Raw genomic sequence first — 115,343 nt, 5'->3', positions numbered from 1 at the left:
TCAAGCTTTTGAAGAAGTCATGGCCAATCCTCAGGATTATGGCTTTACCAATATAACCGGTACTTGTGTTAATTCTGTAGTTGAAGATATTACCAAAACCTCGGTTTTAAAAATGGTATCAGCAGTTAAACCCAGATTAACCCAAAGCGCATGTACAGGTTATCTGTTTTTTGATCTGGTACATCCGACTGCCTTGGCCCATCAAATTCTTGGTGAAAAAGCAAGAGAAATGCTCGATCAGGCAGGGATAGAACTGGCTGATTGAAAAAGTTTTGTTATTTCCCGGTCAGCATAGCATAACTTAGGGGAGGGCACTCATTTCTGGATCCTGCCCCGTGCACGCTGGGGATGCACCATTCAAAGGAATCAGTGAATTAGGATAATATGAAATATATTACACGGACAGTTCTGATATTTTTTTTGTTGTTTTCCACCGTTTTTGCAGACCAGCTGGAAATAAAGGTCGATGGTAAAAGCATTAATTTACCGTACTGGCCTACAAAGGAAAAAAAATATGGCGCGGTATTGCTGGTCAATGGAGGGGCACAAGCCCAATCTACTTCCTTGTTGGATAATTTGGCAACTCAATTAGCTCAAAATGGGTGGCAAGTTGTATTACTCAATAATGACAGCCGGGTGAACACTCCATGGATTAAACAATTTCCTGAGGTGATTGCCACTTTACGAAAACAAAAAAACACCCGTATTGTGCTTTTGCATTATGGAGAGCAACTAAAACAAACATTTGATTACCTGGGGAAGTCTCCTGTACCTGACATCGAAGGCCTGGTCCTGTTGTCCGCTTATGATATCCCTCCCTCGACAGATAAAAAACCCGAATTAAAAATGCCCATTTTTGATATTGTTGGCCAGTTTGATTTTGACATGACGAAACAGGATATGGCGGAAAGAAAAAAAGAGTTTGCCTTAAAAAAGAAAAATTATCTAGCTTTGGAGATACCGGGTGCATACCATGATTATGAGTACTCAAGACAGTTACTTTTTTCCTTTATTCATGGATGGATGGTAAAGCTTCCTGAATTTCAACCAAAATCTCCCCCGGTGATGTATTCTTACCTGGTTCCCATTGCATCATTTTTTCAACATCAGATGGCCCAAAATAAAGCATCCAATTGGAGTGGTCATTTCGAGCAACCCCTTGAAATTGATTAAATGAGTTCCAGAGAAAGAATTAAAAAATGATGAATGACAGTACTTGCACCCTATTGATACCCGCATGCTTGAGTAGATACGAAGCAGGGTGAGAAGGAGGGATGCCTATAACCGCTGATAATTCAAGGAGAAAGAGTCAGAGTTACCATCCTTTACTTTCGCAAATCAGTTCATAAGCTTTTACGATTTTCTGGGTTTTTTCATTTGCCATTTTAATCATTTCTTGAGGTAGGCCTTGGGCAATTAATTTATCTGGATGATTGCGGCTTAATAAACGGCGGTATGCTTTTTTTACCTCTTGTTTACTTGCCTTTGGTGACACCTCCAAAAGTGCAAAAGCGTAATCCATGTTGTTTTTCGTAGGTTGATAATTATATCTGCTGTAGGATGAATACGAATGAGAGGATGAATCGGACTGTTGTGACTGCCTGGACTGTTGTGGCTGTTCTTGGGTATTATATTGAGGCTCGGAATAGCTCCTGCCAAAATCTTCATAAAAGCGATATTGATTATGAAGAGGGGCAAACCCCAGTCTGGAAAAAATTTTATCCAGGAGCAGGATCTTTTTGCTATCCAGCCCATCAGCCTGGGCTGCACGATATTGAATATCAATAAAAAGACGTAACAGATCCCGATTATCTTTACAGGTTTTTTTTAGATTTTCCAGCAGGGAATCCAGATTAAACCGGGATTGTTTTCCTTCATTAAATAAATGTTTGGCCAGAGTTTTTTGTTCGCCATTCAAACGCATCTCATCCATAAATAAACGTGCCATGTCCAGTTCCTGTTCTGAAACCCGGCCATCTGCCTTGGCTAAATGTCCCATAACTAAAAAGGTAGCTTCGAAAAAAATTTTTTGAATCGCTCTGCGTTTCTCGGTGTAGTACAGCCAATGAGGATTGGAAAAATAATTATATAAGCCCCGATCAAAGAAATTACCTACCAAGAGGCCAAAAATTGCCCCTGTGGGCCCCGCGATTAAGTAGCCAAAAAATGCTCCAATAATCTTTCCCCACCAGGTTGTTATGATAAAGAAGTCTCGTAGAGACATTAAGATTCCTTATGTTAGTTCGTTCATCTGATTTTATCGCTTTATACCACATTTTAAGTATATACTGTCGCCTTTTGGGTTTGGTTTTATATGCGATTTCTTTACTCTTTTTTAATGTATTTGCTTACTCCTTTTATTGTAGTCCGTTTATGGTGGAAAGGAAGAAGCTTGCCCGCTTACAGAGAGCGTATCGCAGAGCGTTTTTTTCTTGGTAAACAAAAGCATAAACCCGTTGATGTTTGGGTGCACGCAGTATCTTTGGGAGAAGTTATTGCGGCCATTCCTTTGATTGATGCCATGTTGGAAAAAAATTGGACCTTACTTGTGACTACTATGACCCCAACGGGTTCGGAACGCGTACAAGCACGTTTTGGCAATAAAGTAACCCATCAATACTTGCCCTATGATCTTCCGGGAATCCTTAAGCGTTTTTTTAAACAAATTCAGCCTCGGGTTGGCGTGATTATGGAGACTGAATTATGGCCAAATTTAATTTATCAGGCCCGTGCTGCCCACGTTCCTTTACTATTAGCCAATGCACGAATTTCCGATGATTCATTAAATGGGTATAAAAAGATTAAGTTTTTAATTAAACCCATTCTGAATCAATTCTCTGCAATTTTGGCCCAGGGAGAAGAGGATGCCCAACGTTATATCACTCTTGGAGCCCAAAAGGAGAAGGTACATGTTTTGGGGAATATGAAGTTTGATTTGCAAACCGATACCATAGACACCAAACGCTTTAGTGATTTAAAAAATCACTGGGGGCCAGAAAGAATAGTCGTGATTGCAGCAAGCACCCACGAAAATGAAGAGGCGCAGATTTTATCCCATTTAAAACGGCTGCAACAGGCAATTCCCCGGATAATTTTATTAATAGCCCCACGCCATCCGGAACGTTTTCAAACGGTGTATCAATTATGTCGGCAAGCAGGTTTTAAGACTGGCCTACGCTCTGATTTAAACACCTTGAGTCCTGAAAACGAAATTGTGGTGCTTGACAGTTTGGGAGAACTTTTAGGTTTCTATCAAATCAGTGATTATGCTTTTGTGGGAGGCAGTCTAGTCCCTGTGGGAGGGCACAATGTACTGGAACCCATTGCCATGAACGTACCCGTGTTGAGCGGCAACCAGGTCCATAACTTTAAAGCCATTTGCAATGCACTTAAAGAAGCCCATGGGATCTTGTTAGTGCAACAGGCCAATGAAGTCATTGATGGAATCATTCAATTGCATACTGATCCAACATTTCGTCAACAGATGATTAAGAATGCCGCGGCAGTTTTTGAAAAAAACAAGGGCGCAGTGATACGGCATTTACAGCAAATTGAAGCGGCAATTTAACAGGCTGGGCATTTTTTTATCAGGGAGTAAGTCGCTTGTTACGGTTGCTGAAAATAATATCGCGGAAAGCAAACGTGATGTGACAGCCCCATTTTAAAATAACCAACTGTCTAATCCCGTTTGCAGAGTGCTAAGATAATGACTTGTTCCAGTTCGACTGTAAGTCTTCTTTTATTTCATCTAGGGCAAGAGAGAATTGTTTTCTATTGCCAAAAAAACCTTTTTTGGCGGCAATATCCCCAAGGCTATATCCAGAGCCGGACAATGATAAAAAATGGGTTTGATTCATATTCAGCACACTTAGGCCAGCTCCCAAGGTAGCCCCTCCTAATAAGCCAATAATTTTTAGCCCCCAATATAGAATAGCGATAATTTGAGATGGTTGGCTTGCTTGCTGGGCAAGGTTTAAATCCGAATTGAATTGCACCAGACTTTCTTTGCTTTCAGGTTTTTTCAGTAAATCAAAATAGCTTTTTAACAGTCTGCCAATAGCAACTACCTCATTTCTATTGCCGAGATTATCTTCCAGCTGCACAAGCCGTAGTACGCAAGCTGTCAGGAAGTTTTTATTAAAGATCCTAAGTTCCTTGTTCTCCATAGCATCACCTGTCGCTGATCCTGTTTCGTTGGTTGGCTCTTCAGCCAATATTCCCTCATCGCGTAAGATGTGTATTATTCTTTTCAGGCTGCTGTGGTTCATTGCAGCGGATTCTGTTGTATCAGTTTGATGTGTAGAGTGGGCAGATGAATTGCCATGTTCCATTTGCATCGGGGCAGTGCGACTGCATGCAACATAATGATTTAAAGCATTAAATAATCGGATGCAAGGAGCAGTATTGTCCGGATCTGGATTGGTGGAGGTTTTGCCTTCAGCCCGAATATAAAATACATCCTGAACTGAAATTTCCTCACCGCTTATTTCATCAAAATGCAATTCATAATTTATGACTTCGAAAACAAGCTCAATACCCAGATTTTCTTTGAAATATCTGGCAAGAATCACTCCTTCACAATCCTGATTTCCCCATAAAGGCGGATCATCACTTTTAATTTTTCTGACATAGTCCTTAATATTTTTAAAATCTTTAAAATCCTCTCTTTTTTTTAAAAGAGCAAACAGTTCACTTTCTGCATGACTTTCAGCGTAGTTTGAGCAAATATCCCTTAGATCCTCGATGGAGTAAGAGATTAATCCAGGCATCTGGCCAAGCTGTTGCGACACTGCATCAAAGAAGCAATCCCCATTATCTATCGAGTCATGCACAACCAGTCCATTTTTGTCCAGATAAGCATTAATTGCCTCAACTTGACGTTTTCGACGTTTGTATTTTCCGTTGTACGAATCAACAAATTTACCATTTTTAACTTTCATGACATCTCCTATAGCTTTAATTAATAAGTTACAGGAGGCTCATTAAGATAAGATGAACAATTGAAATAGGTCATACCGTATAAATACAGTATTCTTTTGAGAATTCATCAAATGATGGTCTCATATCGTCCATTACTCCAACGCTCTTAGGAAATTGAGGTGAATTCATCGGGAAAGAATTGAAGCAACTTTGTAATCAGAAATCCCTTATTATGGGCATTTAATTTTCTTTTTAAAATATTAATATAATGCTCAATAGTACGTTTTGATAAACCAAGAATAATTGCTATTTCCTCGGCTGTTTTACCGATAATTAATAAGCGGGCACATTCAATTTGCCGCTGGGATAAACTAATTGATTTGATTCCTGAACGCTCAAGAGAGTAGTCTTTGAAAAACTCATCCAAAGTACCTGCATAAGATTTTATTGGGAAGGGTTCTATGGCGGTATTAGGTAAAATGAATTTATTTTGTTTTTCACTGTAAGTTAATATTTTTGCTGCTCGTTCGATGAAGTAATCACAAAATTTATTTAGTGAAGCCTTGTTATGTACATAATAATTATTCATATCAATTTGATATTTGTCCCCGATAAAATGAAAGTAATCACTGTAATTCTCATGCTTTCTGACAATAGTAAAACTATACCCATATCCAAATTTTTGCGCAGTAGTTTCATAAAAAGCAGAGGATTTTCCATCAAGGGCGGGGGAGTTTAGAAAATAGCCCTCCAGGGTATGCATTGGCGTACGAAGCATTTCAAGCTTGGAAATTCTTTTTTCATGTTGAATGCATTCCAGGTTAAACTGATATTCGGTAGTTAGGAGAAATGCAGTTTTATCCTCATAAGTACGGCAAAAAGTAAAGCCTTTGACAGGAGTTAAATTAAATAGCGGCAAACAGTATTCTTTAATCAAATTACTGTAAATAAAATACGGTGAATCATTGAGTTCATACATACTTTAAAACCAATATTTTCTTATTTTTATGCTAGTATAAATAATTCCTGCTTTCCACTCAGATACCAATTATCTTCAGTCGATATTAGGCCTTCCCTGGCCCATTCCTTTTAACCAAGTCTTGGAGGAGCCCCTTTTACTGCATTGCTGTCTGGGGAGCAATGATAGACAGTATTTGTTGTTTCTACTTCAGAACTTATTTCCCACTTCATTTCATCTCCCCATGGTGAGCGGTATCTAACTGCTTTTTGTACCGAGTAGCGGTCATCATATTGCTCTACATACCGACTTACATTCGCATGGAGATACAGTAATAGCCCCTGGGAAACGATCAGTTGAATGGCTCCACCTTTTCCATGTTCGCTATTGGAAGAGGTGCTGGCGGCAACAACGGGGACATCCAGCATCCAATCAAGGACAGTAAATATTCCTAGTGACTGTCTTAATGGCAGTAGCGTTTTTTTAGTCTCCGGACATTTGGGTTCACCAACCTGAACTTTCTGATGATAATGCTCATCTTTTTTGCAATGATACCCATGGATTCTTCCTGATCCAAATGCATCAGGCAGCGCAAAGTATCTGCTGGTTCCTTTGGGAACCGGTTGTTCCAACCAGTGCAGAAAATCGTTAAACTCCATTGTATTGCAATTAGCAGGTGCTTCGATAATGCTCTTTTTGCCAATAAGGGATTGAATGAGAGAGTTTGTGGCAACTTCTCCTAAGCGAAGTTGTTGCCAATCATCTGCTTTATAGCCTCCTCCAGTCTGCATCGATATCGCCTGTTCGACAGTTACATTTTTTTGACTGTCTTTGATAATATGTTCTCGTATTTCTTTTATTGGGCAAGAGTTGCGCGGATTTACTCTCCGTCTAGGGTTTTCGTGGGGTTGAAAAAATTTCATCATTTTGCTCCAGTTCATGTTGCTTCCAAGGCAACAACTTCTTCATTCCTACACATAGAATAAAAAATAAATATGAAACCAGAATTAAAACTAGAGATGTTTACTACCGTATTTCTACGGTATTTCGTTAAATATGTTTTCAGTAATAATGATAAGGAATACTAAATAGGAGCAAAAAATATGCACTCATTTTTCTTAAAAAAAAATACAACCAAACCTGTGGAGGCAGTATTAAAAAAGGAAATCAAAAAAATTTTAAATAGTCGGCTCGGGTTTATGTTTCTTGAAAAAGGAGATAAAGTAATGAGTTACACCAAACATCCTTATCATGATACCCTGGTTTCAGCGTACACCCCTAATATCATTTACTCTAATGAACGAATGAATCAGGTTCGAGAGGTGATGCGTAAAAGACGGTGTGGGTTTGCGCTGTTTCGAGTTAAAGAAGATACAATTTGCCAGTCCAAGCGTCTAACGAATTATGCGGAAGACATCGAGGGAAAAGATTCATCGAAATTTATTATTGCTCCTGAACTTTTGGAACCCGTAAAAATGCTCCAACATGCTCCGCCTTTTTGAGCATTTTGCATTAAAAATTTAATGAATAGGGTTTTAACAGGTCCGGTACTTTACCTGAACGGGAGATTGTCTCAGGAGGTCCCAATGGGCTTTGATATATCCTTCGGGTTTGAGTTTCTAAGTTCAGCAGCGTTTTCATAGACAATAAGCTAAACGATTTTGGAGATAGAAACTTTTTTTATAGGGGTTCAGCATTTCATTCGCAGAAAATATTCCCGCCTTCGCGGGAATGGCATAAATGTTTAATTTAAATGCAGTGGGTTGCTGATTTTCCGGTTTGCTTGACCTTGCTCTTTAACAAAAGACGGTACTTTGAATCAGTGCCGGGTTTTGGGAAGAGCTCGATTGAGTTAGGCACCCTGGTTTTGTTTTTCTTTGATTTCGGACAAAGTTTTACAATCAATACACAAGGTCGCAGTAGGTCTTGCTTCTAAGCGTTTGAGGCCGATTTCGATACCGCAAGCTTCGCAATAACCAAAGTCTTCATTTCTCAAGCGTTCTAAAGCATCCTCAATTTTCTTAATCAGTTTGCGCTCGCGATCACGAGTACGTAATTCAATACTGAACTCTTCCTCTTGACTCGCTCTGTCGGAAGGATCAGGAAAATTAGCCGCTTCATCTTTCATGTGTGTAACGGTTCGGTCAACTTCTTCCATCAATGATTGACGCCAAGCCAGCAATATTTTTTCAATATGTGCCAACTGTTTTTCATTCATATATTCTTCACCTGGAGTTTCCTTGTAGGGGGTGATTCCCATACTACCTATTGCGTCGTTTTTCACGTTGTGTCGTCTCTCATTGGTTTTATCAATTAATTGTTCAGTCATTTTAGCCTCCGTACCCATTGCGTACAACCTGTGTGCACAGAAAGCGGTAAGGTATATCAAAAAACTATTGTATCATCAATAAAATTATCGCCAACCCCCACTTACTCTGTCATTACCCTGAATGTCTTGCCAACAGGTGACGTTTTTATACTGTAATTCATTGAGTATAGTCTGCACTTGTAATTTTTGATCGTACCCATGTTCTAATAAAATCAAACCACCCGGCAGAAGATACTCATAACCTTGCTTAATTATACATTGTAGATCACCTAAGCCGTCTTGACTACTCACCAAAGCATTCCTTGGTTCAAAACGCAGGTCTCCCTGGTATAAATGCGGGTCGTGTTCGGAAATGTATGGAGGATTGGCAACCAGAGCGTGATAGGGATGTTGCGGGATATTATCAAACCAATTGGACAGGTAAAAACTTACGTTTTGGATCTTATGGTTTTGCGCATTTAATTTTGCAATGCTCAAGGCCTCCTGGATGATGTCTGCAGCGACAATATTCCAATGGGGCCTTTCCTTGGCAAGAGCCAGAGCAATGGCACCGCTTCCTGTGCCTAATTCGAGGACATGGATGTCGGGTTGATTGGGAATCAGCTCCAGTGCCAGTTCTACCAGGCGTTCCGTTTCATGCCGGGGAATTAAAGTATGCTGATTGACCTTTAAATTAAGCGACCAGAATTCCCGCTCACCTATGAGATAGGCAACCGGGATGCCTTGTGCTCTCTGCGCCAGTAAATTCTGGAACATCTCCCATTGGGATTGGCTTAATAACTGTTCAGGATGGGCAAACAAATAGACTCTTGTTTTGTTTAAGACGTGACAAAGTAAAATTTCTGTTTCCAAATCCGGGGATTTTCCCAGAGCCGTGCGAATATTAATCATTTCGTCCCAGTTCTGCGAGCAATTCTGCATGATACTCACGTTTCAAGGGTTCAATAACCAAGCCTAAATTGCCTTCCATTACATCATTAAGTTGATAAATGGTTAAATTAATCCGGTGATCCGTCAATCGACCTTGAGGATAGTTATAAGTACGAATGCGTTCGGAGCGATCTCCACTACCCACTAATGATTTGCGTGTTTGTGCCTGTTCTTTCTTTTGTTTGCTTTGTTCTGCATCCAGCAAGCGGGTTTTAAGTAATGACATCGCCTTGGCACGGTTTTTATGCTGTGAGCGCTCATCCTGGCATTCTACTACCACACCAGTGGGAATATGAGTGATACGTATCGCCGAATCGGTTTTATTGACGTGCTGGCCTCCCGCACCTGAGGAGCGGTAGGTATCAATTCGTAAATCATCCGGATTAATTTGGATGTCATCGATTTCATCCACTTCAGGCATAATCGCAACAGTACAGGCTGAAGTATGGACACGGCCTTGAGATTCAGTTTCGGGTACGCGCTGAACCCGATGCGCACCAGACTCAAATTTCAGTTGCGAATAAACTGCCTGACCACTAATGCGTACTATTATTTCTTTATATCCGCCATGCTCTCCATGACTGGCACTGATTAACTCTTGTTGCCAACCCTGATCTTCCACATATCGGCTGTACATACGATAAAGATCTCCGGAAAAAATTGCGGCTTCATCACCACCGGTTCCGGCTCTGATTTCAAGATAAACGTTACGCTCATCATCAGGATCTTTAGGGATCAAATGCCATTGTAACTGTTCATCAAGTTCGTCTAACTGTTTTTGCGCCCCTTCCAGTTCTTCTGCTGCCATTGAGGCCAATTCTTTATCATCACCTTCGAGTAATTCCTGCAGCGAAGATAAATTATTTTTTGCCTCAATATAGGTTTCATAACATTGGGCAACTGGTTCTAATTGCGCGTATTCTTTTGAAAGCGTTTTAAATTGGTTCTGATCTGCAATTACGGATGCTTCTGATAAAAGGCGACCCACTTCCTGATATCGCTCCAGCATTTGCTGCAGTTTGAGTTCAAGAGATTTCTTCATAGGATGATTGATGTGTTGTTGTATTAAAAAGATATTGAGCTAAAGTAAATAACTCCTCTCGGCCATCTTTGGCTATTTGCCGTAAACCCGCTGTAGGATTATGGGTGAGCTTATTAACCAGACGCTCACTAAACTCGTTTAAAACAACTTGCTGGCATTGGCCGGCGGATAGTTTTTTTAAAGCGCGCTGCAGCTCCTTTTGAGCCAAATCTTGCATTTGACTGCGGTAATCACAAATTACTTGTTTTGCTTTAAGCGAACGGTGTTTGCGGATGAATTTATTTAATTCTGTTTCGACTAATTGCTCTGCATGTAAGGCGGCGTGACGCCGCTCTTCCATTCCTTTATCAATCATGGATTGCAAATCATCAATATTATAAAGTTGGACTTGCTCGAGTTCCTTAATATGTTCTTCCACATCGCGGGGAACTGATAAATCCAAGAAGAACATTGGTGTATGGTTTCTTTGCTTTAATGCTTGCTCAACCAAATCTTTATTAATGAAATGGATGGGACAATTCGTTGCAGAAACAATAACGTCTGCTTTAGGCAAATATTCTGCAATATTGGTAATAGGCACCGTTTGCCCATTAAAGGTGTTTGCAAGCTTCTCTGCATTTTCCAGCGTTCTGCTCGCGACCATAAAATGTTCAACACCTTGTTGACGTAAATATTTGGCTACCAGGGAAGCGGTTTCACCTGAACCAATTAAAAAAACTTTGAGCGATTTATAATCTGTAAAAAATTGACCTATGGAGTGGGCTGCTGCATAGGCAATTGAAACCGGATTAGTTCCAATACCGCTTTGAGTGCGTATCCGTTTTGAGGCACTAAACACATATTCAAAAATAGGGCGTAATTCTGTTTTGATGGCCCCAAGGCTGCATGCATGCTGGTATGCTTGTTTCATTTGCCCAAGAATTTGGGGTTCGCCAATCATCATGGAATCCAGACCACTGGCAACCCGTAACAGGTGTTTAATTCCCTGATGATCCTCATGTATGTAAATATAAGGTGATAATGCGTCCCGAGATAACTGGTATTCTTTTGCAAGCCACTGCAAAATGACTTGTGGATCTTGAATGTCACAATAAATTTCAGTGCGGTTACAGGTAGATAAAATAGCGGCTTCACTCACTTCAGGAAGATTTAAGAAACTCTCAAGGACGAAATCCTGGGTAGCCGGAGATAATGCGACTTTTTCACGCACGTTTATTGGAGCAGTTTTATGATTTAATCCGCAAGCAACAAACACCATAGAATATAAAATACTTGAATATGAATTTTAGAGCTAATCGTGGAATTGTAAACGATTAGCCATTAAATTTGTAGTAGAAGGGCTTTATTTCTTATTCTTATTTCCATAGTGAACTTCCTGCAATCTCGATACAGGGAGCAAAATTCGGGCGTGGATTTCTTCAATAACGCTGCCTTTACCCCTAGGCCGAGCCAGGAATGACAAAAAACACTTGTAAAATTAAAGTACATGTTTTTTCGGTCGCTAACAAGAGTAGAGGGTTTTATAAGAAAATCCCAATTTATGGGGAGACGATTATGGATATTATCCTTCAAGGCGAGCATAGTGGCGAAGAAGCAGCAAAAAGTTTGGCACGAGTATTGGAATTATTTAAAGAACGATATCACATTGCCGCATTTCGTGAGATTCATTTAACCGTTACATTAATGGATGAGCAAGGTGATGATGTTGAATTGGTAGATAGTGAATCCAATCAGGCGTACCGAATTTTTGAGGTATATCGTAAAGGTTATGAATTAAATGGTAGAAAAGGAACACCAGTATTACAATTGATAGTAGATAATACTCGCCCCCGGTGAAGGAGTAATTTATGTTTTTGGCAATTATCGCCATCATCTTGACCTTAATTTTGGTAGTTGGCATTCATGAGGGCGGACATGCACTGGCAGGGCGGATTTTTGCAGTAAAAATTAAAAAAATATCTATAGGATTTGGCAAACCCTTATTGACCTGGCAAAGCCGCAGTGGTTGCGAGTGGGTGTGGGCTTTTTTTCCCCTGGGTGGATATGTCCAGTTTGAGAATACCCGAATTACTCCTGTGGAACCTTCACAATATCCTGAATGTTTCGATAAAAAACCTGTTTGGCAGCGAATCCTGATTTTACTGGCTGGGGCGGCTGCCAATCTGATTGTTGCCTGGTTTACATTTGTTTTGGTCTACAGTATAGGCCTTAGTTATACTTCACCAGAAATCAAGGAAGTCTCACCCAATAGTACTGCGGCGCGCGCAGGAATGTTGCCGGGGGATAAATTGATAGCGATAGGTGGTGAGCCCTCTCCCACCTGGAACGATGTAGGGATGCAGTTAGTAATCCTTTGGGGAAAAAAAGACATCCCAGTGACCCTGTTGCATGCGGATGGCAGACAATCAGCAGTAACGCTTGATTTAAGTCATGAACACTTCCGTGGAGTAAAAACATCTTTATTGAGCCAGCTCGGCATTAAACCCAATTTGTCTGCACCCAAAAATAAACTCCAGGCTCCCACCCTCGTGGATGCAATGCACGAGGCTAATAGTTTTATGGTTAAAATGGTTTATTTTTTTATGATGATCCTGAAACAATTATTCACCGGGGCGATTCCTTTTTCAGTCTTGCTAGGTCCCATTGGAATTTTTGCGGCTTCTGTAGCATCGCTTATGCAAGGAATTGCAGTTTTTCTGTTTTTTATCGCCACCTTAAGCCTTGCAGTTGCCGTGATTAACCTGTTACCCATTCCTGGACTGGATGGTGGGTCGATTGTCTATGCAATTGTAGAAAAAATTCGCGGCAAGCCTGTTTCTGTGCCTATGGAGCTGTTATTGCATCGATTGGTGTTTATTATTTTTTGTGTGCTCCTCGTCCATTTACTAATGAATGATTTGCAGCGGCTCTGAAACGCTTTAAGGGGCATTTTATGAAATTGCTTATCCTATAAAAGGCAAATATAATCGCGCAGTTTTGTTAGAAAGGGGCAAAAAATGTATCGACCATCACAGCAAATTGAAGGAAGGATAGCAAGGAAAGAATATAATCCGAGCTTTTTTTCAGAAGAGAAAAATAAGCAGAATTCCGTTGCAATTCATATTAAAAATAAGAAGTTAAATATTCAACAAGGAACATTTGATGGGGATTTAGAGCTCGCCCGTGAAGCAATTCAATCTTTTGCAGATACTAATGAGCTTACCTATCAATCTTTTGGACATGGTTACGGTTGTTTAACTGTCAATGGGGCACAACACAATACCAATCCTTATGGAATTGATATGCTCATGATGTTGGAGTTTTGCGGTATCGACAAGTCATCACTAATCCCGCAAATTGAATTAAAATAACGCTCATTTATTTTTCATTCGGAGCCTGGTTATTTCGTAATCAGGCTTTTTCGTTTTATCGGCAAGCCGGCTGTGCTTACAATTTTACCACCGTTCGTGCACAACACCAGACGTCCACCCGTTTTACCCCGGCCTTTTTTAAAGTGAATGCCAGTTCATTTGCTGTGCTCCCTGTAGTTAAAAGGTCATCAATAAGGGCTACATGCTGCCAAGGGAGTTGTTTGGTTGTAAAGGCGTGGTGTAAATTTTTTTGTCTTTGTTCCCCATCAAGACTTGCCTGCGGCAAGGTGTTACGAATTTTTTTGCAGCGGGTCAAATCATAGGGTAACTGCAATTTTTTGGCCAAAATGCGAGCTAAAACTGCCGCTTGATTGAAGCCGCGAGATTTAATTCGTTGCGGGTGCATGGGCACTGGAATGAAACATTGCGGCAAATCTTCAGGATGTGGCAGAGCATTCATCATTAAGTGACTTAAAAATGAACCGAGATAGAGTCCATTGTGGTATTTAAATTGATGCAAAAGGCCACGTAATGGCTCTTCAAAAGTATAATTAATGAGTGCACGATCAAAGAATGGTTTGTTCTTAATACAACGGCCGCAAATCAATGGATGGGCATCGGGCAAAGGATACGCGCAGTATTGGCATGCATAACCTAATCGAGGCATCAATTGAATACAACAAGAGCAAATTGCCATTCCTGAGTTATGAAATTGATTACATAAAATACAAAGTGAGTGCAAACGCAAACTTTGTGTTAAACTCCCTATTTTCCGGCGCACGAGTGTTGGATTCCATTAATTTTTCCTGGTTTTATCATGGCTGTTATCTATGAAATTAGCAAGGCTTTTAATCAGCATGCTTCTGAATACGAACATGCTGCCAAAGTACAACAAGAAATTGGGGTACGGTTATTAGGACGTTTGCAATATTTAAATATCAAGCCTCAACGTATCCTGGATGTGGGTTGCGGGCCAGGTTATTTTTCTAATGAATTGACCCGTATTTATCCGAAAGCACAAGTTATAGGTTTGGATTTGGCGAAATTTATGCTCATTCAGGCCCAAAAAAAACAAAGCTGGCGTCGGAAATGGCCATTAGTAGCTGCAGATATGCGAAGTATGCCCTTTGCTACCGGCACCTTTGATCTGGTTTTTGCCAATCAAGTGATTCACTGGGGCGGTAGTTTAAACCTCATTTTTCGGGAATTAAACCGGATCATGAAACCACATGGTTGTTTGATGTTTACTACATTGGGCCCGGATACATTTAAAGAGTTAAAGCAGGCATGGTCTGGAGTCAATCCTTATGCACATGTTAATGAATTTGCTGACATGCATGACGTAGGGGATAGCCTGGTTTCAGAGCATTTTCTCGATCCGGTAATGGATATGGAGGTACTGGAAGTGCATTATGGATCGCTGTCAAAATTATTACACTCTCTGAAAGCTCAGGGAGTAAAAAATATCAATCCCCAAAGAAACCAGGGGTTGACAGGTAAAACTGCCTGGCGCCACTTTGAACAAAATTACGCTGCTCTGCGAACAGAGCAAGGAAAATATCCATTGAGTTATGAAGTGGTCTATGGGCATGCCTGGAAAGGCGAACAAAGAAAAACAGAACTTGGGATAGAAACTGTAATCCCTATTTCCCAAATCGTGCGCCCAAAGGGTTAATCTCGTTGCTTGACGCTTGGTGTCGCACTTCTTTATCGTTTCATGGCCGGTACTCATCCTAAGCTCTTTTTCTTGTTCCGGATTACTTATCCAGCTTGCTCCGCTTCTGTAATTGTTGGGTTAACTCAACCAAGGGACGCGCTTTTTCCCCAAACAGGTTTAATGCCTCAAGGGCCATGTGAAAATGCTCATTGATTTCCTCTTCCAGTTTATGTTTGGAATATAAGGTAGCAAAGGTGGTTTTTTGATTGGCCAAATCAGAGGAACGTCCCTTGCCCAATATCTCGGCGGGGGCGTAATGATCCAGATAATCGTCTTGCATTTGGAAGACTATACCCAGATGGGTGGCATAAGTCCGTAAAGCGGTTTTCTCGCTTTCCGTCACTGATGAATGGGCATTGAGAACCATTTCAACACACGCGAGAATGAGCCGTCCCGTCTTAAGATAGTGAATTTCCCTCAACTGCTCTTCGCCAGTAGATGATTTGGCTAATTCAGATAAATCCAGGCTTTGGCCGCTTACCATTCCACTGATACCGCTGGCTTTAACAAGTTCGAGTGTGCTTGCGATCACTTGCCGGGGTTGGAGCAGAGGCGATAGATGGGTTAACAGTACTTCTATGGCCAGGGCTTGCATGCCATCGCCAACCAAAATCGCAGTTGCCTCATCAAAGGCTTTATGACAACTCGGTTTTCCCCGACGGAAATCATCATTGTCCATAGCGGGAAGATCATCATGGATTAAAGAATAGCAATGGGTTAATTCGATTGCTGCGGCAATCACATCAAGAACTCTTAAATCCAGCTCAATTAAACTTCCTGTTAAATAGACCAGAATGGGGCGAATTCTTTTCCCGCCGGGAAACAGGGAATAATTGATAGCAGTACGTATGGATGTTGCAGGGACGGAAGATTCGTTGATGATTTTGCCAAGGAACTCTTCATGCCGTTGTATGTAGTCACTTATCACTTAATTGTTCATCCGAGCTGTATTCAGCAGAAGTTAATGTTTCTATTTTTTGCTCGGCCTTGTGTAACACATTTTGACATCGTCTGGCCAGGCTTATCCCCTTTTCGAATTGCTTGAGGGAGTCTTCCAAAGAAAGCTCTCCTTTTTCGAGCTGTCTGACAATTTCTTCGAGTTCGGTAATCGATTGTTCAAAATGCAAATCCTGGCTCATAGATTTTGTCCTGTTTGTTCAAAATGTACTGATTATACTAAGTTGTTCCCAGGATTCAATCTATGTCAATTAATTTTCATGAATTTGGTGAAGCCTTTGTTGAAAGGTAAAGCTTCAGTTGAATAAATGGAGAAATTAGCCACAGACCGTTGGTACTCTAGCATGCTTCGTATTATAAAGCTTCGATAGAATAAATCGTGTATATTGATTTCGTTTCAATTTTTGGAATAAGCATGAAAACAAAAACTCAATTTGTTTGCAGTCAGTGTGGCGCAGTTTTTAAACAATGGGCAGGACAATGCACCCATTGTAGCGCGTGGAATTCAATTGCAGAAGAAGGTTTGCCGGTGAATCGAAATGCGCGAAGCGCATCCTGGGTAAATCAACGTTCTGTAATTACCGCTGTAGAAGATGTAGTCATGAATAATGAAGTACGGATGGATTGCGGTTTGTCTGAACTGAACAGAGTCCTTGGCGGGGGATTGGTTTATGGTTCTGTGGTCCTCATTGGAGGAGACCCAGGCATCGGCAAATCTACTTTGTTATTGCAAACCTTGGCAAATCTTTCCATGCAGGAAGCGGTTTTGTACGTTACCGGCGAAGAATCCTTGCAGCAGGTCGCCATGAGAGCGAAACGACTGGGGTTGCCTTTGGCAGGATTAAGGTTATTAGCCGAGACTCAGGTTGAATCCATTATTGCGCAAGCACAAAAGGAGAATCCCAAGGTAATTGTTATTGATTCCATCCAAACAATTTTTACCGAGAACATCAGTTCTGCTCCAGGCGGGGTAAGCCAGGTTCGGGAATCCGCCGCTCAATTGGTTCGGTTTGCCAAATTGACCCAAACGGCAGTATTTTTGGTGGGGCATGTCACCAAAGAGGGAGCGTTGGCAGGACCCCGGGTTTTAGAACATATGGTGGATAGTGTTTTATATTTTGAAGGACAAAGCGATAGCCGTTTCAGAGTAATTCGTGCCATTAAGAACCGTTTTGGTGCCGTTAATGAGTTAGGTGTATTTGCAATGACTGACAAAGGGCTGAAAGAAGTAGCAAATCCCTCTGCAATTTTCTTATCGCGTCAACCAGAACCTACTTCCGGGAGCGCAGTCATGGTGACCTGGGAAGGATCGCGCCCTATGCTGGTTGAAGTACAAGCTTTGGTTGATGAAGCCCATGGACAACAATCAAAACGCGTCACTGTGGGGCTTGAATCCAATCGTTTGGCAATTTTACTTGCTGTCTTACATCGACATGGGGGAATTGCTACCTATGATCAGGATATTTTCATCAATGTAGTGGGTGGGGTAAAAGTGACAGAAACTGGCTCAGATCTTGCATTGTTAGCTGCGGTTGTATCCAGCTTGCGTAATCGGATTTTTGACAGGGAAACTATTATTTTTGGTGAAGTGGGTCTTGCTGGTGAAATCAGACCAGTACAAAGTGGGCAGGAGCGCTTGAAAGAAGCTGCAAAGCACGGATTTAAACGGGCTATAGTGCCCTTTGCAAATGCCCCAAAGCAACAGAATTCTTCCATGATAATTGAACCTGTAAAATACTTACATGAAGTTTTGGATAAAATGTAAGATCTTAACCGAATTCCGGGTGGGCGAGGCCAAACCCGGATAATGCCGCAATTTGATACCTCCTTTAGAAAACCTGAGTCCGAGTTGCATCTGGTCAAGGGACCAAAAGCAGTATTGTTGTAACGTTTTAAGAGTCAAAGACAAGGTCTTTTATCGAATTGAAACCCACTCAACAATAGGAGTAATGATGACTTTTCCTGCCATGCTAAAAGTTTCTTTTGTGGATATGCTCAAACGCAATAAAATATCTTACAGCCAAGGATGGTCGAATTATATGGGGAACGTGAAAAATCCCGCAGCTTTGGTTGTTGATGTAGAGAATGAAGAACAAGTCCAGTTAGTTATGAGGGAAGTAAAGAGGCTGAATGAAAATCGAACCCCGAAAAATAAAATTACTTTAAGGGCGAGTGCAGGATGGAAAAACAGTAAAAGTATGGGATGTTGCTTATTTCCCTGGAACAAAACCCAGGAGGATGAATATGGAAAGGGCAGCTTTTCTTTTTCGGAGGTAGTCGGCGGCAGGGCAGCGCCCCAAAGTGAAGGTACAGACATCATCATCCGTTTTAAAAAAAAATTTCACAAGGCAAAAGTACTTGGGCCTGTCCATACAAAACCTGCATGGATTAATCCTGATAATCCCATCCATCAACTTCCAGCGACCCTGGTTGAAGTCAGTGCAGGAATGCAAGTCGCTGAATATGCCGAATTCCTGCGCAAAAATAATTTATCCTCATCCACTATTAGCATGCTGTGCTGGGCAAGCCTTGTCGGGTTGTTCATCCCAGGCGGTCATGGAACAGGTCGCGATGAACCTGCAATCAGTGGCCTGGTTGAATCAATCAAAGTTTGTGATTTGGATGGAACTATACGAGAACTGACTGCTGATCACCCTGATTTTCAAACCTTGTGTGCAGCCAGCAGTGGCTTTTTAGGGATTGTCCTTAGTATCAAAATCCGTGCGGTGAAGGCTTTTAATTTACGTGAGACAGTGGAGGTGTTTCACAATACTGGAGAAATGAAAGGAAAACTGGGGGACATATTAAAGAATAATCAGTATGTAAGTATTATGGGAATGCCGAGTTCTGCCGATTCAGAAGTGAGTGAAAAAATTCACCAATGGCAAGTGCGTATGTGGAATTTCACTACCGAAAAACCTACCCAATCAAGCAAAGCGACGTATGCACCAACGCTTAGTTCTTTTGTCCAAGAGTTGGAGTTAAGGTTAGGAGCCGATTTGATGAATTTTCTGGTTCATTCAGAATTTAGGCATTTATTACCGGAATTCATGTTAATTGCTGCGGCCGAATCCATTGAAGGACGGGGTACAAAGCCTATCGTTGATTTCGAAAACCATATTACTCATCCACAGGTTGCTTTTCCCAAAATTTTGCGTGATGTGGATTATTTCATACCTGTAAAAGACGACCAGGCAGGAGAGAATCTGGAAGAAATCTTGCAGCAAATAGAAACCCAGGTAAATAAAGCCGCAAGGCGAGGAGAGTATCCGATAACCTATGCAGTTTACGTTCGATATTTAAAAGGCACCAATGGGGGATTGTCCCCAACCAGTACTGGTTCTTTGGATGAGCGTATTATTGCCCTGGATGTGGTTACTCACCCCGAAACAAAAGGGATTGTACGTTTTGAAAAAGAGTTTCTGGACTATTTAAAAGAAAAAGGGGTAGAAGTAAGGAACCATTTGGGTAAACAGTTCCCCGTGGGGGTGGTGCGATATTCCCAGTTTTTAAACCCTGAAAATATGAAGAAGTTTATCGAGGCGGCAGAACGTTGGCATGCAACCCCAGGAAAACATGATGGGGCCGAGCGGTTGGCTATGGCTTCTTATAATACGCAGTATTTCCAGGAAATGATGGCTCTGACTTATGAACTTGACCATGAATTGGTGGAGAAAAGTTCAGAAGAAAAAAATTCGAAAAAAGAAATTCTTCCCCCAAAAAAGAAGTCTATGGAATATACTAAAGAAGAGTGTACCAATTTTTTAATTCAATTAAATGAAGTAGTTGAATTAATGCCCGTATTTAGTGACGCTGCAAAAAGTGCCAAAGCAGCTTTTTTAAATAGATGCCAGAGTGAATTGGAAAATCGAAGAATACATGATTTGGTAATAGATTAATTGTATCGATGCTTTGTAGCCGGATCATTGAAGTGAACCGGGCTACAAGCCCCGCTCAAGACTATTGGAGGGTGATCAATGGATATAACACCTTTTTTTAAATTAATGGTCGATCGTGGTGCTTCAGATTTATTTTTTAGCGTGGGTGCCCCACCTAATATTAAAATTGAAGGAGTTATTGCCCCCGTAGGCCAGGTACCCCTCAAATCACAACAAATGGCTGAAATTGCTTTATCTCTGATGAACGATGATCAGCGTAAAGAATTTGAAGCCACTATGGAACTGAATATGGGACTTTCCATTCCCCAGGTTGGACGTTTCAGAATTAATTTATTTCGCCAACGAGGGGATATCTCTATGGTAGTACGCTACATCAAGAATAAAATCCCTTCAATTGAACAATTAAATTTACCCCTTATTTTAAAAACAATTGTCCTAGAGCTGCGCGGGCTGATTTTAGTGGTAGGGGCTACCGGTTCGGGTAAATCCACTACCCTGGCAGCAATGATTGACTATCGTAATGAAAATCAAAGCGGACATATTCTAACTATTGAAGATCCCATAGAGTTTATCCATCAGCATAAAAAATCCATAGTGGATCAACGGGAAGTAGGCATCGATACAATGAGTTATGAAAATGCACTGGTGAATGCAATGCGGGAAGCCCCGGATGTAATTTTAATCGGTGAGATCAGGGAACGTAATGCGATGAAGCAAGCTATTGCCTATGCTGAAACAGGTCATTTGTGCATCTCCACATTGCATTCCAATAATGCGAACCAGGCTATGGATCGCATCATTAATTTTTTCCCTGAGGACGCCAGAAAACAGGTCTTAATGGATCTTTCGCTTAATCTTAGGGCTATTATTTCAATGCGTCTTGTCCCTGGGGTAAACAATCAACGTATGGCAGCGGTAGAGTTATTATTAAATACCCCCTACATAGCAGATTTGATCGAAAAGGGAAAAATAGATGACATTAAGGATGCTATGGAACGCAGCACTGAACAAGGGATGCAGACTTTCGATCAGGCACTGTTAAAATTGTATCGAAGCGGAGCTATTTCTAAGGAAAATGCAATAAAATATGCTGATTCAAAAAATAATGTAGGGTTACAAATCCGCTTGAACAGCGCTGGTGATTTTGATTCACAAGATGATAGTTTAACCATTGAAGGCAATTGATTTTTCTATGCTCCATGTTAAGATTTGGTGCAATCTGATTTCAATGTGATTTATGGCAGCTTTTTTCCATATCAAAGACATAAAAAAGGGCCCCGTTTCACGCGTTACGGGGCATGTAACCTATCTGAATGCGATATACACTCCTGCCAATCAAAAAGCTTCTTCCTACAAAATTATTTATAAAAAAAATAAATATGGGCGGCCTGAGTTTTCTCGATTTGAAGTGATGTTTGGTCAATTGGCTCGCCTGTTTTTGGCCCCCGATCTCACTTCGCCCAATAATTTGGTGGTTGACAGTAATCATAATGTCCTGGGGTTGGCAGTCCAGCACCTTTGTTATGTTATCGCCCACAGGGAAGGTTTGGAGCATAATTTTTATACTTTGGATAAACTCGATGAGGGGTGTGACTGTACCCCTAAAAAAACGGACCACCCAACCCAAATTCCTATTTATTTTCTGGATAAACTTCCGCAAGGTTTTTTTGCAAGCCTGATTGAAGCAGAGGCACTTGAGAAGTTATCTATTGATTATGAGTCACTGGCAAGTATCCTTGCGACCTCCTATACCCTGGAAGAGGATGATTTACATAAGGGCAATTATGGTTTTTATTTAGTGGAGCGAGAAGGCAAACCTCATGCGGTATTTTTCAAAATCGATCATGATTTAATGTTCGTAGACAGTATCATGGGGTTCCAGACCCGCAGGTTTTTTCATTTATTCCACGGTCCCCATGCTTTCGATATTACCAAAGAGGATCTCAAGTCGCTTTCCCGCCTGTCTCATTCAGGCAATTCTTATTGGCCTACAAAATTCGGTTATATCTCCCATCCTTTGGATAACAAGGAATATCATAGTTATACGGAGATAAATGCTTTTGCCCAATTGGGTGATAATCCCAAGTTTATCAGGGCAAAATGGAAATCCTTTTTGAAGCATGTACTCATCCCCAATGAGCTTATTCAGGAGGTTTTGCAGGATTGTGCGGATATGAAGAGGGCCTCGGAGCGGGCACAGGTTGCCTTAATGACTCAAGCCACGATAGCCAGGCTTGCACGGTTACGGGCAGCATTATTTTCGATTCCAGAATTTCGTAATTATATTAATCAACTCGATCAGAAACAAATTCAGGCTCTAGTTGAAGAAATCCTTCCCCCGCATTCTCCAAAAGAGAAGCTTCTGCAGCAAATCCAGACGACAATAGGAGTCTATCAGAATTTATGTGAGACACACCTGCACTTTGATCCGGAAGACACTCCTTTGCATACCGCAATCAAGCTCGGCGAATATCGTTATGATGAAACTCTAAGTATGTTCGAGCAATTCATCAATGTACCCAACAAAGCAGGTAAAACCCCTTTGGATATTGCTTTGGAACAAATTCAGTCTGGGCGAGTAGATGAGAATAACCCACAAGAAAATGGAATGTTGATAGCCCGGCATTTATTGGATAATGGGGCGCAACGTCCCGAAAAATATAATCATGCTGCGTTCTGGAATACTCTTCAATCTTATGTTTTTTTAAACCCTTATCTAGAAAAGATCCAAAAAAATATGAGTTATGAATCGTTTAAAGAAATCTTGAGAAATCTAGGCGAAGACTACCGGTTTGGGCTGAAATTTAAAAAGAATTTGGCTGTGGAATGCATTAAACAGTTTATCCAGGTGAATACAGGATGCGCAGGCTTTACAGACAAACTAGAGCAGTTAAAGAATGAAATAAATGGCAATTCTTCCGCAGAAGAAGCGGCAGATTTGAAATACATACGCCAGCTACGCAGCCGGTTATGGGTAATTCGCCAGTTACGGGGTTTATATGGTTGGACTTCAACCCAGTGGGAAATAAATACACTGATTAACCAAACTCTTGCAGAGAATAAAGTGGTAGACCCTAATTCATTCTCATTTTTTTCTCGTGATGAACGCCCCGAAATTTCTGGAGATGATGCATTAGCCAGAAAAACTTTTTCATCGCATAACTCGGGATAAATGAACCCTATCCTCCCTGGGTCTTCAATATCTGGCTGTATTGATAATTTTTAGATAAGCTCATTAGCATTAAATGCCAGTCTAAAGCCGCCCTGCCTATTCCTGATTTTGTTAATGCGTTTGCATTTCCCCTAAATGGAACGGGTAATCATGGCGGCAGCGGGCATAGGCGGCGCCAATTTTCGCGGGGTTGGGATAAAAGGCATAATGGGTCGCATTATAGGCACAACAGGGTACCGCACTGACAAAACACCCCCTTTTCGCGTTCCAGCGGTAATGCCCGTCTTCTGCAAGCTGCAAGGTCCTGCCGTCAAAGCAGACGTAACGGGGTTGGGAAGGGATTTCACCAATGACACACCCCTGCGCATGAACAGCGCTTAATGATGCAAATAATAGTCCAGTTATTATAATTTTCACCATTTAATCCCTAGTCTTGCTATAATAATGTTATAACGTTAGTCCATCTTATAGTCTTTATTCAAGCAAGATGTACTTAAGTAAAAAAATTTAAGGTTATTTTAATAAAATAAGTTTAAAATGAATACATAATGATTGGTTTGCGGAGTGTTTGATTATGCCTAAAAATAAAGAGTTTTTAAGTGCGTTACAGGATACCACAAAGTTAAGAGCTGCTGCTGCGAATGAAAGGGATCCTGCACTAGATGCAATATTGTCAGCTGATGCAAGCCTTCAAACTTTTGAGGATGCCGTGGTTCCTCAGAATGTTTTTTGGGCGAAAATCAATAACTCGCTTGCCGGACTGTATAAAAGAGGTAATTTGTATGGACAAAATTATATAGAATTAACCGACCCGACCCATACTTTTAAAAGCATGCAACAAGCAGCTGCGGAACAGCGGGTCAAGTTTGCATTGGCAGGTGCTCCTCAGGACGTTTTAATAGGCCTTGTAACTACTGATTTCAATAATAACGGAACGGTACTCAGGCAGTACTTGGAAACAAAGCAAAATTCTTTAGGACTTAACTTCAGCACCATGCGGGGATGGGATGCCACCAATGACAATCTCCTGACTCAAACCGCATTAGCCAAGATTAGAACAGAAGCAGCAAACCAGTTATTAATCCAGCTAATGGCAGTAGACAAACCTGCATTAAAAAATCCCAAATTATTTGATGACTTAGTCAAGGCAACAAATATCGGAGAATTTAAAACAGCGGCGAAAGCGCTTGTTAATGCAGGAGGAATTACGCTTCCCCCAGGAAAAACAGTAGATGACATTCTTGATGCCTTGGATTTTCAACTGAAAGATGAAGTTGTTGCTGAAGCCGTTAAACGCAGCGAAGCGTTGCTTGATCAAAAAGCCATTACTGAGTTTGAGGGTCAATTTCAGAAATTTATAAGTAAAGCTACTGGCGCAGAAGTATTAGCAACGAAAGATTTTCTTAAAGAAGCTGATTCAAAAGATTTTCTGGATGAATTGGTTGATAATTTAGAAGAAACTCCCCAGAACGCCTACAGGGACAGAATAAAAGATTTGGAAGATGGGAAAAAAGACGAACTTGGAAAGGTATATCAACAAAAATTAAGTGAACACTATCTAAAAGCCCAGATATTATCTGTTGATGTAGATATTAATGATGGAGACTTAATCGCTGCATTAAAAGCAGCAAATAAATCCACACTAAATAATAGTTTAGATCAACTAGTTACAGATGCCGAGGACAAGGCTATTACTAAGAGGGCTTTAACTGATGATAATGCAACTACCATTAAAATCGCGCTAACCAAAAACATAATTAATAAATTAAGTACAACGAGTACTCAGCTTGATATGGAAAAGCTGCACGAGGCTGCCGGTAATTTAGAGAAATTCAAAACATTGATGGCGGGTAAGGTTGGAGATCCCAATGCATTTGATTTTCTTAAAAAAGAAGATCTGCCCGAAATTAGAAAAGCTCTCCGTGAACAGTTGGAGCTCAAAGCACGTGAGAAGCGCGAGCAAGATTTTACAGCAGCAGTAGAAAAATCTCGGCTAGGTGCAGCAGCGCATCAGGAATTAATTGAAGTATTTAAAGAGTTACCGAATGCAAAACAAGAAGAACTATTAAAAGATAATAAGCATGAAATACTGATTAGTGCAAAAACTGTTGAAGAGCTCAAATTCCATTTGGGAGGTCAAGATGCTCAGGGGCGTTCGCTTGTTCTTACGGATTTGGCCAATGAAAATCAAAAAGCAGCTTTGTTTAAAAAAATTCATAATCCTGAAATAGCCAAGGTTTTGGCGGGGTTTTCAAATCCTCGTATTGTTCCTGATGAGGGAATGATTAATCAAATCAATGCCAAGCTTTTAACTCATAAAGATTTAGATCTGGCTCTTGTTAATAATTTAAAAACGGTTGTTGATGATATTAGTACAGTGTGTATTGGTGCTGCCAATACCAATGCTGATTTTTATAAAGCTTTTGGATTTACCAATGAACATGCAACTGCGTTCGATGCCGCTCCAGCTAAGGCAAAAATAAAAGATAATATTAAAGATGCACATAATAAGAATAGAGATTTATTTACCGTACTTGCGGCTGGAGGATTGTCCGCAACCCAGGAGCGGTTTGTACAGATACTCTTAAGGGTAGCCGGAAAAACTGCTGTAAGCATAAATAATGCATCTGTTGACATGAATTCTAAGGATAATGTTCAAAAAATCTATGAACATACATTTGCCAAAAGCGCCACTGCGCATGCTTTTCTTGATAAACTGATTCCAGAAGCAGATGCAAATAATGATACAGAAAAGAGGAACCTCAAAAATGCATTGAGTAGAGAGTTTACCCCAGAGGTATTTAGTGAATTAAAAGGCAAAAGAATTGAGACAATGTTATCTGGTTCCGATACTCAAAAGCAAAGAGTTATAAAAGATATCAATGAAGATGTAGCGAGAATAGAAAAAGCCCGTCCCTCCATTGAAAAACATAAAGGACATCTTAAAAACCTTGCAACAGACCTAGCTTCACTGCCTGGCTTATTTAGCGGTGCCAATGAGGTGAAAGCAAAAAATAAAGCCACCGAAATAAAGCAGAATTATCAAGAGTTGTCAAAACAATGTGATACGATTCTTGAGCATTTAGCGGCTGCACAGAGAGAGCTTAAAGTCTATCGGGATAAAGTTCCAAAAACTACCCAAGGATTGAGTGATGAGGTAGCAAAAGAAGTAAAAAAACTGAGTGACAAATTAGATGAAGAAATAAAACAAATTGAAACCCAGCTAGCATTTTATGAAGAGGTACAAAAGCAAATAAATGGCAAAGACGGCACAATAGCACAAATCGATAAAATTGTAAGCCGCCAGGCAACCGTTATTGCAGAATCCAAAGACAATACCACTAATAGTTACTCTGTAATTGATAAAACTGAGTTAAAAACCGCCACGCATCAAAAAAGGCAGCGTGTCCCCGATGATAATATGACGGGTATCTCTACCAACATTGATGAGAATTCAATCAACTTTAAAGTTCAGGATATCCCGCAAAAAGGTCAAGTGCTTTGTGTCGATACCACTCATACAAAAGATATTCCCGGAAGAGGCCCTAAAGAATTTACCGGACGATTTATTGTTGATTATCATCCTGAAGGGGAGCCTCGTTCCGTATTATCAGGAAAAGAAACACCTTCCAGACCTGTCAAGGTGAGTATCGTTAAAGGATTTGATGAAAGCAGCGAATTGGCAGGGCAAATGATGGATGCGGCAAAAGCATTGCTCAAAGACTGGGATGGTAAAAGCCCGATTCGGTTAAAAGGAGTAAATGGCGGACCCCAGAAAGATAAAGAGTTACGCTATTTATGGACGGCCGTATGTGTTTTAGGTGAACATCACCCCAAATTCTCCCGGGATAAAATAGAAATCAGGGGTAATTCCCCCTGGAGGCCTGATGCGGAGAGAAATTGGAAAGGATATACCAGTAACTCTGCTTATACCACCGTGTTCAAAGGTTCCGCCAAAGGGATTGTGGATGAAAAAGTAGAAGAGTTTAAAGCGCTGGTTGATCCCAAGAAAAGAAATGAAGCTGATAAAAGCGTTAAAGCGGCCACGACACTTTTTAGAGATAAACTGAGTGAAGGCAGAAGTCATGATATTGCTACCAAAGTGGAACAGGATGTAAAAGTACAAGGGCCGAGGGTAGTTCTTGGCGGCAGTGGGGGTAACGACTAAAAATAAGGGGGAGGCAATTGAATTCAAACCAACTGGCGATTGGTGTTTTTGACTCAGGGATGGGCGGCCTGACGGTTTTGCGTGCATTGCGAGAAGGATTGCCGCAAGAATCGTTTATTTATCTAGGGGATACCGCCCGGCTTCCCTACGGAACAAAAAGCCCGGATACGGTAAAACAATATGCCATGCAAATGGCAAAATTGCTGGTAGAGCGGCAGATTAAGGCTTTAGTGATAGCCTGTAATACTGCAACTACTGCCGCGTTGCCCTACTTGCAGGAAATGCTGCCTGATATGCCGGTGCTTGGGGTAGTTGCCCCGGGAGCTGCAGCAGCAGTTGCAGCAACAGAAAACAAACGTATTATTGTTTTAGCTACTGAAACAACGATTGCATCAAATGCATACCAACAGCTTATTATCCAGCACTTGCCCCAAGCCATAATCAATACCCGAGCGTGCAGTGTTTTGGTTGCCCTGGCAGAAGAAGGGATGGTGAATAATCAGGTAGCACGTGAGGCGTTAAAACATTACCTGGATGGGTTTACCAATGAAGATACTGTGCTCTTGGGATGTACCCATTTTCCAGTATTTAAACCTTTGTTGAGCAGTTTGCTGCCTCAAGGGGTTACTGTAGTCGACTCGGCGCATGCAACTTCGCAGGCATTGTATCAGTTGCTGCAAAAGCAGGATTTACTGAATGAATCACCTTCCATCAAGCGTAAAGTAAATTATCTGGTCACCGACTCCATTAAACGATTCCAGATCGTAGGCGAGATATTTTTAGGTGAGCGTCTGGCAGAGGGAGATATTGAGCTGGTGGATGTTAAATCCTAAAATCCATCTCAGACGAGACCAGCGCTTGGTGAAAACAAAGCTGAATTGAATTGTCAATCACTACTATACCCGGGTTAAGCTATTTAACCCGGGTATAGTTATTCTTCACGGGGCGGGCGGCTCATTAAATTTTGCACCACCTGTTTTGGACTAATTTTCCCTTGTAACAGCGCATTAATTTGCTCACATATGGGCATTTCCACCTGATATTGATGGGCGAGGAAGCAAACCTGGGAAGCATTGTATTTTCCTTCCACAACTTGGCCAATTTGTTTTTCCGCGTCCGGAATACTGATATTTTTCCCTAATAGGAGACCAAAGCGCCGGTTTCGCGACTGATCATCGGTGCAGGTTAGTACTAAATCGCCGACCCCTGCCAAGCCCAGAAAGGTTTCTGCTCGTGCTCCCAGAGCCAGACCCAGACGTTCCATTTCTGCCAAGCCACGCGTTATTAAGGCAGCTTTGGCATTAGCGCCATACCCTAAACCATCACTGATCCCGCAACCAATAGCCAGGACATTTTTAATGGCCCCGCAAATCTGAACTCCAATTAAATCATCGGTCATATAGACACGAAGATTATGGTGATGGAGCAGCGCACGGATGCTTTTTTGATATTCCAGGTTATTTGAAGCTAAAGTTACTGCAGTAGGTAAAAAGCGGGCTACTTCTTTGGCAAAGGATGGACCCGAAATAATCGCTTGAGGAAAAGAGGAACCAAAAGTTTTACTTACCAAATCACTCAATAGCTGGTGGCTTTGTGGATCCACACCTTTAGTCAACCAGGCTAAACCGTGGGGTGGCTTTTTAATTTTTGCAATAATCTCCGCAAAGGCGTGAGAAGGAACAGCGATAATCACGTAATGGGCTTCCCTGAGGCATTGATCAAAATCTGCCAAGGGTTCCAACGTATCAGGAAAAGTTATATCAGGCAGGTAATGAGGGTTTGTTTTTTTTTCCCGCATGAGTGCAATATGCTGTGGATCATGCCCCCACAACAACACACGATGCCCTACCTTGGCCAGGTGAATTGCAACTGCAGTGCCCCAGGATCCGGCACCTAATATAGCTATGGTCTTTTGATTCATTTAGGTTCTTACAAGAGTTTAAAAATAATTATATGGAAGCGGAAGTAACGCTCCATGATTAAGTTAATGTCTTCAGACATAAATTGTCAATTGAGCAGGTACGGGTGTTAATAAACTGCACGTTTTTTCTTTCCAAAAAGAGGAAATGAACCGTTTTGTCTTTAGGTTATCGCCTCGTGCCTCCCGGACCTTTCCATGGAGAAGGGGAAAGGCCAGGGTGAGGGGAACAGAAATTTATTGTCTGTCGCGCCAACAACCTTAACTTAGAGGTTTAGGCTTGCTCTTGTTTTTGCTTCTCTGCAAGTTGTTGCATGTACAGAGCATCAAAATTAATAGGAGCCAATACAAGTTGTGGGAAACTGCCACGAATTACTTGCGAGGTAATCGCTTCGCGGGCATAAGGGAACAGAATATTGGGGCAGAAACTATTCAATAAATGATCCAGTTGATTTTCTGGAGCGCCTTGGATGGTGAAAATACCCGCTTGTTTCACTTCAACAAGAAATGCAGTAGTTTGCTTGTTGTTTACTGTCGTAGTCACCGTTAAAACCACTTCATAAACACCTTCTTCAAGTTTGGTGTTGCTGGTATTAATTTCAAGATTCAGCTCGGGTTCCCACTGTTGTTGGAATACAGCTGGTGTATTAGGAGTTTCAAAAGATAAATCTTTAACATAAATCCTTTGGATCATGAATTGCGTTTCATTTTGATTTTGTTGCGTCTGGTTTGCTTGTTCGCTCATGATATTGCTATCCTCTTAGTAATTGATCAAGTCTTCCCTGGTCTTCCAGGGCATATAAATCATCGCAGCCACCAATATGTTGGCCATTAATAAAAATTTGCGGTACGGTACGTCTGCCGCTTTTTGCTATCATTTCAGCGCGTAATTCGGGTTGTACATCAATACGAATTTCTGTAAATGAAACATTCTTTTGTTGCAATAGCTCTTTGGCGCGAATACAGTAGGGACAATAAGTGGTACTGTATATAATTATTTCAGCCATCGGTTTATTTTCCTTTTACCAGGGGCAAATCAGCGTTTTGCCATGCAGCAATCCCACCGCCAAGTACATGAGGCTGATAACCTTGACCCCGGATTTTACTGGCAAGGGTCTGAGCATCGATAGCTCGGGTAGCAACCAAAATAATGGGTTTATTCTTATATTTATCCATTTTCTTTTGCTCAAACTCTTCGCTCTTGGCATGGATTGAATCAATAATATGCCCTTGAGTAAAAGCTTCTTTGTCACGCAAGTCGACGACCACCGCATTTTCATTATTGATTAAATCGACAGCAACTTGAGGGGTGATTTCCTTTGCTTTCTTTTTTTGGGTGATTAGCTCGTTGATGAATGTGAGTAATAAAATAACGATAAAGGCAAGCCATAATTGCCAATGGTTTATGATAAATTGACCTAAGTGTTCCATATTCTCTCTTGATATTTTACTAATGAAGCGAATTATCCTCAGAATAAGCCATGAACGCAAGTAAAGGAACAGCAAAACTGGTTTCCATGTGCTTTATACCCGCCCACATCTTGGGCGCACTTACCTGTTTCTTTTCAGCAGCACGTAAACGGCGCCATTTCCTCCATCCCTGGGCAAGGCACTGTGGAATGCCAAAACCTCTGCAAACTGAGGTAACCAGCGATTTAATAAATTTTTGATCACTGGGGGCGCCCCCTGGTAACCGCCTTTACCATGTATAATAAGGATACATCTTTTGTTGTTTTCTGCCTGGCCTTGAATAAATTGGCACAAGGTATCACGGGCACTTTCACTTTTTAAGCCATGTAAATCCAGCCGCGCTTCCCAGGGAATAGTTCCATTTCTTAATGCCTTAAACCGTTGGCTGGAAAGACTGGGATGGGCATAGGAAAGGATTGTTTCAGAAAGGACTGTATCCACAATCATATCGGATAAGTAATACTCTTTTTTTTCCTGTACTTCCTGGCGGATAGTTTTTTTAGGCCGAATGGGAGGCTTGGGTTTGGATACTTTTACCCTTTTTGATTGTTCTTCCAATGGTTTTACCGAGCGCATGAATTCGCGGAACAAGGCTTTATCTTCGTCAGACAAAAAATCATCAGCCATAGTTAACTAAAAATGATTACGTGATAATTGAAGTATAACCCAGGTTGCGCTGCTGCTTACATCTTTTGCATGCAATTGAGGGGAAGGCGATTGTTGTTTGCTTTGCCGAGGCTACTTTTGTTGATTAACATAGGGTACAATTTGTACTTTTTCTGAATGAGAATTGAAGTCCCATGAGCAATTATATACTTAAGGAAACGGAAGAGTTAGTCACGATTTTGGATTTTTTACGCTTTAGTGTGTCTTGCGCCATTGATGCCAATTTATATTACGGCCATGGCACCGATAATGCCTGGGATGATATGCATTCATTAATTCTGCGAAGCTTGTCTTTGCCCTATGATTTGGAATCGAATTGGCTTAATGCACGTTTAACTACAAGTGAAAAAAAATATTTGTACCAACAATTGGAAAAGCGGATTAACCAACGAGTCCCGGTGCCTTACTTAATCAAAGAAGCTTATTTTTGTGATATTCCATTTTATGTGGATGAACGGGTCCTTATCCCTCGCTCTCCTATAGCAGAACTGATTAAAAATGAATTTTCTCCCTGGATCGATGCCGATAAAGTGCATCGTATTTTGGATTTATGTACGGGCAGTGGGTGTATCGCCATAGCTTGTTGTTATGCCTTTCCAGAGGCGCAGGTCGATGCGGTGGATATTTCCAGCGAAGCCCTCGCTGTTGCTGCGATTAATCGAGAGCAGTTAGGTGTTGAAGATCAACTTACTTTAATTGAATCCGATTGTTTTTCCAAAGTGCCGAAGGTAGGCTATGATTTAATTGTCAGTAATCCTCCTTATGTGGGTAAGGAAGAGATGCAAACTTTGCCTGATGAATTTCGTCATGAGCCTGTTTTGGCTTTGGAAACCAGTAATAATGGATTAGCGATTGTTGAAACGATTCTTCATGAGGCCCATGACTATTTAAATGAAGAAGGTATCCTGATTGTAGAAGTAGGAAATAGTGAAGAGGCTTTATGCGAGGCATTTCCGCATGTGCCTTTTACCTGGCTTGAAATGAGTCATGGCGGGCAAGGTGTATTTTTATTAACGAAGCAACAGCTAAACGAGTACTTTAATGTCCGGTAATACGTTTGGAACTTTATTTACGGTAACTACTTTTGGTGAAAGCCATGGCCCGGCTATTGGATGTGTAGTTGATGGCTGTCCTCCGGGATTTATGCTGCGGGAAGAGGATATTCAACCCTTTTTGGATAAACGAAAGCCGGGGCAATCCAAATACACAACACAGCGCAGGGAAGAGGATAAAATACACATTCTTTCAGGCGTGTTTGAAGGTAAAACTACCGGTGCACCCATTGCCTTGTTGATTCAGAATACCGATCAGCGATCTCGCGACTATGAAGAAATTAAGAATTTGTTCCGTCCAGGCCATGCGGATTTTACTTATCATCATAAATACGGGCACAGGGATTATCGAGGCGGTGGGCGTTCATCGGCACGGGAGACTGCAGCACGAGTGGCAGCAGGTGCTATCGCACGCTTGTATTTACAGCGGCATTTAAATTTGGAAATTGTAGGATATTTGCAGCAAATGGGTGATTTGGTTTTAGACTTTATAGATGAGTCACAAATTAATAATAACCCTTTCTTTTGTCCTAACACCACGCAAGTTCAGGATCTTGCGGATGCTATTGACCATTTAAGACGCCAAGGCGACTCTGTGGGTGCGCGGGTTAAAGTGATTGCAAAGAATGTCCCCTTGGGATTGGGTGATCCTGTATTCGATAAACTGGATGCCACCCTGGCTTATGCTATGATGTCAATCAATGCGGTTAAAGGGGTTGAAATTGGAGCAGGATTTGCGGCGGTGAACCAGTTAGGTTCCATACATCGTGATCAAATGTCCCGGGATGGGTTTCTAAGCAATAATGCCGGCGGAATTTTGGGTGGTATTTCTACCGGGCAAAATATAGAAGTGAGTATTGCATTAAAGCCCACATCAAGTATCACAACTCCGGGAAAGACAGTTAATGTTTCAGGGGAAGAGGTAACTGTCGTAACCAAGGGACGGCATGATCCTTGTGTGGGAATCAGGGCTGTTCCTATAGCTGAAGCCATGATGGCTTTGGTCTTAATGGATCACTATTTGAGAAATAAGGCGCTTCACTCATCCTTTTAGAAACAGTGCGCAGGGGCGAAAATCCTCTGACTCTATCCATAAGGGAAGGATTAATATCCCTGCACCCAAAAGGGTGAATAAGGGATGATAAGTTAATGATAATCCAGTGTATTTCTCCCGATACCGGGGCGAGAGAACTTGGAATTCAGAAGAGGTCAAACAATGAGCAGAGAATTAAATATAGCCATAGTTGGTGCAACAGGTGCAGTTGGCGAAACTTTTTTAACGGTATTGGAAGAACGGGATTTTCCTGTAAAAAATCTTTATCCCTTAGCCAGTTCTCGCTCTGTTGGCAAAACAGTAGAATTTAGAAATGAGCAGCTGGATGTTTTAGACTTGGCTGAGTTTGATTTCAGCAAAGCAGATATCGCTTTGTTTTCAGCAGGCGGTTCGGTATCCAAAGAATATGCTCCTAAGGCTGCAGCTAGTGGATGTGTGGTAGTGGATAACAGTTCCTGCTTTCGATATGAGAACGATATCCCTTTAGTAGTTCCCGAAGTCAATTCTCACCGTATTGTGGAATATAAGAACAGAGGCATTATTGCCAACCCTAATTGCTCAACGATCCAGATGGTTGTAGCCCTGAAACCTATCCATGATGCGGCAGGAATTGCCCGGATTAATGTGGCAACCTACCAATCTGTTTCAGGTACTGGCAAGAAAGCTATTAGTGAACTTGTTTCGCAAGTAGGGGATCTTTTGAATGGCAGGCCTGCCAATGTCAATGTATACCCACAACAGATTGCTTTTAATGCAATCCCGCATATTGACCAGTTTGAAGAAAATGGTTATACCCGTGAAGAAATGAAGATGGTATGGGAAACACGTAAAATTATGGAAGATGAGCGCATTATGGTTAACCCCACAGCCGTTAGAGTGCCGGTTATTTACGGACATTCTGAAGCCATCCATCTGGAATTAAAAAAACCTTTAACTGCAGAAGAAGCACGTAAAATTCTCTCTAAAGCCCCAGGAGTCAAGGTAATTGATAATGTGGGTAAAGCGAGTTATCCAACTGCCCTAAAAAATGCTGTAGGCCATGATGAGGTTTTTGTAGGCCGAATTCGCCAAGACATTTCCCATCCTAACGGATTAAATTTGTGGGTTGTTGCAGATAATATTCGCAAAGGTGCTGCGTCCAATGCGGTACAAATTGCTGAAATACTGCAAAGAGAGTTTTTGTAACATATTGGTGTTGCTGTGGGTCAGGTGCGGCGTGAAAGCTGGCTCTTTGCTGATTGCCAGTTTTTGAGCTGCAGCCAGAGGCTGCAGAATCAGGGTGAACCCGAACATCCAATTCTATTTTTTTGAATAACAGCAGAACTTTAAAAAAATCCTCCTACTTTCTATAACCTAAGTTATACTTTGATTAACACGATTGGATTTTGAAGACATGCTAAATGAATATTATTTAACCGATGATATTGAAGAACCGGTTCTTGCTCACAGTATTTTATCTTTTGTTACTCCCAAAGTTTCTGGTAAGCAGTTCCATGAATTAAAAACGGGACAAATCCCCTGGGAAGCAAAACTGGATCTTTCCAACCTGAAGCCGGAGGAAGCTCGCAAGGCTTTAGTGGAGTTTATTCAAAGACAGATGAAGAAGAAAAACTTTTCCCTGCTTATTTTTCATGGCACGAAAAGCGCTAAAAATTCTCCCCCTCTGTTAAAGAATTTAATCAATCACTGGTTACCGCAAATTAAAGAAGTGGTTGCTTTTCATAGTGCGAGGCCTGATGAGGGCGGTATCAATGCGGTGTATGTTTTGCTCAAAAATGTATCGGATCTTCCTGTACTCACACGCGTGGAGCAAAGTACATCGTTTTTAGTTGTTGAAACTAAAGCCATGGAACGGCAAAGACGTCTCGCCGAACAGCAAGGGGAGCGTCGGATTGCCTTAGTCAAAGCCCGCGAACATTCCAATCAAGAGGCTCAGCCAGCACTTGAAGGTCAATTGCAAAATAGTATTTTGCAACATCCAGAGTTAGCCAGCCAGCGTTTTGACGGCATTGACTCTCCCTTGAATCCGGAACCTCCTTTAAATACGGATGCGCGGCGTGAGTTTGATAACGAACGACGCAATCAGGAACAAGAAAAGCAACTGCGTTTAGGTAATATGCCAAGATTTACTAATACACCTAAACCTAGAGGTCCTTAATGACAATAGCAAGTGACATAATCAGCCATCGAATGCCTGATTTTGAAGCTTACCTTCGAGCTGGGGAATCGTTGGATGACATTGATGAATATGGTTTTACGCCCTTAATTGAGTGTGCTATTACGCGCCAAATTCAAATTGCCGAGCAACTAATCGCCCGTAAAGTCAATGTTAATAAAACAGACGTGACAGGGCGAGGTCCCTTGCATTGGGCTGTGGATAATAATGATATAGCTATGGCGAAGTTGCTATTGGATAACGGTGCAGATCCTAACGCGTATACCCGCAATGGGCTTTCTGTCCTGGTTTATCCGGTATTACGTAATCAGGATGCACTCAAGCATTTACTCTATCAATATGGCGCCAGGCTCGATTTTGCCCTCGACTTCATCAATGGCAAACTTATTGGCCACCGTTTTGAGTTACAAGGTGATGTCGATATAGTTAATGCCCAGGGAGAATTTATTGAGTTGGATTACGAAGGCTTTATCCTCGAATTTACCGTTGCAGTGATAAGGGATGCTTTAAGACGTTTTATCAGCAGTTATTCAACACGTCATTTACGGGAATATTTCCCCCTGGCACATGTGATTATCGATGCGTTTTCCCTCGCAGAAGAGCTTTTAAACTACCAGCATTTGCAAATCTTAGGGGAGCAGCACTTACAACGTCTCAAGGAGTTTTTAAAGGCACCCATGCTGATTCTGCCTGCAGCAAGCCGAGGCCATGCGATGGGATTTATTCGCTTTGGGCAATGGTGGGCGAAAATTGATCGAGGAGAAAACAGCTTGCAAGAGGGTAGCGTCAATATTTATAGAATTAATAATCTTCACGCCTTGAATGTTCGTTTTTTACAAGATTTTTTATATAAAAAACAACCTCGAAATTATTTTCATCAGATGATTAATCAACAATTAGGGTTGATTCCAATAGCTAAAATGCCCATCAGCTCACAAATAAGCGGCAATTGCTCCTGGGCCAATATACAAGCGATTGTAGCTGTTGCCTATGCCATTCAGGGATTAGAAAAAAATAGCTTTAATCCCGACACAGCCATGGCTTTTTATGATGAATGGGTAGCCTGGGATAAAGAACGGGCCATAGATGAATGCATTCAGCGGTTTTATTTGGCCAACCCTCCCCGTAAAGCGAGCATTGCCGCCATGCTTGGGGGTGTTTTATTTCAAGCCTGCAACGCGGAGAATAAACGACATTTGGAGATGGCAGAAAAAATACTCAAAATTCTTACTTTACCTGATTATGAGTATATTTTGAAAAGTTATCTGGAAGAGTATTGTATCAAACGGTTGACAAAAAAGGGTAACAACTTACTTAAAATTCTCGATGATTGCGGGATAAATCCAAATATAGGCGTTAATCCTATTGCCACTGGCTTATAATTGCACTGACATTACGCAAGATTCCGCTTCTATGGGTTCGTGGTTTTTCCCATGACGCTTATTTTTTCAGCTATAATCAAAAGGTAACATTTATCCAATGAGATAAGGAGATCATCATGTTAAAGTGGGCGCTCATTTTTCTGGTAGTCGCCATCGTTGCAGGTCTATTTGGTTTTCGCGGTATTGCGTCCACGGCGACCAGTATAGCCAAGGTTCTTTTCTTTTTATTTATTGTTATTTTCCTGGCATTTCTAATTTTGGGTCTGTTTGGGACCTCCTCACTTACTGCGGTACCGTAAATTGGGTACATACTCCCTGGGAATGGTTTATTGATATTTTACTCTGGACCGGGTTAGGCTGTGTAGCCTCTCCCCGGCTAAAGGGGTTTTCAGGATAAACTGCCGATATCTATAACGAACCGATAGCGGACATCGCTTCTTACAACCCGTTCATAAGCTTCGTTGACTTGCTCTATGGGAATTAATTCAATATCGGAAACAATATTATGCTTGCCACAAAAATCAAGCATTTCCTGCGTTTCTTTAATGCCTCCAATCAATGAGCCGGCGAGGCTCCTACGACGGGCAATCATGGAAAACGCATTGATTGGAATAGATTCCTCAGGAATACCCACCACCACCATAGTTCCATCCCGTTTGAGCAATTGCATGTATTCATTCCAGTCGATTTTTGCGGAAACGGTGCAGACAATGAGATCAAAATAGCTGTTTAGCTTTTGGAATGTTTGAGGATCGGAGGTGGCATAAAAATGATCAGCGCCCATCCGTCTGCCATCAGCCTCTTTATTGAGTGAATGACTCAAGACAGTAACTTCAGCCCCCATGGCATGAGCCAGTTTGACGCCCATATGTCCCAATCCACCCAAGCCGAGAATCCCCACTTTTTTGCCGGGGCCGATATTCCAGTGTCTTAAGGGTGAATAGAGCGTTATTCCTGCACAAAGCAGGGGGGCTGCTGCATCCATAGGCAAGTTTTCCGGAATTCGCAAAACATAGTTTTCATCAACAACTATTTTGGTGGAATAGCCTCCCTGCACCAAATCCCCGGTTTTTCGATCACGATTATTATAAGTTAATGTCATTCCCCCATCGCAAAACTGCTCCATGCCTTCATGGCAATTGTCGCACTGGCGGCATGAATCAACAAAACAACCTACACCCACCCGGTCACCCACTTTAAATTTGCTGACTGATGAACCTGTTTGGCTCACCACGCCGATAATTTCATGGCCTGGAACCATGGGAAATAAAGAGCCGCCCCATTCATCTTTTATTTGATGAATATCTGAATGACAGATACCGCAATAATGAATATCAATCAGCACATCATTTTTTCCGACCTCCCGACGTTCAAATGAGTAGGGTGTTAATGGTGCTTTTGCATTTTGAGCTGCGTAACCTTTTACGGGTATCATCTAAAACTCTCCTTGTTGTGTCGAATAAAGGGTAGCAATTAGGGTGCAGCAAGCTGCACAGTCTGTATCACTATTGAAGATTCTATGATGTATGTCAACTTGCTAGCAACTCAGCAAATAAGTTGGCTTCATATATAAACTGCATCGATTACCCCGCACTAGTTCTCCTAAGAATTTTAAACTAATTTGCCGGTTTTCCCCTATCACAAAGCATTCTAAATTTATATTTCGAAATAGGGAGTTTCTTTATTTAATTCATCAAAGATGCCTTCATTGCCGAGCAGGTTTTCTTCAAAGATCTCTAATTTTCTGAGCGAGTCTGTTTTGGTATTAAAGAAAGTTCCGATATAGCCCTGTTCAGAATAAATTTCGGTCAGTACTCCTGGAATAACTGTAAGGCCAGCGATAATTCCTCCTATTGCTTTTATACAAACAATAAGTGATTTCAAAATAGGATTCAATTCATTATACCACTTGTCCCAACCGCGAAATTTGGCGAATTCGTCCTTGGCGTTTTTTATTTTTTCCTCGCATGTTTTCTTAAACTCGTTAAAACTATTTTGGGAAAGAGGGCTATTGAAAAATTTAGTTCCGGCATCGACCAGGGAAGAGCTTAATACCTGAGCAATTGGAGCCACATTTGAGTAGTTGGGATTAAAGTCTTTATTAGCAATTAAGGTATTGGAATGGACATCCTTATAAGTTTTTGTTCCCTTATGAATCAGTTCATATAATTTATCATTTAATATCCCTACCAACTGATTAAATTTATATTCTTTTTGTATAACTGCCACCATGGCGGCGAATTTTCTTTTTACTGTGGGTGAAATCTGTTCAATCAAGTCGGGTTCAAAATGTTCTGCCAAATGGAGATTCACTCTATCGATTAAGCGCTTTGCCAGAGCCGAGAGATTATCATCAGCAATAATATATGATTTAAGTTTTTTTCTCAGAAGCAGAAGCGACTCTAAATCAAGTTCTGATAAATTACCTGCTGCCCTAAACAGAGATGAGGATTTAATTGCATGTTCAATATTTTCATCAGGAAGAATGACTGCATACTGAGTGGTATAAAAATTATAAAACTGATGCTCATGATCAAAAGCACTTTCTGGAAATTTATGTTCGATTCTTCTAAGAATTTGCTTAAAATGCGTTTCTTCCTCTTTGCTAATTGACGGTGTTTCAAGTTTGAACTCTAATGATGAATGCTTTTTATTATCTTGGAAAAAAATAGTGCTGGTATGGCCTGGGCGAAAAAAACATTTGATGGGTGTTCCTTTGAGAACATATAATGCACCTGCTGCCTCGAGCACCATATATTCAACAATATCTGATTTTGAGAGTTGTTGTACCTCATAATTCAAGCCAGATTGGCTTAATTGGTTTGCAATAAGTGTGTAGCAAGTCATTATTTTTCTTAAATAATCTGGAATTGGGCGATTTTAACAGATGATCAGATTATTTCCTTAGTAATTTACGCTGCTCAAGAAAGATAAATCATACTTCCCGCCCTGTGCAGTCAATCAAGATTTTGAGGTGGGGCTAAATGCGAAGGATGTTTTGTTATACCCGTTCATTTTGTTAGAAAAAAATTGATTGACCTAGAGCAGTTTGGTAGCTGGATTGTTTTCATGTTGGAGCAAGCTTTACCCAATGGCTCCCTTGCATACAGCCTGGATTAAGGCGGAGCCCTAATCCAGTGAATAATTTGAACGGTGTAGTATTGCGAACTTTCAAACAGACTACACTTGTGTAACTTTATTCTTTTACTGCAGTTTCCCTTCTTTTATTGTTTTCTCCTTTGGCAACTTGTTTGCTATTTCCTTGTTGCTGCGGGTTTGTTTTTCTGCGATTCGGGTTAGATGCAGAGGGATTGCTGCCGCTACCGCTGCTGGGCCGTTGTTGTTGACCGCCAGTGGAGCGGCGTCTACGGTTTTGCGATCTTCGATCACCCCCAGAACCTTTGGAAGTTTTTACCTGTGTGTGATGACGGCTTTGCGTTCTTTTAGATGGACTTTGTGGTGCTGAAACCGACGTTTCTGTGTGTCCGCCAAATAAACTCGACCATAAGCGCTTGATAAAACTGGTTTGGGCGCTTTTTACAGGCTGATGTTCCATTATGGGTTTGACTGCAGGTTCATCGCGTAAAGAGCTTTCTGCCTCACTTCCAGGAACATGCAATTCCGGTTGCTGGATTAAAGTATAACTGGGCTTTTTGGATTTACCCACATTATCTTCTTTGAGACGGATAATTGAATATTGCGGTAAGTGCATGTAGGGATTAGCGATAATCATTACTGATACACCATGCCTTTTTTCAATATCCTTAATGAAGTTACGCTTTTCATTTATGATGAAGGTTGCCATTTCTGCCGGAAGCTGAACTTGAATTTCAGCGGTCTTTTCCTTTAGGGCTTCTTCTTCAATAAGGCGCGTGATAGCCAATCCATGCGACTGGATGTTACGTACAGTGCCTCGTCCTTCACAGCGTGGACATACTTCCTGGGCACTTTCACCGAGGGATAATCTCAGGCGTTGACGCGACATTTCCAGAAGACCGAAACGGGAGATACGTCCCACCTGGATGCGAGCTCTATCAGCTTGCAATGCTTCTTTCAGACGGTTTTCTACATCCCGCTGATTTTTACTGGAACTCATATCGATGAAATCGATGACCACCAAACCACCCAAATCCCGTAGACGTAACTGACGCGCAATTTCATCAGCTGCTTCGATATTTGTATTGAATGCTGTGGCTTCGATGTCTGCTCCGCCTGTTGCTTTAGCTGAGTTGACATCAATTGACACCAGAGCCTCGGTTCGGTCGATCACCAAAGCACCTCCAGAGGGCAGCATGACCTGACGCTGGTATGCAGTTTCTATCTGGCTTTCGATTTGATAAAAGTTAAACAAAGGGATACTGCTGTTATAAAGCTTCAGGTTGGGTAAAAATTCAGGTTTGACCCGTTCAATATATTGTTTGGCTTTAATATAAGAAATCTGATCATCAATGATGATTTCGCTGATCGATTTACGTAAATTATCGCGGATCGAACGAATGATGACATCACCTTCCTGATGAATTAAGCAAGGCGCAAGTTCTGTATTATAAGCTTGTTTGATGGATTGCCATTGATTACACAGCATATCCAGGTCATCTTGTAATTCCTCCTGGCTTTTGCCGACACCCGCGGTACGGATAATAAGTCCCATATCTTCGGGTAAAGTCAGTGCATTAAGTGTTTCGCGCAGTTCATCACGCTCTTCACCTTCAATACGTCTGGATATACCTCCGGAACGAGGATTATTAGGCATTAGAACCAGGTAGCAACCGGCTAAAGTAATATAGGTAGTCAGCGCCGCCCCTTTGCTGCCGCGCTCTTCTTTATCGACCTGCACCAGTAATTCCTGGCCTTCCCGGATTAATGCAGTAATTGGCGGTTTTTCGTCACCAAAATCTTCGGGATTTTTGCTTAAATATTCAGGTGCAATTTCTTTAAGAGGCAAAAAGCCTTGCCGTTTAGAGCCGTATTCAACAAAAACGGCATCGAGGCTTGGCTCCCGTCGGGTGACGGTTGCTTTATAAATATTGCCCTTTTTTTTCACTTCACCAGGACATTCAATATCCAGGTCAAATAAATAACGGTCTTTTACAAGTGCAACACGTACTTCCTCAGTTTGTATTGCATTGATTAACATTTTTTCCATCTGTTACCCCATAAATTAGGGCGCCGTCACTTAAGTTGAGATAGTATAAGGCTCAAAATACCTTAGAGGTTCAACTGGATTTACTGATATTTCTGCGCTTTTGGCTGATGTCTGGATTTTCTGTGCGTCGTTGCATACATTGGTATGCCTTGAGGCAATTTTTGAAAACCCGGGAATTTCACCGCAAGTAGGCGAGAGGTCAGTAGTACCTGGGATTGAACAATAAGCGATGTGATCTTTAGGCGAACCAATAGCCTTGAAAACAGACGTTACGCATGTTACCTGTACAAGAGGGCTCTTTCGCAACGCTGCTGAAGAGGGCAATTGCGTCATCGGTATGGTGCTCGAATTCTTACGTACTGAAGTGTACATTCCGGTTCTGTGCTCCATTCCTCCTGGCATTTTCTTCTCAGTGAGTTTCGAAAGAGGTCTAATGCGAGGTGCATACTGTGAAATATACTGATTACAAATTAAACGGACTGAAATAGGAAGCCAACGGCGTGCGAAAGCCCTGAAATAATCCGTAATCGGTATAAAGCATGTCTGGCATGCGTAGGTTTCTGTCAAAAATATGCTCAATTTATCTCTGGCATTGGTTCGCTTCCTTATATCTTTGTGCTTAAATGGAAGCGCTATTTTTATGTAACTCTTTATTTAACAAATAATCATTCATTTAGACGGCCAAGGCCGAACTTCCTCAATGATTAGCATATACTTTAAAGTAAATAGTCACGCTTTTTTTATTTAAATGCGTTATAATTCGGTTGCATGGAAATTTTCCCACGCTACTGGCGATCATATCAAAAAAATCACGCCCAGCAAACAGGTTTATTGACAATGAGTGAAGTTAGTTATAAAGAAATCAGTAATGAAGAAGAAGGGCAACGTCTGGATAACTATTTAATTCGTATTTTAAAGGGCGTTCCCAAAAGCCATATCTACAGAATTATACGCGGCGGTGAAGTTCGGGTTAATAAAAAAAGAGCCCAAATTAATTCAAGACTACATGCCGGGGATAGTGTGCGTATCCCGCCAATTCGCTTGTCCGAAACCAAAGAAGTATTTGTAGGGGATGCTTTGGCAAAACGGCTGAAAGAATGCATCATTTTTGAAGACCCCTGTTTTTTGGTCATTAACAAGCCGGCCGGTATTGCTGTCCATGGGGGCAGCGGGTTGAGTCTTGGAGTTATTGAGGCTTTAAGAAAAACCCGGCAGGATTTAGCGTACTTGGAATTGATCCATCGTCTGGATAAGGAAACTTCAGGCTGTCTTTTATTAGCAAAGAAAAGAAGCACCTTGAGGGCGATGCATGCATTGCTTGAATCACGTGAAGTACAAAAAACTTATTGGGCATTATTGACCCATCCCTGGAAAGGTAAAAAACAGGTGATTGTTAGGGCTGCACTCGAAAAAAATACTTTGAAGTCCGGTGAGCGTATTGTTTCAGTTACAGAAGAAGGAAAAGCTTCTGAAACAAAATTTAAACTTCTTGAAAACTATCAACAGGCCTGTTGGGTTGAGGCCAGCCCTAAAACGGGACGTACCCACCAGATTCGCGTCCATAGCGCCCATTTAGGACATGTGATAGTTGGTGATAAAAAATACGGAGCACTTGCAGGAGAAGTAGAAGGCATAGATAATTCTAATCATCGACTTTTTTTACATGCACGATCCATTCAATTTGAATTGAACGGTACAAAGCATTTGTTCCAAGCGGATGCAGATAACCATTTTTCTACCGCACTAAAACAGTTACGTGCGAGGAGCGTAGTGAGAGATGAGCAATCCATATGATTTGGTAGTATTTGACTGGGAAGGTACTATTGCGGATACTTTAGGGATAATTTTGCACGTAGTTGCTACCGAAGCGAATTTGTTGGGTTTTGGTGATTTTGATCCTCATCTGGCGAGAAAATTTGTTGATTTAGGGTTAGTCCAGGCTTTGAAGAAAACTTATCCTCATTTGACTGAATCCCAACATCAGCACTTGTTGCAGGCAGTGCAATTGGCAATGCACTCTCGTTCCTCAGATGTTTGCTTGATGCCCGGGGTGAGGGAGTTAATCCATCAATTGCATGAAGCCGAGATCAATCTGGCTGTTGCAACCAATAAGGGACATCAATCCCTGTTTCGTGCCTTACAGGCTGCCGGTCTTGATAAACTATTTAAAGTAACTCGTTCTGCAGGACAAGTACCTGCGAAACCTTGTCCGCAAATGTTGGAAGAAATTATAGAAGAATATGGTGTAACCCCGGCTACAACTTTGATGATAGGTGATTCACTTTCCGATATGGAAATGGCCAAAAGTATTCAGGTAACAGCCATAGGAATCGATATTTATCATCAACAGGAAGAAGCTGTTCTCAAAGCAGCTGGGGCAGTGGCCGTATTTGATGATTATAAACAGGTAGCGGATTATTTAAACTTATCCAAAAGGCGTTAACCGCTTAGCTCTGTAGTTCGGATGCAGGCGAGGCTGGAAACCATTAAGTTAAAATAATGTTCCTCTCATGGTAAAAAAAGGGGGATAGCTTGAAGCATTTACAGGCGTGTGGAAATGATAATTTCTACATAAATAACTTATGGGCAGCAGAAACGGTTGACTCTTCTCCGCTAGGTTTAATTTTGCGCTACTCACAGGATGAGGTTGCTTTATTTAGTCATTTGTAAAGGGAGTATCACACGTTGAGTACATTAACCAGTTTGCCAAATTTATTAACCTTGCTGCGCATCGTTCTGATTCCAGTATTTATTATTGTATTTTATTTGCCGTTTTCATTTGCACATATGTTGGCAGCCAGTATTTTTGCGGCAGCAAGTTTCACTGATTGGTTAGATGGCTATTTGGCTCGCAAGCTAAAAATGATGTCTCCTTTCGGTGCATTCCTCGATCCGGTCGCAGACAAGTTACTGGTTTCCACCAGTTTGTTATTGCTCGTAGGCGCCAAGGAAATTAATTATATTACGATTCCTGCCATTGTTATTGTAGGACGTGAAATTGTAATTTCCGCCCTCAGGGAATGGATGGCGGAAATTGGGAGACGTGCAAGTGTCACTGTCGGTTATGTTGGCAAGATAAAAACGTTTCTGCAAATGATTGCTTTGTTTTTATTGTTGGCGTTTAATTCGTTGGATAATTGGGGCGGTATTTTCGGTTTTGTTTTACTTTATGTGGCTGCAATTTTAACGATTTGGTCGATGATTATTTATTTGGCGATTGCGTGGCCAGAATTAACGAAAAAAAATTAATTTTATTATTGACAGGGTGTTAAATTTCGGTAGAATCACACCCCGTAGAGACGCGGGAATAGCTCAGTTGGTAGAGCACAACCTTGCCAAGGTTGGGGTCGCGAGTTCGAGTCTCGTTTCCCGCTCCAAATTAAAGCGACAAAAAAGTCGCTTTTTTTTTAGAGCTAAAGGTATAGACGTATTAGAAGTATCAAATGAGGCTGTGTGGCAGAGTGGTCATGCAGCGGCCTGCAAAGCCGTGGACGCCGGTTCGATTCCGGCCTCAGCCTCCATAAGAATATTGCCCAGGTGGCGAAACAGGTAGACGCAAGGGACTTAAAATCCCTCGGAGCTTAACCTCCGTGCCGGTTCGATTCCGGCCCTGGGCACCAATCACCAGTTATTCCGTAGCAAGTAAGATTAGAGCTAAAATTGCAAACACCATTCCCAACCCGTGTTTAAAGGTTAACCCCTGTTTCAGGAACACAACGCATAACAAAAGGGTTATCATCGGATACATGGAAGTGACGAGCACCACAGGCATGGTAGGCCCTTTTTGCAACGCCAGAATGAAGAAAATACACGCCACCCCACTCGCCAGACCGTTTAGCAATCCGTAGGTTCCTCCTTTGGGACAAAGCTCCAGCTTAAAATCAAGTAAGACAAGGGCGATAATGCCTGAAATTAATACACCTATGCTCGAATAAAAAGTAATCGACAAGGGATTAATAAAGTTCGATGCTCTTGTTCCCCAATATCCCCAAGCGCCATAAAGACATAAAGCAATGAGTGAAGGATAATACCAAGAGCTAAGATTCATATAAATTACCTTACCTGAGAGCAGGTTTACATCGTGTGCCTATAGAATAACCGCTTGTTTGCTAAAATAACACCATTACTTCCTGCAAGCATGCTTTGCCCTTATCCTGGGTAGTTCTTCCGTGTTGCAGGAAAATGTCTCCTCAATCACTCATTGATATGGAAATGAGTTCTTCCCGAAGTTTTTATTTAGCTAGGAATAAAATTTAACGCAACTCCTTCCTGCTCGGGTTGAAGATCCGCTTCTCTTTGATGTTCCAGCCATTCAAGCAAGCGCGTACGGAATGTTTTAAAAAATAAATAAAAACGGTTGGAGGTACGGATTTGTGCCCCTTCATCTTTTTGATACAACTCCATCACTTCATACGCAGTGGTTAATTGTAAATTTAAAGCAATTTTATCGGCATGGAAGGCAATGTCGGTCAAGGCCCTATTTTTTAAATGAAACTGATCCTGGATAATTTCACGGCCTTGAATTTTAAAATCCTCCAGGGTAAATCGATGTTTTGCGAAATAGGTAGTGTTTTGTCCATTTTCTGTTTTTAAGGATTCATTGGCCCCGGCACGAATAAGCTTCTGGCATAAATCATCAAAATGATAAAATTTAGCCCAATGAAGTGCTGTCATTCCATATTGGTCTGCCTGATTTACACTACAATTCAATTCGCACATCCGTGTCAAAATGAGGCTCGCCGATTCTTTATCGGCCAGTTTGCAGGCTAACACTAAGGCTGTATTATCATAGGAAGTTGCTAAAAGCAGTTTTGCATTTGCTAAACATAATCCTTCTCGCAGATGAGAAACGTCACGTTGAATAACAGCCATATGTAGAGGGGTGTTTGTGGATACTTCATCATCAAAACTGCCTTCTTCCTGAAGAGACAAGCGGCAATAGGAGGGGAGTTTTTCCAATGTTTCCCGAGATGAGCTGGCAGTGCGCAATTCTTCCTGATAGATTGAGAAAAAAACCATAAGTGCATCCAAATGCTGCAGAAAGGACAAAGCATGTTTTAAAACGAGCGGGTCGAGGAGTTCATTTTGTTGCAATCTGATCAGGAATGATTGAAGTTTTTCTATGCTGTTTTTATAGTGTAGTTGGGGTAGCATTGCAGCAACAAGTTCATTATTTAAGAGCTTGAGCTTATCCAGATAATTAAAAAATTTGCCAATTGCTTGCAGGGTCTCTACAGAAAGCTTTGTACTGCTTAATAGTTCTGCGAGTAGGGGAATTAGTTCAGAGGGAAGATTCTTACAGAGTCCAAATAGTTCAAAAATTAAATACCATTGACTGTGTTCTTCCACATAACTATCCTCTCCTTTTCTCATGGTGACACGAAGTGGCGTAACCTGAGTGAGATCTGAATAATAAACAAGTTTATTATTTTGAGCCAAAAGACAAATGAGTTCATAAATCGTGTCTTCTTGCGGGGGAGCCATTTGCAATGACTGAAGCATTGCTTTCCTTGTTTCCGGTTGAGTCTGTTCATGCACAAACAGTTTCAGGGCCTTGCCAGGGTTGGAAAAACGTCTTGTTTTTAGAAAGGAAACGAGATGAATGAAATCAGTTAACTGTCCCAACGCTTTTCCAGATTGTGTTAAGTTAAGTTCCTCATCCAACAACGTATTAACTTCCTCAAGGCAAACGAGAGGGGTGTTAATTAAAGCATTAAGCTTATCACTTAAAATGCTTTTTTTAAGGTCGAGCTGTGAGGAAGCCATAATAGTCCTTATTTAAGTCAAATATTGGTTTTTTTTGCTAAGTCATTTTGCATTAAATAAATTTATCTAACAACTTGTGGATTTAATGTGTAGGTAGAGATCCGTTTTTGGCAGCGACTATGTCAGGGACAGAAACAGGGTGTTTTGAGGACACCCTAGGATAGAAAAAGAAGTTGTGCTTCAAACTGTAAAAGAAGGCGTGGCGTCCATATCATTTTTATTATCAGCCGGAGTTGGTTCATCTGATGAGGGACGCACTTGCTCCTTCTTGAGAATAGTATTTTTGATATAACGTATACAACTCGACATCTTACTCAATTGACTTGTGGAACGGTCATCGCAAATGCGAAGAACCTCAAGAATATGTTCTTCTCTGAAAGCATCCGTAGGAATATTTTGCCAAAGATGTAATCCCAGACATGTTTTATGTTGATTGATGCGATCAAAAATTTCCTGGTTTAGTAAGTTGTTTTTGCTTAATAGCAACAATAAAGGCGCCAAAGCCTCTCCAAATTCGGTAATTTTAAAATAATTCTCCTGCCCTCTGCTCTCCAAATCCAATAAACCTGCCAAATGCAGACTGGAAACCATCGACCCAAAAGCTCTAAGGTATGCATTTTTAAAGGCAAGATCAAAATTTAGCTGGCAAGTAATGGGTTCGGCTAACAGGTTATTCTCTTGAAGGCAGGCCAGAATATTTATAAGTATGCTAGGGGAATAGCATGCTGTGAGTAGCTTGAAACGATTTTCATCTGAGGATAAATGAAAGTCTTGTAAGGCTTTAAGGGCCTGCGGGATTTCTTTCGGAGAATATGCAATCGCTTCACCCGTACAGATTTCTTGTCCCATCTTTCCGGTTAATACACCTTCAAGTTGGAGATAATAAACAATAGAAATAGAATCAAAAGGATTTGAACTTTTTATCAAAAGATCTCTGATTGCCTGGCTTAACTCTCCTCTCAACAATCCAGCCTGTTTTACAAAACACAGAGCTTGTACCATTTTTAAAGAAGGATTTTGTGTAATTAGGAGACGATCTACTTCTTCGATTTTCTTTTGGGAACAATAAAGCAGGTGCAATGCGTCAACGACCTGGCTAGGGGCATCTGAGCTGGTAGCTATCGTATCAAGATCTGTCTGGAGGATTGTGTTAAGGTTATGAACTGATGCACTTTGTAAGATAAAATCACTGTAAGAAAAATAGCTGTCAAAAGCATCTATAAGAGCAGTCGGATTCTTATGAATCACTATACGTTGAAAATTAGCTTGTGCTCGACTGCCGGAGAAAAAAACCAAGTCAAGTTGAAATTTGTCATAGAATTTTTCCTTATGATAAATCGAAATGCTCGTTAAGGCATCCCAAAGTACATTAGGATTTTCATGGGCAGCTACCAAGTTAAAATTGGCCTCTGTAAGTAAACCAAAATTATCAACCACCCGACAGGAATGATATAGATCGCTTTGGGCAAAAGAATCCAGGAATGGAAAAACTGCTCGCCAAAATGATGAAAACCAGCTGTTTAATAAAACATGACACAACGTAAAGGTATCTTCTTCTTGGGTTGCTTCTGTGAACTTGATTGGGAAAAGCCATCGTCTCCAGCCAGAAAGCTTATTATAATTGGTTAGAAGCCTAGAAATTAATTCTTTATTACGTTGGGATGCTGCCATTTTTTTTCACTTATAGCATATTTTTTGGATTGTTGATTTTACCTAAAGATCTTTTTTTGTAAACTTTTAATTTGTTTGCTGATGACTGATTATGCAAAAAATTAATACCATTCATGACCGAGCAAGTAGTAGGGGCCTCATGTTTATCCATTTTGATTACCATGCTTGGTGTCGTTGATAAACGGTGGCGGCAAGCGATTTGAATAACAAGGAAGAATGTATGAAGGCACACCAAAGGATTTAAGTAGAGTAAAAAGATGAAACAACATCCTGAATGAAGAAAGAAAACCCATAAACTGTAATGGGAAAAAATAAAAATAAGCGAAAATCCAGTGCTGCTCGCTGGCAATGGCCCTGTCATGGGGTGTTTGGAGCAATCTCCTTTAGATTCCCTGCTTGCCCCAAGCATTTTGCGATACCGGCTAAATATCCACAGATTCTGTGGATAAGTGTGTGGGTTAGCTGATAATGAAACAATATAACCGTAGAACTCTCTATTGGGTATATCGTTTGGGTGATTTTTTCTCTACAATAAGACTTTAACTCAAATCAAAAGTAACTATGTATAAACCATTAGCTCTTTTTATGGGGTTACGCTATACGCGTTCTCGAAAAAAGAACCATTTTGTTTCTTTTATTTCCTTAAGCTCCATGCTTGGTATTGGCTTGGGAGTAATGGTTCTTGTTACCGTTTTATCCGTCATGAATGGATTTGATGAACAGATACATAACCGTTTTTTCGGTATGGCTCCCGAAATTACAGTCTCTGGCCCGAATGAAAGGCTCAATAATTGGCCTGAAGTAGCTAAAAAGATTCAAACAATTCCCGAGATAAAAGCATTTTCACCTTACGTCGGGGGGCAAGGCTTAATGGTTCATGAAGGACAGGTGTTACCTGTTGTGTTAACTGGCGTATTGCCTGAGAAAGAAGAACAAATGAGTCATTTGCAAGATAAATTGCTGGCTGGAAGCCTTTCTAATTTGAAAGATTTTGGCATTATTCTGGGCAGAGGGCTTGCTGACAATATGGGAACCATGATTGGCGATAAAGTCACCATAATGATTCCTCAGGCCACCGTGACTCCTGCGGGTATGATTCCCCGCTTTAAGCGATTTACAGTAGTTGGCGTCTTTTCTGCGGGAACAGGATTTAATTTTGATACCAAACTGGCATTCATCAATATGGGGGATGCTCAAAAATTATTGCAAATGGGAGAAGATGTAACTGGCATTAAAATGAAAATAAATAATGTGTACCAAGCCCCTGAATTGTCAGCCCGTTTATCTCATCTGCTAGGGGAGGAATATCAGGTGGGCAATTGGACACAACAATATGGCGCTTTTTTCGAGGCTGTCAAAATGGAAAAAACCATGATGTTTATGATTTTGCTGCTCATAATCGCTGTAGCCGCATTTAATCTGGTATCCTCTTTAGTCATGGTGGTTAACGACAAGCAAGCAGAAATTGCTATTTTAAGAACAATTGGGGCAACCCCTTCAACCATCTTATGGACGTTCATTGTACAGGGAATGATGGTAGGAATTGTCGGCACCATTTTTGGCTTGCTCGGTGGCTTGGTTTTGGCTAAAAATGCAACCACAATCGTGAATCATCTGCAAACCTGGTTCCATTTTAAAGTTTTGTCATCCAGTATTTATTTTGTCGATTATCTACCCTCCAAGATTATGTTCAGTGATTTATGGAAAGTATGTTTAATGGCTCTGATAATGAGTTTTCTTGCAACAATTTATCCTGCCTGGCGCGCCTCAAAAACAGTAATTGCGGAGGCTTTGCATTATGAGTGATATTATTTTAAATGCTAAAAAATTATGTAAGTCCTACAATGATGGTGCTTCTAAAGTTGAGGTATTACGAGGGATTGATTTATCGATAGCTAAAGGTGAGCGTCTTGCAATTATTGGTCCTTCCGGATCAGGAAAAAGCACCTTGTTGCATTTATTAGGCGGCTTGGACAAACCTACTACGGGTGAGGTTTTAATTAAGGATGTTAATTGGCAAAAAGTAAACGAAAAGCAGCGTTGTCGATTACGCAATCAAGGCTTGGGTTTTATCTACCAGTTTCATCACTTGTTACCTGAATTTACTGCACTTGAAAACGTATCCATGCCTTTGATGCTAGCCAATCTTTCAGTAAAAGATGCAACGGCTGAAGCAAGTAAAATGCTGGATGATGTTGGACTTAAAGAAAGAAAAACACATAAACCCGCTCAGCTTTCAGGAGGAGAGCGGCAACGAGTTGCTATAGCTCGTGCTTTGGTACATCAACCCTACTGTGTATTGGCCGATGAACCGACAGGAAATCTGGATCAGGCAACTGCTACAAAAGTATTTGATTTAATGCTTGAGTTGAATAGAAAAATGAACACGGCTTTAGTTATTGTGACTCATGATCAGCAGTTGGCAAAACAAATGGATCGGATTTTAGTGTTGGGAGAAGGTGTTTTATCTGAATTTAAATAAATTTCTATTATGAAATCCCTCAGGGATCGTTTCAGATAAAGGCTAATCAATAAGTAGAGGAGTTATTAAGAATGTTTAAAAAAAAAGAAAAAACAGGTAAAGCTGCGAATTTAAATCTTGAATCAGTCAAGAAAAATTTGCTAGATGAAATTAAAGATAGAGAGACTTATAATCGGATAGATATGGGACGGCGCACCGCTAATCCTAATAGTTTTATGAGTTATAAGCGCTTGAAAGATATGGTCATTACAGAACTTCCTGCCATTGCTGAACTCGAGGAAGAATCAGACGTAGTAAAAAGTCGTCCCTGAGCTCAAAGAGTGCATGCACTTGGTTAAATCCAGGTGATACTCCGAATTCGCGATTGGAAACTGGGTTATGGCTCATGCCTTCACCCAGCTTCCGGAGGAGCTGATTAGTAATCAGCATGCCCTGGAGTACGTGGGAAAGGAATTACATCGCGTACATTCGCTAACCCGGTTACATAGCTAACCAGACGCTCGAAACCCAAACCGAACCCTGCATGGGGGACAGTGCCGTATCGACGTAAGTCCCTATACCATTGATAGGTGTCTTTATTTAAATTGCATTCTTCAATTCGCTTGTCCAAAATTTCCAAACGTTCTTCACGCTGACTGCCGCCAATAATTTCACCAATTCCAGGGGCTAAAACATCCATTGCGGCAACGGTTTTGCCATCATCATTCAGCCGCATGTAGAACCCCTTGATTTCTTGAGGATAATTAGTCAGGATAACCGGTTTTTTGCAATGGACTTCTGCCAAATAACGTTCATGTTCCGATTGTAAATCCAAGCCCCAATTGACTGGGAACTCAAAGCTTTGCCCGCAATGTTGCAGAATCTTGATTGCATCAGTATAAGTCATTATTTCAAAATCAGACTCAGCGATATGTTCCAGTCGTTCAATACATCCCGGAGCCACAAATTGATTGAAAAAGTCCATATCATCAGCACGTTCTTCCAGAACGGATTTGCATAAATAACGCAACATGCTTTGACTTAAAGTGCAAATATCTTCTAATGTGGCAAAAGCGATTTCCGGCTCTATCATCCAGAATTCAGCGAGGTGACGGCTGGTATTTGAGTTTTCAGCCCGAAAAGTGGGACCAAAAGTATATACCTTCGACATCGCCATGCAATAGGCTTCAAGGTTTAACTGACCAGAAACAGTGAGGAATGTTTCTTTGCCAAAAAAATCTTTATTAAAATCAATTTGACCGTATTCATTTTTAGGAATATTCAAGAGGTCTAAAGTAGAGACGCGGAACATTTCACCAGCGCCTTCACAATCGCTGGAAGTAATGATAGGTGTATGTATCCAAAAGAAGCCTTGCTCATGGAAAAAGCGGTGGATTGCTTGCGACAGGCAATGACGAATCCGGGTTACCGCACTAATGGTATTGGTGCGGGGGCGCAGATGGGCGACCTCACGCAAAAATTCAAGTGTATGCCTCTTTGCTTGAATAGGGTAGGTATCGGGATTATCTACCCAGCCCACAACTTTAATGTAGTCAGCCTGAATTTCAAAAGCCTGGCCTTTACCTTGGGAAGCCACTAATTTTCCCGCAGCAATAATAGAACATCCCGCGGTTAATTTACTGACTTCATCCTGATAATTGTCCAGGCTGTCAGTAGCTACAATTTGAATGGGAGCAAAACAAGAACCATCATGCAGGCTGATAAAAGACAAGCCCATTTTAGAATCGCGCCGGGTTTTTACCCAACCTCTCACCGTAACGTGTTCATCAATGCTGATTTCACCATCCAAACATTGTTTTATGGTAAAAACTTCACTCATTTTTTTACTCCTCACTCTGAGTATACTTTGCGTCATCACTAAACACTGTTTAAGTGCCTTTTTCAATTCTATCAGTCGAGATACGCTCGTTGAAATAAAGCGCAGGTACGTTATCTCATGCAGTTCCGATTGAAGAATTTGTCCGATTAGCGAGAACTGGATACCTCTCGCAATTTGTGACTCCGTGAAGTATAGATACCTTTAACTAAAAATGAGATGATACACTGGGGTTATTAGCATTTCTACTGTCTTGGTGTTAAAACACTTTGATTTTCTCGCCCCTTGATAATCCCAATTATGAAAATGCTTTAGAATAATTATTGAGGAAATATTATGTTGCGACAAGTGTTCTGCATTTCATTGTTTTTTTGTTCTTTGGCAGCAACAGCAAATGATACCGTATTGAAGTTATACAGACCCTATGGGGATGTGGTGAACCAGGTTGTTCCGCAAGTGAAAAACACCCTCAGGGGAGAATGCTACTCTCAATCCCAACTCATTGTCCGAGAGGATGCCTGGCGTTGTATTGCAGGCGGCAAAACCTATGATCCCTGCTTTGTTAAAGCAGGTCCAAACAGAACAGAAGCTGTATGTCCACAATCTCCCTGGATTGGCGATAGTGTCCAAATCAAAGTGAAAGAACCTTTAAATAATGAGCAGAATAAAATTTTGGATATGTCCCAAACTTATCCTTGGGGTATCGAACTGACGAATGGGGAACATTGTGAAGCGATTGCTTCCGGGAAAATTTATGACCAGATGCCTGTACGTTACAAATGCAGCAATAACAACTACCTCGTTGGACATTTACAGCGGTGCAAAACGGTTTGGAGCATGCTTGAGAAAACACCTCAAGGTATTGTGACCGTAGAGTTAAGCAAAGCATGGTTTTAAAGTACTGCTTTAATAGACCTAAAGTAAAAGGATATGGCGAGGTGCTTCAAAGCCTTAAGAAAGGGTACGCTATGAGCTATTGAACCTCGGGAACTGCTTTTTGAAAAGCTTCCAGAGTTAAACAATGCGCGTTGATTTCATTGATAAGAGGATAGTTGCCCATGGGAAAATGAAAACGGTGGGCATTATAAACTTGAGGGATAAGGCAGAGATCTGCAAGCGACACTGAATCCCCAAAACAGAAGGGTTCTCTTCGTTTCAGAGATTTTAATTTCGCTTCAAACGCATCAAAACCTGCTTTTAGCCAATGGTGGTACCATTCGGTAACTTGAGTTTCAGTTGCTTGGAATTGGTCCTTTAAGCGGTTTAGTACCCTCAGATTATTCAAAGGATGCATATCACAAGCCACCATTAAAGCGAGTGAGCGCACAGCCGAGCGCTCCCAGGGGTCCTGAGGCAACAATGCAGGATTGGGAACAGTTTCTTCCAGGTAGTCAATGATAGCAAGGGATTGGCTTATTACCTGACCATTGATTTCCAGGCTTGGAACCAGGCCTTGAGGATTAACTTCCCGATACTCGGGTGAGTGTTGCTCTCCCCCATGATTTACTAAATGGATGTTTACTTTCTCATAGGCAATTTTTTTTAAATTTAAAGCAATACGCACACGGTAACAGGCTGTTGAACGAAAATAATCATAAAGTTTCATTACTCACACCTTTTTCACGACTTGATCAATGGCCCCAAAGAGGCTATTACCCTGTTTATCGAGCATTTCAATACGGATTCTGTCACCAAAATGCATAAAAGATGTTGTTGCTTGCCCTTGCGCTATGATTTCCAGCATTCGTTTTTCAGCAATGCAAGATGAACCTTTGCTGCGATCAAGGTTGGATACTGTTCCTGAACCAATAATTGATCCGGCACTAAGAAGCCTGGTTTTTGCAGCGTGTTCTATCAGCTTTGGAAAAGAGAAGGTCATATCTATTCCCGCATTCGGTTGACCAAATAGTTGTCCATTAAGATAACTTAACAAGGCCAGATGCACGCGCTCACCATCCCAGGCAGCACCTAACTCATCCGGGGTAATGGCGACAGGAGAAAAACTGCTGGAGGGCTTGGATTGGAAAAAACCAAATCCCTTCGCCAGTTCATTCGGTATTAAATTACGTAAGGAGACGTCATTAACGAGCATTAGCAGTTTAATATGTTGGCCTGCTTTTTCATGGCTTATCCCCATAGGAACATCATCAGTAATAACCGCAATCTCTGCTTCAAAATCGATGCCAAATGCTTCATCTGCGGCCAGGATAGGATCATGAGGACCCAAAAATGCATCAGAGCCTCCTTGATACATCAAGGGATCTGTCCAGAAGTTCTCTGGTAATTCAGCACCCCGGGCTTTGCGTACGAGTTCGACATGATTTACATAGGCACTGCCATCAGCCCACTGATACGCACGAGGAAGAGGGGCACTGTATTGTTGGGGATCAAATTTAAAGGAATTTTCCAGGTTGCCTTCATTGAGTTCTTGATACACTTTCAGTAATTTTTCTTCAACAGTATCCCAATTATCCAAAGCGTTTTGTAAGGTGGGTGCAATATGGGGGACTCGTATTGCAAGAGTTAATGCTTGATTAACCACGCATAATTCACCATCGCGTGATGATGTTGATCTTAAACTGGCAAGTTTCATAAGCTCCTCATTCAATGTAGCCTGGGTGAAGCGCAGCGATCCCGGGTTTAAATCATCAATTCCAGGGTCGGCTGCGCTTCACCCAGGCACAGTGCTCTACAGTCATTTTTAGGCGGATGTTTCTTTCAAAGTACCACGCCGTATCTGATCCCGTTCAATAGCTTCAAATAAAGCCTGGAAGTTCCCCTCACCGAAACCTTGATTCCCTTTGCGTTGAATAATTTCAAAAAACACAGGTCCAAAGATATTTTCGGTAAATATTTGCAACAATAAACCATGCTGGGGATCGCTTTCTCCGTCCATCAGGATTTTTTCTTCTTGAAGTTGCTTCACCGGTTCCTGATGCCAGGGGAGCCGAGCATTGAGCATTTCATAATATGTATCGGGAACATCCAGGAATTTAACCCCTTGTTCTCTTAATGTATGTACTGTATGGTAAATATTGTCTGTAGTTAAAGCGATGTGCTGAATGCCTTCCCCTTTGTATTCGTGAAGAAATTCTTCAATTTGGGATAAATCATCTTTGGATTCATTTAAAGGTATTTTTATTTTGCCGCAGGGGCTTCCCAGTGCTCGACTTAGTAACCCCGTCATTTTTCCTTTGATATTAAAATAACGAATTTCCTGAAAATTAAAAATGGATTCATAGAACTGGGCCCATTTATCCATATTGCCTCGAAAAACATTATGGGTCAGGTGATCAATGAGGATCAGGCCGTTACCTTGTACTTTTTTATTGGGTTGATGTTCCCAATGAGCCGAAAAGGGTTGATGTTGATCATCAACAAAATAGATCACACTGCCTCCTATTGCCTGAATACCCAATAAGCCATGGTGGGCATGGGTACAATCTTCAAAAGCAGTCGCTCCATGCTTGATAGCGTATTCAAAAGCTGTTTTGGCATTTTTCACCTTAAATCCCATGGCGCAAGCACCTGCCCCATGAGTTTTGGCATGTTCTTCTGCCTGGCAATGTGTGGCGGCATTGACTATAAACTGAATCTCGCCTTGCTGAAATAAAGTAATATTCTGATTTTGATGATGTGCTGTAGCTTGAAAACCCATTTCCATGAACTGTTGATGCAGACGTTGCTGATCGGGACCTGAAAACTCCAGGAAAGCAAAACCATCTAATCCACAGGGGTTGTTGTTTGTTTGCATTGTCTATTACTCCTTTAAAATGATTCAGTGCTTATCAAAAGTCTTTTCTCGGCAAAGAGAAAGGAAAAGATAAATATAACCTGGATTTAGGGTATGGAGGCCAAATGGGGAATCCTCATCCCACATTTGCTGCGCATCCTTCAGGTTTATTTTTCCTGGTTAAGAGGTTGTATTAAAAATAATCCATCAGCTATAGGAAGTAAACTAATAAACACGCGGTGATCCTTTTTTAGCAAATCATTGAGTTTTCTGATTTCTCTGGTCTGACCGCCAGTTTCATTTTCATCAATGACTTTACCATCCCAGAAAATATTATCTATAGCGATTAACCCTTTAGGTTGGATCAGTTTTAATGCCAATTCGTAGTAATTCACGTAATTGGTTTTATCGGCATCAATAAAAATGAAATCGAATTTATGTTCCCAACCTTCATCGATAAGAGCATGCAAGCTATCCAGGGCGCGGCCAAGCCGTAATTCAATTTTATGGTCTTGTCCTGCTTCTTTCCAAAAAGGGTGTGCCTTGCTTGTCCACTCTGCACTGATATCACAGGTAATGAGTTTTCCTTCATCAGGTAAAACCAGGGACATCGCTAAAGCACTATAGCCAGTGAATGTTCCCAACTCCAAAACATTTTTTGCGCCAAGCAAACGTAGAAGCAATTGCATGAATTGTGCTTGCTCCGGCGCAACTTGCATGTTTGCCAGCTCCATAGTGGAGGTGATTTTGCGTAAACCAGCCAGGGAAGGATGTTCACGCAAAGATTTGTCCAACATGTAATCATAAAGCTCTGGAGTTAGGCTTAAATGTTTCATAGCACCCCTATGATAATTTTTCTTTTGCCAAATTATCTGCTATTTCACTCGTGGGTAAGTTTTCTTTAGCGGACAGGGCAAATATTTCGGTTAAATGAGTATAAATGTCATCGATTTGTTCGTTAATTTTCTCTTCAGAGGTGTGAAGATATTTTGATGCAGCAAATATCAATCCTCCGGCATTAATGACATAGTCCACAGCAAACAAAATGCCTTTGTCATGGAGTTTTTTTCCATGATAGGTATGGGCGAGTTGGTTATTCGCAGCACCGGCAATAATAGGCGTTTGCAGTTGGGAAATAGTAATGTCATTGATGATTGCACCTAAAGCACAGGGAGCAAAAACATCACATGGAACTTTATGTATTTGATCAGTACTTACTGCTTTGGCACCAAATTCGGTAACAGCGCGTTCAACTGCAAGAGGAGAAATATCTGCTACCGTTAATTCCGCTCCTAATTCATGTAAGTGCTGGGCAAGCAAAAATCCAACATGGCCTAATCCCTGGATGGCTACATGCACTCCGTTGAGACTTTCTTTCCCTAATTTGAAAGCTACAGCCGCTTGAATGCCGCGTAAAATACCGCGGGCAGTAGAGGGGGAGGGATCCCCTTGATATTTGGATAAACTGGCTACATAAGGAGTGTGCTCGCCAATAATGTCCATGTCAGGCAATTCGGTTCCGCTGTCAAGGGCGGTAATGTAGCGACCGTTTAATTCATTAACAAATCGACCAAACTGATGCATGTATTGGGCACGATCAAATGGTCCTTTTGGCTTGATGATAACTGATTTGCCGCCTCCCAAAGGCAGATTGACCGATGCTGCCTTAAAGCTCATTCCCCGGGCAAGACGCATGGCATCCTGAATCGCTGCAAAAGTATTGGGATATTCAATGAAACGACACCCTCCCAAAGCAGGGCCTAATTTGGTATTGTGGATAGCGATGATCGCTTTCATTCCAGTTGCCGGATCAACTTTAAAGTGTAAGTCACCAAAACCATGAGAGAGAGCGTAATCGAGGAAATCATCTTCAGCTATTATTTGGTTACTATTTGATATATCGTCCACAGAAATCATTGTTTATGCTCCTCTTGCAAATATTTTGCAGAAGTTATATTCCTATTTTTTAATTAAATCAATGGTACGGTTAATAATTTGGTATCTTAATGCTTGCTGGTATACACTAATTTCATTATTCATCTAATATGGAGAATGTCATGCTTCAAATCGTTGTCAGGATATTAGCTTTAATGGTAATCATGCCATTTGCGTTTGCTGATAATGCGTTACCGCCGCCACCTCCACCCTATCCTCAACTGGTTCTTGATAAAATTGAATTTCAACTTTCGGCAAAACAGTGGGTTACGACTCAAACTGCTTTATTGGGGGTGAGTATTAATGTGACTTTAACCAGTGCGGATCTGGTCAAGGCGCGTGCTGACATTATGGATAGATTAAATAAAATCGCCAAAGGGGAGTGGCATTTGATTGAATTTGCTCGTTCCCAGGATAGTTCTGGCCTGGAAAAATTATTTGTGCAAGCCCAGGCACGAGTGAACCAGGAAGCTTTAACTGATATTTATAAAAATGCCAAGGATGTGAGTTTGCCTGGCGCTAAATATGAAATATCCAGTGTGGATTTTAAACCCAGTTTTGATGAAACCCAGGCTGTTCTAGGGCAAATCAGGCAACGTTTGTATCAACAGATAAATGATGAACTTGTCCGCATTAACAAGACTTATCCCGGACAAAATTATACAGTAAGTAATTTGGTGTTTTTTGAAGGCAATAATCCACCGCAGCCCAGACCATTGCAAGCGAAGGTAATGAATACCATGATGATGGGGCAAGCCCTTGCTGCACCGGCTTTAACAGTAAGTAATGAAAGGATATTAACGGCACTTGTTGAAGTGGCTTCCAATCGTAAGCAATAAAGTTGTCTTAAATGGGCAAATCATGGGTTTGAAGGACGGCATTTAGTGAGTTTTTTTCGCCTGGTACACGGGCTTACTACGTTATGAGTTTTGCCCATCATGTTTTATAAAAAGGGGATTTAATTTGTTGGTTGTTGAAAAAATTATTGGACATCGGGGAGCCTCTGCTTATGCTCCTGAAAATACGTTGGCTTCTTTCAATAAAGCGTTGTCTTTAGGTTGTCATTTCATTGAGTTTGATGTCATGTGCAGTGCTGATGGAGAACCTTTTGTAATTCATGATGATAATTTAAAAAGAACAACAAATGGACGAGGCGATGTAGGATTGGTTGAGTCTGCCTATTTGCAGTCCCTGGATGCTGGTTCCTGGTTCTCCCGACAATTTAAAGGGGAAGCCATTCCCCACTTCAAGGAAGTCTTGAAGTGGCTCTCGTTTTCGGGAGTACAGGCAAATATAGAGATTAAGCCATATCCTGGTACTGAAGAGCAAACTGCCGTTAGCGTTATGAGTCATATTCAACGTTATTGGCCGCAGGGGAAAGATTTACCCCTGGTATCCAGTTTTTCCTGGGATGCTTTGGTCTTATGCCGTAGTATTGCCCCGGAAATGCCATTAGGGTTACTTCTCCATGCCTGGGATGCACAATGGTTAAAAAAAGCAAAGCAACTGGAGTGTTTTTCCATTCATTTTAACCGCAGGGTATTAACAGAGGAGCGCGTCAAAGCAGTCAAAGCTGCAGGTTATGTTCTTTGTGCTTATACGGTGAATCGCAAACGTTTGGCAAATAAGTTATTTGGCTGGGGAGTTGATGCGATTTTTAGTGATTACCCTGATTTACTCGCATGAAAAAATTAATCCTTTTTTTATATGTCGTTTTTTTTGTTTTATCTGCCCAGGCAAAACCGGTTGAACTGGTATTTTGGCATGGGATGGCAGGGCATTTGGGAGAAGAAGTCAAATTAATTGCCAATGATTTTAATCAAAGTCAAAACAAATATCTTATCAAACCTGTTTATAAGGGAAATTATGTAGAGACATTAACAAGTTTTGCCGCTGCATTCAGGGCCCATCATCCCCCGGCAATTGTGCAAATTTTTGAAGTGGGAACTGCCATCATGGAATCGCCAAAAGGAGTAATAAAGCCGGTAGATGAATTGATGCAAGAACAAGGACTAAGCTTGCCTAAAGAAGATTTTATTGCATCCGTTCGCGAGTTTTACAGTAAAAATGGGCAATTAATGGCTTTGCCTTTTAATCTTTCTGTAGCAACGTTGTATTACAATAAAGACATTCTTGCCCAAGCAGGTTACTCCCCGGCTAATTTTCCCCGTACCTGGGCTGAGATGGAAGTATTGGCAGTGAAGTTAAAAAAGGCAGGTTATGATTGCACTTATACTACGGCTTATCCGGGTTGGGTGCTTTTTGAATCTTTTTTGGCGATTCACGGCTTGCCCTTAACTCAAAATAATCCTGCTCGGGCCGTATTTGATACGCCGCAATTAGTCAGACATTTTGAACGGTTGAAACGTTGGCATTCCTTGCATTATTTTCGTTATGCGGGCAGGGTTGATGATGCCACCATTTTATTTACCAGTGGTATTTGTCCTTTGTTCAGTCAGTCTTCCGGGGCGTATAATAGTTTAGCCTCTCTGGTGCCATTCAATTTGGGGGTTTCCAGTATGCCTTTAGATACGGAAGTGAGTAAGAAAAGGCATGCTAATGTAGCTGGAGGTGCTGCATTATGGGCAGTAGCCGGTCAATCACCGGAACATTATAAAGGAATAGCTCAGTTTTTTGCTTTTATTGCAAAACCGGAAACGCAAAAACGTTGGCATGAGCATACAGGGTATCTGCCTTTAGGGCTACAAGGCATCTATGCCGGTATTTTACAGAGCAGTCAACACCCGACTTTAATGATGGCACGGACGGATTTGGCAGGTGAGCTAAAAGAAAAGCCATTACATCGCTTTGGCCCACAAAATCAGATTCGCGGAATTAATGATGAGGTTTTGGAAGCGATGTTTGCTGGTTTTCTAAGCCCAAATCAAGCATTGCGAGAATCCACGGTACGTACAAATCATGTGTTATCCCGTTTTGTAAGAAATACTGGCAAGCACTAATTAAAAGGCAAGGGATACTTCGTGCTGGCTAAGCATGACGGTAGAAATAAAAACCCCCACCGGAGTGGGGGTAGCAGGAAATTCAAATTTTAAGAAACTTGAAAATGGGTGTTAATGGCTTCCATTTGTTCCAACAACTGACTTTCTTCCTCTTTCATTTTGCTCAATTCAAGGGATCCCTCTTTAATTTTTTCCTGAAGTTCAAGGACGCTTTTTTCCAGTTCATCAATTTCCACTTCAACTTGCTGGATTGCTTCTTTTACTTCTTTGGTTGCTGATTCAAGTTCCGCCCTCTTAAGAGTGGATCTTACCCAAATCAAATAAAGAGAGGGGTTTCTGGCATATTCAGCAGGCAGCGGATTGCCTTTCTTTCTTCCAGGTACAATTTGTAATTCCTTTTCACACTCTTCTATATCCATATCAATGGAGTCCTTTTTTTGACTAAAGTTTTCTTGAATTTTCACCAATTGTGCTTTTTTTACATCTTGAGTTTTCTCTCTGTCCTTTAACAGGCTATCAAGTAGTTCCAGTTTCTCGGAAAGTAACTCAATTTTTTTATGTAAAGGTAAGCACTGTTTGAACAATCTGAAGGTGTTGAATCCTCTTACTGCACTTTGAATCGCCACAACCGCTTGTTCTTCCCTTTGAGCTTGTTGCTCTCGATTCAGCATCACTTCTCGTGTTTTTGCAGCTGAATTTTTTGGATCAATGATATCGTCCACAGTGAGAATTAACCCTTTGTCTTGATATCGCTTATCAATGTATTGTTGTGCACGTGCTGAAACATCTTTATTTCTTACACAACGTCCGGTTGCTTGAGGTCCGGACAGTATGCCGTTAATCGCATTGATATTTGCTTCAATTACTGGCGAATTCGAATTAATAACCTGGACATTCAGGATATCCCGAATACTCACACCTGTAGCAATAACCTCATCTGCTACGATATGCGTTACCAGTCCTGCTTCAATTTGAGCAAGCAGTTTATTGATTTCATCCTGATCCGTATTCAGATCAATTGCACTGGCATAGTGAACCTTTAATTTGGTTAAATCAACAGGGGCAGCATGGGTAACTACCTCAGATATGGGTTTTGAATCCTTGATCTTGGCCACCATTGCTTCAGCTCTATCCAAAATATATTCGACCATGGCTTCTTTTTGCTCTGTAGGCAATTTAGAAATAGGTGCTCCCAATTTTGTTAAAGCCTGATTGAGTTTTACCCTGTTTGCTTCTTCGCATGCTTTCAGCTTGTTTAAGAAGGGAGGAGGTATTTCCCCATCTTTTGTTTTATATTTCTTGATGTTCTCATCACATTCGCTTAAATATTCTTCCAGTTTATGGGTTCTGTCTTTTTCAGCGATATCCGTGAATTTTTCATTAAAAATGAGTGCAAGAGCAAAACTGTTGATTGTTCTTTGAATATCTTTTTGTTGTTCCGTTTCGATATCCTGTTTTAAGTTCACCGGATGAGAAGAAACTTGTTTAAGGACTTCTTCTTCATTTACGGTTCCAAATTTCTTGCCTAATTGCAATCGCGCTTGGTATTCTGATTTTTTTCGGAGCTCTGCAACTTGAGCTTGATATCTTTCAAGGAACGATGCATCTCCATCAGCAATTTTCTGATAAACTTCGGCCAATTTTTCACGAGTAGCCTTGTCATCGGAAAAGCCCATGTTCCGTTGAGCACGGATACGGTTCAATACTAAAGCTTGTTCAACGGCTTGTTGCTGTGCAACAGAATCTTCCATTCCTGTATTTGCTTTCTTGATTTGCTCTTTTAATTCGACAGGATCAGCATAACCATTCATACCTTCCTGGAGATAATAATCATCAAAATAATGAACTACGGCCTGATCGATCAAATCTTTTTCTTCCAAATAAGCCACTTCAGGTTTAATTGGACGAATGGTACCTAACTGGATTGCAGCTCCCAGGCTTAAATCATCCAAAGGTTCCCCAGAAAAGAGATCATACAATTTGGAAGTTGGAGTAGCTGTTAACGCCAGGATGGAATTGCGATTTTTCAAACCTTCCAAAATATGAGCATCTTCCTCATTGAATGTATGGCGATGGCTTTCATCAATTAATACCATTGAATCTTTTATTTCGCCCGCAATGATTTTGAATAATGGATGTTCAGCTTGTAATACAATTTGATCATAGGCTTCGGTGCCAGCTATCACTTTGGCAAAATATTCCCTGATTTTTTGTTTATCTTCTTCTTGCAAATCGCTTAAATCTTTTTTAAGGCCTTCCCAGTCTACATCGACATTTGGTTTAATTGTATCCAAATGGAAAACGGTAGGAGTATGTGAAGTACCATTGACTTTTCCTGCACCCAACATCTTTTGAGTTTCAGAAGATTGTTGATCAACTAATGTTTTATCAGGAACGATCATCACGGTGCGTCCTACTGCTTGCGCAATTCCGGCCATAACAATACTTTTACCAGAACCGGTTCCCATAACAGCAAGACGTTGTTCTTTTCCAGCACTTAGGCTGTCAGCATATTTGGCTAAAATTTCATTTTGATATGCATGCGGAACAAAAGATTTGGTGTCAACAGCCAACCCTTTTTTGGTCACTGCACGGAGATCACCTTCTTTATCATAGGTTAATTTAACGGTCGCTGAGTGGTTGTCATCGAAAAACAGTTTTCCTCTGCTCACTTCGGCATTTAATTTGCTGGTAATATTAACAGTGTATTCCTGCTGGTCTTCTTGCACACCATCAAAAGTAAAATCTACTGTATAAACTGCACCACCAATAGTAATTGCAGCTTCAAGATGCATTTTTTCATCGGCTTGTTTTATCCATTGGCTTTTTTCTTCATTGGGCTTTCCTGCTTTCGCTAAAATTGCTTTTACGACATTTCCAATCTTAGGATCCTTTTTTGAGTTTTCTACCGCAATAATTTCCTTTGCTGAGCCGACAGTAACCACTGCGCCATTGGTTACAACTTCTTTTAATAAATGAACTGCAGCGACTGTATCGGTATAGTCTTTTAGATCTGCAATCTGTCTTTTGACAATTTCGCTATTCGCGCCCATAAGAATTCCCCTTAGAATAATTTTTAAAAATAAAAATATAATCCAGGTCCTTATAAATTATATTTGGAAACATAGGTTCTATTTCCCTAGCATTGCCGATTATACAAAAAGAACATTAAGCAACCATTAAGTGCATTTATTGGTAAATTGGCAAACAATATTTGCGATTTACTTAATGTTTTTGGATTATACAAAAAAAATATTAAGTGACTATTAAGTGGTTTTTTTGAAAATAAACTGAGCATTCGATGGGTTTTGCGAAGAAAATACCCACCTGATTGATGAATCTTCTACCGGCTCATCTCCATTTACTTGTATTTTAAAATTCATTTGTTTGATAATATCTTTAACTCACTGTCTCTTTTTTGGTGATAAACTCAGAGATAACAGATGAATTTTTTTCATTAACCCATACAGAAGGCAAATGACACAGGATGGTGGAGTGACGAATGGCTAATATTAAGTTTAATCAAACAAATGAGACAAAAACGAAGATCATGAATCGTTTGGGCCAATTAGGGTTGCAACCCGATGCACGCATGATGCAGACGCTGGAAGAGAACATAAACCATCTCAATCGATTAACTTCATTATTTAATGCATTAAAAAAAGCCAATATTGCCCTCGATGACAGACTCCATGGTATTATTGCGAGTAATGTTACTATTGCGAGCTATGTGGTTAATTTACTCGGGCTTTTGCATGAAAAAGGAATTGATGCTGCCATCATTCCCCTGGAGCTTTTATTTAAAGCTGCCAAATCAGAAACTACAGTTGGACATGGAATGCGCAAGCTTGCCACCTCTAACTCGCTTGATGCCGGGACTGTAAATTTGCTGCTTTCTTATCCTGAGCAATCTTATTTGCTTGCGGATTTAATTATTAACTTCCAGGAACATGCTTACCCTACTGAAAAAATAGTGGAGAAGCTTACTAAATTCTCAGAAAAAAATATGAACACAGCCATTGAGCTGCTCACCTTACTTTTAAAACATAACCTCTATTACTTTGAGTGCTTGGATATTTTATTAGGACAACAAGAATATTTAAGCAAGATTTATGAGGGGGCTAAAAAACTTGTTGTAGAAAACATAATCACATCGGCTTATTTTACGGTAATTGAAAAAAATCCTAAAAATGCCAATGTTGTAGCTAACCTTATTTTACTTTTACACAACGTCTCGCTTATTGATTATAAGAAAACAGAAGATCTTTTAATTGTGAGTAAATTAGGAGTGGGTGCATTTCACTTTCTGATGCATTTACAACAATCCGGTTTGTTGAATGCAGAAAATTATAAAAAAGTCTGTGATCATAATTCGATTCTGAATCATACTGAGGTTATTGAGTGTTTGAGCAGCCTTCCTTTATTTGTCACCCTCGAAGAAGAAGAGTTGAAAGAAATGCTTGATTTGATTAATAAAAAGCCTAGTTCGCAAGCGGATCGACTCGATTTTATCGATTTGATTCAAAAGTATGTTTTAACCAATAAACCTCATTTGTAAAAAATCAGAAAAATTGCTTTAAGACGAGCAAATATGATATATTTTGCGCTTAGAGATTAATTTAAGGACAATTGCATGGGTGGAACAATCGATGACAGTACGAATGTAATGATAGTGAATTTAAAGGCTGGAGCTTCTTTTCCTTCTACTATCAACGCTAACCTTCTTGAACGTTTGAGAAAATCAAGTTTATCTGATAATCCACGAATCGTAGCTCTTATTCGCGATTATCCTGATTATGGTAATCGTTTGCTTTCCTTGTTCAGAGTCTTGAAAGAATTTGAAATCGAGGTGAGTGATAATCTTGAAGAACTTATAAAAAAAGATATTTCGAAAACGGGTATGGTAGTTAATTTGTTAGGCATAATGAAACAAATTGATATGGATCCCAAATCTCTTCCAATAGAACTTATATTTAAGGCTGCCCAATTTGATTCTGTAGTAGGGCAAAGCATAAATAATTTGAAGATGGCGGATTTACTTGATTTACCTACCTTGGAATTACTATTTTCTTATCCACAACATGCACTAGAACTATCCCAGTTATTAATTAACCTTCAGGAATGTGCCTTTGATACTTCGATCCTGGTGGACAAGCTCACCGCGACCCCCGTTGCAGGCTATCAATTGAAGACGATTCTTGATTTGCTTGGTTTAATATTGGAAAAAAATATTTATTATCCCGCAATAGTAGACATCCTTTTAAGACAAGAAAAATATATTGAAAAAATTGCCGAGGGAGCTCGAAAACTTGCTGCAGAGAATCTGCTCTTATCCAACTACTTTGAGTTGCTTGAACAAAATCCTCAAAATGCCAATGTATTTGCTAAAAATATTATTTTACTGAATAACGCATCACTTATTGATCATCATGATTTTGGCAGTTTGGTGAAAGTAAGCAAATTAGGGGTTGGGGCTTTTCATTTTATGAGGCTTTTACAAATAGCAGATTTGTTAACTGAGAAAAATTATCAAAAAATCTGTGCGCACAATGACCTATTAAGTCGGGCAGATATTATTGAATCTTTAGGTCAACTTCCGATGATTGCCACGTTCAACAAGGATGAGCTGGAACGCATGTTGGAGATAATGATCAATAGCCCGTTACCTGTCGCAGATGTCCTCGCTTTTCGTTCAATTCTCGCTAATCATCTTATTTGTGAAGAGCAGGTATCACGCACGAGGCTTAATGCTTAATCAGCAAGCAGCATAACTGCTTGCTTTCCCTTTTACTCCATTCCTTTTTTAATTATTCAAAACATGGCCCTGTTTTTCAATGAAGTAGGGTCATTGCATTGAGTTGTTGTTCGATAGCTTGTTGTTGAGCGGCCTGATTTTGCTGTTGCACAATAGCCATAGTATCATTCATTTCATTAATAGCATTCTCTTGTTGAACAATCGCGGGTGTATCAATTGAGGTGTTCGCATCCACAGGCACATCGGGATAAGCGGCTTGCGGTGGATTGAATCCAGGAGCATAAGTGTATTTGATTGGTTGATTCACCGTACCCACCACATAGGCAGTGGGAGCACATCCAGTTAAAACAAGCATCATTTCCAAAAGACCAATAGAACAAATGGCTTTTAACATAAATCGACCTTAGGCAGCCACTAAATTAAGAGGCTTGCTAGTTTGTCTGTATTTGTTTAATTATAGAACAAATTGATATACAATTGATCAAAGTTTAGGGTTTGTTGAACACGAGGGCTTTTTAAACGGCACGTGAAAAACCCGGAGATTTTGCAGGTTTTTCACTTTCATCCCGATCAAAGAGTAGGGGCAGATAGGTCATAATGGTTCCAGAAAACTCCCCAGATTAGGTTTTTGACCAAGGCGATATTGGTAAACAACATAAAATGCCATGATGTTTTTGAGATAATTACGCGTTTCTTGCCAAGGCAAGGTTTCTATCCAGACATCAATTTCTTTGGGTGGGTGGCTCCTAAGCCAATAAACTACTTGCTTAGGCCCCGCATTGTATGCAGCCGCAATAAGTATGGGGTGGTTGCCAAAGCGTTTAGCAAGTTGTTTTAAATAGGCTACGCCGATATTGATGTTCTTTTGCGAGAGAAATAATTGGTTTTGATCGGTATAGGGAATCTTATCTGCTTTGGAGACAACACGGGCAGTATAAGGCATAACTTGCATTAAACCCCGTGCGCCTACTGAAGAGGTTGCATCATCCCTGAAACCACTTTCCTGACGAATGATTGCATAAATAAATTCCGGAGCCACAGCATATCTTTTTGAGTACATTGAAATACTGTCTTTATATGCCAAAGGGAAGCGTAGCGACAGCTGGTTATTTAGCGTCTCATTATTACTTAAGTATACCGATTTGCCATGCCATTGTAATTTTTGATCGATCCAATACACCAGCGCGCTTGCCTCATCTTTAGGTAGTTCACTAATAAAATCATTGAGTAAACGCGATGCTTGCAGGGTTTGCTTGCTCATGTAGAGGGTTTGGATTTGATCAATAAATGTCTGATAAGGTTTTAATACCTCAAGGTTTGTTGTGGGTGCTTCATTAGTAAAACTTGGTTTTTTATTGAGGCGAAGGCTGGCAAGAAATCCATAATACTGTCTGTTTCTTGCTAAAGGTTCATAAAGCGCTTTTGCCTCTGTTATTTTTCCTTGTTCTTCCAAAGAGCGTGCCAACCAATATTGCCAACACGGTTCGTCCTTATGCTTAGAATCGTTAATCAATCCAGTGACTTGAGCCCAGTCTTTTCGTTTTAAGGCAAAACGGATTTGCCAGTCCAGTAACACATCATTGTAATATTGAGGTTTTACTTTAGCGAACCACTCCAGCGCATCTTCATGGTTGCGCATGGCTTTATAAAGGGCAACATGGGCCAGAAAAGATTGCTGTTGCCCCGAATTAAGCATTTTTTGAGTTTTACTTTGTTGCCATAATGCCAGGGCTTTATTCATATTGATGGAGACCATACGTTTAAGGCCATAAAGATAGATGTCACTATTTAATCCGCCGGGATTTAGCATGGTTATATTTGCCGGATTTTGATAGATGGAGTTTAAGACATTTAACTCAGCTGTGTGGGGTATGTTGTACTGCTTTAACAGATAACGCGCTAACTGGATGTTACGTCGTTCTAGGGCAAGGGCTAATCGTTGGGTAATTAAGTTTTGATCAAAGTTATTATCTTTTAAAAGCAAAGTAAATAAACTGTCACAGGAGGGAGGTCTCGAATCCCCACTTAACCATAGGGGAATGGAGGCTTTTAAAGCCTCTTCCTGTTTGCCTGTATTGTAATTTGCTATCTGCTCGTAACAAACAAGGTTTAAATCATTAGACGGCTGATAATATTGGCTAAAACTTACCCAGTTTTTGTTTTTAGCTAATTCATACAACCATTTTTCCCTTAATTTTGTAGATAATGGTGTCGTTCCGGCAATAAAATCGAGAAATTCAGCATTGGGTGTATGCGAAGGAAGATTTTGACTATAAGACAAATAAGTATTAAAACGATCCATGTAAGCCTGGCCTGAGAGAGCAAGGCAAACCTGAGAACTGATCAACAAGCCTAAACACAAAATAATTTTTTTCATAAGCTTTCTAATTAAAAATCTGTTTAATTTTTATTCCGTTGCTCTAAAATGGCGTCATTTTAGTTCAATCTTGTGAATGGGCAACAGATCCTAGTTGTTTTCGCATTGAATCAATTGTTTCCTTGTAATTACTACTGTTGAATACAGCCGCACCGGCTACAAACTGGTTTGCTCCTGCCCTGGCTAAAGCAGCAATATTATCTATAGTTACCCCCCCATCGACACAAAGGTCAATATGGGGATAGAGTGCACGGATTTGGGGTATTTTATCGATAATTTCAGGGATCATTTTTTGGCCCCCAAAGCCCGGATTTACCGTCATGACCAGGATAAAATCGAGTTTATGGGCACACCAGGTCAACACCTCAACGGGCGTTGCCGGATTAAGTACAAGACCTGCCTCACATCCCAAATCTTTAATAAGTTTCAAGCTGCGATCCACATGGATGGTCGCATCGGGGTGGATACTAATTCGCTTTGCGCCGGCTTTAGCAAAAGCTTCAATCATGGCATCCACAGGTTCGACCATGAGATGAACATCGATAGGGTAGCTAGGGAAACGTTTGCGCAAAGCCTCACAAAAGGCAGGACCAAAGGTAAGATTAGGAACATAATGATTATCCATAACATCAAAATGGATAAAATCAGCCCCGGCATTCATAACCGCCTCTACTTCAGCACCGAGACATGTGAGATCCGCAGACAAGATTGAGGGTAAAATATGATAAGTCATAAACTTTAATTTTAAATTGGAGGTATAGGTATATCATATGCTGTCTTGAAAAAACATTCCATGATGTTAAGAGGATTGTAAGCATTTTGAAGGATCTGACAGCCCATAGCTGCATTTCTCCTCGTGCTTCAAATCTTGAAAATTTGGTCAAAAAATGCGATAATACCTTTCCATTTCTACTCTTGTAATTTAAAAATTATCTCAATATGATAGCGAAATTACAGAGACCTAATCATGCTTTTTAGGGAGGATAATATGAGTCAGAACTGGCCTACCAGAGATAAAGATTTACAAGCTGCCCGCGTGATTATGGAGGAATATGCCAGTGATCGTGAAAGTGATACCTTAGGTCTTTTTGAAATCGTAGTGAATCAAGCTGAAAAGAAAATGAGCTTCCAATTATCGGGTTGGGTGGTCATTTTAGCAAAGCATTTTAATTCCATTTATGGGGTGAGTCAGGGGGATTTTGTAACCCGACAAGTCATCACCCGTTGTCTGACCCAGGGACAAACATTACATTAATCTCTCCCTAGATGCAGCAAAACCCAAGACTTGCCAGGCCGTTAGGAATGGGAGTCATCTGGCAGATTAACCCGCCAGGCGCTTTAAAATTCCAGCAAGTACTTGTTATAATTTTGTTTGTAAACATCTGAATTTTGAAATTGAACCAATGCCTCATTGAGTCGGGTTAACAAGTCTGAATTCGCTGGAGTGATTACTATTCCGTAACCGTACCCATACATGTAAGGCGGTCCTATTAATTTAAATGTGTCTGAAGAATTTGAGGCCCAATAAATGGCGGTTGCATTATCCAGGAGGATAATATCTACGTCTCCTCTGCTTAAGGCCGAGAGCTGATCCTCAATGCTGGCATACTCTTTAATATTGGGATTTTTAACTCCCATTTCTTTAAGTTGTTCAGAAAATACGGTACCTGTCTCCAGCCCTATTTTTTTGCTGTTTAGCAAATCGAGGCTAAAATTTTCTTTTTTATTAGTCTGCCTTTCTAAAAAACGGGAATAACTGAGTAAATAGGGTAAGCTGAAATTTACTATTTTTGCCCGTTCCGTAGTAATCGTGATCGAACTGACCGCCACATCTAATTTATTGGTCGCGACGGCATCAATGAGTTTATCAAAACGCATCACATGAAAAACACAGGTTCTATTCATGATTTTGCATAAATTATTCATCATATCCACATCAAAGCCGTAAGCATCATTTTGGGTACTTTGCATGACAAAGGGGGGATCAAAGCTTTCAATCCCTACATTGAGAGGTTCGCCCTGAGCAGATACCGAAGTGGCGTAACCAAGAAATACCAGTAAAATTAATCGGATCATTTTGCACTATAAATGTGGTTGATTTTTATAGATTATAGCGAGAGTATTGATTTTGGGAATGAAAAATAGAAAATTTATGCAAATGGAAATCCCTAAATTATTGGAATCAAAAGCCTGGTTCATTGAAAAACATCTATCGGATTTGCAGCATCCCTTGCTGGACAAGGCGAGTAAATTACTGCTCGTCAGTGATTATGCATGCAGACAGATTCAGCTGTTAAAAGTCTTGCTCATGGAAGATGAATGCCAGTCCTTGTTGTCTCGCGAAGATTATTTCCAAGGCTTGCAGAAGGTTGCATTTGACTTGCCTCAGCCCGCCTATTTTCGGGCATTAAGACAGTTTCGCCATCGACATTTTTTGCGGTTACTGCTTCTGGAACTAGCAGGTATTGCCACTACAGCACAAGTGATGCGTACATGGTCTGATTGTGCTGATGCGCTTATTTTGCATGCGATTAGATATTGCCAACAGAGTTTATCACAACATTACGGGATTCCACGTGATGAAGAGGGCAATGAAGTGGAATTACTAACCCTGGCAATGGGTAAATTAGGCGGCAGGGAGTTGAATTATTCTTCGGATGTAGATCTCATTTTTGCCTATACTGCCGTTGGGGAAACTGATGGTGAGGAGCGCATCGATAATCAGCACTATTTTAGTCGATTGGTGCAGCAACTGGTCCAGACCTTGCAAAATGTAACCGCGGAAGGCTTTGCATTCCGCGTAGATTTAAGGTTACGTCCTAACGGAGACAGTGGGCCTTTGGTTTCCAGCCTGGCGGCAATGGAAACTTATTATCAGGAACAAGGGCGTGATTGGGAACGCTATGCCATGGTCAAAGCACGGATAATTGCTGAATCGGCCGATGCCGTGCAACCCTGGTTCGAACGCCTAATTGTTCCTTTTGTCTACAGGCGGTACGTAGATTTTAGCGTGATTGAATCGTTACGCAGTATGAAAGCGATGATTGAACGTGAAGTGCAATTAAACCCGCGATTGGATGATATAAAGCGTGGCAAAGGCGGCATCAGGGAAGTTGAGTTTGTCATTCAAAATTTTCAATTAATCCGTGGCGGCCGTTTACCGCAATTGCAAGTGCAAAATGCTTTATTTGCACTTAGTGTCTTAAAGCGGGAAAAATTATTACCCCATACTGATGCCTTATCCCAGGCATATCTCTTCTTGCGCAAACTCGAAAACGCACTTCAAAGTTTAAATGATCAGCAGACCCACTCCTTGCCAGAAGATGTGACCAAACAAACCCAAATTACCCTGGCTATGGGATATCATTCCTGGGAGGAGCTGCTCAATAAATTACATCAATATCAACGCATTGTAAGTTATGCCTTTCATTCGGTGTTGGGTAAAGTCAAAGATTACGAAGATGAGAAACGGCTATTGACGAATCAATTAGCGAGCCTTTGGCAAGGACATGTCGAAACCAGTATGGCAGTTAATTTGCTTACCAGTTTAGGTTTTGCTAATGCCTCTCATTGTTATCAGATGATTCATTCTTTTCGCCACAGTCCCCGTTGCCGGCGCCTGACGCAAGGAGCACGCATGCGTTTGGACCGTTTCATGGTCATGTTGCTTGCGGAACTCACCCATGTTGAAAAAACAGATGAAGTCTTATTGCAAGTAATGCATTTATTGGAAAATATAGTAGGCCGTAGTGCCTATCTGGCGTTGCTGACCGAAAATCCGCAAGTGTTAACGGAGTTGTTGTTTTGGTTTGCCCAAAGCCCGTTTATTACTTCCTTATTGGTGAATCAACCTTTTTTGTTAGAGGTATTGCTGGATCAAGGAGAAGAATGGCGGCCGCAATCGGTGCATCAATTACAAGAGCAATTAGGGGAAAAATTAGCCCATCATCAGGATATTGAACTCCAGGAAGAGATTTTGCGGCAATTTAAGCTCACTAATTGGTTAATGGCTGCACGGGCAGAGCTTTATGGTTTGAGTGATGCGGTGCGCATCGGACGTTTTTTATCGGATGTAGCCCAAGTCATTGTGAGCCAGCTTTTACTAATTGCCAGCGAGCAGCTGCAGGCGCGCTACCCGGAAATGGAGCAAACAAAATCACAATTTGCCATCATTGCTTATGGAAAATTAGGCAGTCGTGAAATGAATTATGCTTCTGATTTGGATTTAGTCTTTTTGCATTCAGCACAGATGTCTGAAGAAGCATTGATTACCCGCTTAACGCAAAAGATTTTGCATATGTTGACCACTCGCTCCCAGTCCGGGGTCTTATATACGGTCGATACACGCCTTAGACCTTCCGGGGCTGCGGGATTGCTGGTGAGTCATGTCGATGCTTTTGTAGAATACCAGAAAAATCAAGCATGGACGTGGGAGCATCAGGCTTTATTAAAAGCACGTATTCTGACAGGGAATACCCGGATTAAACATACTTTTTTACAATTGAAAAAATCAGTGTTGTTATCGAATCGGGATAAGCCTACGCTGTTACAAGAGGTCCTGGCGATGAGAACCAAAATGGAACAACATCAGGACAGGAATCCTGTATCTGGCGGTTTATTGGATCTGGAATTTTTGGTCCAGTACTTAATCCTTCATTCTGGCGAGTCTTCTTTAGCGCGTTATACAAATACCTTAAGTCAACTGCACCATCTGTTTTTAGCCGGTATTTTAAATAAAAAGCAGTACAGCTTTTTAAAGAAAGCCTACAAGAAGCACCATCAGTTGTTGCATCAGAGTATCCTTCGCCCTGGCATTTTGAGCCTCCTCAACTTGCACGATAAGATCCTGGATGTATGTAGAGAGATTTTTAATCAGGCTAAGTAACTAGGGGAAAAAAGCAACTTTATCCTCGGTGTGTGAAAGGCTTGCCTGCGCTGGCATAAACAAGGTTTTTTTGAGCCGGAGGCAGGGTAGTGAAGCACCCCTCTTGGAAATGGAATTCCACCGTGCTTCCCACCCCTACTGATTATTTGAATTCAGCATACAGGTCATAATCATCACTGTCTGTGATTAGGACTTCTGCAAAAGATCCCACTTTAACTTCCGGTGTCGGGGGCAGGATAACAAGCCCATCGATTTCCGGGGCATCACTTTGGCTTCGGGCAATGATGTGCTCAGGAGTGACTTCATCAATTAATACCGTTTGCGTGCTGCCAATTTTATTCTCAAGTTTATTGCGGCTAATTTCTGCTTGTAATTGCATAAACCGATGGTAACGCTCCTCTTTAATTTCTTCAGGCACCGGGTTGCTCAATTCATTCGCTTTAGCGCCCTCAACGGGAGAGTACTTGAAACAACCTACGCGATCCAGCTGAGCTTCTTCGAGAAAATCCAGCAATTCCTCAAATTCTTCTTCTGTTTCTCCCGGGAATCCCACAATAAAGGTTGAACGTAAGGTGATATCCGGACAGATTTCGCGCCAGGAAGCAATACGCAACAACGTATTTTCACTGCTTGCCGGGCGTTTCATTGATTTAAGTATGCGCGTATTGGCATGTTGTAAGGGAATATCCAAATACGGAAGAATCAGACCATCTCGCATTAAAGGAATAATCTCGTCCACATGGGGGTAAGGGTAGACATAATGCAGGCGGATCCAGATGCCCAACTCTCCTAATTGTTCACATAAATTATAAAACCGGGTATCAACAGTTTTTCCCTTCCAGGTTATGGGTTGATAGCGTGTATCTACACCATAGGCGCTTGTATCCTGGGAAATTACCAGGATTTCATTAACTCCCGCATCTTTTAATTTTTGGGCTTCAGTCAAAACTTGCGTCATGGGGTAACTTTGCAGTTTGCCGCGCATGGTCGGGATAATGCAAAACGTGCATTTTTGATTGCATCCCTCGGATATTTTCAAGTACGCATAATGACGTGGCGTTAATTTAATACCCTGGGGAGGAATGAGTTGGGTAAACGGATCAGCAGGTGGGGGCAGATGTTGATGGACTGCATTAACCACCTCTTCATAGGCATGCGCCCCGCTGATATGCAAGACATCGGGGCAGGCTTCCTTGATTATTTCGGCTTTGGCTCCAAGACAACCAGTGACAATAACCCGTCCATTTTCTGCCATTGCTTCTTTAATAGTATCCAATGATTCTTTGACAGCGCTATCAATAAATCCACAGGTATTGATCACTACAACACCTGCATCTTGATAACTCGATACCAGCTCATATCCCTGCGCACGCAATTGAGTGATAATGCGTTCGGAATCAACCAAAGCTTTGGGACAACCCAGGCTTACAAAACCTACTTTATGATTCATAAAACTCTAACTGTAAAAAAAGTGAACGAATTATACCTCTTATTGGCTGGGATTGTCGACAGGATTTCGGGATTAAATTTTCGGTTAAAAATCACACTCTCCCGTTTCAGGATAAGGGCCGAAATCCCTATCCAGGATTAAGCCCTTATCTGCCCTTCAACCGCTTGTTTTTTTCCGCAAGCAGTTAAATTTGCACTATTTTGATATAAAAATTTATGAATTTCGGCCATGCTTTCATTCCAGGAGGGGAAATTGCGATAAGCAGACAGAGCAGAAAAACTCATTCTTTTTAACAGGTCTCGATCCTGCATCAATTTGATAATACACTCCCTAAGCATCTCAACGTCGCCAGGGGTGATTAAAAAACCATTACCAGCGTCATTTACAATTTCCGGAACGCCACCTGTTTTACTGGCAATAATTGGAATACCTGCCCCCATTGCTTCTGTATAGACGATACCATAGCTTTCATAATAGGAAGGAACAATGAGAACATGCTGGGATTGCAGTTCCTCTTTTAGATGGTCTACATCCAGTAATCCGCAAAGTTTTATATTGGCATCCAATTTTAATTGCACAATCATCTTCAGTATTTTTCGTGTATAGGCCAAATCAACACGAAGATTTCCTACAATGGATAATTCCCATAATGCGGGATCAATTTCGGATAAAGCGTGCAATAACACATGTAACCCTTTGTTATACAACAAATTCCCAATAAAAATGATGCGCAATTTTTTATTTTGGCACTTAAGATGAATGCACTCTTCAACCGTATTCAGCTGCAATCTGTCTTTCCCTGGATAAGCAATTATTGAATTACTTTTCTTGCCGATTATTCCGCTAATCGCCAGCTCTGTTGCGAAACTATTAAAAATAAAACCGTCTACAGTTTTTAAGTACAGTTTTTCTATTTTTTTAATGAACCATGGTGCCAGCACATGGTGTAAGGCATTGGCTTGCAACAGGTGAACAATGCTTATAATGGGAAAGGTTCCCATTTTTTTTAGTTTCTTGTTAAGAAGAAATAATGAACTGAAATTCATTTCATCTTGCAGAAGAACGTCAGGGGAGAATTCTAGAATCTCATTAGCCATTTTCCTCGAGAAATTATTCCCGAGAATGCCCAATTTGGTTTTCTTTTGGGAAAAGATTCGGACCTCCATGCCCTTGGACTGTAGATATTCCACCAATTTATAATCATAAATGTAGCCACCACTTGTTGTATTAATGGAGCCATAAATGATTAATCCTACGCGCATATTTTTTCTCGATAACTGGCTTGGGCAATATCGTCTTCCCATAAACGGACTGTAATCTGGCTGTTAGCTGGCAACTTGAAATGATTGAATTTTTGCCAGAGAATTTTAGAGAACAGTTCAAGACTTGGGTTTTGATTCTCAAACTCGGGAAGTTCATTTAATGTTTTATCATTAAAATAGGAAATCATAAGCTCAATGTGGTTTTTTACTTCAACGATATCGATAAGAAAGTTAAATTGATCCAGTTGCGTGTTTTCAATTTCCAACTCAAAGCTGTAATGGTGTGAATGCCTTGAATTTTCAGCTCCAAAATCTTTTCCAATCAGGAAATGTTGGGCAATAAAATTTTTTCTTAACATTAAACAATGCATGTTACACCTCATAGGTTAAAGTGATCATCAAGGTATCTTCTGGTTTAACGTCCAGTAACTGATAGGCCTTTTGCGCCTCGGTAATATGAAAATTATGAGAAATGAAACGAGAGGGTTTTATGTTCTCCAGCATTTTAAGGACCAGTGCAAGACGTCGGGATTTTGTCCATCTTCCTTGAAGCTCGGAAGCAATAGTGCTGACCTGGCTTGCAATAATTTGAATGCGGTTTCGATGAAATCGCCCCCCTAAATCAATGGCGCAAGGTTTTTTTCCATACCAGGAGCCCAATACGATACGTCCTTCATAAGCGGCTAAAGAAATTGCATGGTTAAGTGCCTCGGGATTACCGGTCAGTTCATAAATAAGGTCAATGGAATGCGGTGTTACATTTTGCAGATACTCGGTCACATGCCTGCAAAAATCCGCGTGGAGAGCGTCAAAAGTCTTTTCCGCCCCCAACTCCTGACATAGCTCTCTTCTTTTTGCATGCAAGTCACCTCCAAGAAGGCTAGCTAGTGGGAATTGTTGTAATAAAGCCGTAGTGAGAAGGCCAACGATGCCAAGCCCCAGAATAAGGACATTTTCGCCAATCAGGGGAGAGCTGTCTAAAATCAGGTTAATGGCTGTTTCCATATTGGGTATGAATAAAGCATCCAAAGGGGATATTTGCTTGGGCAAAACAATAACCTGGTGCTCCCGGGCACAAAAATAACTTTCATGAGGATTAAAGACAAATACCCATTGGTTTAGTAAATGGTTTAACTTCGGGTGCCCTGTTTCAATTACTTTACCTACGGAACAATATCCGTATTTAAAAGGGTAATGCAGTGGGTGCCTCAGTGCAGGTATTGTTTCATCCATGCACAGATCAGCAGGGATCAAGCCTCGATAAAAAAGCATTTCTGTACCGGAGCTGATTCCAGATTGCACATTTTGAATCAATACTTCATCCAGTTCAGGTTTTGGAATGGTTTCCTCCAAAACCCTGATCTGGTTAGGCTTGTTAAAATAAAGCACGTGATTTTTCAAGATAAATTCCTTTCAATATCGGCCATAATGATAATATCCCTGCCTAATTTATATTGAAGTACGTTTTTTAATTGTGGAAAGCCAAAATGCTCCGGTATTTCTTCAGATAAAACAGAAACTCCTCCAACATAGATAGGGGCAACAGTAATAACTACCTTATCTACGTGATTTTCATTAATGAAATTCGTAATAATGGCTCTGCCGCCTTCGACCATAACTGATTTGATACCGAGGATAAATAATTGCTCCAGGGTTTGATTTAGATCCGTTCGCCCATCGGAAGTTGAATCAACGACAATAATCTGGGCCTTCATTGCAGTAAGTTTTTTTAATTTTTCCTGATCCGCCTGATTAGTGGTAAAAATTATGGGCGGTTTTTCATTTTTTAAAATACGAGCAGTTAAGGGGATACGAAGTTTACTATCCAAAACAACAACTTGCGGGTTGTTTCCCTTATAGTGACGTACAGTCAAAAGAGGATTATCTGCAATAACCGTACCTACCCCTACCAGTATTGCATCATGTTCTGAACGTAATTTATGGGTCATCACCAGTGATTCTTGAGAGCTCAGCATAAGCCTTTTTTTACGGTGAAATGAAATGGATCCGTCAAGGCTTTGGGCATAAGCCAGGGTTACCAGAGGTTTTCTTTTTTTGAAGAAACAGGAGCATTTTTTGTACAGCTCCTTGAGATCATCCTCTTCAAATATATGATTCATTTTTTGTTTTTTAGTCAATAAATAGTACGCATTATGGGGATGAATAGAGCCTTTGATAGGGACTCTGGAGGTAACATTTAATGCGAGTTGATTTAATGCTTCAATTTTTTGAGGATTATTCGTCAGTAAACGTATTGATTTGATTTGCAACTCTTTTAATATTTCAGCGGCCACCTCATAGGAGCGTTCATCTTCTCCGTGACCCAACGCCAGGTTTGCATCGACGGTATCTTTTCCCTGGTCCTGCAAATTATAGGTACGTAATTTATCAATCAATCCTATTCCACGCCCCTCCTGGCGAAGGTAAATGATAATACCGCGACCCTCGATAGCAATTTGACTCATGCTCATTTGCAGTTGCTCACCACAATCGCATCGTAAGGATCCTAAAATATCGCCAGTCATACACTCCGAATGAATCCGGACTAAAATATCATCGGCGTTGTGTACTGATCCAAATGTGAGCAGAAGATGCTCTTTATCATCCTGATTTGTAGTAAATAATGAAAGTTCAAAAGAACCATATTTTGAAGGAATTGCTGCAGAAACTTCTTTTTTAACAATGAGTTGACGGTCCATATTCTATCCTTAGACGGGGATTTCCGACGTTCTTGTTCCTCAATGCATTTATAACTATAGTTCATATAGAAAATGAATCAAATTTGCCCATGTGGTTTAAAAATAAATCCGATTAAGCTCATGTTTTACAATGGAAAAATCGGGAGTTAACCGACTTTTAAGGCGTGAATAAAAACCTCCGGCAGGTGCGGGAAAATGTTTAAATAAGGATTTGAAGCAAAAATGGCTTGATAAAGGTAAGGGCAAACCTTAGGAAACTAATTATTAACCGATAGGATAGTTTAGGGAATATACCTAACCTTTTTAACAAAAGCCCCAGGAGTATAGGGAAAGTGTTAGTTCCTTTCCCATTGAAAAGATTTTCTATGGGGCAATGTAGGTAAAAATTGGTTTTCGCTAATCAACCTGCTTCAGGGTTTTTAAAAATTTATTTGTCGAGACTTCACCCACCAACTTAAGATGAGTAAGTTCATTTCCTTGTGCATCGAAAAACAGGAAAGTTGGGGGCGCCACAACATGGAAGTAATCCAGCAGAGCTTTATTTTCTCTACTGTTTGCCGTGACATCAATTTTAATTACGGTAAAACCTGCCAAAGCTTTTTCTACCCGGGAATCTTTGAATGTTGTGGCTTCCATTACCTTGCAGGAGGTACACCAGTCGGCATAGAAATCAAGCATCACCGGTTTTCCTTCGGCATTAGCCAACGCCTCCTTTATGGTTTTCAAACTCTGTTGCTGCTGTGCTTCAATGGGCGCAGCATTTGCTGATTGGATTGTTAAAGGCTGTAACGGATTGGTTGCACCCATGCTTGCCCCCACCAAAATCAAAAAGCCATAGACGAGCAGAATGAGGCCCACGCCCTGGTTAAATTTTTCACGGTGGGTTGCCGAATAGGTGAGAGCACCGCTGTAGATTCCTGAAAAAATAAGTAAACTTGCCCACAAAATCATACTCAGCAAGGGGGGGGCTACACGTGAAATGAGCTCAATGGCAACGGCAATAAAAATAATTCCAAAGAGTGCCTTGATGGTATTCATCCAGCTGCCTGTTTCCGGTAACCATCTTCCTGCAGAAGTACCGATGAGCAGCAATGGTGTTCCCATTCCCAGACCTAAAACAAATAAAGTCACACACCCTAAAAGAACGTTTCCGGTTTGGGCAATATAGGTCAAGACCCCGATCAAGGGTGCGGTAACACAAGGAGAAAGAATCAGGGTTGACAGGCATCCCATGATGGCTGCACCAAAATAATGGCCTCCTCTTCGATTGCTGGAGCCATGGATTTTTGTTTGCCAGGAGTGCGGTAATTTAAACTCATAAAACCCGAACATGGATAAAGCTAACAGTAAAAAAATTAGGCTAAATACACCTACAGACCAAGGCGATTGCATGCTGATTTGCAAATTAGCTCCCAGTAAGGCAACTACTGCACCAATTATTGAATAGGTAATCGACATGCTCACCACATAGCTTAATGAGAGAAAAAAAGCTTTTCTTGTAGTAATTTCCTTACCGTGGCCCACAATAATTCCCGATAAAACTGGGACCATGGGTAAAATGCAGGGGGTAAATGATAAAAGCAAACCAAAACCATAAAAGGTAATTAAAATCAGGAACCAGTTATTGCTCGAAAAGACATGGGAGATTCCATCATTCTGGGATTCTTCTGCGGCAACAGCTTCTTCCTTAGGTGTTTGCTGGAAGCTTGCTTGGGTTAAAGCCAGGTTGTTATCTATAGTTAACTGAATCGTTTTGGTTTCCGGAGCATAACAAAAACCATCGTCAGAGCATCCCTGATAGGTCAAATCCACCAGCGCTTTTCCGGCCTTATTGCCTAAAATACCCACGGGAATAGTGACCTGATTCCTATATACAGTATAAATATGGCCTTGTTTATCTACTTTTTTCTCTGTAGGCGGGAATCTCAGGGTTCCCAACTGAATCGCATGGTTCATTTCGCTGGTCAATTTAATACGATCGCTATAGAGAAAATAATTGGGTTTTATCTGGAAATTAATGGCAAATGTATTAGGATCTACTGTAGAGACATTGACATGGAATACTTCTGCAGCGGGTAGCGGGTTTGCATGCAGAGCAAATGTGGTTATATAAAAAACTAACAATAAAAACCATTTTCTCATTCTCAAACCTTATAAATAATGGAGCCCGGGTGGGGGGGCAGCAGACCTTGGATACTACCAGATAAATTCTTTTTTTATTGCGCCCACCCAGGCTAAATGGGTTTCAATCACCTATAATTAATAACTATATCAGAACATCATATGCTGTGAGAAAACTAAATCTAAATTTTTTTTATTTTACCCCTTGAAACTCATTTCCTAGTCCCCATATGGCAGTCAGTAACATTGCAAATTGACTTTAAAGTTTAATTAAGGAGATAAAAGTATGAAAATTCGTCCTTTACACGATCGAGTTGTTGTTCGTCGTATGGAAGAAGAACGTACCACAGCAGGTGGTATTGTTATTCCCGATAGCGCTACTGAAAAACCAATGCGCGGTGAAATTATTGCTGTTGGTGCCGGCAAGATCCTGGACAATGGCGATGTTCGCGCTTTAGCAGTTAAAGTGGGTGATGTTGTTCTGTTTGGCAAATACTCAGGTACTGAAGTGAAAATCGACGGTAAAGAATTGGTTGTGATGCGTGAAGACGACATCATGGGTGTAATCGAGAAGTAATCGTTTCATTAGGAGAAAGAAATAATGGCTAAAGAATTACGTTTTGGTGACGATGCGCGTCTACAAATGTTAGCAGGTGTTAATGCATTGGCGGATGCTGTGCAGGTTACTATGGGTCCACGCGGCCGTAATGTTGTTTTGGAAAAGGCTTATGGCGCTCCCACTGTAACTAAAGACGGTGTGTCTGTTGCTAAAGAAATCGAATTTGATCAACGCTTCATGAACATGGGCGCTCAAATGGTTAAAGAAGTTGCTTCTAAGACTTCTGATACTGCTGGAGACGGTACTACTACAGCTACTGTATTGGCTCGTGCGATTGTTGTTGAAGGATATAAAGCAATTGCTGCAGGTATGAATCCAATGGATCTCAAACGCGGCATTGACAAAGCAGTTGCTGCAATTACCAAGAAATTGCAAACTATGTCCAAACCATGCAAGGACAACAAAGCAATTGCCCAAGTAGGTACTATTTCTGCTAACTCTGATGAAGCAATTGGTTCTATTATTGCAAGCGCGATGGATAAAGTAGGTAAAGAAGGCGTTATTACTGTTGAAGACGGCAATAGCCTTGAAAATGAATTATCTGTTGTTGAAGGTATGCAGTTTGACCGTGGATATATCTCTCCATACTTCATCAACAATCAACAAAACATGACTTGCGAACTTGAGCATCCGTTCATTCTGTTGGTTGACAAGAAAATCTCCAGCATTCGCGACATGTTGTCTGTATTGGAAGGTGTTGCAAAATCTGGCCGTCCTTTGTTGATTATCGCTGAAGATGTTGAAGGTGAAGCTTTAGCAACTCTGGTTGTTAACAACATGCGTGGTATTGTTAAAGTATGTGCGGTTAAAGCTCCTGGCTTTGGCGATCGCCGTAAAGCAATGTTACAAGACATCGCAATCCTGACTCATGGCCAAGTTATTTCTGAAGAAATCGGCAAGAGCCTTGAAGCTGCTACTTTGGAAGATCTGGGTACTGCAAAACGTATCGTAGTTACCAAAGAAAACACTACAATTATCGATGGCGAAGGTAAAGCTTCTGAAATCAATGCTCGTATTTCTCAAATTCGTGCTCAAATTGAAGAAACTACTTCTGATTACGATCGTGAGAAATTACAAGAGCGTGTTGCTAAACTTTCTGGCGGTGTTGCGGTTATCAAAGTTGGTGCAGCTACTGAAGTAGAAATGAAAGAGAAAAAAGCACGCGTTGAAGATGCGTTACATGCTACACGTGCTGCTGTAGAAGAAGGTATCGTAGCTGGTGGTGGTGTTGCCTTAATCCGTGCACAAAAAGCTCTGGATTCTTTGAAAGGCGACAATGACGACCAAAACATGGGTATCAACATCCTGCGTCGTGCGATTGAAGCGCCAATGCGCCAGATCGTCTCAAATGCTGGTTATGAAGCTTCCGTCATTGTAAACAAAGTAGCTGAAAACAAAGATAACTATGGCTTCAATGCTGCAACAGGCGAGTTTGGAGACATGGTTGACATGGGTATTTTGGATCCAACTAAAGTAACTCGTATGGCATTACAAAACGCGGCTTCTGTAGCCAGTTTAATGCTGACCACTGAGTGCATGGTTGCTGATTTACCAAAGAAAGAAGAAGCAGCTGGTGACATGGCCGGCATGGGCGGAATGGGCGGTATGGGAGGCATGGGCGGCATGATGTAAGCCCCTCTCATTCCCATTTCCTTTAAAAACCCGCCTGATGGCGGGTTTTTTTTATTTGAAAACACTGGTATTTTTTAAAGGTATTATCGAAAATGATGGAAAAATAAAATCAGGAGTAGTGATGGGAGCAATAATTAAAAAATTGGAAGTAATTCTGGCAGATACTTATGCTTTGTATCTTAAAACACAAAATTATCACTGGCATGTTAAGGGAGTACAGTTTAAGAGTTTACATGAATTATTCGAAATGCAATATAGAGCTTTGGCAGAAGCAATCGATCAAATAGCAGAGCGCATTTTGATTATGGGACATAAGGCTCCTGCTACTTTTACCGCCCTAAACCAGTTAAAAACAATAAAAGACGGTGATTCCAGTATCGATGCAAACAAAATGGTGAGCGAGCTGGCTCAGGATAATGGGGTGTTGGTTAAAGATTTAAACGCGGCCATTAAACTTGCCCAGGAAGATGGCGATGAAGGAACCGTTGCTTTGCTAAGTGAACGCATTGCAGCCCATGAAAAGGCGCGCTGGATGTTGAACGCTTCCACCGTCTAGGATTTATTTTTGTACTTTGTTTTCATCTTGGGGCAGCGCCGTGAAAGCCGCGATTGAGAGTTCAATCAGGCCAAGTTTCACGGCGCTGCATTCCAGAATCCAGAATTATTTACTCTTCATCATTTTATTTTCCACTTCTTTTTTGATGACCATGATGCTGATTCGCCGGTTTTCAGGGCTGAATGGATCTTGGGTATTAAGCAGTAAGGTTGATGCAAAGCCTGAGATACGAATGACTCTGTCGGGGTCTAAACCTGCTTTAACCAAAGCGCGGCGAGCGGCATTGGCCCTTTGGGTAGATAGCTCCCAATTGGTATACTCCAATTCCTCAGGATTATGATAGGGATGGGCATCGGTATGCCCTTCGATGGTAATTTTATTGGGTACATTTTTAAGCAGTTTGGCAATTTGAATAAAAAGAGGCTCCATATCCGGATTGAGTTTGTCGGATCCCACATCAAACATGGGTTTTTTTTGATTGTCGATTAATTGGATGCGTAGGCCATCCTTTACCACTTCCATCAATAATTGGTTCTTTAATCCAGCAAGTGAAGGGTCTTGTTGAATGCTTAAGTTAATTTGAGATTTTAACTCTTCAAGTTTTTGGGTTTCTTCTTTATTGGATTGAATGACTTGAATGTTTTGTTCCTTTGTACTTTGGGGGGAGGATTTATCTGTTTTAGAAATTTGGCCATTGGTGTCTTTAAGATTAGGCCCGCCGCCTTTAAGATTAATTTGCTGATTGCCTACGTTTTCACCTCCAAAAAAAGTTATTTTCATCGGTTGTTTGAAATATTCGGCAATCCCGTCTTTCTGAGCTTTATTCAATGAAGCGATTAACCACATTAACAAAAAAAACGCCATCATCGCGGTAACAAAATCAGCAAAAGCGATTTTCCATGATCCTCCGTGATGCTTGTGCTTATTTCTTTTTATTTTGCGAATTATTGGAGTTGAGCCCGATTTTCCTTTATCGCTGCTATCATTCATGCTGTAACCTCATTAACTCGGGGTAGGTTCGGCAGCATTATTCTCCTCGGAGCGCGATGAAGAGGCTGCTGGTTTGAAGTTTTTAATTTCTTCATTAAGTTGTGAAAATGAGGGACGTTGTGCGGAGAACAATACTTTTCGCCCAAATTCTACTGCAATAATGGGAGGATTATTGTGCAAACTAGCCAGTATTGTTGCTTTGATGCAATACAGCATCAACTGGGTTTGATTAGCCTGATGTTCCATGGCCGATGCGACAGGACCTACGAATCCATAACCAATTAAAATACCCAAAAAAGTTCCAACAAGTGCATGGGCAATCAGTACTCCCAGTTCTGGTGGGGGTAAATTGATTGATTCCATGGTATGGACCACTCCAAGAACTGCCGCCACGATACCAAAGGCCGGCATGGCATCAGCCAGTTTCGACAAGGCATTAGCCGGGATCATTTCCTCCTCATGATGGGATTCAATTTCCATGTCAATCAAGGCTTCAAGTTGGAACGGTTGCAGGTTTGAAGTAATGATCAACCTTAAATAATCGCAAATAAACTCAATAACGTGATGATTTTTCATCAGTGAGGGATAAGCATTGAAAATAGGGCTTTCTTCAGGTAATTCAATGTCTGTTTCCAGGGACATTAATCCTTGTTGGCGTGCTTTATTCAAAAGATTGTACAACAATCCTAACAAATTACTGTAATTCTCCTTGACCGATTTTTCACCGCGAAAGACTTTAGGTATCGCCTTTAACAGAGCTTTTAGTACAGAAGCGCTGTTCGCAACAATTAATGAACCGATGGCTGCTCCCGCTATAATGAGCAGCTCAATCGGTTGAAAAACTGCTTTGAGATGGCCGCCCCCAAGGGCAAATCCGCCAAAAACACAGAGTAATATGACTACATAGCCTATAAGAATTAGCATTTTTAAGTGGTCTCCAAGCCTTTATTTTAAATAATCGTGAACTACGCGACCATAAGGCAAGGTAAGATCAGTTAATAAATGGACGCCATTTATTATTTTTCGAATAGGAAGATCCGCTACAGGAGCCAAGGCATGGGGTTCTAATTGCAATTGAGCGGGCCCTTTCCATGCTCCTTTGATCACCACATCTTCAAGATAATACTCTACCAATTCACAGATTCTGACGCTTCCATCAACATGGGGAATTATCTTTAACAGATAGTTCGGGGAACTCATTGTTTCGGCAACTTTTTTATTATCGAGGGCTTCATATTTATAACCCATTGTTGCTGTGGCTATACGAAAAGGTCCATATTCCAAAGTACCTAAAAGGGTTTCATGCACTACTTCCAGCTTGGGTTGCGCTAACTTTTTGGGAAATCCCCAAATTTCACGGCCCCCTGCAATGGGAGGAAGATCATCCAGAAACATGGCATGGGAGTAACTTCCCATTTTACCCTTATAGCGTACAGGGATTACTTGTCCTGATTCCGTATAATCACCAAAGCCCGTGGAATCAGGCATGCGAATGAATTCAAATTTGACCAAAGGCTCTACTACTTCCAAGGGTTCAGGGACTATTTCCCGCAGCAGATCCATATCCGTTTCATAAGTGATCGTTAAGAATTCTCTATTGATAAATCGATATGGTCCACGAGGATAAGCTGGGCTGACGAGTGGCATAGCGAATGCTTTTTTCACTACTTCTGATTCTTTCATTTTTCAGGCTCCTCTTTTAGATGTTTGTTAGCCGCCATATCGTATACAGCAATGCCCAGAGTTCGAGGGACGGGTTTATTCCAGGGCGATTTTTTAACGGCTTTCTTTCCAGCAATGTACCCATGTTTGATACGTTCCATGATGCTTTTTTTAGAAAACTCATAATCTTTCGAGGAAAACTCAGTATCATCGTATTCATATAAAAATCGAACTACGGACACTGTAGACTGATGTCCCCGGGCGATGCAGAGTTTTAAATCCGGATTTCCTTTTTCTTCTTCAGGAACATAATGGGAAAGGATATGGATGGCGTTTTTTAACGCATGAATCTGCTGATACATTTCAATGGTATGCGCAAAATGGCTGGAGTACTCAATGTCTTTTTTGCGCTTTAACACGGCGTCAAACGATGTGGGGTACAAGCCAAACGAGTCAAATAAATGAATTGCAAAACAGAGTAATTTTCGCGGACATCGATTTACGGAGAGTACGTAACTTGCTGGAGAGTTACTGGAAATACCACCATCCCAATAATATTCCCCTTCAATCTCTATGGCAGGAAAACCAGGCGGTAATGCCCCACTGGCCATAATATGTTCAGGTCCAATTTTCATCTCCTGCGAATCAAAATATCTCATCGCCCCGGAACAGACTTCAACGGCCCCAATACTGATGCGGGTTTCATTGGAATTGAGGCGATCGAAATCAATAAACTGTTCCAAGGTGGATCTAAGTTCCTTGGTATCGTAAAAACTCAAAGAATCCGGCTTGTCATAGTATCCTAGAAACAGAGGTGGAAAACGCGGTGTAAAAAAACCAGGCTGGCCAAAAAGTAAAGCGGATTGAGCAGAGAAAAAATGTTCTATTTTTCGACTTTCATCATCGTCAGGAAAGATGTTGCTTTGTATTAAGGATGGGGTGGCGATGGTCTCCCAAAATTGATACATTTTTTCAATGCGTACTCCAGGTGGATTGCCCGCCGCAATAGCAGCATTTATTGCTCCTATAGAAGTGCCGGCAAACCAGGTAGGATCATAACCCGCCTCATCCAGGGCATGAACCACTCCCACCTGATAGGCGCCTAAAGCGCCTCCCCCTTGAAAACAGCAGGCAATGTGGCGAGGGTGCTCCCTCAATTTAGTTTTTTTTGTCGGAGGCATAGAAATTACTCCATAAACCACCCATGACTTACAATAAGCGATTGACCTGTCAGGGCATTGGATTCAAACGAAGCAAAAAATAACGCAGTTTGTGCTACATCATCCGTAGTGGTGAATTCCCCATCAACGGTATCTTTTAGCATGACATTTTTGATCACTTGCTCTTCAGTGATTCCCAATTCTTTAGCTTGTTCGGGGATTTGTTTGTCAACCAGCGGGGTGCGTACAAACCCTGGACAAATGACATTAGCCCGTACATTATGGGCAGCTCCTTCCTTGGCAACCACTTTACACAAGCCAATTAAACCGTGTTTTGCAGTCACATAAGGGGCTTTTAATTTAGACGCTTCTTTGGAATGCACTGAACCCATATAAATGATGCTTCCCCCTTTACCTGAAGCATACATATGTTTTAACGCGGCGCGGGTGGTGAGGAATGCACCGTCCAATTGAATTGCTATTAGTTTTTTCCAATCGGAAAAAGCCAGCTGATCTACGGGGCTGATAATTTGGATTCCGGCATTGCTGACCATCACATCCACACCGCCAAAGTGTTTGGCTACCTCATCAACACCATTATCGACCTCTTCCTCATTGGTGACATTCATGGCAACTGCCATAGCGTCTCCACCTTTGGATTTTATCTCTTCGGCCGCCTCTTTGGCTTGATCGAGATTCAGATCGGCGATGGCAACTTTAGCTCCCTCCTTGGCATAGACAAGAGCAATTTCTTTACCTATTCCACTGGCAGCGCCTGTAACTATTGCTACTTTATTTTTTAAACGCATGATCACCATCCTTGTATTATTTTTTGATTTAATGATCAATCGCTTAGGATTAATCTTGAAATTCTTTAAAAAGTATAGCAATGGAAATTTGATATTGCCTTAAATTAAATAATTTTTTTCTAAAAGATGTTTCTAGTGTTTTTAATTCTTCAATGCAAATATTTACTAAAGCTGAATATTCATAAAATAAAAACACCCTTATCTATAAAGATTAAGGGTGTTTTTTATTTGGTTATAAATTAATAATAGTAATAATTATAACCAGGACGATAATGGCGATGGTGGTAATAGGATCTTCTGTCTTGTTCTCGTCCAATTGCATTCCCTACCAGGGCACCAGCTCCAGCACCGATTACTGTTCCCACAGCGCTGCCTCCGCTGACTGCATATCCAATACCAGCCCCAGCAGCACCGCCGACACCAGTACCTACTTCGGTGTTGGTGCAACCCCCAAGCATGAATGCTGACAGACCGATAAAAAATAATGGAGCGATAATTTTTTTCATAGTGAACTCCCTTTTGTGGTTCTCCAGGAATTTCTGCATGCTTACAGCAATTGCCTATGTTCAGAAAATCCTGATTTCTTCATCTCACTATGATTTTAGTACAAAAAAAATATTAAGTGTCAAATTTGTGCCCATAATTTATTTTTGCTGATTGCTTTTTCAAGATCAGATTTTACTCTGACCCTCTTTTTCCAGTAGTATTAGTAATAATAAAAAAAAGAACAGGGGATAATATGTTTAAAGGAAGCATTGTTGCTTTATTAACACCCATGAAGAATGATGAGGTTGATGTACCACGGTTGCGTGAACTGGTTGAATACCATATCGAAATGGGTAGCCATGGCCTTGTTGCAGCAGGTTCCACCGGGGAATCAGGTACTTTATCTCATGAAGAAAAATTACTGGTCATTAAAACGGTAATAGAGCAATCAAAAGAACGTATTCCTGTTATTGCGGGCACCGGAATGAATGCAACACGTGATTGCATCCAACTCACCCAGGAAGCTATGGAATATGGTGCTCATGCTGCATTAATTATGACTCCTGCATACATCAGGCCTACTCAAGAAGGATTGTTTTTGCATTACAGCCAAATAGCCAAGGAAGTGGCAATCCCGATTATTCTTTATAATGTGCCCACGAGAACGGCATGTGACATGTTGCCCGAAACAGTAGCCCGGCTTGCCAAGATTTCCAATATTGTGGGGATAAAAGACGCCACCGGACAAATGACTCGCTTACAGCAAATTTTACGCCTTTCAGAAGGCAGTATCGATGTGTTTAGTGGTGATGATTTTACTGCAGCATCGTGGATGTTGGCTGGGGCGAAGGGAAATATTTCAGCGGCAGCGAATGTGGTTCCCAAATTTATGGCCAAATTATGTGATTCGGCTTTAGATGGGGATCATGCTGCATGTTTGCGTTTAAATGAGCAGCTTGCACCTCTGTATGAATTATTGTTTGTTGAAACCAATCCAATTGCAATAAAATGGGCAGCAAACCAAATGGGGTTAATGGAGAATGAATTAAGAATGCCGTTGACGTGTTTATCTAAAGAGTTTCATGAGCCGCTGGAAAAGGCGATGAAGAGTTTGGAGTTGATTTAAGTGAAAAAGTTGTGTTTTATTGTTTTTTTTGCGCTCGCGCTATCCGGGTGTAGTCGTTATGCCAGTAATGGTGAAAATCTTTACTTGGGCAGTGCTAATGGACCTTCTTTAGAAGTGCCGCCTCCGTTAACGAGAGCGAATATTAGTAATTTTTATGACTTGCCTCAACAGAACCAAGATGCACGTGTGAGTATCGAACCACCTGTATCCTAGGGGGATTTATTATGACACCATCAGAATCAGCTGAATTGCTTATTGTACAGGAATTATCACAGCGTATTGTGGAAGCGCAACGCAAAATCAGGATTCTTGATAGTATTAAATGGGATGAAACCATAAAAAGGGATTTTTTTAAAAATAAAGGAAAAAAACTTCCCCCGGTCGATAAGGAATATTACGAAAAAAAACCACTGCCTTTCGACGTTCATGAAAAGCAGGAAGAATTTCGTATTATTTTGCGCGATACCCAGAATCAATTGGGTCAATATTCTACCTTAACCCGTTTAATCCGCCGTCAGTGTGAGGAATACAGCCGCGCCACACAAATGTTGGCTGCGCGCGGCACCCCTGCATTTTCCGAGTTGGCGATGGAATTGTATGGCAGCCCGAATGATGTATTCTATGCCGGTGGGCCCCGCATGTCGGAGATGGGTACTTTGCTTTTTGATGTGTTATCGGGGCTTAGTGTGCAATTGCAATCGGAAGCTGATGTCAAACGCCATACGCCCCAGCAAGCCCAGGAAATTTTACAGGCCCGTTTGGGACAATTTTTCGATAAACATCCGGGTAAAGTGACTGTAATGGTCAGTGATGAAATGATCGCGGATGCATCAGCCGGTGCGGATAATATAAAATTAAGTCAACAAGCCATGTTTAGTGATCGCGACCTTCGTTATCTGGAGGTCCATGAAGGGTGGGTTCACGTGGGGACCACCTTGAATGGCTCAATGCAACCCAATTGCTTTTTTCTCTCCAAGGGTTCTCCCTCCAGTAGTGTTATCCAAGAGGGTCTAGCTGTAATTACCGAAGTAGTCACTTTTTCTTCGTACCCTAGCCGTATGCTCAAGATTACCAACCGTGTAATTGCTCTGGACATGGTGACGCAAGGGGCAGACTTTCTCGATATTTATAACTATTTTATGGATTGCGGTTTAAGTGAAGAAGACAGTTACAATCAGTCAGTGCGTGTGTTTCGGGGAAGTACCCCCACGGGTGGTCCTTTTACCAAGGATTTATCCTACGCCAAGGGTTTTGTATTGATTTATAATTACATCCGTTTTGCAATCAGCAAAAAGCATGTGGAGTCCATACCTTTGTTATTTACCGGTAAATTGGTTTTGGACGATTTGCCTTTACTCACGGAATTAAAAGAGCGGGGAGTTTTAACCAATCCTGTCTATCTTCCGCCTCCGTTTCAGGATTTGGCGGCTTTAAGTGCATGGATGAGTTTTTCATTATATTTAAATCAGTTCGATTTGAACGAGATCCAGAAGAATTTCCGCTTTTTAATTGTATAAGTTTTAGTTTAGCGATTGTGTAACCCGGGGTAAGGCTTGCGCCATGCCCGGGACTTGTCTCTATTTAAGCGTTACACGCCACAGCATGCTGCAGCTCCATTGATTCTTCTTTTTCCCGTTGAGGGGTAAAGAAGCGATGGGCGAGGCCATAACTTATGTGGGTCTTCGCTTGCTCGTTGGCTACTTTAGCTAACTGAGGATATTCATCAAGTAATGCTTTGGCTTGTTCCTTGATGTAGGAATCGTTTGATTTGTTAATCATCGTCAAATAATGTACTGCTTTTTTCAAGTCGTTCACATCATTTGCTTTTCCCAATATGTGCATCATCACCAGCATGGCATTCGTACACCCTAAATTTGCAGATTGACGCATGGTTTGTTGGTACTGGGAAGAAGTGGGCGGATAAATATGGGCCAGGTGATATAAGGCCAAAGGATTATCCTGTGCCAGAGCCATCATTTTAGGTAAATGTTGGACTATGGCTTGCTTTAAAACGGGATCATTAGGTGATTTGTGCAATTGATTTACCAAAGCAGCAAATTCATTACTTGAAGTGGCCATGTCCTACCCCCCTGACTTTGAATACTTTCCCTTGTAGGATAAAAGATCAAGGTTAAGACAAGATTAAGGGGGAGTAGCTTTACAGTTTTTTTACGCTTTCGAATGCTGCCCATCCTAAATGGAACACCATATGTGCCAATATTGCAGTAATAATTCCATATTGCCAAAACACATATCCAAAAAGTAATGATTGATACAAGCTAAGGAGAAGCACGGAGTAAATAAAGTGCCGGTTTGAGCTGCCGCCAGCAGCAAGGTAAACAGGAATTTGGGTGACAGCAAATACCAGTCCGCTGATGAGAATGGACATCCATATAATCAAGTTGGGGTATTGCTTGGTAAAGAGCAAAGCAAAAAAAGTAGCGAGATTCATTAATCCCCAACGGGCAATGATTTCCTCGACCACGCCTCCATAAAGGGCGCAGCCATCAACCCCCAGGGTCTTGCGGATTTTAGACATGACTTCCATACTCTTTTTATCCAGGATGCGTGCAAACACACCATAATAAAGAACCAAAAATACTAATAACCCGCATAAGCCATAGATAAGGGTGGGCAGTAATACAGGAATCAGGGCACTTCCCCCTGCAGTACCTTGCAGCAGGCCTTCAAGTATAGGGTCTCCCAACCCTGTGCTTTTAGACAATATTGTTCCTGCCAGGCTCAATATAAAAACCATAAACAAAGTTTGTAAAATGGCAAAACCGCTTATGCGTTTTTTTAATGCGTCAGAATTATCGGATAATAAAAAAAAGATTAAACGTTTTATTGCAATGGTTACACCGGGGATGGACAAAATAAATAAAACAGTAATTAAGGGCCAGTTTATTGTCATTTTCTATCCTTAAGTAATACGGCATAAAAAAATCCGTCCATACTTTGCTCTCCTGGTAAAATTTGTTGGCCGTGCTCTGTTGCACGCCCCCAAGCCCAAGGTTCTTTTATTATCGTACAGTCTGGATGATTCGCCACAAAATGTGCAATTTGTTGTTCATTTTCCTCAGACATTACCGAGCAGGTGGCATAGACCAGTAAGCCTCCCTTGGCCAGCAAAGCCCATAAACACTCCAGCATCTCCTGCTGGATATGAATTATCTTATCAATTTCTTCATCATTGCGTAATAATTTAATATCTGAATGGCGGCGAATGACGCCTGTTGCAGAGCAGGGGGCATCGAGCAAAATACGATCAAAGGGTTGGCCATCCCACCAAACAGAGGGCGTTAAGGCATCGCCTTGCTTCAACGTTGCGTGCAAGCCAAGCCGGTTTAAATTATCCTGAACCCGTTGCAACCGTCGTTCATCTACGTCTAAAGCAATGCATGTTGCCAGATTGGGTTCTTGTTCCAGAATATGGCAGGTCTTTCCTCCGGGCGCACAACAGGCATCAAGAAGGCGTAAACCGGGTTTTAGCGACAATAAGGATGCAGCTAACTGTGCGGCGCCATCTTGCACTGAAACCCATCCTTCGGCAAAGCCCGGCAGTTGGTGGACATCACAGGGAGTGGCTAAGATAATTCCTTCAGGGGCAACCGGATGAGCTTCGGCTGCAATACCCTGTGCCTTTAATATGTTTAAATATTCAGCAAGTGAGTTTTTTTGGATATTAACCCGTAACACCATAGGCGGGCGTTCATCATTTGCATGGGCTATTGCCTGCCAATCCCTGGGCCAATTTTTTTGCAAGCGGTTCAGCAACCACTGCGGTTGGCCATAAACAAATTGAGGATCCTGGTTCAGGCGCTGTAAAATTTCTTCGTGTTGACGGCAGAAATTGCGTAAAACGGCATTTACCAACCCTTTGGCCCAAGTCTTTTTAATTTTTCCAAGCAATGCCACAGTTTCCTGAACTACCGCATAATCAGGTTGCTGCATGTAATGTAATTGATAAATCCCTATAAGCAAAGCCACCCATACTTCGATTTCTTTGGGCTTTTTTTGCACCAAATATCCTGCTATGGCTTGCAGACGAAAATAATGACGACAAACCCCGAAGCATATCTCTTTGGTCATTGGCGATACTTCGGCAGTAGGTGTCATCAGTTGGGATAAGGATGATTTTTCGGTCAGTAAACAGGTTAAAATTTTTAAGGCATGCAGTCGCTCGTTCTTATTCATTGAAATACATACCCTGTATGCAGCGTCGATTTAGAAGAGTTTAACCAGTCAGCAATAGAAATCACCTTGCCTCCCGGAAACTGGATTTTTTCTATAAGCAAACCCTGATCGCCCGTTGCAACCACCAGTCCTTTTTTATCGATGTCAATCACGGTGCCTGGAACTTGCTTTGTTTCCAATGAAACTACCTGTGCCTTGTGGATACGCAAAATTTCTTCATGCAAAGCGGTATAAGCGATCGGCCAGGGATTAAACGCACGAATTTTGCAGTCGATTTCTCCAGCGGCGTCATGCCAGTTAATGAGGGCATCTTCTTTATTGATTTTCTTGGCATAGGTCGCTAATTCATCATTTTGGATTTCTGGGTGGAGGGTTTGCGCGGCGAGTTCATTCAAGGTTTGCAATAAAGGTTCGGCGGAGATCTGGGCCAGCTTGTCATGTAAACTTTGGGCAGTTTCCGAGGCGCTTATGGGGCAAATTACCTTGCGAAGCATCGCTCCTGTGTCCATGCCGGCATCCATTTGCATAATGGTAACTCCCGTTTCCTTATCCCCATGAAGAATGGCAGATTGAATGGGAGAGGCCCCACGCCAGCGGGGTAACAAGGAAGCATGTACGTTGATACAGCCCAGGCGTGGAATTTCAAGAACTGCTTTCGGCAGGATTAACCCATAGGCAATAACAACCATAACATCCGGTTTTAAGGCGGCAAGTTCAGAAATTGCTTCAGGATTTTTAAAATTCTGGGGTTGGTAGACGGGGATTTGATGTGATACTGCCCATTCTTTAACTGCGGAAGCCTGCAACTTTCGACCGCGTCCGGCAGGGCGGTCGGGTTGGGTATAAATGGCTTGAATATGATGTGTTGAGTGCAGTAAGGCATCAAGACAGGGCAAACCAAATTCTGGTGTTCCAGCAAAAATAATATTCAATTGACTCATGATAAGTACTCATTTGACCACGGGATGCCTTATAGGGACACAGCTTGAATTGAAGCGGCAAAACTGCAGCTTATTATTTGCGTGCGTGTTGGCGTTTGAATTTTTCCAGTTTCTTCCGGGCCATGGCTTTTTTCAAGGGAGAAAGCAGATCAATAAAAAGTTTCCCATTCATATGATCAATTTCATGTTGTAAACACTCAGCAAGCAAGCCCTCAGCATTTATTTCGAAAGGTTTTCCATTTCTATCCAAAGCCTTCACAGTAACTTTTTCGGCCCGAATTACAGTATCATAAGCTCCAGGAACAGAAAGACAGCCTTCCTCAAATTTTTTTTCACCCTCAGCAGTAACAATTTCGGGATTGATAATCACGAGCTGATTTTGCTTATCGCCCTCAATATCAATAACGGATAAACGTAAACCCACGCCAATTTGTGGGGCTGCAAGCCCAACACCCCGGGCGTCATACATGGTTTCAAACATGTCATCAATCAGGGTTTGTAATTTATCATCAAAATGAACAACAGGTTTTGCAACATCCCTTAATCGAGGGTCTGGTAAATATAGAATTGTATGAATGGCCATTTGTTTATCTGGTTCTCTGCATAAAAATCATGTTAATATTATCGTTTATATAATGAAAGGCTGCAAGATATTCCAACAAAGGATTGACTCTAATGAGATTTATTCTCTTTTTAATCTTTCTCTTCTTCTCCGCATGCAACTATGCTTTAAGTTTAAGATCTGATGCCCCTGAGCGTTATGTTGTTCAATCGGGCGACACTTTATGGAGTATATCCAGTCACTACCTGCATAATCCCTGGGAATGGAAAAAACTTTGGCATGTCAATCCCAAAATAAAAAATCCCAAACGGTTGTATCCTGGTGCAGTCCTTGTCTTATCCTATTATAAAAACAAGCCTTACCTTAGAGTCCTATCGAATGGTACCGTCAAATTATCGCCTAATGCGCGGCCTATGCCTTTGGAGGAAGCGGTACTTCCAGTTCCCTTAAGTGAAATCAAGCCTTTTTTAAATGAGTCTCTTATATTGGATCAGGATATTCTCAGCAAGGCCCCCTACATCGTCGCTTTAATCGGGGAACATATGATAGGAGGTCAAGGGGATGAAGCTTATGTCCGCGGGTTGCATCCCTCACGGGATTTACCTACCGGAGGTATTCCCGCTTATTCCATTTTTCGGGGAGGAAAAAATTACGAGCATCCGATTACCAAAGAGCTCTTGGGGTATCGGGCAGATTTGGTAGGGTATGCCGAGTTGGTGGCCGGGGGTGAACCCGCAACTATATTGTTAACCAATATTAACGAAGGGGTTAAAGTTCAAGACAGTGTATTGATCAATAATAGTCCCGAATTCAAGTTGTATTTTGAGCCTAAAGCCCCCCAATTCTTCGTTAAGGGATTTATTATCGATATGCCCGACGGCATGCCTAACGGGAATGTACAGGAAGCAGCAGGCGGGGTCGTGGTGATTAGCCTAGGGGGACGTGACGGCCTGGAAGCCGGGGATGTGCTTGGTATTTATCGCGACTCGGGTACGGTCAGTGATCCTAAAAATAAACTTTACCCTATTCAATTGCCTCCTGAGCGCATTGGGGAGGTTATGGTATTTCGTGTCTTCACCAAAGCCAGTTTTGCACTGGTTGTCCGTTCAACCCGAGCTGTTTATTTAAATAATTTTGTGACAAATCCATGAATAACTTACCTTACTATCTTGCATTAAATCGAATGGAGCGCGTGGGGCCGCGGACGGTTGCAAAATTGCAAAAACGCTGGCCTGATTTAGAAAATATGTTTCGACTCTCAGCAACCGAGCTTGAGCAAGAGGGTTTATCTCCCGCATTGGCGCAAACTATAGCTGGTTTTAACTTGAATATGATTGATGAAGATCTCAATTGGTTACAAGCAGCAGACAACCACCACATACTGACCTGGGACTCTTGTGATTATCCTGCGCTGTTGAAGGAAATTAACGATCCTCCCATCGTTTTGTATGTCAAAGGGGTGCTTGGCAGTTTAAACCCGCCGAAATTAGCGGTAGTCGGGAGCCGTAATCCCACTGTAACCGGAAGTGAGAATGCCCGTCATTTTGCGAAAGCCATCGCCGCTTATGGGGTTACCATTGTAAGTGGTTTGGCTTTAGGTATCGATGCGGAGGCGCACCGCGGATGTCTGGAGTCAAAAGGACAAACAATAGCTGTTTTGGGGACAGGAATTGATCAAATTTATCCCCGCCGGCATCACTCACTCGCGCAACAAATTGTGCAAAATGGCCTATTAATAAGCGAATTTCCTTTAAAAAGTCCACCTACTGCTGGACATTTCCCCCGGAGAAATCGTATAATAAGTGGTTTGTCATTGTGCACTTTGGTTGTTGAGTCGGCAATAAAGAGTGGTTCCTTAATCACAGCACGAATGGCCCTGGAACAAAATCGAGATGTTTTGGCAATTCCTGGCTCCATTCATAATCCTCTGGCTCGGGGGTGTCATTACCTGTTGCAGCAAGGAGCTAAATTAGTCACTTCAGTTGCGGATGTTCTTGAAGAATTGCAAATCGATTCGGAACAGCAATCAGCTGATAAAACTACTTTACCTCTTGCCAGCGGGAATAAAAACCTAGTAAAGTTCATTGGCTTTGAAATGACAACTGTTGATCAGATCATTTTACGTAGTGGATGCACCGTTGAGCAAGTCACTAGTGAGCTTGCAGAATTAGAATTAAATGGGGCTGTTGTATCTGTGCCCGGTGGCTATATGAGGTGTTAGTATATGAAAGATAACTTATTCGAAATGTTATTGAGTTTATTTGAAAAAAGTCTTACCCAGCTGCAAAAAAGCCATAAAACCGCTGATCAGGATGCAACGGACCTGAACGAAGAAGAGAATTCGGCTCCTGAAGAACAAGTGATGTATTTAAAAATACAACAACACACATCAACACGAGTTTTCACTTATGACGAACAAATGAAACTGACCAAGGCCAGTTATCAATTCCTCATGCGTATGAAATTATGGAAAATTCTTAATGAAGAATCATTCGAAATGGTTTTGAATCAATTGCAATTTTCTGAATCCCGTATCGTAACTCTTCAAGAGACTAAATGGACAATTAGAAATACTTTAGCCAGCACTTTAAATGAAGAACAGTTGGCTTTTCTTGATTTAGTTCTTTATCAATCAGAAGATGAATTGACATTACATTAAAAGATCATCTATTCCTATACTACTAGAAGTTGTTGCTATTTCATTTTCAGCACCAATCCCCGTGTTTCTCCTCCTTGCGGGTTTTTGGTGGCTTAGGGATGAAGTGAAAAGGATAAGGTTAACGTTACTATGAGTAAACATTTGGTGATTGTTGAGTCACCCGCCAAAGCTAAAACAATACAAAAATATTTGGGTAATGATTATGAGGTTGTTGCCTCTTACGGTCACGTTCGTGATTTGCCTGCACGTAAAGGTTCAGTTAACCCCGATAAACATTTTGCTATGACTTATGTTCCGATTGAAAAAAATTCAAGGCATATTGAAACGATTGCAAAAATGCTCAAAAAATCAGATTCATTATTATTGGCAACGGACCCTGATCGCGAAGGCGAAGCCATTTCCTGGCATATTTATGAATTAATGAAAGAAAAAAATCTCACCAAGGATAAACCGATTCATCGGATTTTTTTCAATGAAATTACCAAATCAGCAATTCAGGATGCAATCAATAATCCCCGCTCCATTTCCATGGACTTGGTTAATGCTCAGCAAGCACGACGGGCATTGGATTATTTGGTGGGCTTTAATTTATCCCCTTTATTATGGAAAAAGGTAAGAAGAGGGCTGTCTGCTGGACGTGTGCAAAGTCCTGCTTTGCGACTTATTGTGGAGCGCGAAGAAGAGATTGAACGTTTTATTCCCCAGGAATATTGGAAAATTTTGGCTCAATGTCTGCACACTAATGTCTCGTTTGAGGCGCGTCTGACTCATTTCAAAAACGAAAAATTACACCAATTTACAGTGACCAGGGATGAGCAGGCACAGCAAATCAAAGAACATTTGCTTCGTGAAGCTCAAGGCAATTTAATTGTCACCCAGATTGAGAAAAAACAACGCAAACGTAAACCTTCACCTCCGTTTATTACCTCAACACTACAGCAGGAGGCAGCGCGCAAATTGGGTTTTACCGCCAGAAAATCGATGATGGTAGCCCAACAATTGTATGAAGGGATAGACATCGGGACTGGAACCGTGGGTCTTATTACCTACATGCGAACGGACTCCGTGAATTTATCAGCGGAAGCGATAGAAGAAACACGGCAGTTTATTACCGAACGCTATGGGGCCGACAATTGCCCGGCCAGCCCAAGAGTTTATAAGACGAAATCCAAAAATGCCCAAGAGGCACATGAAGCGATTCGACCCACATCGATTAAACGCACTCCGGAAATGGTACAATCTGCCTTGACCGCTGATCAATACAAATTATACAGTCTTATCTGGAAGCGTACCGTAGCCTGCCAAATGGAGGATGCTGTCCTCGATACAGTTGCCGTCGATTTAAGCTGTGGGGAAGGTAATATTTTTCGTGCCAATGGATCTACAATTACGTTCCCTGGATTCCTTTCTGTGTATGAGGAAGGCCGAGATGATACCAAAGATGAGGAAGGCGAGGGGTCGTTACTGCCTCAAATGACAGTAGGTGAAAAGGTCAAAGTCCAGGATATCCTGGCCAATCAGCATTTCACTGAGCCACCGCCAAGATATTCTGAAGCAACCCTGGTTAAGGCGTTGGAGGAATATGATATTGGCCGTCCCTCAACCTATGCCTCCATTATTCATACCCTGCAACAACGCGAATACGTCATTGTGGATAAGAAAAGATTCTTCCCAACCGATGTTGGCCGCATTGTGAACCGCTTTTTGACCGGGTATTTTACCCGTTATGTGGACTATAAATTTACTGCACAGCTGGAAGATACACTGGACGCGATTGCCCGCGGTGAAAAAGAATGGGTTCCCGTTTTAGAAGAGTTCTGGCAACCATTTGTACAGCAAATTCAAACAACCGATCAACAGGTACAGCGAAAAGATGTTACCTCTGAAGTTTTAGATCAACAATGTCCTAAATGCGGAAAACCTCTATCAATCAGATTGGGTAAACGCGGTCGGTTTATTGGATGCACCGGTTATCCTGAATGTGATTACACTCAGGATATTGCAGGCCAGGAGAATGAAAAAAATGAACCGGAAGTTGTTGAAGGAAGGGTCTGTCCGGAATGCGCCAACCCGTTACATATAAAAAATGGTCGTTACGGACGATTTATCGGCTGCAGTAATTATCCTCAATGCAAACACATGGAACCTATAGAGAAACCCGCAGATACAGGCGTGGAATGTCCCAAATGCCATGAAGCAAAAATCCTGCAGCGCAAATCGAGAAAGGGCAAGATTTTCTATTCGTGCGGTAATTATCCCAAATGCGATTACGCTTTATGGAATGAGCCGATTAATCAACCCTGCCCGAAATGCGACTGGCCAATTTTGACGGTGAAAGAAAGCAAAAAAATGGGGCGGTTAATTCTGTGTCCGCAAGAGGGTTGCGGTTATTCCGCCAAGGATGAAGCAGAGTAGTTCAGGGGCAAAAAAATAGCAATGAATGAGTTGTAAACCCGGGTTGTGGCGTGTGCCTTAACCCAGGTTCAAAGCGCTGTTAATAAAAATCAATAGTAGTTGTAGTTACATCCATAGGCCCTACAGGATAAGAATACACTGAGACAGGCTCAACAACGGGTGCAACAACAGGTGCAGCAATTACTGGTTTAACAACAACTGGTTTATAGGTGACTACCGGTTTATAGCTTACGACAGGTTTGTAGGTCACTACGGCTGGTGTATAGGCCGGAGTGTAATAGACATTGTTACAACAGCATCCTGCCATCAGAATAATACTTCCTAATAGAAAAACCCATTTCATTATGAAGCTCCCTTTCCACGATTCTTATAGGGATTGTAGGTTATTTGATCATTAATATCAAGAATTAAACAAAATGCTTTTTGTAAACCCAAGAGCTGGTATCACGAAGTGAAAACCAGGATTGACTCTCACGCAGAAAGGTCAGTGGCAGTTAATTAAATTCATCAAAGAATTAGGGGCAAGTTCAATAAATTATGCTCTAATGGCTGCTGCGGATTTCTTTGCAAAGGGGTGAGGGAGGTAATATCAACTCGTTCTTCCTGTTCATTTTGAATCAGTATATACTCTTCATCTTCTTATAGAAAATAACTCAAACAGGATGTAATGATGTTAGACAGGACCATTGTAGTTGATGAGCAATTCTTAAATCGGGTACAACAAGCCGACTTTCCAAAACCCCGCAGTTCAATGAGTCCAGACACGGCGGAATTGGACAAGAAAATTGCCATAGAACTCTTTGATTCCCAAATTAAATCCCGTCTTCTTGATTTGATCGCCAGACAGCTTAAGGAAAAAGGTTTGTCTTTTTATACTATAGGCAGCAGCGGACATGAAGGGAATGCGGTTTGGGGACAGGTTTTTCGTCCTGAGGACATGGCATTTCTGCATTATCGCAGCGGAGCCTTTTATTTGCAACGAGCCAAGAGAGTCCAGGGTTGTGATGGCGTCAGGGATATTTTATTGTCGCTAGTAGCCGCAGCAACTGATCCGATTTCGGGAGGACGCCATAAGGTTTTTGGCAGTGTGCCTTTAAATATTCCCCCGCAAACCTCAACCATTGCTTCGCATTTGCCTAAAGCCTTGGGTGCCGCTATCTCGATCACGCGGGCTAAAGAATTAAATGTCCCTGGTAACCTGAATCCGGATTCGGTGATCATTTGTACCTTTGGTGATGCTTCTACCAACCATGCTTCAGCACAGGCGACGTTAAACGCTTGTTCATGGATCTCACAACAAAATTATCCTTTACCGATTGTGTTCATTTGTGAAGACAATGGAATTGGAATTTCGGTGCCCACCCCCTCACACTGGATAGAACATTCAGTCAGTTCGCGTCCAGGTTTGCATTACATCGCTTGTGATGGTTTGAATATCGCTGATGCCTATGCCGCAGCCCAGGAAGCAGAGTACCTGGCGCGGGTAAAAAAGCAGCCTGTGTTCCTGCACATGCGCTGCGTGCGGTTGTTAGGGCATGCGGGTTCTGATATTGAGTCCCAATATTGTACTCCGGAAGAAATAGAAGCCAGAGAAGCGCAGGATCCCTTATTGCATACAGCGGGTATGCTTTATCGCGAAGGTTGGATGAGTATCGAGGATATGCTAAGCCTTTATCGCAACAATAAAGATTTAATCGAAGCCAAAGCCATAGAGGCAATAAGACAGCCGAAACTCTCCAGTGCCGAAGCAGTCATGTCTTCATTACTGCCTTCAACCCACAAAAAACAGGCTCCGCCTCTGCCCGGGGAGGAGCAACGTACTAAAATTTTTGCCAATGCGTTTTCACAATTAGCGCAAAAACGAAATTTATGCCAGCAAATTAATTTTGCGTTGACTGATCTGATGTTGCAGTATCCAAACATACTGGTATTTGGTGAAGATGTTGGAAAAAAAGGGGGAGTCTATCGGGTCACTGCGGATTTGCAAACACGTTTTGGACAGCGCCGGGTATTTGATACCTTGTTGGATGAAACCACCATTATAGGCACTGCAATTGGTTTGGCCCACAATGGGTTTATTCCGGTTCCCGAAATCCAGTTTTTGGCTTATTTGCATAATGCAGAAGATCAGCTCCGTGGAGAAGCATCCACTTTATCCTTTTTTTCCAGCGGCCAATATCAGAACCCCATGGTTCTGCGTATCGCTTCCTTGGCCTATCAAAAAGGATTTGGGGGCCATTTCCATAACGATAACTCTATTGCTGTACTACGTGACTTACCTGGAGTGATCGTCGCATGCCCTTCAAATGGTCCAGATGCAGCAAAAATGTTACGTACTTGCGTGCGTATGGCCTACGAAGAAGGAAGGGTAGTCGTCTTTTTGGAACCCATCGCATTGTACATGACCAAAGATTTGCACGAACCCGGCGATAATGGCTGGCTGTTTAATTATCCGGAACCTGATGCGGTGATTGCACCGGGTGAGGTGGGGGTTTATGGGGAAGGGGCAACGGTCATATTAACCTATGCAAATGGCTATTATTTATCCCGGCAAGCGGCGAAGGTGCTTCAGGAAGAACATAATATCCCCGTAAAAATAGTAGATCTGCGTTGGCTTAGTCCTTTACCTGCCGCAGGGATCTTAAAAGAGATTGCCAAAGCGAAAAACGTATTAATTGTGGATGAAGGCCGCCAAAGTGGTTCAATAAGTGAAGGCTTAATGACGTTACTGTTAGAAGAAGCTGCATCCAGTTTAAAAATCAAACGCATCACCGGTAAAGATTGCTTTATTCCCCTGGGTAACGCCTGGCAATATTTGCTACCCAGTAAAGAGAGTATTATTGAAGCCGTGATTGCGTTACAGTCAGATAAAAGGGAGAAAGAAAGTGGACGACTTGTTGTTTCTTGATGAGCAGTTAAATGGTGATGAACGTATGATACGCGATAGCGTAGCCCGTTTCGTCAGTAATGATGTAATGCCTTTAATGGCTGAATCTTTTGAACATGCTCAATTTCCACGGGAGCTGATTAGAAAATCTGCTGAAATGGGTTTATTGGGTTTAACCTTACCTGCTGAATATGGTGGTGCTGAAGCGTCTTATGTTGCTTACGGTTTGGTATGCCAGGAATTGGAACGAGGCGACAGCGGGTTGCGAAGTTTTGTTTCCGTACAAAGTTCTTTATGCATGTTTCCGATTTTTCGTTACGGCTCTGAAGAACAACGCGTGCGCTTTTTACCCGGGATGGCTACAGGGGAGATCATAGGGTGTTTTGGTTTGACTGAGCCTGATTTTGGATCCGATCCCGCCGGAATGCGCACCACAGCGAAGAAAGTGAAAGGAGGATGGACTTTAAATGGTGCCAAAATGTGGATAACCAACTCCCCAATTGCGGATATTGCTATTGTGTGGGCAAAAACCGACGAAGGCGTCCGTGGTTTTATTGTAGATACCAAGTCTGAAGGATTAAGCCGACCCGAAATTAAATTAAAAATGTCATTACGTGCCTCAATCACAGGGGAGCTGGTGTTTGATAATGTGTTTGTTCCTGATGAAAATTACCTCCCCGGCAGTGAAAAAGGTTTAGGCGCTCCTTTAAGTTGCTTAAGTCAGGCGAGATATGGTATTGCCTGGGGAGCTATGGGTGCGGCGATGGCCTGTTTTGATATTACCCGTGATTATTTGTTGGAACGTAAGCAATTTAACAAACCGTTGGCATCTTTTCAGCTTATTCAAAAAGACCTGGCAGATATGTATACTGAAATAATTAAGGCACAATGTCTTAATTTACAGATAGGCCGCATAAAAGATAATCATCGCGAGAATCCGGTGATGATTTCTCTCGCCAAGGGCAACGCATGCCGGGAGGCATTGAAAATTGCGCGAAAATGCAGGAATCTATTAGGAGCAAATGGAATCAGCCTTGAATATCATGTGATTCGTCACATGCTTAATTTAGAATCTGTCTTTACCTACGAGGGTACGGACAATGTCCATACTCTGGTACTCGGTAAACACATTACAGGAATTAATGCTTTTGCTTAAACCAGGCACAAAAACGGTTAATCACCAGGATCAATGACTTTTTGTAACCTGGAAATTTGATCCGGGTTACTTTTTGTTCTGTCAATTGGCATTGGTAGAGTTTAACAGTAGTTCCTTTCTTGATTTGGGACTTATTCTTCATGCATCGGATTGTGTGAAGAAGCAGGTTTATTTAGCAACTTACAGGAGTATCCCATGGTTAAAATGATCTTAAAAAGAGCGTTAATATTAAGTTTACCTGTATTCACTATGAATGTGCATTCCGGGCCAAGTAAAGAATTTTTGGCCAATCAATGCTATGAGCTATCCCGGGTGATTGTCTCTTTAGCGGATACTCAGGAAAAAAAGATCTGTATTAACAAGCTCTACATGGCCTCAGTGCAAATGAGTACTGCAGCCCTTTTGATCATGGAGGATTCTTCTGATGTAGCTAAAGAGATTTTGAATAACGCCGTAGCAGCCTTGCAGTATGCGGAGCTATTAAGCTGCAAACAATACATTCAAATCTCACATTCCAAATTTGAAGCCCAGAAGATTAAAACCTTATTATAAAGAAATGGGTTCTCTCCTCGAGTATTTATTGTAGACTTGGGGAGTTCGTACCGGGAGCTTGCAAGTGAATCGATTTTTAAAAAATAGTTTATTAATCCTGTTTATTTTTATAGTGGGTATTGCAGTTGGTAGTTATTACAATGCACCAATCCAGAATTTCATCAACCACGTATGGGAAAAAATAGATCATGGCAGCCAGCCCCAGGAACTTTACTTTTGCCCTCCAGCGCAAGAAGTGGTGAAGCATCAATACAACCCTGAAGCATTCCAGGTCGGGACGTTATTTTGGCAAATGGATTATCAGGGTTGGAAAGCACCTGAGAAGATTGGTTTTATGCAAGCCCTGGTTAACTCAAGTAATAATCTGGTCTGCTACTATCATTGGCCAAACCCGGATGACAAAGGAACCTATTTATGGATGACCATCCATCTCTCGCCCTCGGTGAACCAAATAGTGCAACCCTATGGGGAATACTGGACGAAAAAAGAAAGTGAAGTTTTATGTAATTCAGGAGTTAATGCCTGCGCTTTCGTCCTTTCAGCAAGCTCCAAAAGAATTATCCCTCAACATTAGACCATGGAGCGAGTGCAAGGAGCGGCAAAACAGTTGGAGTACAGGCTAAATTAAAAAATCCCGGGTTACGGTTTTCCAACCCAGGCTACGAAAGAAAGCAACATAAGCTCTTGTTATTTCCCTCAGACTTAGTTATCATTTGCCACCTAATCGGGGCGTAGCGCAGCCTGGTAGCGTACTAGCATGGGGTGCTAGTGGTCGAAGGTTCAAATCCTTCCGTCCCGACCAAGCCCAGTAAGGGTTTTATAAAGTTATCCAAACCCCTTCAGAAATATTTGGTACCAGTTTTGGTACCGATCGCAAAATGGTACCATAAACCAATCAGTGAAAACTAACTGTATTCTATAATTTTGAAATCTTGTGAGTATTAATGACTATGAATCACGTGAGAGTGAGTTAATGTTAGCTGATCCTATTATATGTGGAAAATACAGACATTATAAAAACGAAAAACTATATGAAGTTATTGGCCAAGCTCGTCATAGTGAGACAGATGAAGATATGATAGTGTACAAAGCACTTTATCATTGTGATCAATTTGGGGATAACCAGCTTTGGGTTCGCCCTATGCAAATGTTTTTTGAGAATGTCATTCATAATGGAAAAACAGTTCCTCGATTTCAACGGATAGAATAGCCTTAATTTAAATCACTATGTTTCTATGAGTTGGTGAAGATAATAGTATTAAGGCAAAAAGCGAACTCCTTTTCGTTAATTCGCAAAATGATGGGTTTGGTAACATAGGCGTCAAGATACTCTAATTTACCAGTTTGCTTCCAAAACAGTTCGATAACCAACGTTTATTTCCATTTAGCTTTCATAATCTTATATAAAAAGAATGAGTATGACTTCACTGCTTAGGGTAAGTTGTTGTTAAATGCTATTTACTAAATACTGCATATCTCAAGAATGTTGCTTACTCATAAATTTAGGTGAGCCTTATAACAATCCTCAATATTGGAAATAAAGTCATCAACTTGAGAGCCTTCTATTTGTGGGGGGAATTTTTCTATCATTAGATCATAACATAACCTGTTAATTTCGGTCATTTTGCTTAAACAATCTTCAAGATTACTAAATTTTTCAACAAAAAGGTGGACATTACTTTGTAGCATAGAGGAACAATATATTTCCGGTAGCTTTTTCGATAATACTGCTTTTGCATTTTCTAAATTTATACTTTTTTGTCCCTGATTATCATAATATACCCCTGGCTCTGGAGTATCGGAAAAGTGAGTTATCCCTTTTTCATCTTTCCGAATGTATATGTCAGCAAATGAAGATGAGCAAAAGGCACATAAAACAAAAAAATGTATTGTTACTTTGAGCATATTAATTACCCCCATTTGCTATTAACAATATTATAGTAAATATAAGTTTTATGTGGTTGGGTTATCGCTAATAACGTTATAGCAAGCGTAGCTCGGGCCTTGGCCCGACAAAATCGATGTTATTCTTTAAACTGATTCGTAGCAAGAGTAGGTTGTATCATTTGCCCCCAATTTAACTTGTTTGTGTTGCGCAATTCTTATTTTGTAAGTTCATTTATTAAGAAATTTACCCATTCTTGCGAATATAAGTAACCATCAAATCCTTCGATATAAGCAGCATATTTACCTTTGAATTTTGGATTAATTTTTGTAGGCCTAGCTTTAAATTGTTTCCAGCAACGTGTATGTTGACTCATGTTAAATTCTGGGATTTGTTCCTTTACTTGGTCTACAACTTTTTTGGGTCTTAATTTAAACGGAGACTCAACACCTTTTATTAATGCAATTGCATGATTGTAATTTGCTAACTCATCAGCATTTAGATTTTTTGCATTAACAAACTCAATGGCCAAATCAGATGAATTTTGGTGGTTACCTATTTTGGGTATAAGAAAGGCTCTAATGCGATATTTTTGACTATCTAAAATTTCGTCATTGCATAAATCATTGTTGAAAGTTTCCATAAATTGTTTAATGACCTGATAGTTATCCTTCTGAAAAATTTTTAATGCAATCTCTTGTTGTTTTGTTGCTACACGGGTTAGTTGCATTGCGATTGCCAAATTTGTTAGTAATGCATGATGTTCACCAAATTCTTCAACCATTAGTGTTTCAAAATTTGATAAGGCTGCTTGACAATAACCTGCGACCATTAAATCTATATGTGGTAAATTTCTATGTTCAATTTTGTTTCTTAATCCTATAAGAAACTTCAAATTGGCTTTTTCTGGTGTAGTTCTTTCCCAATATTGATCACAGCAAGTGCTGAGTTCCCATGCTTTGTATTCTCCATCGATTTGAAGATAGTTACCTTGTTCGTCTTTATAGTAAAAATCAATAGAATTTTTATGGAAAATAGCATGAAACAGAGAGGTAAATGCAATAACAATATTAACAATAAAGCCATAAGTTTTAACTTCTGTAAAAGGATTGTTATAAACAGCTACACCTAAAAGAGCAAATTCCTTAGCTTTTTTGATTAATAGGCTTCTTTCAGATACATCATTTACTTCCATAAGTTTTTGGCTGTGTAGAATACGAAAATTATTCTGGCTTAATGAGGAGATTCCTCTGACGTCATATTTATTATCTGATCTTTTGTTTAGATATTGAAACCATCGCTTTGAAACATAGGTTTTACAAGATTCACTTGTCCAACCTACATATTCAGCTAGCTCTTCAATAGAAAATGGGGCAGCAGTTTTTTCTTTTTCCAAAAGAAAAGCATAGGCCATATCAATGCGATGGTAACGTGACATTTGGTACTCGCAAAGTTGTCCCGATAATAATTGTAAGCAAATTTGCGCTTTTTGGTCAATGTGCGACGTATTCTGAAATTAAACTTTTTCTATCAAATGTTTCAATGATTCATCATATTATATACCTAGATATTTAACCAATATGATGAAAAAATGAGATTTTGCTATACTTTTAATTAATTTTAAAAGGAAATTAATATGACAAAATATAAAAATGCTGAGAAAAGATAATCAAGAAGGGATTAGACGAAATTAATATTGTAACGGGTAAACAAGAAGAAAAGGTACTATACAAGTTTAAATAGCGAACACAATTTATCTCGATCTCAAGTAATATCGAACTTGAAATATCTAAAATAAAGGTTGGGTTAAAAAATCTGATGTAAAAAACTGTCGGTGTTGGGTCCGACAAAAATTAAAGGTCTATTTACTATGGATAATACAAAAGCTTTGCCATTATTTAAATCAGCTCTTGAAGACTATATAAAACAAAATCAAAAAATTACTGATGAAATAACTAAGAAGTTAAGAAAACTAACCCAATGTCCCGATATTACTGAACTTTTTGTAAAGCAAACCCAGGTAGAGAAATTTACAAAGAATATCATAAACCAAAACCAATCTATGGCGGATGCTATTACTTATACAATTTGGCCTTATTTTTTGAAGAGAGGGTGGTTTATTTCAGCAAAGTATTTATATTTTCAACAAGTAATGAGATTTAAAAAAGCTATTGCAAATTTACCCTCCCTTGAGGACAACGATTATTTTGAAAAGGAATTAGAAATAGAAGAATCACTATTAACATTTACAAGATCATTGGTGGGTTCCATTGAAGAAGATGTTTGTAGCAAATGGGTACCACGAAAAGAAATAATTCAACAAGCTTTTATAGCTCATAAAGAAGGAAAATATGCCCTTAGTATTCCAGTGTTATTAGCTCAATCAGATGGAATTTGTCATGATATATTTGGTTGTCATTTATTTACTAAGTTTGAGGGGAATATAAAAGAGAAAGTTAAAATACTAGATAAAAATCGAACACCACTATCATCGGCATTTCTTAAATTACTTACTAATCAGTTAAGTTTATCTGAATATACAAGAGATTTAAACGAAAAGAGAGAAAACGATCCTTTTTATGGCCCATTAAATAGACATGGTATACTTCATGGGTTAGATCTAGACTATCCTAAGGAAGCTAATAGTCTTAGATGTATCAGCCTGCTATCCTATTTGATTATGATTAATGAATTCCTAAACTAATTTTATTCATAAATAATAATAGGTAAAAAAAACCCTAAAGATTGCCCCTCAACTGTAATTTTATACATTGTCGGGGAGGCTTATTTTATCTCCCATTCATCCGACGACACGGATAATTTCATAGAATCCTTTTTACTTACAACTTAATTAACGACTTCTTGTCGCACACACCTTTCGCATGATATAAATATACATCATATCCATATGATTAATAATGAATTTTTATTAAAATACGTGGGGTAAACAGCACAAAAATGCGGTGAATGCGTGGCGCACATATGGGGTCAGGCCTTGAATGATGAATCAACTTTAATTGAAAATTCACAATTCAAGGCCTGACCCCTAAGTCTTTGGATTAAAATGCCCTCCCTTATTTGGGGTAGAGCCTTTCGTGTTAAGGATTTCCATTTTGAATATATAATCTTTTATTTAGACGACTGGTTGATAAACTGATTTGCTATTCAAACGGCTTAGCTAGTTGTTTTATATTCTGGCAAGACCATAGCATGAGCTGCATTGTGTAATTCAGCCATTGCTTTAGCTGCTCTTTCTTCCACTGCTTCTTTAGAGACCTCATCAGGCAAAAGAAAGGTATTACTAACCCAGACGCCAAAATCTTGATTCATCTGCACATAAGGACGTAGTAACTGGTTATATTTGTCAAAGGCATTAGCGTGGTTATCTCTAGCTGCTTGTAATTCTCCTGCTAAAATATAAGCGCCCACTAAGGCTAAACTTGTTCCTTGGCCAGACAAAGGTGAGGCGCAATAACCAGAATCACCAAGGAGCGCAACTCTTCCTTTAGTCCACGACTTCATTTTTACTTGCATTATCGCATCAAAATAAAAATCATTACTTTGTTCCATAAGCTCAAGTATCTTGTTTGATTCCCAGCCTAGATCCCGAAAAGTAGTGCGAAGAAACTCTTTCTGTTCCTGTTCATCGCGAATATCATTTAATTGGTGATTAGAACGAAACATAAAACCAGCATGCGCCATAGTTGGGGTTCGATCGTTACTTAGATGGATAAGTTTTTGATCCAATTCAAAAAGAAACTCACTCTTATTTAAATTAAGATAATTGGGTATGCTACATACACTAATATATGAACCCAGAGAAACTAAGTTATATTCTTCTTTAGAGAAAACCATTCGTCGGGTGGATGAATGTAAGCCATCAGCTCCTATTACTAAGTCGTACTGTTCAGTAAGGCCGCCATTGAAGATAACTTTTAACCCATCTTTTTGCTGTTCTATTTGTTCTACATTTCGATCATAATAACAAGGAATTCCTTTAATTAACTGCATTAAGATCTCAACTAATTCGCCGCGAACAAGCTCAATCTCATCTTCTTTTCTAAAACCAAACTTTGCCCCTTCTTCTTGATGCAGGATATTACCTTGGGCATTTACATAACAGCCATTTTGTATCTGAGTCCGTTTAGCATATATCTCTTCATATATGCCCATCTTTTTAACTAAACTCGTGGCAATTCCACGAATGTCGATCGCGTAACCACTTTTTCTCGGAGAAGAATTTTTTTCAATTAGTGTGGGTGAGAAGCCAAATTTTTTCAGCCAGTAACATACAGCAGGGCCGGCGACACCGGCGCCAATTACTAGGATTCTTTGTATTTTGGACATGGAGTTTTCGTTAAACTTTAATTTTATATGATAATTGATCATAGTGGTAAAAACAATTCAAGCACATATGGGGTCTGGCCTTAAATGAGGAATCAACTTTTAATTGAAAATTCACAATTCAAGGCCTGACCCTTAAGCCCCTATAGATAAATTTATTCTTTATGCATTTTATTTTTTCAAATGGTCAAATATATAACATATGGATATATACTTGTTATATAAACAGTAACTCACGTTGTAGGCGCTAGAAAGATGTATACTCAAACTGAGACAACACCACCACAATTTAATTTTGATATCTTTGATCAAATGACGCATGAAGAGGCTCAAGCCTTGCTTTCCGTAAATTTTCCGCACCTGGATAAAGCTGAACAGAATAGAATAATTTCTAACAGTAATGATTTATGGCTAATACGCAAGAGTAGTGAAGTGGGCGTCTTAACTGTTGAATCCCGTTCTTACGATTGGAATAAAAAAGATTTTATACCAAAAGAACCTATCCGTTTGCGGTTAACTACAGGTGGCTGGAAATTTTATGAAGATACGGATTATAAACCAGGAGACGTACTTGAAATAACAAAAGGTAATATGAGCGCTGACCGCATTCGTGATTTGCAAAAGGCGTTAGAAATTAAATACCCCCCGCAAAACATGATTTATCCGGAATTGGCACACGACGCATATCAAAAGAAGATGAGAGAGTTACCTGTTGATCATCCGCACAGATGCATTATGCCCTGTCGGGAAGTAGATAAAGGTATACTAAGTAGGTCTGACACCACTAATATTCCATCAAGACATCTTGAAGTAGCACGGCGTGCCATACAAGAGAAGAAAGATAAACTGGGATCTCTACCAATTATGATAGGGAGTCCTACCACACGATTAAAAGAAAGCTTACATGAGCAAAAAAATGAGTGTAGGGACCCAAAAGTGTTTGAGCAAGCCTTCCATCGAGTACATCAGAAGCTTCGTGAGAACGAGTGGTTCAAATTTGCAAGAAAGAGCTCTATTGGAGGTAAGGAATCATTATCTGAAATTCTGGGACATGCGGCACAAAATGATAATAGAAGTAGGGCTGCTTGTGTAAAATTAGGGTGGTTGAAGAAAGATGGTACCTTAGCCGATAAAGTACCATCTATCATTGAAGAGTCTTATCGCAAAGGTAAAGCTGACCTAGCTAAAGCTGAATCAGCAAAGGCTGAATATAAATGATAAATGTTACTTTAGTACTTTATATAGAGTGATTATAGGTAATCTTTTTATGTAATTTCCGTTTCCTTACTAATACAGTACGTGTTGCGCGAAACACCACCTTTTAACATTTGAAAGAAATGTGAAAAACCTAACCCTGAACGTGCTGTGATTAAAAATTTAGACCTTGATATTTACTTACAAAATGGCACATCATTCTTTAGAATGCAGCACATATGGCACACACATATGGGGTCAGGCCTTGAATGATGAATCAACTTTAATTGAAA

General features: G+C 40.9%; 106 protein-coding genes and 4 tRNA genes (1 of these 110 only partly in view). 55 read left to right on the top strand and 55 right to left on the bottom strand.

Annotation, left to right across the window (positions count from 1 at the left end):
- Both plaA and KYQ_RS09600 read left to right on the top strand, forming a co-directional pair.
- Positions 1-265: the 3' portion of a GDSL family lysophospholipase PlaA gene (gene plaA / locus KYQ_RS09605; protein ID WP_010652693.1), read on the top strand. Its footprint begins 662 nt before the window's first position; only the last 265 of its 927 coding nucleotides appear in the window; the start codon falls outside the window, past its left edge; its stop codon occupies positions 263-265.
- Between the two features lie 119 nt (positions 266-384).
- A complete protein-coding gene (locus KYQ_RS09600) occupies positions 385-1,173 on the top strand; it encodes an alpha/beta fold hydrolase (RefSeq protein ID WP_010652694.1) in 789 nt (262 codons plus the stop codon).
- A gap of 142 nt (positions 1,174-1,315) precedes the next feature.
- Here KYQ_RS09600 and djlA read toward each other — a convergent pair whose 3' ends face one another.
- Positions 1,316-2,224: a co-chaperone DjlA gene (gene djlA / locus KYQ_RS09595; protein ID WP_010652695.1), complete on the bottom strand. Its 909-nt coding sequence runs from the start codon at positions 2,222-2,224 to the stop codon at positions 1,316-1,318.
- Positions 2,225-2,314: 90 nt separating this feature from the next.
- Here djlA and waaA point away from each other — a divergent pair, with 90 nt between their 5' ends.
- The gene (gene waaA, locus KYQ_RS09590) at positions 2,315-3,568 is read left to right on the top strand and encodes a lipid IV(A) 3-deoxy-D-manno-octulosonic acid transferase (protein WP_010652696.1); all 1,254 of its coding nucleotides are present in this window, start codon (positions 2,315-2,317) and stop codon (positions 3,566-3,568) included.
- A 130-nt stretch (positions 3,569-3,698) separates the two neighbouring features.
- Here waaA and KYQ_RS09585 read toward each other — a convergent pair whose 3' ends face one another.
- The 3 genes from KYQ_RS09585 to KYQ_RS09575 all read right to left on the bottom strand — a co-directional run bounded on the left by KYQ_RS09585 (position 3,699) and on the right by KYQ_RS09575 (position 6,804).
- On the bottom strand, positions 3,699-4,940 hold the full coding sequence (locus KYQ_RS09585; RefSeq protein ID WP_010652697.1) for an OTU domain-containing protein: 1,242 nt from the start codon (positions 4,938-4,940) through the stop codon (positions 3,699-3,701).
- 146 nt (positions 4,941-5,086) lie between these two features.
- Positions 5,087-5,899 (bottom strand): helix-turn-helix transcriptional regulator, encoded by an 813-nt coding sequence (locus KYQ_RS09580; protein WP_010652698.1) that lies wholly within the window; start codon positions 5,897-5,899, stop codon positions 5,087-5,089.
- Positions 5,900-6,009: 110 nt separating this feature from the next.
- Positions 6,010-6,804 carry a hypothetical protein gene (locus KYQ_RS09575; protein WP_231294538.1) on the bottom strand — a complete coding sequence of 265 codons (795 nt, stop codon included), beginning with the start codon at positions 6,802-6,804 and terminating at the stop codon, positions 6,010-6,012.
- 177 nt (positions 6,805-6,981) lie between these two features.
- Here KYQ_RS09575 and KYQ_RS09570 point away from each other — a divergent pair, with 177 nt between their 5' ends.
- Complete coding sequence (locus KYQ_RS09570) at positions 6,982-7,380, top strand: hypothetical protein (protein WP_010652700.1); 399 nt, start codon at positions 6,982-6,984, stop codon at positions 7,378-7,380.
- Positions 7,381-7,730: 350 nt separating this feature from the next.
- Here KYQ_RS09570 and dksA read toward each other — a convergent pair whose 3' ends face one another.
- The 4 genes from dksA to hemA form a co-directional block, all read right to left on the bottom strand.
- Positions 7,731-8,207 (bottom strand): RNA polymerase-binding protein DksA, encoded by a 477-nt coding sequence (gene dksA / locus KYQ_RS09565; protein ID WP_019349929.1) that lies wholly within the window; start codon positions 8,205-8,207, stop codon positions 7,731-7,733.
- A gap of 84 nt (positions 8,208-8,291) precedes the next feature.
- On the bottom strand, positions 8,292-9,098 hold the full coding sequence (prmC, locus tag KYQ_RS09560) for a peptide chain release factor N(5)-glutamine methyltransferase (RefSeq protein ID WP_010652702.1): 807 nt from the start codon (positions 9,096-9,098) through the stop codon (positions 8,292-8,294).
- The gene (gene prfA / locus KYQ_RS09555) at positions 9,091-10,179 is read right to left on the bottom strand and encodes a peptide chain release factor 1 (RefSeq protein ID WP_010652703.1); all 1,089 of its coding nucleotides are present in this window, start codon (positions 10,177-10,179) and stop codon (positions 9,091-9,093) included. The genes prmC and prfA overlap by 8 nt, the downstream gene beginning before the upstream one ends.
- Positions 10,163-11,437 (bottom strand): glutamyl-tRNA reductase, encoded by a 1,275-nt coding sequence (hemA, locus tag KYQ_RS09550; RefSeq protein ID WP_010652704.1) that lies wholly within the window; start codon positions 11,435-11,437, stop codon positions 10,163-10,165. The genes prfA and hemA overlap by 17 nt, the downstream gene beginning before the upstream one ends.
- 296 nt (positions 11,438-11,733) lie before the next feature.
- Between hemA and KYQ_RS09545 the strand changes: the two genes are divergently transcribed.
- The 3 genes from KYQ_RS09545 (at position 11,734) to KYQ_RS09535 (ending at position 13,529) form a co-directional block, all read left to right on the top strand.
- Positions 11,734-12,015 carry a hypothetical protein gene (locus tag KYQ_RS09545; protein WP_010652705.1) on the top strand — a complete coding sequence of 94 codons (282 nt, stop codon included), beginning with the start codon at positions 11,734-11,736 and terminating at the stop codon, positions 12,013-12,015.
- A gap of 11 nt (positions 12,016-12,026) precedes the next feature.
- The gene (locus KYQ_RS09540) at positions 12,027-13,091 is read left to right on the top strand and encodes a M50 family metallopeptidase (RefSeq protein WP_010652706.1); all 1,065 of its coding nucleotides are present in this window, start codon (positions 12,027-12,029) and stop codon (positions 13,089-13,091) included.
- 84 nt (positions 13,092-13,175) lie between these two features.
- Positions 13,176-13,529, top strand: coding sequence for a hypothetical protein (locus KYQ_RS09535; RefSeq protein WP_010652707.1), 354 nt, complete (start codon positions 13,176-13,178; stop codon positions 13,527-13,529).
- Between the two features lie 76 nt (positions 13,530-13,605).
- Here KYQ_RS09535 and KYQ_RS09530 read toward each other — a convergent pair whose 3' ends face one another.
- On the bottom strand, positions 13,606-14,310 hold the full coding sequence (locus tag KYQ_RS09530; protein ID WP_010652708.1) for a ComF family protein: 705 nt from the start codon (positions 14,308-14,310) through the stop codon (positions 13,606-13,608).
- 36 nt (positions 14,311-14,346) lie between these two features.
- Between KYQ_RS09530 and bioC the strand changes: the two genes are divergently transcribed.
- Positions 14,347-15,204: a malonyl-ACP O-methyltransferase BioC gene (gene bioC, locus KYQ_RS09525; protein ID WP_010652709.1), complete on the top strand. Its 858-nt coding sequence runs from the start codon at positions 14,347-14,349 to the stop codon at positions 15,202-15,204.
- Positions 15,205-15,286: 82 nt separating this feature from the next.
- Here the strand turns inward: bioC and KYQ_RS09520 are convergent, their stop codons facing one another.
- Positions 15,287-16,174 (bottom strand): polyprenyl synthetase family protein, encoded by an 888-nt coding sequence (locus KYQ_RS09520; RefSeq protein WP_010652710.1) that lies wholly within the window; start codon positions 16,172-16,174, stop codon positions 15,287-15,289.
- Positions 16,164-16,385, bottom strand: coding sequence for an exodeoxyribonuclease VII small subunit (locus KYQ_RS09515; RefSeq protein WP_010652711.1), 222 nt, complete (start codon positions 16,383-16,385; stop codon positions 16,164-16,166). The genes KYQ_RS09520 and KYQ_RS09515 overlap by 11 nt, the downstream gene beginning before the upstream one ends.
- A 233-nt stretch (positions 16,386-16,618) precedes the next feature.
- Here KYQ_RS09515 and radA point away from each other — a divergent pair, with 233 nt between their 5' ends.
- The 4 genes from radA to ankK all read left to right on the top strand — a co-directional run bounded on the left by radA (position 16,619) and on the right by ankK (position 23,274).
- Positions 16,619-17,968 carry a DNA repair protein RadA gene (gene radA, locus KYQ_RS09510; protein ID WP_010652712.1) on the top strand — a complete coding sequence of 450 codons (1,350 nt, stop codon included), beginning with the start codon at positions 16,619-16,621 and terminating at the stop codon, positions 17,966-17,968.
- A gap of 187 nt (positions 17,969-18,155) precedes the next feature.
- Positions 18,156-20,102: an FAD-binding oxidoreductase gene (locus tag KYQ_RS09505; RefSeq protein ID WP_010652713.1), complete on the top strand. Its 1,947-nt coding sequence runs from the start codon at positions 18,156-18,158 to the stop codon at positions 20,100-20,102.
- Positions 20,103-20,180: 78 nt separating this feature from the next.
- Complete coding sequence (locus KYQ_RS09500; RefSeq protein WP_019349927.1) at positions 20,181-21,287, top strand: PilT/PilU family type 4a pilus ATPase; 1,107 nt, start codon at positions 20,181-20,183, stop codon at positions 21,285-21,287.
- Positions 21,288-21,339: 52 nt separating this feature from the next.
- Positions 21,340-23,274, top strand: a complete 1,935-nt coding sequence (gene ankK, locus KYQ_RS09495) for a Dot/Icm T4SS effector AnkK/LegA5 (protein WP_019349926.1) — start codon at positions 21,340-21,342, stop codon at positions 23,272-23,274.
- Between the two features lie 111 nt (positions 23,275-23,385).
- Here the strand turns inward: ankK and KYQ_RS09490 are convergent, their stop codons facing one another.
- A complete protein-coding gene (locus tag KYQ_RS09490; protein ID WP_010652716.1) occupies positions 23,386-23,694 on the bottom strand; it encodes a hypothetical protein in 309 nt (102 codons plus the stop codon).
- A gap of 154 nt (positions 23,695-23,848) precedes the next feature.
- Between KYQ_RS09490 and KYQ_RS09485 the strand changes: the two genes are divergently transcribed.
- A complete protein-coding gene (locus KYQ_RS09485; protein WP_019349925.1) occupies positions 23,849-27,442 on the top strand; it encodes a hypothetical protein in 3,594 nt (1,197 codons plus the stop codon).
- Positions 27,443-27,459: 17 nt separating this feature from the next.
- Entirely contained in the window at positions 27,460-28,275 is an 816-nt protein-coding gene (gene murI, locus KYQ_RS09480; RefSeq protein WP_010652718.1) for a glutamate racemase, read from the top strand.
- A 98-nt stretch (positions 28,276-28,373) separates the two neighbouring features.
- On the opposite strand, the gene KYQ_RS09475 is transcribed toward murI, so the two are convergent.
- The 5 genes from KYQ_RS09475 to KYQ_RS09455 all read right to left on the bottom strand — a co-directional run bounded on the left by KYQ_RS09475 (position 28,374) and on the right by KYQ_RS09455 (position 31,457).
- Positions 28,374-29,363, bottom strand: coding sequence for an NAD(P)H-dependent glycerol-3-phosphate dehydrogenase (locus KYQ_RS09475; protein WP_010652719.1), 990 nt, complete (start codon positions 29,361-29,363; stop codon positions 28,374-28,376).
- A 271-nt stretch (positions 29,364-29,634) separates the two neighbouring features.
- A complete protein-coding gene (secB, locus tag KYQ_RS09470) occupies positions 29,635-30,105 on the bottom strand; it encodes a protein-export chaperone SecB (protein WP_010652720.1) in 471 nt (156 codons plus the stop codon).
- 7 nt (positions 30,106-30,112) lie between these two features.
- A complete protein-coding gene (gene grxC, locus KYQ_RS09465) occupies positions 30,113-30,367 on the bottom strand; it encodes a glutaredoxin 3 (protein WP_010652721.1) in 255 nt (84 codons plus the stop codon).
- A gap of 4 nt (positions 30,368-30,371) precedes the next feature.
- A complete protein-coding gene (locus tag KYQ_RS09460) occupies positions 30,372-30,791 on the bottom strand; it encodes a rhodanese-like domain-containing protein (protein WP_010652722.1) in 420 nt (139 codons plus the stop codon).
- Positions 30,792-30,911: 120 nt separating this feature from the next.
- The gene (locus KYQ_RS09455) at positions 30,912-31,457 is read right to left on the bottom strand and encodes a Smr/MutS family protein (protein ID WP_010652723.1); all 546 of its coding nucleotides are present in this window, start codon (positions 31,455-31,457) and stop codon (positions 30,912-30,914) included.
- A 173-nt stretch (positions 31,458-31,630) separates the two neighbouring features.
- Here KYQ_RS09455 and prmB point away from each other — a divergent pair, with 173 nt between their 5' ends.
- The 6 genes from prmB (at position 31,631) to KYQ_RS09425 (ending at position 37,459) form a co-directional block, all read left to right on the top strand.
- Complete coding sequence (gene prmB / locus KYQ_RS09450) at positions 31,631-32,548, top strand: 50S ribosomal protein L3 N(5)-glutamine methyltransferase (protein WP_010652724.1); 918 nt, start codon at positions 31,631-31,633, stop codon at positions 32,546-32,548.
- A complete protein-coding gene (gene aroC, locus KYQ_RS09445; RefSeq protein WP_010652725.1) occupies positions 32,538-33,602 on the top strand; it encodes a chorismate synthase in 1,065 nt (354 codons plus the stop codon). The genes prmB and aroC overlap by 11 nt, the downstream gene beginning before the upstream one ends.
- A gap of 162 nt (positions 33,603-33,764) precedes the next feature.
- Positions 33,765-34,787 (top strand): aspartate-semialdehyde dehydrogenase, encoded by a 1,023-nt coding sequence (locus KYQ_RS09440; RefSeq protein ID WP_010652726.1) that lies wholly within the window; start codon positions 33,765-33,767, stop codon positions 34,785-34,787.
- Between the two features lie 208 nt (positions 34,788-34,995).
- Positions 34,996-35,760: a Smr/MutS family protein gene (locus KYQ_RS09435; protein ID WP_010652727.1), complete on the top strand. Its 765-nt coding sequence runs from the start codon at positions 34,996-34,998 to the stop codon at positions 35,758-35,760.
- A complete protein-coding gene (ankH, locus tag KYQ_RS09430; RefSeq protein WP_010652728.1) occupies positions 35,760-37,160 on the top strand; it encodes a Dot/Icm T4SS effector AnkH/LegA3 in 1,401 nt (466 codons plus the stop codon). Before KYQ_RS09435 ends, ankH begins: the two co-directional genes overlap by 1 nt.
- A gap of 116 nt (positions 37,161-37,276) precedes the next feature.
- A complete protein-coding gene (locus KYQ_RS09425) occupies positions 37,277-37,459 on the top strand; it encodes a DUF1328 domain-containing protein (RefSeq protein WP_010652729.1) in 183 nt (60 codons plus the stop codon).
- A gap of 89 nt (positions 37,460-37,548) precedes the next feature.
- Here the strand turns inward: KYQ_RS09425 and KYQ_RS09420 are convergent, their stop codons facing one another.
- The 3 genes from KYQ_RS09420 to KYQ_RS18310 all read right to left on the bottom strand — a co-directional run bounded on the left by KYQ_RS09420 (position 37,549) and on the right by KYQ_RS18310 (position 42,306).
- Positions 37,549-38,595 carry an NAD(P)-dependent alcohol dehydrogenase gene (locus tag KYQ_RS09420; RefSeq protein ID WP_010652730.1) on the bottom strand — a complete coding sequence of 349 codons (1,047 nt, stop codon included), beginning with the start codon at positions 38,593-38,595 and terminating at the stop codon, positions 37,549-37,551.
- A gap of 221 nt (positions 38,596-38,816) precedes the next feature.
- Positions 38,817-40,007, bottom strand: a complete 1,191-nt coding sequence (locus KYQ_RS09415) for a hypothetical protein (protein ID WP_019349924.1) — start codon at positions 40,005-40,007, stop codon at positions 38,817-38,819.
- Positions 40,008-40,356: 349 nt separating this feature from the next.
- Positions 40,357-42,306 (bottom strand): Rne/Rng family ribonuclease, encoded by a 1,950-nt coding sequence (locus KYQ_RS18310; protein ID WP_010652732.1) that lies wholly within the window; start codon positions 42,304-42,306, stop codon positions 40,357-40,359.
- 837 nt (positions 42,307-43,143) lie between these two features.
- On the opposite strand from KYQ_RS18310, the gene KYQ_RS09405 reads away from it, so the two are divergent.
- The 6 genes from KYQ_RS09405 (at position 43,144) to KYQ_RS09380 (ending at position 45,926) form a co-directional block, all read left to right on the top strand.
- Positions 43,144-44,100, top strand: coding sequence for an RluA family pseudouridine synthase (locus KYQ_RS09405; protein ID WP_029489027.1), 957 nt, complete (start codon positions 43,144-43,146; stop codon positions 44,098-44,100).
- On the top strand, positions 44,084-44,749 hold the full coding sequence (locus KYQ_RS09400) for an HAD family hydrolase (protein WP_010652734.1): 666 nt from the start codon (positions 44,084-44,086) through the stop codon (positions 44,747-44,749). The genes KYQ_RS09405 and KYQ_RS09400 overlap by 17 nt, the downstream gene beginning before the upstream one ends.
- Positions 44,750-44,991: 242 nt before the next feature.
- Positions 44,992-45,555, top strand: a complete 564-nt coding sequence (gene pgsA / locus KYQ_RS09395; RefSeq protein ID WP_010652735.1) for a CDP-diacylglycerol--glycerol-3-phosphate 3-phosphatidyltransferase — start codon at positions 44,992-44,994, stop codon at positions 45,553-45,555.
- Between the two features lie 52 nt (positions 45,556-45,607).
- Positions 45,608-45,683 (top strand) — tRNA-Gly (locus KYQ_RS09390).
- Between the two features lie 70 nt (positions 45,684-45,753).
- Positions 45,754-45,827, top strand: a tRNA-Cys gene (locus tag KYQ_RS09385).
- A gap of 10 nt (positions 45,828-45,837) precedes the next feature.
- Positions 45,838-45,926 (top strand) — tRNA-Leu (locus KYQ_RS09380).
- Between the two features lie 8 nt (positions 45,927-45,934).
- On the opposite strand, the gene KYQ_RS09375 is transcribed toward KYQ_RS09380, so the two are convergent.
- From KYQ_RS09375 to KYQ_RS09365, 3 genes are all read right to left on the bottom strand, one after another.
- Complete coding sequence (locus KYQ_RS09375; RefSeq protein ID WP_010652736.1) at positions 45,935-46,354, bottom strand: EamA family transporter; 420 nt, start codon at positions 46,352-46,354, stop codon at positions 45,935-45,937.
- Positions 46,355-46,542: 188 nt separating this feature from the next.
- The gene (gene ankQ, locus KYQ_RS09370; RefSeq protein ID WP_019349922.1) at positions 46,543-48,072 is read right to left on the bottom strand and encodes a Dot/Icm T4SS effector AnkQ/LegA10; all 1,530 of its coding nucleotides are present in this window, start codon (positions 48,070-48,072) and stop codon (positions 46,543-46,545) included.
- A gap of 180 nt (positions 48,073-48,252) precedes the next feature.
- Complete coding sequence (locus KYQ_RS09365; RefSeq protein ID WP_010652738.1) at positions 48,253-49,743, bottom strand: hypothetical protein; 1,491 nt, start codon at positions 49,741-49,743, stop codon at positions 48,253-48,255.
- 561 nt (positions 49,744-50,304) lie between these two features.
- Between KYQ_RS09365 and KYQ_RS09355 the strand changes: the two genes are divergently transcribed.
- The 3 genes from KYQ_RS09355 (at position 50,305) to KYQ_RS09345 (ending at position 52,536) form a co-directional block, all read left to right on the top strand.
- The gene (locus KYQ_RS09355) at positions 50,305-51,549 is read left to right on the top strand and encodes a lipoprotein-releasing ABC transporter permease subunit (RefSeq protein WP_010652740.1); all 1,245 of its coding nucleotides are present in this window, start codon (positions 50,305-50,307) and stop codon (positions 51,547-51,549) included.
- Entirely contained in the window at positions 51,542-52,225 is a 684-nt protein-coding gene (lolD, locus tag KYQ_RS09350; RefSeq protein ID WP_010652741.1) for a lipoprotein-releasing ABC transporter ATP-binding protein LolD, read from the top strand. Before KYQ_RS09355 ends, lolD begins: the two co-directional genes overlap by 8 nt.
- Positions 52,226-52,296: 71 nt before the next feature.
- On the top strand, positions 52,297-52,536 hold the full coding sequence (locus KYQ_RS09345; protein WP_010652742.1) for a hypothetical protein: 240 nt from the start codon (positions 52,297-52,299) through the stop codon (positions 52,534-52,536).
- A 104-nt stretch (positions 52,537-52,640) separates the two neighbouring features.
- Here the strand turns inward: KYQ_RS09345 and asnS are convergent, their stop codons facing one another.
- The gene (asnS, locus tag KYQ_RS09340; RefSeq protein WP_010652743.1) at positions 52,641-54,044 is read right to left on the bottom strand and encodes an asparagine--tRNA ligase; all 1,404 of its coding nucleotides are present in this window, start codon (positions 54,042-54,044) and stop codon (positions 52,641-52,643) included.
- 333 nt (positions 54,045-54,377) lie between these two features.
- On the opposite strand from asnS, the gene KYQ_RS09335 reads away from it, so the two are divergent.
- The gene (locus KYQ_RS09335; RefSeq protein ID WP_010652744.1) at positions 54,378-54,938 is read left to right on the top strand and encodes a hypothetical protein; all 561 of its coding nucleotides are present in this window, start codon (positions 54,378-54,380) and stop codon (positions 54,936-54,938) included.
- Between the two features lie 76 nt (positions 54,939-55,014).
- Here KYQ_RS09335 and maiA read toward each other — a convergent pair whose 3' ends face one another.
- From maiA to KYQ_RS09310, 5 genes are all read right to left on the bottom strand, one after another.
- Positions 55,015-55,647 (bottom strand): maleylacetoacetate isomerase, encoded by a 633-nt coding sequence (gene maiA / locus KYQ_RS09330; RefSeq protein ID WP_010652745.1) that lies wholly within the window; start codon positions 55,645-55,647, stop codon positions 55,015-55,017.
- A 3-nt stretch (positions 55,648-55,650) separates the two neighbouring features.
- On the bottom strand, positions 55,651-56,634 hold the full coding sequence (locus tag KYQ_RS09325) for a fumarylacetoacetate hydrolase family protein (RefSeq protein WP_010652746.1): 984 nt from the start codon (positions 56,632-56,634) through the stop codon (positions 55,651-55,653).
- Between the two features lie 108 nt (positions 56,635-56,742).
- Positions 56,743-57,795 (bottom strand): 4-hydroxyphenylpyruvate dioxygenase, encoded by a 1,053-nt coding sequence (gene hppD, locus KYQ_RS09320; protein ID WP_019349921.1) that lies wholly within the window; start codon positions 57,793-57,795, stop codon positions 56,743-56,745.
- Positions 57,796-57,941: 146 nt separating this feature from the next.
- Positions 57,942-58,610 carry a class I SAM-dependent methyltransferase gene (locus tag KYQ_RS09315; protein ID WP_010652748.1) on the bottom strand — a complete coding sequence of 223 codons (669 nt, stop codon included), beginning with the start codon at positions 58,608-58,610 and terminating at the stop codon, positions 57,942-57,944.
- A 7-nt stretch (positions 58,611-58,617) separates the two neighbouring features.
- A complete protein-coding gene (locus KYQ_RS09310; protein WP_010652749.1) occupies positions 58,618-59,691 on the bottom strand; it encodes a Leu/Phe/Val dehydrogenase in 1,074 nt (357 codons plus the stop codon).
- 140 nt (positions 59,692-59,831) lie between these two features.
- Between KYQ_RS09310 and KYQ_RS09305 the strand changes: the two genes are divergently transcribed.
- The 3 genes from KYQ_RS09305 (at position 59,832) to KYQ_RS09295 (ending at position 62,669) form a co-directional block, all read left to right on the top strand.
- On the top strand, positions 59,832-60,548 hold the full coding sequence (locus KYQ_RS09305) for a hypothetical protein (protein ID WP_010652750.1): 717 nt from the start codon (positions 59,832-59,834) through the stop codon (positions 60,546-60,548).
- A gap of 127 nt (positions 60,549-60,675) precedes the next feature.
- The gene (gene ugpQ / locus KYQ_RS09300) at positions 60,676-61,395 is read left to right on the top strand and encodes a glycerophosphodiester phosphodiesterase (RefSeq protein ID WP_010652751.1); all 720 of its coding nucleotides are present in this window, start codon (positions 60,676-60,678) and stop codon (positions 61,393-61,395) included.
- Positions 61,392-62,669, top strand: coding sequence for an extracellular solute-binding protein (locus tag KYQ_RS09295; protein ID WP_010652752.1), 1,278 nt, complete (start codon positions 61,392-61,394; stop codon positions 62,667-62,669). The genes ugpQ and KYQ_RS09295 overlap by 4 nt, the downstream gene beginning before the upstream one ends.
- Before the next feature lie 89 nt (positions 62,670-62,758).
- Here KYQ_RS09295 and KYQ_RS09290 read toward each other — a convergent pair whose 3' ends face one another.
- Positions 62,759-65,722 (bottom strand): DEAD/DEAH box helicase family protein, encoded by a 2,964-nt coding sequence (locus tag KYQ_RS09290; RefSeq protein ID WP_019349919.1) that lies wholly within the window; start codon positions 65,720-65,722, stop codon positions 62,759-62,761.
- A gap of 449 nt (positions 65,723-66,171) precedes the next feature.
- Here KYQ_RS09290 and KYQ_RS09285 point away from each other — a divergent pair, with 449 nt between their 5' ends.
- Together KYQ_RS09285 and KYQ_RS09280 are read left to right on the top strand one after the other, a co-directional pair.
- Positions 66,172-67,227: a hypothetical protein gene (locus KYQ_RS09285; RefSeq protein WP_019349918.1), complete on the top strand. Its 1,056-nt coding sequence runs from the start codon at positions 66,172-66,174 to the stop codon at positions 67,225-67,227.
- A 75-nt stretch (positions 67,228-67,302) separates the two neighbouring features.
- Entirely contained in the window at positions 67,303-68,424 is a 1,122-nt protein-coding gene (locus tag KYQ_RS09280) for a hypothetical protein (RefSeq protein WP_010652756.1), read from the top strand.
- Positions 68,425-68,500: 76 nt separating this feature from the next.
- Here the strand turns inward: KYQ_RS09280 and KYQ_RS09275 are convergent, their stop codons facing one another.
- The 3 genes from KYQ_RS09275 to rpe all read right to left on the bottom strand — a co-directional run bounded on the left by KYQ_RS09275 (position 68,501) and on the right by rpe (position 71,534).
- Complete coding sequence (locus KYQ_RS09275) at positions 68,501-68,818, bottom strand: hypothetical protein (RefSeq protein ID WP_010652757.1); 318 nt, start codon at positions 68,816-68,818, stop codon at positions 68,501-68,503.
- Positions 68,819-69,016: 198 nt separating this feature from the next.
- On the bottom strand, positions 69,017-70,801 hold the full coding sequence (locus KYQ_RS09265; RefSeq protein WP_010652758.1) for a transglycosylase SLT domain-containing protein: 1,785 nt from the start codon (positions 70,799-70,801) through the stop codon (positions 69,017-69,019).
- 64 nt (positions 70,802-70,865) lie between these two features.
- Positions 70,866-71,534 carry a ribulose-phosphate 3-epimerase gene (rpe, locus tag KYQ_RS09260; protein WP_019349917.1) on the bottom strand — a complete coding sequence of 223 codons (669 nt, stop codon included), beginning with the start codon at positions 71,532-71,534 and terminating at the stop codon, positions 70,866-70,868.
- A 255-nt stretch (positions 71,535-71,789) separates the two neighbouring features.
- Here rpe and KYQ_RS09255 point away from each other — a divergent pair, with 255 nt between their 5' ends.
- Entirely contained in the window at positions 71,790-72,056 is a 267-nt protein-coding gene (locus tag KYQ_RS09255; protein WP_010652760.1) for a hypothetical protein, read from the top strand.
- Between the two features lie 83 nt (positions 72,057-72,139).
- On the opposite strand, the gene KYQ_RS09250 is transcribed toward KYQ_RS09255, so the two are convergent.
- Complete coding sequence (locus tag KYQ_RS09250; RefSeq protein ID WP_010652761.1) at positions 72,140-72,877, bottom strand: transporter substrate-binding domain-containing protein; 738 nt, start codon at positions 72,875-72,877, stop codon at positions 72,140-72,142.
- A gap of 58 nt (positions 72,878-72,935) precedes the next feature.
- Here KYQ_RS09250 and glnE point away from each other — a divergent pair, with 58 nt between their 5' ends.
- Entirely contained in the window at positions 72,936-75,686 is a 2,751-nt protein-coding gene (gene glnE, locus KYQ_RS09245) for a bifunctional [glutamate--ammonia ligase]-adenylyl-L-tyrosine phosphorylase/[glutamate--ammonia-ligase] adenylyltransferase (RefSeq protein ID WP_019349916.1), read from the top strand.
- A 142-nt stretch (positions 75,687-75,828) separates the two neighbouring features.
- Here glnE and rimO read toward each other — a convergent pair whose 3' ends face one another.
- The 6 genes from rimO to dsbD form a co-directional block, all read right to left on the bottom strand.
- Entirely contained in the window at positions 75,829-77,136 is a 1,308-nt protein-coding gene (gene rimO, locus KYQ_RS09240) for a 30S ribosomal protein S12 methylthiotransferase RimO (protein ID WP_010652763.1), read from the bottom strand.
- 137 nt (positions 77,137-77,273) lie between these two features.
- Entirely contained in the window at positions 77,274-78,233 is a 960-nt protein-coding gene (locus tag KYQ_RS09235) for a glycosyltransferase family 4 protein (protein ID WP_231294536.1), read from the bottom strand.
- 155 nt (positions 78,234-78,388) lie between these two features.
- Positions 78,389-78,757 carry a 6-pyruvoyl trahydropterin synthase family protein gene (locus KYQ_RS09230; RefSeq protein ID WP_231294535.1) on the bottom strand — a complete coding sequence of 123 codons (369 nt, stop codon included), beginning with the start codon at positions 78,755-78,757 and terminating at the stop codon, positions 78,389-78,391.
- A gap of 13 nt (positions 78,758-78,770) precedes the next feature.
- Positions 78,771-79,799, bottom strand: a complete 1,029-nt coding sequence (locus KYQ_RS09225) for a zinc-dependent alcohol dehydrogenase (RefSeq protein ID WP_010652766.1) — start codon at positions 79,797-79,799, stop codon at positions 78,771-78,773.
- Positions 79,796-81,097 (bottom strand): GTP cyclohydrolase II, encoded by a 1,302-nt coding sequence (gene ribA / locus KYQ_RS09220; RefSeq protein ID WP_010652767.1) that lies wholly within the window; start codon positions 81,095-81,097, stop codon positions 79,796-79,798. Before ribA ends, KYQ_RS09225 begins: the two co-directional genes overlap by 4 nt.
- A gap of 396 nt (positions 81,098-81,493) precedes the next feature.
- A complete protein-coding gene (gene dsbD / locus KYQ_RS09215; protein ID WP_010652768.1) occupies positions 81,494-83,239 on the bottom strand; it encodes a protein-disulfide reductase DsbD in 1,746 nt (581 codons plus the stop codon).
- Between the two features lie 265 nt (positions 83,240-83,504).
- Between dsbD and groES the strand changes: the two genes are divergently transcribed.
- The 3 genes from groES (at position 83,505) to KYQ_RS09200 (ending at position 86,025) form a co-directional block, all read left to right on the top strand.
- Complete coding sequence (gene groES / locus KYQ_RS09210) at positions 83,505-83,795, top strand: co-chaperone GroES (RefSeq protein WP_003632899.1); 291 nt, start codon at positions 83,505-83,507, stop codon at positions 83,793-83,795.
- Positions 83,796-83,819: 24 nt separating this feature from the next.
- Entirely contained in the window at positions 83,820-85,469 is a 1,650-nt protein-coding gene (groL, locus tag KYQ_RS09205) for a chaperonin GroEL (protein WP_010652769.1), read from the top strand.
- Positions 85,470-85,590: 121 nt separating this feature from the next.
- A complete protein-coding gene (locus KYQ_RS09200; protein WP_010652770.1) occupies positions 85,591-86,025 on the top strand; it encodes a Dps family protein in 435 nt (144 codons plus the stop codon).
- A 105-nt stretch (positions 86,026-86,130) separates the two neighbouring features.
- Here the strand turns inward: KYQ_RS09200 and motB are convergent, their stop codons facing one another.
- The 6 genes from motB to KYQ_RS09165 all read right to left on the bottom strand — a co-directional run bounded on the left by motB (position 86,131) and on the right by KYQ_RS09165 (position 91,152).
- Positions 86,131-87,015 (bottom strand): flagellar motor protein MotB, encoded by an 885-nt coding sequence (gene motB, locus KYQ_RS09195; protein WP_010652771.1) that lies wholly within the window; start codon positions 87,013-87,015, stop codon positions 86,131-86,133.
- Between the two features lie 12 nt (positions 87,016-87,027).
- On the bottom strand, positions 87,028-87,939 hold the full coding sequence (gene motA / locus KYQ_RS09190) for a flagellar motor stator protein MotA (protein ID WP_010652772.1): 912 nt from the start codon (positions 87,937-87,939) through the stop codon (positions 87,028-87,030).
- 21 nt (positions 87,940-87,960) lie between these two features.
- Positions 87,961-88,698 (bottom strand): acetoacetate decarboxylase, encoded by a 738-nt coding sequence (locus KYQ_RS09185; RefSeq protein WP_010652773.1) that lies wholly within the window; start codon positions 88,696-88,698, stop codon positions 87,961-87,963.
- Positions 88,695-89,858 carry a patatin-like phospholipase family protein gene (locus KYQ_RS09180; RefSeq protein ID WP_010652774.1) on the bottom strand — a complete coding sequence of 388 codons (1,164 nt, stop codon included), beginning with the start codon at positions 89,856-89,858 and terminating at the stop codon, positions 88,695-88,697. Before KYQ_RS09180 ends, KYQ_RS09185 begins: the two co-directional genes overlap by 4 nt.
- Before the next feature lie 5 nt (positions 89,859-89,863).
- Positions 89,864-90,646, bottom strand: a complete 783-nt coding sequence (locus KYQ_RS09175; RefSeq protein ID WP_010652775.1) for a 3-hydroxybutyrate dehydrogenase — start codon at positions 90,644-90,646, stop codon at positions 89,864-89,866.
- A gap of 239 nt (positions 90,647-90,885) precedes the next feature.
- On the bottom strand, positions 90,886-91,152 hold the full coding sequence (locus tag KYQ_RS09165) for a YMGG-like glycine zipper-containing protein (RefSeq protein WP_010652776.1): 267 nt from the start codon (positions 91,150-91,152) through the stop codon (positions 90,886-90,888).
- A 233-nt stretch (positions 91,153-91,385) separates the two neighbouring features.
- On the opposite strand from KYQ_RS09165, the gene dapA reads away from it, so the two are divergent.
- Genes dapA through KYQ_RS09145 form a run of 3 tightly spaced genes read left to right on the top strand, consistent with a single transcriptional unit; the run spans position 91,386 to position 93,775 of the window.
- The gene (dapA, locus tag KYQ_RS09155; RefSeq protein ID WP_019349911.1) at positions 91,386-92,258 is read left to right on the top strand and encodes a 4-hydroxy-tetrahydrodipicolinate synthase; all 873 of its coding nucleotides are present in this window, start codon (positions 91,386-91,388) and stop codon (positions 92,256-92,258) included.
- Entirely contained in the window at positions 92,259-92,471 is a 213-nt protein-coding gene (locus KYQ_RS09150; protein WP_010652778.1) for a hypothetical protein, read from the top strand.
- An 11-nt stretch (positions 92,472-92,482) separates the two neighbouring features.
- Positions 92,483-93,775, top strand: coding sequence for a flavohemoglobin expression-modulating QEGLA motif protein (locus tag KYQ_RS09145; RefSeq protein ID WP_010652779.1), 1,293 nt, complete (start codon positions 92,483-92,485; stop codon positions 93,773-93,775).
- A 64-nt stretch (positions 93,776-93,839) separates the two neighbouring features.
- Here KYQ_RS09145 and KYQ_RS09140 read toward each other — a convergent pair whose 3' ends face one another.
- The 5 genes from KYQ_RS09140 to def all read right to left on the bottom strand — a co-directional run bounded on the left by KYQ_RS09140 (position 93,840) and on the right by def (position 97,979).
- Positions 93,840-94,337, bottom strand: coding sequence for a hypothetical protein (locus KYQ_RS09140; protein WP_010652780.1), 498 nt, complete (start codon positions 94,335-94,337; stop codon positions 93,840-93,842).
- A gap of 79 nt (positions 94,338-94,416) precedes the next feature.
- Positions 94,417-95,172, bottom strand: coding sequence for a CPBP family glutamic-type intramembrane protease (locus KYQ_RS09135; protein WP_010652781.1), 756 nt, complete (start codon positions 95,170-95,172; stop codon positions 94,417-94,419).
- A complete protein-coding gene (gene rsmB / locus KYQ_RS09130) occupies positions 95,169-96,455 on the bottom strand; it encodes a 16S rRNA (cytosine(967)-C(5))-methyltransferase RsmB (protein ID WP_019349910.1) in 1,287 nt (428 codons plus the stop codon). Before rsmB ends, KYQ_RS09135 begins: the two co-directional genes overlap by 4 nt.
- A complete protein-coding gene (gene fmt / locus KYQ_RS09125) occupies positions 96,452-97,396 on the bottom strand; it encodes a methionyl-tRNA formyltransferase (RefSeq protein WP_010652783.1) in 945 nt (314 codons plus the stop codon). Before fmt ends, rsmB begins: the two co-directional genes overlap by 4 nt.
- A 73-nt stretch (positions 97,397-97,469) precedes the next feature.
- A complete protein-coding gene (gene def / locus KYQ_RS09120) occupies positions 97,470-97,979 on the bottom strand; it encodes a peptide deformylase (RefSeq protein ID WP_010652784.1) in 510 nt (169 codons plus the stop codon).
- A gap of 92 nt (positions 97,980-98,071) precedes the next feature.
- Here def and KYQ_RS09115 point away from each other — a divergent pair, with 92 nt between their 5' ends.
- The 4 genes from KYQ_RS09115 to topA all read left to right on the top strand — a co-directional run bounded on the left by KYQ_RS09115 (position 98,072) and on the right by topA (position 103,032).
- Entirely contained in the window at positions 98,072-99,109 is a 1,038-nt protein-coding gene (locus KYQ_RS09115) for a LysM peptidoglycan-binding domain-containing protein (RefSeq protein ID WP_010652785.1), read from the top strand.
- Positions 99,106-100,179 (top strand): DNA-processing protein DprA, encoded by a 1,074-nt coding sequence (gene dprA / locus KYQ_RS09110; protein WP_019349909.1) that lies wholly within the window; start codon positions 99,106-99,108, stop codon positions 100,177-100,179. Before KYQ_RS09115 ends, dprA begins: the two co-directional genes overlap by 4 nt.
- A 3-nt stretch (positions 100,180-100,182) precedes the next feature.
- A complete protein-coding gene (locus tag KYQ_RS09105) occupies positions 100,183-100,617 on the top strand; it encodes a DUF494 family protein (RefSeq protein WP_010652787.1) in 435 nt (144 codons plus the stop codon).
- Positions 100,618-100,746: 129 nt separating this feature from the next.
- Positions 100,747-103,032: a type I DNA topoisomerase gene (topA, locus tag KYQ_RS09100; protein ID WP_019349908.1), complete on the top strand. Its 2,286-nt coding sequence runs from the start codon at positions 100,747-100,749 to the stop codon at positions 103,030-103,032.
- A 79-nt stretch (positions 103,033-103,111) separates the two neighbouring features.
- Here topA and KYQ_RS09095 read toward each other — a convergent pair whose 3' ends face one another.
- Positions 103,112-103,375 carry a hypothetical protein gene (locus KYQ_RS09095; protein ID WP_010652789.1) on the bottom strand — a complete coding sequence of 88 codons (264 nt, stop codon included), beginning with the start codon at positions 103,373-103,375 and terminating at the stop codon, positions 103,112-103,114.
- A 327-nt stretch (positions 103,376-103,702) separates the two neighbouring features.
- On the opposite strand from KYQ_RS09095, the gene KYQ_RS09090 reads away from it, so the two are divergent.
- From KYQ_RS09090 to KYQ_RS09065, 6 genes are all read left to right on the top strand, one after another.
- A complete protein-coding gene (locus KYQ_RS09090) occupies positions 103,703-105,940 on the top strand; it encodes a thiamine pyrophosphate-dependent enzyme (protein WP_010652790.1) in 2,238 nt (745 codons plus the stop codon).
- On the top strand, positions 105,918-107,075 hold the full coding sequence (locus KYQ_RS09085) for an acyl-CoA dehydrogenase family protein (RefSeq protein ID WP_010652791.1): 1,158 nt from the start codon (positions 105,918-105,920) through the stop codon (positions 107,073-107,075). Before KYQ_RS09090 ends, KYQ_RS09085 begins: the two co-directional genes overlap by 23 nt.
- A gap of 195 nt (positions 107,076-107,270) precedes the next feature.
- Positions 107,271-107,627: a hypothetical protein gene (locus KYQ_RS09080; protein WP_010652792.1), complete on the top strand. Its 357-nt coding sequence runs from the start codon at positions 107,271-107,273 to the stop codon at positions 107,625-107,627.
- 64 nt (positions 107,628-107,691) lie between these two features.
- On the top strand, positions 107,692-108,201 hold the full coding sequence (locus tag KYQ_RS09075) for a hypothetical protein (RefSeq protein WP_010652793.1): 510 nt from the start codon (positions 107,692-107,694) through the stop codon (positions 108,199-108,201).
- 151 nt (positions 108,202-108,352) lie between these two features.
- Positions 108,353-108,429: transfer RNA gene (locus tag KYQ_RS09070), tRNA-Pro, on the top strand.
- A gap of 171 nt (positions 108,430-108,600) precedes the next feature.
- Positions 108,601-108,837 (top strand): DUF1653 domain-containing protein, encoded by a 237-nt coding sequence (locus KYQ_RS09065; RefSeq protein WP_010652891.1) that lies wholly within the window; start codon positions 108,601-108,603, stop codon positions 108,835-108,837.
- 284 nt (positions 108,838-109,121) lie between these two features.
- Here the strand turns inward: KYQ_RS09065 and KYQ_RS09060 are convergent, their stop codons facing one another.
- Together KYQ_RS09060 and KYQ_RS09055 are read right to left on the bottom strand one after the other, a co-directional pair.
- The gene (locus tag KYQ_RS09060) at positions 109,122-109,532 is read right to left on the bottom strand and encodes a DUF4124 domain-containing protein (protein ID WP_010652892.1); all 411 of its coding nucleotides are present in this window, start codon (positions 109,530-109,532) and stop codon (positions 109,122-109,124) included.
- Between the two features lie 197 nt (positions 109,533-109,729).
- Positions 109,730-110,950, bottom strand: coding sequence for a DUF3644 domain-containing protein (locus KYQ_RS09055; RefSeq protein WP_019349907.1), 1,221 nt, complete (start codon positions 110,948-110,950; stop codon positions 109,730-109,732).
- 432 nt (positions 110,951-111,382) lie between these two features.
- On the opposite strand from KYQ_RS09055, the gene KYQ_RS09050 reads away from it, so the two are divergent.
- Entirely contained in the window at positions 111,383-112,216 is an 834-nt protein-coding gene (locus KYQ_RS09050) for a hypothetical protein (protein WP_010652894.1), read from the top strand.
- A 470-nt stretch (positions 112,217-112,686) separates the two neighbouring features.
- Here KYQ_RS09050 and KYQ_RS09045 read toward each other — a convergent pair whose 3' ends face one another.
- Complete coding sequence (locus KYQ_RS09045) at positions 112,687-113,859, bottom strand: tetracycline destructase (RefSeq protein ID WP_010652895.1); 1,173 nt, start codon at positions 113,857-113,859, stop codon at positions 112,687-112,689.
- 252 nt (positions 113,860-114,111) lie between these two features.
- Here KYQ_RS09045 and KYQ_RS09040 point away from each other — a divergent pair, with 252 nt between their 5' ends.
- Positions 114,112-115,074 carry a hypothetical protein gene (locus KYQ_RS09040; RefSeq protein WP_010652896.1) on the top strand — a complete coding sequence of 321 codons (963 nt, stop codon included), beginning with the start codon at positions 114,112-114,114 and terminating at the stop codon, positions 115,072-115,074.
- The last annotated feature ends 269 nt before the right edge of the window (positions 115,075-115,343 follow it).

The sequence above is a fragment of the Fluoribacter dumoffii NY 23 genome (assembly GCF_000236165.1).
Taxonomy (GTDB): Bacteria; Pseudomonadota; Gammaproteobacteria; order Legionellales; family Legionellaceae; genus Legionella; species Legionella dumoffii.
Note: the sequence above shows the minus strand (reverse complement) of the source record. Positions and strands in the feature narration are given on the sequence as shown.

Excerpts from the sequence above, each read along its gene's own strand:
- KYQ_RS09600 (WP_010652694.1), top strand. The coding sequence starts at position 385 with ATGAAATATATTACACGGACAGTTCTGATATTTTTTTTGTTGTTTTCC.
- djlA (WP_010652695.1), bottom strand. The coding sequence starts at position 2,224 with ATGTCTCTACGAGACTTCTTTATCATAACAACCTGGTGGGGAAAGATT.
- waaA (WP_010652696.1), top strand. The coding sequence starts at position 2,315 with ATGCGATTTCTTTACTCTTTTTTAATGTATTTGCTTACTCCTTTTATT.
- KYQ_RS09585 (WP_010652697.1), bottom strand. The coding sequence starts at position 4,940 with ATGAAAGTTAAAAATGGTAAATTTGTTGATTCGTACAACGGAAAATAC.
- KYQ_RS09580 (WP_010652698.1), bottom strand. The coding sequence starts at position 5,899 with ATGTATGAACTCAATGATTCACCGTATTTTATTTACAGTAATTTGATT.
- KYQ_RS09575 (WP_231294538.1), bottom strand. The coding sequence starts at position 6,804 with ATGATGAAATTTTTTCAACCCCACGAAAACCCTAGACGGAGAGTAAAT.
- KYQ_RS09570 (WP_010652700.1), top strand. The coding sequence starts at position 6,982 with ATGCACTCATTTTTCTTAAAAAAAAATACAACCAAACCTGTGGAGGCA.
- dksA (WP_019349929.1), bottom strand. The coding sequence starts at position 8,207 with ATGACTGAACAATTAATTGATAAAACCAATGAGAGACGACACAACGTG.
- prmC (WP_010652702.1), bottom strand. The coding sequence starts at position 9,098 with ATGATTAATATTCGCACGGCTCTGGGAAAATCCCCGGATTTGGAAACA.
- prfA (WP_010652703.1), bottom strand. The coding sequence starts at position 10,179 with ATGAAGAAATCTCTTGAACTCAAACTGCAGCAAATGCTGGAGCGATAT.
- hemA (WP_010652704.1), bottom strand. The coding sequence starts at position 11,437 with ATGGTGTTTGTTGCTTGCGGATTAAATCATAAAACTGCTCCAATAAAC.
- KYQ_RS09545 (WP_010652705.1), top strand. The coding sequence starts at position 11,734 with ATGGATATTATCCTTCAAGGCGAGCATAGTGGCGAAGAAGCAGCAAAA.
- KYQ_RS09540 (WP_010652706.1), top strand. The coding sequence starts at position 12,027 with ATGTTTTTGGCAATTATCGCCATCATCTTGACCTTAATTTTGGTAGTT.
- KYQ_RS09535 (WP_010652707.1), top strand. The coding sequence starts at position 13,176 with ATGTATCGACCATCACAGCAAATTGAAGGAAGGATAGCAAGGAAAGAA.
- bioC (WP_010652709.1), top strand. The coding sequence starts at position 14,347 with ATGGCTGTTATCTATGAAATTAGCAAGGCTTTTAATCAGCATGCTTCT.
- KYQ_RS09515 (WP_010652711.1), bottom strand. The coding sequence starts at position 16,385 with ATGAGCCAGGATTTGCATTTTGAACAATCGATTACCGAACTCGAAGAA.
- radA (WP_010652712.1), top strand. The coding sequence starts at position 16,619 with ATGAAAACAAAAACTCAATTTGTTTGCAGTCAGTGTGGCGCAGTTTTT.
- KYQ_RS09505 (WP_010652713.1), top strand. The coding sequence starts at position 18,156 with ATGACTTTTCCTGCCATGCTAAAAGTTTCTTTTGTGGATATGCTCAAA.
- KYQ_RS09500 (WP_019349927.1), top strand. The coding sequence starts at position 20,181 with ATGGATATAACACCTTTTTTTAAATTAATGGTCGATCGTGGTGCTTCA.
- ankK (WP_019349926.1), top strand. The coding sequence starts at position 21,340 with ATGGCAGCTTTTTTCCATATCAAAGACATAAAAAAGGGCCCCGTTTCA.
- KYQ_RS09490 (WP_010652716.1), bottom strand. The coding sequence starts at position 23,694 with ATGGTGAAAATTATAATAACTGGACTATTATTTGCATCATTAAGCGCT.
- KYQ_RS09485 (WP_019349925.1), top strand. The coding sequence starts at position 23,849 with ATGCCTAAAAATAAAGAGTTTTTAAGTGCGTTACAGGATACCACAAAG.
- KYQ_RS09475 (WP_010652719.1), bottom strand. The coding sequence starts at position 29,363 with ATGAATCAAAAGACCATAGCTATATTAGGTGCCGGATCCTGGGGCACT.
- secB (WP_010652720.1), bottom strand. The coding sequence starts at position 30,105 with ATGAGCGAACAAGCAAACCAGACGCAACAAAATCAAAATGAAACGCAA.
- grxC (WP_010652721.1), bottom strand. The coding sequence starts at position 30,367 with ATGGCTGAAATAATTATATACAGTACCACTTATTGTCCCTACTGTATT.
- KYQ_RS09460 (WP_010652722.1), bottom strand. The coding sequence starts at position 30,791 with ATGGAACACTTAGGTCAATTTATCATAAACCATTGGCAATTATGGCTT.
- KYQ_RS09455 (WP_010652723.1), bottom strand. The coding sequence starts at position 31,457 with ATGGCTGATGATTTTTTGTCTGACGAAGATAAAGCCTTGTTCCGCGAA.
- prmB (WP_010652724.1), top strand. The coding sequence starts at position 31,631 with ATGAGCAATTATATACTTAAGGAAACGGAAGAGTTAGTCACGATTTTG.
- aroC (WP_010652725.1), top strand. The coding sequence starts at position 32,538 with ATGTCCGGTAATACGTTTGGAACTTTATTTACGGTAACTACTTTTGGT.
- KYQ_RS09440 (WP_010652726.1), top strand. The coding sequence starts at position 33,765 with ATGAGCAGAGAATTAAATATAGCCATAGTTGGTGCAACAGGTGCAGTT.
- KYQ_RS09435 (WP_010652727.1), top strand. The coding sequence starts at position 34,996 with ATGCTAAATGAATATTATTTAACCGATGATATTGAAGAACCGGTTCTT.
- ankH (WP_010652728.1), top strand. The coding sequence starts at position 35,760 with ATGACAATAGCAAGTGACATAATCAGCCATCGAATGCCTGATTTTGAA.
- KYQ_RS09425 (WP_010652729.1), top strand. The coding sequence starts at position 37,277 with ATGTTAAAGTGGGCGCTCATTTTTCTGGTAGTCGCCATCGTTGCAGGT.
- KYQ_RS09420 (WP_010652730.1), bottom strand. The coding sequence starts at position 38,595 with ATGATACCCGTAAAAGGTTACGCAGCTCAAAATGCAAAAGCACCATTA.
- KYQ_RS09415 (WP_019349924.1), bottom strand. The coding sequence starts at position 40,007 with ATGACTTGCTACACACTTATTGCAAACCAATTAAGCCAATCTGGCTTG.
- KYQ_RS18310 (WP_010652732.1), bottom strand. The coding sequence starts at position 42,306 with ATGGAAAAAATGTTAATCAATGCAATACAAACTGAGGAAGTACGTGTT.
- KYQ_RS09405 (WP_029489027.1), top strand. The coding sequence starts at position 43,144 with ATGAGTGAAGTTAGTTATAAAGAAATCAGTAATGAAGAAGAAGGGCAA.
- KYQ_RS09400 (WP_010652734.1), top strand. The coding sequence starts at position 44,084 with ATGAGCAATCCATATGATTTGGTAGTATTTGACTGGGAAGGTACTATT.
- KYQ_RS09375 (WP_010652736.1), bottom strand. The coding sequence starts at position 46,354 with ATGAATCTTAGCTCTTGGTATTATCCTTCACTCATTGCTTTATGTCTT.
- ankQ (WP_019349922.1), bottom strand. The coding sequence starts at position 48,072 with ATGGCTTCCTCACAGCTCGACCTTAAAAAAAGCATTTTAAGTGATAAG.
- KYQ_RS09365 (WP_010652738.1), bottom strand. The coding sequence starts at position 49,743 with ATGGCAGCATCCCAACGTAATAAAGAATTAATTTCTAGGCTTCTAACC.
- KYQ_RS09355 (WP_010652740.1), top strand. The coding sequence starts at position 50,305 with ATGTATAAACCATTAGCTCTTTTTATGGGGTTACGCTATACGCGTTCT.
- lolD (WP_010652741.1), top strand. The coding sequence starts at position 51,542 with ATGAGTGATATTATTTTAAATGCTAAAAAATTATGTAAGTCCTACAAT.
- KYQ_RS09345 (WP_010652742.1), top strand. The coding sequence starts at position 52,297 with ATGTTTAAAAAAAAAGAAAAAACAGGTAAAGCTGCGAATTTAAATCTT.
- asnS (WP_010652743.1), bottom strand. The coding sequence starts at position 54,044 with ATGAGTGAAGTTTTTACCATAAAACAATGTTTGGATGGTGAAATCAGC.
- KYQ_RS09335 (WP_010652744.1), top strand. The coding sequence starts at position 54,378 with ATGTTGCGACAAGTGTTCTGCATTTCATTGTTTTTTTGTTCTTTGGCA.
- maiA (WP_010652745.1), bottom strand. The coding sequence starts at position 55,647 with ATGAAACTTTATGATTATTTTCGTTCAACAGCCTGTTACCGTGTGCGT.
- KYQ_RS09325 (WP_010652746.1), bottom strand. The coding sequence starts at position 56,634 with ATGAAACTTGCCAGTTTAAGATCAACATCATCACGCGATGGTGAATTA.
- hppD (WP_019349921.1), bottom strand. The coding sequence starts at position 57,795 with ATGCAAACAAACAACAACCCCTGTGGATTAGATGGTTTTGCTTTCCTG.
- KYQ_RS09315 (WP_010652748.1), bottom strand. The coding sequence starts at position 58,610 with ATGAAACATTTAAGCCTAACTCCAGAGCTTTATGATTACATGTTGGAC.
- KYQ_RS09310 (WP_010652749.1), bottom strand. The coding sequence starts at position 59,691 with ATGATTTCTGTGGACGATATATCAAATAGTAACCAAATAATAGCTGAA.
- KYQ_RS09305 (WP_010652750.1), top strand. The coding sequence starts at position 59,832 with ATGCTTCAAATCGTTGTCAGGATATTAGCTTTAATGGTAATCATGCCA.
- KYQ_RS09295 (WP_010652752.1), top strand. The coding sequence starts at position 61,392 with ATGAAAAAATTAATCCTTTTTTTATATGTCGTTTTTTTTGTTTTATCT.
- KYQ_RS09290 (WP_019349919.1), bottom strand. The coding sequence starts at position 65,722 with ATGGGCGCGAATAGCGAAATTGTCAAAAGACAGATTGCAGATCTAAAA.
- KYQ_RS09285 (WP_019349918.1), top strand. The coding sequence starts at position 66,172 with ATGGCTAATATTAAGTTTAATCAAACAAATGAGACAAAAACGAAGATC.
- KYQ_RS09280 (WP_010652756.1), top strand. The coding sequence starts at position 67,303 with ATGGGTGGAACAATCGATGACAGTACGAATGTAATGATAGTGAATTTA.
- KYQ_RS09275 (WP_010652757.1), bottom strand. The coding sequence starts at position 68,818 with ATGTTAAAAGCCATTTGTTCTATTGGTCTTTTGGAAATGATGCTTGTT.
- KYQ_RS09265 (WP_010652758.1), bottom strand. The coding sequence starts at position 70,801 with ATGAAAAAAATTATTTTGTGTTTAGGCTTGTTGATCAGTTCTCAGGTT.
- rpe (WP_019349917.1), bottom strand. The coding sequence starts at position 71,534 with ATGACTTATCATATTTTACCCTCAATCTTGTCTGCGGATCTCACATGT.
- KYQ_RS09255 (WP_010652760.1), top strand. The coding sequence starts at position 71,790 with ATGAGTCAGAACTGGCCTACCAGAGATAAAGATTTACAAGCTGCCCGC.
- KYQ_RS09250 (WP_010652761.1), bottom strand. The coding sequence starts at position 72,877 with ATGATCCGATTAATTTTACTGGTATTTCTTGGTTACGCCACTTCGGTA.
- glnE (WP_019349916.1), top strand. The coding sequence starts at position 72,936 with ATGAAAAATAGAAAATTTATGCAAATGGAAATCCCTAAATTATTGGAA.
- rimO (WP_010652763.1), bottom strand. The coding sequence starts at position 77,136 with ATGAATCATAAAGTAGGTTTTGTAAGCCTGGGTTGTCCCAAAGCTTTG.
- KYQ_RS09235 (WP_231294536.1), bottom strand. The coding sequence starts at position 78,233 with ATGGCTAATGAGATTCTAGAATTCTCCCCTGACGTTCTTCTGCAAGAT.
- KYQ_RS09230 (WP_231294535.1), bottom strand. The coding sequence starts at position 78,757 with ATGTTAAGAAAAAATTTTATTGCCCAACATTTCCTGATTGGAAAAGAT.
- ribA (WP_010652767.1), bottom strand. The coding sequence starts at position 81,097 with ATGGACCGTCAACTCATTGTTAAAAAAGAAGTTTCTGCAGCAATTCCT.
- dsbD (WP_010652768.1), bottom strand. The coding sequence starts at position 83,239 with ATGAGAAAATGGTTTTTATTGTTAGTTTTTTATATAACCACATTTGCT.
- groES (WP_003632899.1), top strand. The coding sequence starts at position 83,505 with ATGAAAATTCGTCCTTTACACGATCGAGTTGTTGTTCGTCGTATGGAA.
- groL (WP_010652769.1), top strand. The coding sequence starts at position 83,820 with ATGGCTAAAGAATTACGTTTTGGTGACGATGCGCGTCTACAAATGTTA.
- KYQ_RS09200 (WP_010652770.1), top strand. The coding sequence starts at position 85,591 with ATGGGAGCAATAATTAAAAAATTGGAAGTAATTCTGGCAGATACTTAT.
- motB (WP_010652771.1), bottom strand. The coding sequence starts at position 87,015 with ATGAATGATAGCAGCGATAAAGGAAAATCGGGCTCAACTCCAATAATT.
- motA (WP_010652772.1), bottom strand. The coding sequence starts at position 87,939 with ATGCTAATTCTTATAGGCTATGTAGTCATATTACTCTGTGTTTTTGGC.
- KYQ_RS09185 (WP_010652773.1), bottom strand. The coding sequence starts at position 88,698 with ATGAAAGAATCAGAAGTAGTGAAAAAAGCATTCGCTATGCCACTCGTC.
- KYQ_RS09180 (WP_010652774.1), bottom strand. The coding sequence starts at position 89,858 with ATGCCTCCGACAAAAAAAACTAAATTGAGGGAGCACCCTCGCCACATT.
- KYQ_RS09175 (WP_010652775.1), bottom strand. The coding sequence starts at position 90,646 with ATGCGTTTAAAAAATAAAGTAGCAATAGTTACAGGCGCTGCCAGTGGA.
- KYQ_RS09165 (WP_010652776.1), bottom strand. The coding sequence starts at position 91,152 with ATGAAAAAAATTATCGCTCCATTATTTTTTATCGGTCTGTCAGCATTC.
- dapA (WP_019349911.1), top strand. The coding sequence starts at position 91,386 with ATGTTTAAAGGAAGCATTGTTGCTTTATTAACACCCATGAAGAATGAT.
- KYQ_RS09145 (WP_010652779.1), top strand. The coding sequence starts at position 92,483 with ATGACACCATCAGAATCAGCTGAATTGCTTATTGTACAGGAATTATCA.
- KYQ_RS09140 (WP_010652780.1), bottom strand. The coding sequence starts at position 94,337 with ATGGCCACTTCAAGTAATGAATTTGCTGCTTTGGTAAATCAATTGCAC.
- KYQ_RS09135 (WP_010652781.1), bottom strand. The coding sequence starts at position 95,172 with ATGACAATAAACTGGCCCTTAATTACTGTTTTATTTATTTTGTCCATC.
- rsmB (WP_019349910.1), bottom strand. The coding sequence starts at position 96,455 with ATGAATAAGAACGAGCGACTGCATGCCTTAAAAATTTTAACCTGTTTA.
- fmt (WP_010652783.1), bottom strand. The coding sequence starts at position 97,396 with ATGAGTCAATTGAATATTATTTTTGCTGGAACACCAGAATTTGGTTTG.
- def (WP_010652784.1), bottom strand. The coding sequence starts at position 97,979 with ATGGCCATTCATACAATTCTATATTTACCAGACCCTCGATTAAGGGAT.
- KYQ_RS09115 (WP_010652785.1), top strand. The coding sequence starts at position 98,072 with ATGAGATTTATTCTCTTTTTAATCTTTCTCTTCTTCTCCGCATGCAAC.
- dprA (WP_019349909.1), top strand. The coding sequence starts at position 99,106 with ATGAATAACTTACCTTACTATCTTGCATTAAATCGAATGGAGCGCGTG.
- KYQ_RS09105 (WP_010652787.1), top strand. The coding sequence starts at position 100,183 with ATGAAAGATAACTTATTCGAAATGTTATTGAGTTTATTTGAAAAAAGT.
- topA (WP_019349908.1), top strand. The coding sequence starts at position 100,747 with ATGAGTAAACATTTGGTGATTGTTGAGTCACCCGCCAAAGCTAAAACA.
- KYQ_RS09095 (WP_010652789.1), bottom strand. The coding sequence starts at position 103,375 with ATGAAATGGGTTTTTCTATTAGGAAGTATTATTCTGATGGCAGGATGC.
- KYQ_RS09090 (WP_010652790.1), top strand. The coding sequence starts at position 103,703 with ATGTTAGACAGGACCATTGTAGTTGATGAGCAATTCTTAAATCGGGTA.
- KYQ_RS09080 (WP_010652792.1), top strand. The coding sequence starts at position 107,271 with ATGGTTAAAATGATCTTAAAAAGAGCGTTAATATTAAGTTTACCTGTA.
- KYQ_RS09065 (WP_010652891.1), top strand. The coding sequence starts at position 108,601 with ATGTTAGCTGATCCTATTATATGTGGAAAATACAGACATTATAAAAAC.
- KYQ_RS09060 (WP_010652892.1), bottom strand. The coding sequence starts at position 109,532 with ATGCTCAAAGTAACAATACATTTTTTTGTTTTATGTGCCTTTTGCTCA.
- KYQ_RS09055 (WP_019349907.1), bottom strand. The coding sequence starts at position 110,950 with ATGTCACGTTACCATCGCATTGATATGGCCTATGCTTTTCTTTTGGAA.
- KYQ_RS09050 (WP_010652894.1), top strand. The coding sequence starts at position 111,383 with ATGGATAATACAAAAGCTTTGCCATTATTTAAATCAGCTCTTGAAGAC.
- KYQ_RS09045 (WP_010652895.1), bottom strand. The coding sequence starts at position 113,859 with ATGTCCAAAATACAAAGAATCCTAGTAATTGGCGCCGGTGTCGCCGGC.
- KYQ_RS09040 (WP_010652896.1), top strand. The coding sequence starts at position 114,112 with ATGTATACTCAAACTGAGACAACACCACCACAATTTAATTTTGATATC.